This window comes from Paenibacillus catalpae (assembly GCF_900112695.1).
Lineage (GTDB): Bacteria > Bacillota > Bacilli > Paenibacillales > Paenibacillaceae > Pristimantibacillus > Pristimantibacillus catalpae.
On the sequence record NZ_FOMT01000001.1, the window covers coordinates 576,715 to 692,057 of the forward strand.

Sequence of the window (115,343 nt, forward strand, 5' to 3'; positions counted from 1 at the left end):
CGAATATAAGTTCCATCCAGAATGACGCAGTTCGCTCCAATCCATACATCATCCTCAATCGTAATGCCGCCTTTGCTGCGCAAGAAGCCCTGCTCCCGGATCAACAGGTTCCGATTCTCATAAGCATGATTGACTGGGGCAAACGTACAATTCGCTGCAATAAGAACGTTATCGCCTATTCGGACACCGTTACCCGAATAGATAACCGTCCCCGAGTTGACAGAAACATGCTGACCCAGCTCAATATCACCTGTTCCTCCGGCAAACTTTACTTTCACAAAAGCATCAATCATCGAATGTTCGCCAATCGTTAGCTTGCTGCCGCGGCTGGAGGTCTCCAGATCACTGAGCGGAGAGACAGCAGCCGTATCAGAGATGAAGTGCATATTCATCCCTCCATGGCGCAAGATGGGCGTCCCGTTCGCTTATGACGGGATCCTGGTATATCCATTTAATATGGAAAGCCGGATCATCATAACGGGCACCGTTTTGCACAGCGGGATCATAAATGCCGGACATATGATAATACAGAGTGGAATGAGGTTCCAGCGTCTGAAATCCATGGGCATATCCCGGAGGAATATAGAGCATATGATGGTTTTCTCCACTAAGCCGAAAGGCTTCCCATTGCTTATAGGTTTTGGAGCCTTTCCGGATATCAACAACGACATCGTATACACTGCCTTGAATGCATTGAATCATCTTGGATTCAGCAAACGGCAGGTTCTGGAAATGCATGCCGCGGATTGTTCCTTTATGGATATTGCTCGAAATACTCCACTGCTGGAAGTTCTCCTCGAGCCCGCGCTCTTTGAATTGATCACGGCAAAAGGCACGGGCAAAAAAACCGCGGTTATCGGTTAGTTGCTCCGGTTCGATTAAAAAAACGCCCTCAAGCGATGTCGTGTGAAACAGCATGCGGCTTCATCCTTCCTCAATAAATTTCGAGCTTCGGAATCCAAACGACCAGCTTGGCACCCCACTCGCGCGTATACTGGAGCTCCTGCTCAATCTCTTCTCTTAAATTCCATGGCAAGATGACAATATAGTCGGGCTTTGTCTCTTGAATTCTGGAAGGAGCATAAATCGGAATCCGGCTGCCGGGCATATATAAGCCTTGCTTGTAAGGATTTTTGTCCACCGTGTAATCGATATAATCGGTGCCTACGCCCAAGTAGTTGAGCAGCGTATTACCTTTAGCCGGTGCACCATAAGCCACAACTTGTTTGTTCTCGCCAGAAGCTTGGAACAGGAAGCGGTACACCTGTTCCTTAACAGCCTTCACCTGCGCAGGGAAGCGGAAGTATGTCGTTATATCCCGGAGGCCGTAAACGGTCTCCTCCTGAATAATCTTTTCTACATGAGGAGATGCCGCCAGCCCATCATGCTCGGCATGCTTCACGAAGACACGCAGCGAACCGCCGTGTGTCGGCCATTCTTCGACGTCATAGACGGTTAAGCGATGCCTGGCAAACAGATGAGAGACGCTCAGCAGAGACAAATAAGAGAAATGCTCATGGTAGATCGTATCGAACTGATTTTCCTTCATTAACCGCAGTAAATGCGGGAATTCCAGTGTAATGGTGCCGGCGGGGGATAGCAGCTCCTTAAGCCCGGCGACGAAATCCTGCAGCTCCGGCACATGGGCTAGAACATTGTTGCCGATAATCAGATCTGCTGTACCGCGTTCCGAGACCAGCTTCCTGGCGAATGCCCATGTGAAAAATTCGGATACCGTTGGAATCCCCCTTGCTTGCGCCTGTTTCGCTACGTTTCTCGCAGGCTCAATGCCTAGAACCGGAATGTCTTGGGGGGTGAAATATTGCAATAAATAACCGTCATTGCTGGCAATCTCTACGACGGAAGAAGAATTGCCAAGCGAAAGGCGGGGAATAATGGTGTCCACATATTTCTTGGCATGAGCGAGCCAGCTGGAGGAATACGAGCTGAAATAAGCATATTCTTCAAAGATGCTTTGAGGCGTTTCGAACTGCTCCAGCTGCACGAGTAAACATTGCTCGCATACAAAAACGCGGAGCGGGTAATTGGCGGTGCCTTGGTTCAACTGCTCCGGCCGAAGGAAGTTATTGGAGAGAGGAGAGGTGCGAAGATCCACGAACAAATGTTGCAGAGGGTTGCGGCAGGAGCGGCATATGGCATTAGCCAAGGCGATTCACCTCCAATTGCTCATATTGTTTAATTTGCCCTAGTGTAAAAGCTTGCATATCCTCGCCGTCGTAATAGGACCGGTACCAATCTCTTGTCCATGACAGGGTATCGTCAAAGGTTAGCCTGGAGCCCCAGCCAAGCTGCAAACGGGCTTTATCAGAATGAAGCAGAAGGGTATGGGTCTCATGGGGCTGCGCATTGTTGTCATAGGCAAACAGAGGGATATCGCCCCATTGCCGGATGAGCCGGGATGCCAACTCGCCGACGGTAATACCCTGATCGATGGTCTGCCCGAAATTCCAGGCGCCGCTGAATTGCTCCTCCTCCCACAGCTTCTCTGCAAGAAGGAGATAACCGTAAAGCGGCTCCAGCACATGCTGCCAAGGACGGACAGCATTCGGATTTCGCAGAACCGGCTGCTTGCCGGAGGTGATGCTCCGAATAAGATCCGGCACTATTCGATCCGTGGACCAATCGCCGCCGCCAATCACATTGCCTGCCCGGGCGGTTGCAATCCGTTTGCCCAGCGGCGCGAGAAAAGCATCCCGGTAACTTGCCGTAATGATCTCCGAGCAGGCTTTGCTGGCACTGTAGGCATCATGCCCACCTAAAGGGTCATCCTCTGCGTAGCCTTTCGCCGATTCCTTATTCTCATAGACCTTATCGGTCGTTATGTTGATGATGACCTTCGTAGCCGGTGAATTCCGCACACCTTCCAGAAGGGCTGCCGTTCCGAACGCATTGGTGAGGTAAGTGCCAAGCGGGTCGCGGTAGCTGTCACGGACAAGCGCTTGCGCCGCAAGGTGGAAGACGACATCAGGCTGATGGACGGACAAGGCTTCCGAAATCGCCGCCGGATGGGTGATATCACCGGACAAGGAGGTCATATCAAGGGACAGGCATTCCGCCAGATTTGGCGTTGTGGGAGCGGGGAGGGAATATCCGACCACCTTTGCTCCGCGATGCATCAATACCGCGCATAACCAGCTCCCCTTAAAGCCGGTATGACCGGTAACAAGCACCTTTTTTTCCGACCAGAACCGATCCATCATTTCCACACCTTCCAAGGTGCATTTCCTTTGTTCCACAGCTCGTTCAGCTCGTTTTTGTCCCGGAGCGTATCCATCGAATGCCAGAACCCGTGATGCTGGTAAACGGATAATTCCCCGAATGATGCAAGAGACTCCAAAGGGCCATGCTCCCATATCGTTTCATCACTGCGGATTAAGTCGATGGCCTTGGGCTCCAGAACGAAGAAACCGCCGTTAATCCAATGCTTGTCGTTATGAGGTTTTTCCTTGAAGGACACGGCCTGTTGCTTTTCAATTTCCAGAATGCCGTAACGCATGCCGGGGTTCACGGCGGTCACGGTTGCCAGTTTGCCATTGGCGCGATGAAGGTCAAGAAGCTCGGCAATTTGTATATCACCTACTCCGTCACCGTAGGTGAAGCAGAAGGTTTCCTCTCCGATATAAGGAGCGAGCCGTTTCAGCCGCCCGCCCGTCATGACATGATCGCCGGTATCCACAACGGTTATTTTCCAAGGCTCGGCTTTCGAATTCATCAGGGTGACCCGGTTGTCAGACAGGTCAAAGTGAACATCGGACTGATGAAGGTAATAGTTCATGAAATATTCTTTAATGACATACGATTTGTAGCCCGCTGCGATGATAAAATCGTGGATTCCGTAATGCGAATAAATCTTCATGATATGCCACAAAATCGGCTTGCCGCCAATTTCGACCATTGGCTTAGGCCGTGAGATCGTCTCTTCCGACAAGCGGCTTCCGAGTCCGCCGGCGAGGATAACAGCTTTCACACAGGCAACCTCCCTATGCAGGAATGGTACAGCTTCGATTAGGTAATGAGATGCCCGGAAGGCAGCAAAAAATGGGTTAAAGCATTGCCGGAGCGGACAAATTCGGAATAACCATGCTCGAATAAAATAAAATCGAATTGCTCGCCTGCGAGCAGCTGCTCCATATCGGTCATTGTTTCGTAATAGAAAGTCCGGTCAGATATGGTCCGCAGGTCAACCATGTATTTCTCCTGGTTAGATAGACTGGTTAGCTGAACCTCCCGGGCTCCGTGTTGTCTGAAGAAGGTTTTGAAGGCTAGAGGGGTTGCGCCTATACAGCAATTAATGGCGAGCAGGGAGACCGATTCCTTTGGCGTCCAGCGGCTCTTCAACGCGTCAACAAGCTGCATATTCGGCAGCCCTTCCGCCCATGAATCGATGCCATATTTCTCGTAGAAAATTTGTCTGCTGACCTGCAGAGAGTTGTTCTGCTGTTGATTAATGCCGGTCGTAACCGAGCCATGATGAAAGATAAAGGTATCACCGGCATAAATGAGCTTATAACCGGCTCTCCGGTAACGGTAGCTGATATCGTCGTCTCCAAACTCACCGTAGTAGAAGCGGGAATCATAGCCTCCGATTTCACGCAGCCTTTGGGTCAGAGAGAAGAGGATGACCGGCATTAGCCGGATGCGTTCCTCCCATTTGCCCGGATCCGAGATATTGTACGCCCTGGCTTGCTGCTGCATCTCCTCAAGCGTCTGAAAGGGGAGGTTAATCTGCTGAAAGTTGCTGACATAATTGGCTCCGGGCGAGACAAATCCGATTCTTGGATCTGATTCGATGCAAGTGACGAGGTTTGGCAGCCAGTCCGCGGTCAAAATCATATCATTGCTGATCAAGGCGATGTATTTGCCCTGCGCCGCATCCATTCCGACATTAAATCCGTTAACCGGACCGATGTTTTGGGAAAGATGAACGGCTCTGGCGTCAGGGATGGAATCAAAGTAAGCCTGCGTGCCGTCAGAAGAGCCATTGTTGACGAGAATCAGCTCATTGCCTTCTAACGGCGTATGTAAGAGAAGGCTGTCTATACAACGTTTCGTTATCTCTACATGGTTGTAAGCAAGAATAACAATACTCACAAGTGGCTGGCCAGACAGAAGGATCACCTCACTTACTTATGCTGATTGTTAAATTCTATTTTTTGGAATCAAAAAAAGACCTTTGCAGGTCTTTAGAAGAAGATTACTCCAGGTCATCATCTTTATACCAAGGATTTAAATGAATAAGAACTTCTTCCACATCGGTGTGATGCTCGAGAATAATCCGTTTAATTTTGCGGGATACATCATGTCCTTCCTGGATGGTAAGCTCACCGGGAATGCCAACTCGGACGTCAACGATGACATATTGGCCAAATTCTCTGGCGCGGATCCGGTCAATCCGTTTCACTTCCGGAACGGAAAAGACAAGGCGCTCGTAATTCTGCAGTTTCTCCGGGGAAACGGCTTTTTCCATTAAAACATCTACAGCTTCTTTCCCCATATCATAAGCCAGCTTTAGTACAAAATAAGCAACTACAATTCCGGCAGCCGCATCTCCGTAGCTCAGGAAGGAAATATCATTTCTCTCTCCGATAATCGCGGCACCGATACCGATGACCGCGGCAATGGACGCATAGACGTCCGCCAAATGATCGTATGCGGTGGCCTCCAGGCTCTTGCTGGTTGTTTCCTTGCTTATGCGCATGCAATAAATATACAGCCACAGCTTCCAGAACAAGGAGACAGCGGCGGCTGCAAAGGCGACCATGCTGGCTTCACCGGCCGGGTGGAAGAAGGATTCAAAGGAATGATAAGCAATAAATAACGCTGCTATCACCATAATAATGGCGACCATAGCAGAGCCAATCAACTCGCTTTTGCCATGACCATACGGATGGTCCTCATCCGCAGGCTTCTGCGCAACCTTTGCAGCACCTAATGCCGCCATTGTCGCTATAACATCACCGGCATTATGTACACCATCCGCGATTAATACCTGGCTTTTGAACATGAGACCTACAATTAATTTAATGCCCGTAAGAATCAGATTGCTGATTAAGCTGATCCAAATGGCAAAGACATTCGAAGAAGTCTTAGCATCCGAAATGTTAGCATCCGTCACTTTAGAATCGCCCACCCTACATTAATTTCCTAAACCACGTTAAAAAACAACGACCCTTATCATAAATGATGAAGGTCGTGTGGGTCTAGAGAAACAGTGTTGCAACGGGTCAATAATTTTAGGCGCAGTTAAAAATCACGATTGGAAAAAGGGAGGGGGCTTTAAGCTCCCTCCCTGCTTGTCCTGCAAAACTAGCGGTGTTCAATCAAATCGATGGCGCCAAGCACCATATGGGCCAGACCAAAGCCGAGAACACCGGTACCTACAAGCTTATATTTACTTTTTCTTAGCAGTGATGCACCAGAGGCCGACACAACAGTTCCAAGAACGGCAGGAATCAAACCTTCACGCATTCCAATCACTCCCTCGATGGTTTTGCAAGACAGTTTAGTTTGTACCATTCGAGGCAGAAAATACGCGGGCGACAGCCCTTTTCATAGATTTAGGCACCAATCGTACAAGCAACTCTTGTCCCATCACATACACTATGCCAATTTTATTAGTCGAGGTGGTGAGCTTACATGTCAGACAACAGCTGCGGAAATAAAACGTATGGCACCAAAAGTGTATTTACTCTTCTAAGTACGTTGCCCATAGGTACAGCGATTAACATACACGTCTCTGGTTCCATTCATGACGGGACTTGGGCGGGCTTCACGGACGGGATTGCAACCGTTACTTCTTCCTTTGACAACAAGACGGAATATATCCCGTTAAACCAAATTACGGCTGTTTATGTACTTTAATCTAGTGCCAATCCTAGGTTAAGAGTAGAGGAGATGACAACATGACTGACAAAAGACCTGCTATCTATGAGTATTTAGCCGGCTTGCCGGTTTATATTCCTCTGTCAAAGATTCGCTTTATTAAACGTTAATGGGCTGACTATCCCAAGATAAACAAGGTGGTGACAGATATGATAGGAAAAAGCTGTGGCGTGAAGAGCGTTTACGCGATATTAAGTACTCTTCCGATTGGTCAAAATATTACGGTAGCCCTTGACTATACTTCCCTGGAAGGAACTTGGGCAGGGTTTGAAGGTGATCTTGCCACGATAATTTCACCGGTTGATCAGGATACCATGTATATTCCTCTAAACAATATCAGGGGGATTACGGTTCATTGAGCCAATCGATAGAGATATCATCTCAATTGAAGGGAGATGGGGAATTTGAAGCAGAGGGTAGCCACTTTGTACGAGATTTTGGAATCACTGCCGATTGGCGTTCAGATCACAGAAGTCAATGCAGTGACCATCGTTTTGTCTGATGCGACATGGGCCGGTTTTTTTGACGGCAATGCCAAATTTATAAGTCCGAACGGCGCAGTCTATATCCCGGTATCCAAGATTCAATATATTAACGTTAAGCGTCTGTTATAAAAATAGATACAAAAAAAGCCTTAATTGCTCAAGGCTTTCGACGTTTAAGTTATGGTGATCTGTAGTGGGCTCGAACCACTGACCCCTACCCTGTCAAGATAGTGCTCTCCCAGCTGAGCTAACAGATCATGTGAGTGATGAATATTAATATATCAGCATCCAAATTGAATGTCAACATCAATAGAGCAACTTTTTTGCCACAGTTTGCCTTTAATTCCGCAAGCCGATCTGATACGATATTGATCATTAATCAGGCATATTATCGACGACAGCAAGGAGCAGGCAAAATGAAAATGAGCAAAAGTAATGCGGAGCACTACATATGGGGAGATCAATGTGATGGATGGCATTTGCTGAAGCGGCAGGATTTGAGCATTATTCATGAGAAAATGCCGCCGCATACAGCCGAAGCAAGACATTACCATGAACAGTCCCAGCAGTTTTTCTTTGTGCTTGAAGGGACGGCTGCCATCGAGATTGCAGGAGAGACCTTTGAGCTGGAGGTACATGAAGGGATTCATGTACCTCCGCATACGCCGCATCAAATGTTCAATAAATCAAGCAGCGATATTCAGTTCCTCGTTATTTCGGAGCCAACAACCAGGGGAGACAGATCCCCTGCATAACAAAACCGCCATTCGTGCTCAACTGTATGGATGGCGGTTTTGCGCATTCAGGAGAGGGAGCTGTAAACTCTTGTTCCCCGTGGCTCGTCGCCATGTTCATCGGGCTCGAGAGTTATTCCAATGGAATCAAAAGCAAGAGTATCGCCCGAAATTGGCATAGCCAATACTCCGATTCCTTTCTCATCCACGCGGAACGTCCCGGCACTGCTTTTCTGGTCGGAATGGTTCAGCCATACCTGGTAGACCGAATCGCCTGTGGAAGCGGGTGCACCAAATACATACACAACAAACTGTTTATTGTTTCCGTTATCGACGATGCAGGCGACGGCATAGGAGGAGGCAACGTCTTCTGACACGGGCTTTAAGGAAATGAGTTCATTAATTTGGGATGCCGATACGGACAAAGCTTTTTCGATCGGGATTACCTCTGTGCTGCTGCGGCTGTTATAGAGATTGATATTCCATGCGGTACCCGCGATAAAGATGGCAAGTATGGCTGCGGCAGCCGCTCCCCATTTCAGCTTCCGGAAGGCATATTTGACCGCAGGAGGCTCAACCGCGGCAAGTGCGGCATCCATGACCTGCTGCTTCAGATCGCTTGGTGGATCAATCAGTTCCATGTCGGAAGGAAGGGAGTCCCACACCATCCGCAGCTCTTCCAATTCAGTCTGGCAAGCCGGGCAGCCTGGAAGATGCCGTTCAAAAGCTTTTTTCTCTTTATCGGAACAAACGCCGGATATATAGTCCAGAACATAATGGCACACCGTCACATTTTGCTGATTCATGATTGCTCTCCTTCGGCCACAAGATGCCTGCGTAATATTTTTAACGTCTGATGCAGACGATTCTTAACCGTTCCTATCGGCTGGTTATAAATAGCCGCAAGCTCGCTTATGCTGTAGCCCTGCCAATAGAAATGCTCAAGCAAATGAATCTGCTGGGCCGACAGGTTGCCGTAAGCACTTCTGATTTGGTCTTTCGTGGAGCTGTTGAGCAGCGCTGCTTCGGGTGTAGCAGTAACATGATCCGGAATCTGAGCCAGCTGCTCGGGCTCGACCTGGACGAGAGGAGCGGTGTCTCTTCGTCTTTTGCGAAGCCAGTCCGTTGTAATATTTCGAGTGATCGTCAGCAGCCAGCTCGAGTAGCGTCCTTGATCGGGATCGTAGACCGATTTGGTCGTCCATAATCGCATAAAGACGGCCTGTACGATTTCTCTGGCGACACTCTCATCCTTTAACGTTTTCCAGGCAAAGGAATAAACGAGAGAGGAGTACCGGTCATATAAAATCGAAAGCGCCTCGCTCTGCTTGCTGCGCACGAGCAGCATCAATTGATGATCCGTAAGCTCCCGCATACGATGATGACCTCCACGATAGAAATTATATACATCTATTCTACTAAAAACAGGGATAACCATATATGGTTATCCCTCGACTCCATTTATTCGTCAGAAACAATGATCGTTGCCTGCATCCCCGGATGCGGCATGCAGTGATAGGCAAACTCACCGGCATCGTCAAACGTTACGGTTTTGTCCTCATCCTGCGCCATCAAACCGGTGTCAAAGGAGCTGTCGTCTGCGGTTGCGCTATGTTTTATTTCATCTTTATTAATAAATTTGACGCGGTCGCCTGCCTTTATTTCCAGCTTGGCTGGGGAGAAGGCGAAATTCGTAATCTCAACGATGTATTCCTTTCTTCCTTCTTCGGCAGCCGGTGTCGTATTGTCAGGTGAGCTTTTTGGAGAATTCTCGCTGACCGCGGCTGGCGATCCTTTGGAATCATCATCGTCCGAGCGCCCGCCATGATGATCTTCATGGGATGGAGAAGGCGTAGCAGAAGGCTTTGGAGATGGTGTCGCCGAAGCTTGTGGTTTTGCTGAAGGTGTAGCATCCGGAGCTGCTGACGGCGTCTCCGCAGGCATCGCGGACTCATGCTGCATATGCTCTTCACTTGCCGTGGGAGTTGTAGGAGTCTGGCTTGGCGTAAGCGTCGCCGCTTCCTGGGATGGCAAGGCAGAGTTCGCTGAATTTCCACATGCTGCCAGAAGAAGTGCGAGTATAAGTCCGGACAACAGAGTAAGCAGGCTTTTATGCTGTTTCCGTTTCATCTGTCTTCCCTCATTTCACAATAATCTTACCTGTCATGAACGACTTATGCAGCTCGCAATAGTAACTGTAGGTTCCGGGCTTATCCAGCGTAATCGTAAACGATTCTCCGGTTTTGAGCAGAGGTACTTTAAAGCTGCCGTCAACGGAAACCGCGTTATGCTCCATCTCGTCATAGTTGGTAAAGGTAATTGTGGAGCCAGCTTCAACGCTTAAAGGGTCCGTCCCGAACGAAAACTGTTTGATGTCGATTTGATAGGATTTAGAATCGCCTGTCATTCCTTTGAACGTAGACGGATCAATAACGAACCAAGCCTGGAGGACGTTCTGGCCAAGTACATCACCCGGCTTCTTATCCTGGATAAAGGTGTATAGCGGATAGCCCTTGAACGTCCATTGCTTTGTTCCATCGGCCCGGGTCAAGGTTGAGAAATCCGCTTTGTTCAGGAAGGCCGGGATTTGCAGCTCATCAGACGTGAAAACGGGCCAGTTCACCAGGCACTGTCCTTGACAAGCGTTGATATTGTAAGCATCCTTCGTGAAATAGTATAAGGTCATGCCTTTGTCATCTGTCAGATAAGAGCCTAACGCTGCATGACTTTGCAATTGAATACGCTTGCCTTTAGGGAGTTCTCCTGATTGCGGAAGGACACCTTCCTGCTGGAGTTTTAAAAAAAACGAATCGCCTTGTGGTGTTTGAACAGCCAATGATTCCATGAGTGCTGTTGCCAAATGAGCGTTGGTCAATCGGGTGACTGCTGCAATGGAAGCCATTCCTTTGGAAGAAGCAAAGCTCAAAGTACCGGAGTAAGTAAACTCGGATCCGGAATGGTAGCCGATATTTTCGAGCAATACTTTGTAAAGCTGTTGAGGGGTGATTGGATCGTTAGGATGGAAGGTGCCGTCCGGATTGCCGGACCAGCCTAATTCAGGGTGCTGCATCAAATAAGCAAGAATAGGTTCATTTGATTTACCGGCTTTGTTTGCGTCTTTAAAATGATGAGCGGAAGTAAAAGCCATCGCTTCCTTCAAATGGCCGTTCAGGCGCAAAGATATGATGGCAGCCTGCATGCGTGTGGTTTGTTTGGACAGATACGCATCATTTACGCCGCTGCCATCTCCGAGGAGTAGTCCCAGCTTAGCGGCGGTATCCGCATCCGTTGTGATAGAAGCGGAAGGTTGGTCAGCAGCAGATGCTCCAATGACCGAAGATAATAAACCGGTTAAGAGTACGGCCATAAACACTAAAACGGTAAATCGTTTGGTTGTCATCAATTATCCTCCTTAAAGAATGATCGTCTTCTTATAGGAGGAAACGAAGGAAAAGAGAATGCGGTTTGATGGGAGTAGATTTTTTTTCTGCGGAATAGAAAAGGGGAGGTCCATGCGCTTAGGCATGGACCATTATTGTCTGACGATTAGTGATCACTGTGCGGAATATCGCATTTGTTTTGAATGAACCGGATCTGGTTCTCCAGCCGATTCATTTCTTCCTGCTGCTCGGCAGACGAAGCAGAACCGCTTCTTAGCGAGTCAAGCTGCGCGATCAAATCCGGCAAATCGGAAGAAGCATTTGCACAATCATAGTTACTGTTCAAATCGGTAGTCATGGAAGTCACTCTCCCCTTGCTGATGTAGGCACGATTGTCCGCTTTTTAGTATGAACAGAAACAGGAAATATGATTCGGATTTGTGACAAAATTAGCATATATCGTTCAAGCCGCACATACCTGTATAGAAAGCACTTGCAAAACGTATAGGAGGCGGTATCGTTTGGCAGAGGAATATGCCTATATGGCCGTTTGGCTTCTAGGCTTGTTTGGCATCGTGGGTACGGTAAGCGCTTATGTGGCAAGCTTTGTAATGAAGGATTCCTTAACTTATGATCAAACACATGTATGGCGTAGAAAACTGCCTCCTGAAGTAACAAAAAAATGAGAAAAAAAATCGGCTGTCCGCGAAAGCGGCAGCCGATTTTCTGGTTTTAGAACGTTGGCAGATTGTCGAGATTGTTGTCCTTGCGGCCATCTGCATTGGAGCGGAGATGCTCTTCATGATCACGGCCTTTAAAAACATTAAGTCCGGCAATTTCATTATTTTTAACCATCGTTTGTGCGGTCTTGTAATCGACAACCCGGCCTGATGTTAACTGCAGCTCGACAATATCGCCGTCTCCATTCTTCCGTACAGCAACGACTTCTTCATTTGTTTGATCCATATTTATCATCCTCCCATGACTAGTATGGATCAATTGGGTCCAATAAATGCACGAGTATGCTTCGCTTGCATAAGCTATACCAGAGCGGATGTCTGCAGCGTCGGTAGCGCGGTGGATATCTGCTTGTTATGAACTGCCTTAAATAGGATAAACGGAGAGTTGTTCCACAAACCGCATTTTACCGGTACGGCCGATGAACTCCTCCATATTATCGTTGTAATGCATCAGCCATACCTTCTCCTGAATGTCCTCCGGCAAGGTCAACAGCTCATCCAGACTGGCATGGACATAGCCCGGGGAGATCAGCTGGCAGTCATGGAATATCGTTGTCACGCCACCCGCGGCAAGTGTCTTGAGCAAGTCTCCGTCAAACTTCATATCGGCAGAATAGAAGAAGGTCTCATTAAAGAGGAAGGAATAGCTGAGCTTCCCGGCAATATGATCGGTCCGAATCAGCTTAACCTTAATTCCGGGATGGATCTCGAAAACTTCACCTTCCTTAATAGGCCGGACCTCGAAGAAATCGGTCAGAGCGGTAAGCGGCTCCTGTGTAAGGCCGCCCCGAAGCGTCTGCTCCCACAATGGTTCCACAAGCGTGTCGGCAATATAGAGGACAGGCTTCTTGCCATAGCGGAACATCATCTGAAACGCATATTCCTCCAGCCCTCCTACATGGTCAGCATGCATATGGCTGATCAGGACGGCGTCTAAATCATCAAACGAATAGCCGGCATCATGGAGCGACCGCGGCAATGTAATGCCGCAGTCAACTAGCAGTCTGAAGCCTTCAACTTCAATCAATGCATTATTGTTCGCATATTTTTTCGCAAAAGCACCGCCGGTGCCGAGCATTTGAATCTGCAAGCTTGAACGCCTCCCAATGATTGGTTTGTCTACACTTTATCAAATAACGGAAGGTATTGACAATCAACAGACGCACAATGACCTGTGCCTACATATAATGCCTAAAGCATAACGGCGGGAGGTCTGAGAAGCGATGAGTGCAGCAGCGGCAAAGGGCAAGGGCAAAGTCGTTAAGAAGAAGACGACAAGTGAAAGGAAGCAGTATCATTACAAGCTTGTATTGTCCAATACTTGCGCGGTATGTAAAACGCCGTGTGAACGGGGCATACGTTACTGGAAGAAAATGCAGGAGCCAGGAGCAGTAGGGAAGGGCGTTCCGTGTATCTTGACTCGCACCTACGGGTAATATCGAAACATTTCCCGGGCAAGCGCATAATTCAACAGCTTTTGACAGGTTTGGCCTCATGCTGTCGAGCTAAAAACTTTTATATTAGAGCGCAACTTTGGGTCATAAACCGAGTATAACCAAACATCCAGACAAAACGGATGGAGGGTTAACAGCAATGAAGTTCAGATTCAAGAAAATAGCCATTCTGCTCGCTATTTTGTCGGTATGCGGAGGTACACTCATCTTTGCCGATTCAGCTTCGCAGAAGGTGCGTGTTATTGTCAACGGCAGTGAGCTCGATGAAGGCGGCATTATTGTAGACGGTAAAACCTACTTGCCTCTTCGCCAGATGGTAAACAGCCTGAATGCGCTTGTTGACTGGGATAATCAGAACAAAAAAGCGACGATTAACAAGCCTAATGTTCACATGATTTTGTTCCAGGATAAAGTGATCTTTGGCAATGTGGACAAAGGGAACAAATACACGTTTAACGTCTTCTCCCAAATCGACAACCTGAAGACAGGTATCTCTGCTGTTAAAGTGTCGATTACGGATCCTTACGGCACCGAGAAAGTGATTCAGTCCCAGAATGTGAGCATTACGAAGGATAATTTCTGGTACCGGACGGAAGACATCAAATATAATTTCGAGTTTGCCGGCAAGTACGCGGTCCGGTTCTATTTGAAGACAACGCCTTCGGATGACTGGACGGTAGTCTCAGAGAAGCTCATCACTTCTCAATAAATGCTTGTAATCAAGACGCCTATGGCTGCAAACGCAGCAGCAGGGCGTCTTTTGTTTGACCCTCGATCCTTCACATGGTACGATACGTAAGTATGTATAAATAACTGAAATGGGGTAATTCCATGAGCGAGCATCAACATCAGCACGGCGAAGACTGCGGCTGCGGACAAGATCATGAACATGATGAGCATGTGTTCATCGTGACAGACGACGAAGGCCAAGAGCGTGAAATGGTCATGGTCTATACATTTGAATCGGAGAATAACGTATATGCTGTATTGCTGGATCGTAACGACCCAGAAGCAGACGGTGTTATCTTCCGTATCGAAGAAGAGAACGACGAGGCATTCCTCGTTGGAATCGAAGACGATGCAGAATGGGAACGCGTAACTGCGATCTATGAAGAAATCGCAAAAACAGAGAACGAGAGCAAAGAAGGTTAATGACCTAAAACACCCGTCTTATCCAAGTGGCTGCTGCAGCCCGGATAGACGGGTGTTTTTTGTTCATCATTTACGTGGATTATAATAGATCGTCCGGCCGTTAAACATCGTTAGTTCACCCATCAGCTGTTTGGCCAAAAATTTGCAAAGCTCGTTTGCCTTTGCCTTATCGCCGTGGGTTGAACCATCAGGCAGAACTACTTGAATCGTAGAAGGGCCTTCGGCTCCATTGCCGAAAATAATATATTTGTACTTCGGATTGGTTCCTTGTAAGTAAAACCAGCGGTCATCCTGCTTGGACTCGATGGTGTACGGAAAAGCTGCTCCCGCATAATCCCAGTCGAGCTGAGTTCCGGTTAAAGCGGTCTGTTCCCGGTAATGCAGAAGCTTATCCCTTAGCTGATCGAGCGGAAGTTCACTAACGGCAGATCCTTGAACAAGCTTGATAAATGCGCTTTGACTCATTCATCCCACCCCCATCCCATCATAGCATGCAGATTAGAGAGTTTACAATAAGTGGAATGATGCGAAAAAGCCAACAGCTTCGCTTTAAGCTCTGCTGTTGGCTTTTCGTTTAGAAAATCGCGTTCTCTTCCACAATAACTTTCACGAATTGAATGCTGCGGTCCTCCGGTCCTTTAACAGGAAGGCCAACCTCAACATGATCGACGATATAGTCGATGTTTTTCTGAGATATGACCTCTCCGGGCAGCAGGATTGGAATACCCGGCGGGTACACATAAATAAATTCTGCAATAATCCGACCGGCTGATTCTTTGAACGGAACAATCTCCGTCTCGCCGTAGAAGGCATCACGCGGCGTTAGGGACAGCTGCGGAATTTCCGGAATTTTAACCACAAGCTCACGGGCTTCGGCTCCTTCATGGAAGCTGTCCGACAGGCCGCGGAGCGAAATTAGCAATTTATCAATCGAATCGGACGTATCTCCCGGCGTAACAAGGCAAAGAATGTTATACATGTCGCTCATCTCGATCTCTACATTGTAGTGATCGCGAAGCCAGTTCTCTACCTCATAGCCGGTAACGCCAAGATGACGGACATGGATCGTAACTTTTGTCGGATCATAGTCGTACGTTGCTTCATCGCCCAGAATCTCTTCACCAAAGCAATAGAGGCCAGGAATCTGATTAATTTGCTCGCGTGCATACTGGGCAAGACCAATCGCGCGTTCCGCAATTTCATGACCGTTCATGGCCAGGTTGCGGCGGGAAGTATCAAGGGAAGCCAGCAGCACATAGGAAGTTGATGTCGTTGTCAGCATGCTGAGTATCGTCTGGATACGGAACGGGTTGATCCGTCCTTTGCGTACGTTCAGAACCGAGCTTTGCGTCATCGAGCCGCCCAGTTTATGTACGCTTGTTGCAGCCATGTCTGCACCGGCCTGCATTGCGGACATGGGAAGCTTCTCATGGAAGTGGATGAGCACGCCATGGGCTTCGTCAACGAGAACCGGGATATCGTAGCTGTGCACGAGATCTACAATTTCCTTCAGATTCGCGCAAATGCCAAAGTAGGTCGGGTTGATGACAAGAACGGCCTTGGCATCCGGATGACGGTCAAGCGCCCGTTTCACCGAACGAGTCGTAATGCCATGGTCGATCCCCAGATTCGAATCACGCGCCGGGGAAATAAATACCGGACGGGCGCCTGCAAATATAATGGCAGCCATAATCGATTTGTGTACGTTGCGCGGTACGATAATTTTGTCGCCCGGGGAGCAGACGGTAAGAATCATCGTAATAATCGCGCCGCTTGTGCCTTGAACGGAGAAATACGTGTAATCGGCGCCGAATGCATCGGCTGCAAGTATTTGTGCTTCTTCAATAACGCCGGTTGGCTGGTGCAAGTCATCAAGCGGAGCTATATTTATAAGATCGATCGACAAGGCGTTGTCGCCGATAAATTCGCGAAACTCAGTATCGCTGCCGAGACCTTTCTTATGCCCCGGAATATGAAATTGTACCGGATCGTTCTCCGCATGGCGGCGGAGTGCGCTGAAGAGCGGGGTTTTGTTATGATCCATCGCTAATTGTCCCTGCCTTTCGACTGTCGTCTAATATCTAATGTACAAACAAAGTTGAGTATAGCAAAAACAAGTCGGAATGCAAGCAACAATTTTATTGATGAAGCTTGGTGTTCCACAGCTGGACAAGTATTGTTCTCCATTTGTTCATAACTAAGCGCCAGCTTGATATGTTACGATAAGGGATGGGGTGAAGCATAATGCGAGACAAACGACTTCTAATAGTAATGGCTATTCTAATGACCACCTTCATCGGGTTTGGGATTATTATTCCTGTTATGCCTGAAATGATTAAAGCAGTTAACCCGGGTAATGCCGAAAAACATACGGGCTACATGCTCGCGCTGTATTCTGCCGTATCGTTCATACTGTCTCCTTATTGGGGAGGCTTATCCGACCGGATCGGAAGAAGACCGATTATCATCATTGGTGTTACCGGCTTTGCGATCAGCTTCCTGCTGTTTGGCTTATCCTCGGACAGTCTGACCTTGATGTATCTTTCCCGTGTGCTCGGAGGGCTGTTCTCCGGGGCCGTCACGTCTGTTATCGTCGCTTATGTTGCGGATATTACGCCGCCCGAACAGCGCACGAAAGGGATGGGGCTTGTCGGGATGTCGATTGGCTTCGGCTTTACGATTGGTCCAGGCGTAGGTGGTCTGCTTAGTCAGATTACCCTCGAAGCACCATTCTATGCAGCTGCCGGGATGGCGTTAATCACATTAATTCTTGCTTTTATCAAGCTGAAGGAATCGCTGCCGCCAGAGAAGAGAAGATCGGCGACCGAGAAGCGGGAATCCCGCTGGTCGGCTTTTACCGGACCACTCAAATTTCTGTATGTTCTGGCGTTCTTCGTTACTTTCACGCTGGCTGGAATGGAAGCGACTCTGCAGTTCTTCGGCATCCAGCGCTTTGATGTGACACCGCTGCAGGTAGGGATTCTGTTCTTCGTCTGCGGCTTCGTTGGCGCATTGGTTCAAGGCGGCGTGGTAAGACGCAGAATCAAGAAGGGCCAGGAGCCCCAGTATATTGCGCTTGGTCTCATCATTTCGGCCATTGGTTTCTTCCTGCTTCTGGCTGCACATTCATTATGGTGGGCAACGCTGTCACTGGCGATATTCGGTATTGGCAACTCGTTGATCCGTCCATGCGTAACTTCCTTGATTACGCAGAAGACACAGGTGGGACAAGGGGTGGCATCCGGCCTCAGCTCCTCGATGGACAGCCTTGGACGGATTCTTGGTCCGCTAGCCGGTACGTTCTTATTTACTCTCGATTTACGCTTGCCGTATGTATCAGGCGGTATTTTATGTCTCGCAGCGCTGTTCTTGCTCATGCAGTTCCGTAAAATGGACAGTACGGCGGGAGTGGCCGCTGCAGCACAGGAATAGGTTGAGGCTTGCACAAAAGCCGGCTTCTCATTCAGTGAATGAGGAGCCGGCTTTTTTTTATTTTTTCCAAAGAATGGCTTGTCTGGGAGCAGCATATAGATGAGATAGGGTAAAAGAGGTGAAGGAAAGAATGGGACTGCTGTCTTGGCGAAGATGGGCGGCTATTATTTTGGGGAGCCTGCTGATTTCGGTCGGCATTAATTTTTTTCTGGTACCCTTAATGATATTGGATGGGGGATTAATCGGAATCGCCCTTATTGTTAATTATTTGCTGCATGTTCAAATCGGGTTAACCATGCTGCTGTGCAGTATCCCGATTTTCGCATTGGTATGGTTTCAAAGCCGGAGTATGATCTACCAGAGCATAAACGGGCTGCTGTTATCCAGCTATGTCATAGACCTGCTTAGTCCATACCGTTTCCATTTTCTTTATTACATCGAGTGGACGCCGTTTACACGTGCCGTAATTGGAGGCTTTTGTATTGGGACAGGCATCGGCATCATGCTTCGGAACGGCAGCACGACCGGGGGGACAGATCTGCTGGCGCATTTTTTATCCCGCTATATTCCGTTAAACGTTGGCGTTATTATATTTGTGACGGATTTCATCATCATTGGAACGGGAGCGATCCTGCTGCCGGAAAACACCTTTGTCCTTTCCTTAATTACAGTTGCGGCGGGAGGAGTAGCAACCAGCCTATGTACCTGGAACCTGCCGCATAATCATCAGTTTAAACATCATTAATGAAGAAGCCGAAGGCATAGACGGAAAGGAGCCTTGTTTGTGAGACAAGGGTCTTTCCCGTAATGCCTTCGGCTTTTTTTGTATTCATTACGGCGCTAAGCCTTTCATAATGAAAGCAATGGTCGCTTCCCGCTCCTGCTCATCATCCCAGCTGCTGCCTTCCCGCTTGCCATACAAAGTCCGAACGGCTGCATAGCCAATCAACGATGAAGCGGTGAGGCGCATAATCGTATAAGGCGACCAGTTGACAAGGCTGCCTTCCTCCTGGAATCTGCGGATGTTAGGCGTTATTTTCTCGAACACCTTGGCCAGGATCAGCTTCTCGAATTGCTCCTGCAGCTCGGGATGGAAGGGGATCTCCTGAATGAAGATTTTCAGCACATGCAAATGCTTCTCAAGAAAGGCAAGCCTGTTCTCGATAATGGCGCGCAGCATTTGGTCATAGCTTTCATATTTGCTGTCCAGTACCTTATAGAACTCCCGCATGACAAACGGAGCAACCAGCTTTGCCATTACCGGCGCCACGATGGATACGAGCAGTTCTTTTTTTGTTTTGTAATGACGGAATATCGTGCCCTCCGCCACCCCTGCACGCTGTGCGATCTCATTCGTGGATGAAGCGGCAAAGCCTTTCTCTGCAAATATTTCCGATGCGGCTCTTACAATCTTGAGCTGCTTATCCGTCATCGACTTCTCATCGCCAAGCTTGTTTAGCTCTTCCAGCCACTCTTCAATCGGCTCACTCATGCCCGACACTCCTTTTTTTGCCCATTCCAGTCATTATAGCAGAAAAAGATTTCTGCCTACATGCGGCGATGCTTCTTCAAGGCGGTTACGTTCAGGAGGGCGAACAGGATGGACAAGCCGGCCAGCACATAAATATCAAGCTGAATATCCGGGATTCCTTCGCCTCTGACCATAATTCCCCGCATGGCATCAGCTCCGTAGTAAAGCGGCATGATGTAGCTTAGCTTCTGCAGGACCGGATTCATGGCATCCAGATTAAATAACCCGGAGAAAAAGGCCTGGGGCACAATGATAATCGGTATAAATTGAATAATCTGAAATTCACTGCTTGCAAACGAGGACAGTAAAGTGCCAAGCGTTAGAGCAGTCAGCGACAGCAGAAGATTGATCAGCAGCATATTGACGATATGGCCGGCCATCGACATGCCAAGCACCTGTACGGAAAACCAGGCAATCAAGGAAGCCTGGATGAGAGTGAAGATGCCAAAGCCCGCCAGATAGCCAAGCACAATCTCCGACCTGCGGATTGGTGTCGCGAGCAGCCGTTCCAGCGTGCCGCTTGTGCGTTCGCGAAGGAAAGATACCCCTGCCAGCAGGAAGACGAAGAAAAAGGAAAAGAAGCCGATTAATACGGGACCAAAGGAGTCAAAAGAAGCCATATCGGGTCCGCCGTATAAATAATGCACGGATGGAGCGAGATCATCCTGGGCGCTGCTTTGCAGCGCTTTTTGCATGACCAGCTGTGTGCTTCGGCTTACCGAAGGATCGCTGCCTTCCAGCGTAATATCCGCTTTGCCGTCCCTGATCTGAATAATGGCATCAAGATCCCCGCTATGAAGGGCTTTGTCGGCATCATCCATGGAATCAAAGACGGTAATGCTGGCGTTTTGCTCTTCCAGTTTATCGGCAAGAGCAGAGGCGGGACCGATTAATCCGATTTCCGGCGATACCGTTCTCCCGTCAAAAACAAGCTTGGTTAAGCTCAGAATGAGCAGAGGGGCAAGGAACAACAAGGCTAACGTTCTTTTGTCCCGAACGAACTGCCTTATAATGCGTACGACAAGCGCACGTATTCTCATGTATGGTCCTCCTTGCTGCTGCCAAGAGCGATAAATGCTTCCTCAATCGTATGAACGCCGGCATGCTCGATAATGGCCTCCGGGGTGTTTAATGCGATCAGCTTTCCGTCGCGGATAAGACCCAGCCGGTCACATTTCTCCGCTTCATCCATCACATGTGTGGTGACGATAATCGTTACGCCTTTTTGCGTCAGGGCTCTCAGCTCATTCCATATGGTTTTCCTGAGTACGGGATCAATGCCAACGGTTGGTTCATCCAGCACAAGAAGCTGCGGCTCATGCAGCAGGGCAATGGCAAGAGACAAGCGGCGTTTCATCCCCCCGGAATAAGCGCTTGCCGGCTTATCCAGATGGTCAGTCAAATTGACAAGCAGGGCCGCGGATTGAATGCGGGACGCAAGAACTTTGCCTGCCAGCCCGTACAAGGAGCCGTAAAAAGCCATATTTTCCTTGCCGGTCAGTTCCTGATATAGAGCGTCAGACTGCGCCATATAGCCGAAGGTCTGCAGCATCTTGAGCTGCGGCATCGGTTCGCCAAACAATTCAACCTTGCCGGCGTCGGCCCGGTCTATGCCGGTTATGAGCTTAATCAATGTTGTTTTTCCGGATCCGGATGGACCAAGAAGTCCAAACAGCTCTCCCTGCGGAACTGTAAGGGTAATATCGTCTAATACCGTTCGGTCCCCGAATCGCTTCACAAGCCGTATAGCGTCAATAGCTGGAACTGCTGTTGACTCATCCAATAAAAACACCCCTTCTTCAAAAAGTGAGTGATTACTCATTTTTAGTATAGAACCGGTTGAGCTGCATGTAAAGTGAGTACTTGCTCACTTTCTATACTGGACCTAAGTCGTAGAGGTGCTCCGACCAGGGGCGTGAGTGAAATACCGTCTGGAGACGTTTTTACATTATTTTCAATGCAGTTATGCTTAGTACTGTCAAATACACATAAAAGAGAATTCCGAATAGGGAGAAGGAGTAGTTGTAATGAACAAGTTAACCGAATGGTCGTTCCGTAATAAGGCGGCCGTTATCCTGATCGTCATTATGTCACTGACGGTTGGGGTCATCAGTTATTTGAAGCTGCCGATGGAGTTTCTGCCGGAAGCGGATAACCCGCAAGTTATGGTTACCGTAATCGGGCCGGGCATGGACGCCAAATCAATGGAGCAGCAAGTAACCAATCCGCTTGAGGAAGCCGTTATGTTTACGAAGGGCAAGACCGACATGTTCTCGACTGCCGGGAATGGATATGCCCAGGTTAACGTTAATTTCGATTCCAATACAAATATGAAGGAAGCGAAGGCGGAGATTGAGCGTTCGGTCGATCAGGTGCAGCTGCCGCAAGGTGTAATGAAGCCTTTTGTGGTGCAGTTCAATACCTCGATGATTCCGATCTCCTGGATTGTCGTTACCTTTGATGAAGGATTAAGCGAGCAGGAGAAGGAAGCAAAGATCAAGCTCGTAAATACGGAATTGCAAAAATCTGAAGGCGCAGGCCAGATCAGCGTAAACGGCAAATCCACGCCAACGATCCACATTACTCCCGAGACCGATAAGCTCGCGCAAAAAGGCATCCCTGTTCAATCCCTGCTAGGCGTGCTGCAAGGGCGCGGCGTATCCGCCTCAATCGGCGAACGCAATGTAGACGGTGCGGCCGGCAACATTAATATATACGACGAAGTAACCAGCATTGAGACGCTTCGCAATCTTCCGGTTGTACCTGGAGTGAAGCTGTCGGAGGTAGCGACTGTCGAGCAAGCGAAAGAGCAGGAGAGCATCAGCCGAATGAACGGCAAAGACGCTATCTTGTTCACGATCTCGAAATCAGCTAACGCAAATGCGGTATCGACGGGTAAAAATATCGAAAAAACGGTTGAGCATTTGAACAAGGACGTTAAAGGTGTTGAAGCAGTCGTTATCATCAGCACTGCCGACACCGTCGTTCATTCCGTCAACAGCATGCTGCGCGAAGTACTGCTGGGAGCATTGTTCGCAACCATTATCATTCTGCTCTTCATGCGTAATTTCCGGGCTACGGTGGTTACCATCGTATCCATACCGTTGTCGCTGGGCATCACCCTGTATTTGCTGGATCTGTCGGGAGTAACCCTGAATATCATTACACTTGGCGGTGTGGCTGTAGCGGTAGGCCGGCTTGTTGACGACAGTATCGTTGTTATCGAGAATATCTATCGCAGACTGCAGAAGGAGCCTTTCTCCGTCAAAGTAATTACAGATGCAACCAAAGAAGTTGCAACAGCTATTACGTCTTCAACACTTGTGACGGTAGCCGTATTCCTGCCAATGGGTCTGCTGCGCGGTTCTCTGCAGGCGTTCCTGCTGCCATTCGCACTGACGGTTGCGTACTCCCTGCTGTCCTCGCTCATCGTTGCTTTGACCGTTGTACCGCTGCTCAGCTCGATCCTGCTGCGCGGTACAAAAGAGAAGCCGCACAAAGGCTCGGAGAAATTCGCTTCGTTCATTCGCTGGAATCTGCAGCATAAATGGGTTACATTAATTATCGCTTTGCTTTTGTTCGTAGGCTCGATTGGCTCCTATTTCATGATGCCTAAAGGCGCACTGGATTCTTCAAGCGCCGAGAACCTGAATATCTCGCTGCAGTATCCAAGCGATACGCCTTCAGATAAGGTGGAGCAGGGCGGTACTCAGCTGGAGGACTTCCTGAAGGATAACAAGAGCGTTGAATGGGTGATTATGCAGCTCGGCAACAGTTCGGATAATGCGCAATACGGCGCGGTATCCTCGCCGACACTGGTTACGTATATGGTTGATCTGAAGAAAGGCGTTGACGCCGAAGTCTTTATGGATGAAGTGAAGCAGCAAAAAACGAACTTCACCGATGCGGAGCTGTTGGTTAATGCGACGGATCTGATGATGGGCGGCGGCGGCTCGCAAATCTTTATTGATGTTACCGGGGATGATCCGGAGAAGCTGACACAAACAGCCGATCAGCTGATGGCAAGCATTAAGCCGATCAAAGGCGTATTGAAAGTACAAAGCAATCAGGAAGAGAAAAAGCCGGTCTATACGTTCCAGGTGGATCCTGAGAAAGCAAAGGGCCAGGAAGTATCGATGCAGCTGCAAAGCATCCTGAATCCGGTGCCGGTAGGCAGCATCAAGGTGGATGGACGTGAAACCCCTGTTGTTATGCAGCCCGTAGTAAATCCGGAAACAGAAGCGGGTCTTAATGATCTGACGATTGCTACGGCTTCCGGTGCCGTTCCGGTATCAAGCGTTGCGAAGCTGGTGCGCACCGAAGAGCCAAGCTTGTACTACCATAAAGAAGGTAAAGTGTATGTCCGGATTACAGCTGAAGCAGATCCTAAACAACTGTCTGTAGTTGGAACGGATATTCAGAAGGCTGCAGATAAGCTTAGTCTGCCGGATGGTGTTGAGCTGAAGGTTGGCGGTGCCTCGGCGGATCAGGCCAGCGATTTTGCAGACATTGGTTTAACAGCACTTATCTCAATCGGCATTGTTTACTTGATCATGGTGCTCACCTTCAAGACTTTACGGGCTCCGCTTGCGATTATGTTCTCGCTGCCGCTTGCAGCGATTGGTGCAATCGTAGGACTCTTAATCTCGGGTGTTACTCCTGACTTTACGGCGATGTTTGGGGCATTAATGTTAATTGGCATCGTTGTGACGAATGCGATCGTTCTGATTGACCGCGTGAAGCAAAATGAAGAATCGATGTCGATCCGCGATGCCTTGGTTGAAGCCGCAACAACACGGATGCGTCCGATTGTGATGACGGCAGTCGCAACGATCTGTGCGATGCTGCCACTCGTATTTGGTTCGCATGAATCGGGCAGTATCGTATCGCAAAGCCTCGCGATCGTCGTTATCGGCGGTCTGGCGGCAGCGACGCTTCTGACTCTGATCGTTGTGCCTTGTATGTACGAATTGCTGTTCTTCCGCGCTTCCCGCAAGCAGCGCCGTGCCAAAGCACAGGCCGCCAAAACAGTAACAGCGGTTTAAAATGGTTATAAAAAAAGCTGTGCGGAGTTCATTCCGCACATCTTTTCTGGTTTTCCCCAGTTCTTGTTTCGTTATTTCAGCTTTCGTTCAAGTTAAATTGGCATGCGGAGCATTTGAATGATTCTGGATAAGTGTAACGTTCGCTTTTGTGAGTGGATTCCAACCCTATTAAATCTAATCGAAGAAATCCACGAGCAACGGCGATCGGAAGAACATTCAAATGCGCAGTCTGCCCCTTTAACCTAACTTAGCGGCCAAACGATACAAAGGCATCAACGTTTCATACGTATCCTGAGCGAGCTTGTACAACGCGTCTCCATTGTGAAGAAGCGGGTCGCCGGCAGGAAGATGGCGGCCAATGAGCAGCTCGGCTTTTTGCACATCACGAAGGCGGGTAAGGGCTTGGCTCCAAGCCTGTCTGCTCATCTCGCTGACAGGCTTGGATTCCTTCTTCATGTGATCCAGTGAAAGCACATAATCCGAAGGGACAGCCGCGATTACTTCATCCAGATGGTCCAGATAAGTGGATGCGATCTTGGATTTATTAGGCGCCTCATAAATCAGGGCGAACCACAAGAACAGATGGTCGTCAAACAAGCCTAGCTGGAAATGCGGATGTGCCTTGTATCCGCGTTTATTGTTGCAAATGGCAAGCCAAGTATCCTTTGGCGGGTTTACCGTACGGCGGGCATGCTTGGCGATATGCAAATACATTTCATCGCCAGCCTGAACGGCAATGTCGCCGGCCAGCTTTTCACCCAGGTAACGGAATTTTGGACGAATCCGTTCCTCAATAGCAGCCATGCGCTGCTCCAGTCCCTCGATCAGAAACGTATCAAAATCCCTTTGCTCAAAGCCTGTGAAGGCAGAGGCAGTTGCAGGTGTTGTCATCTATATTATCTCTCCTCACAATTAAAGCCGTTAATTAAACTTGATTATAGCACATCTGTTCCTGTCGGAACATCTTGTGCCATCTTGACGCAGCGCTGCTCTTGTTATAAATTTATCTAAATATTCTAACAGCTTTGATCAAGGTCGATTACGTAAGCCTATGTTCATTCCAGAGAGGAAGCCCCCGGCTGCAAGGCTTCTATGATCGCTTATGTCCTCATCCTGCCTTGGGAGCTGCAAGGGCTGGCCTTCCATTTACCAGGTCTCTTGCCGGGATGAGAATCCCGTTATCGCTTGGAGAGCCGACAGGATAGATAACCGGCTAATGAAGGGTGGTACCACGAGCACATTCGTCCCTTGCGAATGTGCTCTTTTTGTTTATATAACCAACGTCAGGAGTGTGAACCTATGCGTCAAAGTCAACTTTTTATGCCCACCTTGCGTGAGGCACCGTCTGAAGCAGATGCCATCAGCCACCAGCTTATGCTGCGTGCAGGACTGATCAGGCAGCTGGCCGCCGGTATTTATATTTACTTGCCGTCAGGCAGGAGGGTTCTGCGCAAGCTGGAAGCGATCATTCGCGAAGAAATGGACAAAGCGGGCGGTCAAGAGGTATTCATGCCTGCCATGCAGCCGGCTGACCTGTGGCGTCAATCCGGCCGCTATGACAAATACGGCCCTGAGCTTGTCAGGCTGAAGGACAGGCATGACCGTGAATTTGCGCTAGGGCCTACTCATGAGGAAGTGATTACGGATCTTATGCGGTCGGAAGTGAGCTCTTATCGGCAGCTTCCCGTAACCTTATATCAAATTCAAACGAAGTTCAGGGATGAGAAACGCCCGCGTTACGGGCTCCTCCGGGGCAGAGAATTTATGATGAAGGACGCTTATTCCTTTGATGCGGATTGGGAGGGACTTGATAGAAGCTATCAGAGGATGTACGAAGCGTATCATCGTATATTCGCACGCTTCGGGTTAAATGTCCGACCGGTGGAGGCGGACGCAGGAACCATTGGGGGAGAAGGCGGCACGCATGAATTTATGGCCCTGGCAGACATTGGAGAAGATACGATCGCAGCATGCACGCATTGTCAGTATGCGGCTAATCTGGAGAAGGCCGGGTACAGAGCTGCCGATGACGTGCCTAATGAAGGAGACTCCAATTATTCCGGGCTGGAGAAGCTGCATCCCCCTAAGGTGAGGAAGATAGATGAGCTGGTCCAGGCACTTAACTTCCCGGCTGATCAAATTCTGAAGACATTATTGTTCCTCGCAGACGGCAAGCCAGTTGCCGTTATTGTCCGCGGTGATCATGAGGTTAACGAGATCAAGCTTGCAAGCCTGCTGAGGGCAGATGAGCTGGAGCTGGCGGATCAGGAGACGACCGAGAGACTGACAGGAGCGGCTGTTGGTTTTGCAGGTCCCATTGGCTTATCCATACCGGTATTGGTTGATAATGCCGCTGCGCGTATAAGCTCGGGCGTAGCCGGTGCAAACGAGACGGATTACCACTTTAAGCATGTACGTCCGGGAGTCCATTTTGAAATCGCACAGCTTGGGGATTTGAGGAATGCCGTTCCAGGAGATGGTTGTCCGAAGTGTGCGGAAGGGCAGCTCCGGATGTTTCGGGGAATTGAGGTTGGACAAGTGTTCAAGCTGGGGACCAAATACAGCGCAGTCATGAAGGCAGCTTATCTGGATGCCGAAGGGCAAGAGAAGCCGGTTATCATGGGCTGCTATGGGATCGGTATCTCCAGAGTGATGTCTGCTGTGGTGGAGCAGCATCATGACGAGCAGGGAATCCGGTGGCCGCTTGAGATTGCTCCTTATCAAGTGCATGTTGTGCCGGTGTCAGCCAAGGACGAGCAGCAGATGAAGGTAGCGGAAGAGCTTTATGCGGAACTTTCTGCTGCAGGACTCGAAGTTCTGGTGGATGACCGTGACGAGCGTCCGGGCGTGAAGTTCAAGGACTCGGATCTGATCGGTATTCCGGTTCGGATTGTTGTCGGCAGACAGGCGGCAGGCGGTGTGGTGGAGCTGAAGTACAGGAATGAAAAAGAAGCCCTTCAAGTAAAGTCGGAGGATATCGTATCGCTTGTTAAAGGTGTTTATCGTTTGTAAAAGCACCAATAAGGCAGTCAGCCCGTCGTTTTGGACAGCTTGACTGCCCTTTTTTTGATTTAGACGACCAATAAGCGAAAATTAGTCAATAATCCAAGTTGCCAGAACATAAGATGGAGTATAAGATAGAAGTAAGAACAAATTGTCAGACTATTTCGTCAACTGTTTTGAAAGGAGGGATTGCCGTGAATAAGAGCTACGAAGTCGAATATTGTAATTTGGAGCTGCGTTTTGACCGCCGGCAAATCCAAAACCTCATCCGTGATCTCATTCAGGAAGGGTACTCCTTGTATTGGAGCGAGACGGAGGGGCAGTTCCTCATTTCAATTCGAACAGGTCGTAAGCTCGTGAAGTTAAGGTTTCAGCGGATGAAAAACCGTTACAAGATCGTCGGGGATTACACCATTAAGGACGAGAAACTGTCGGAGTTGCTTGAAAAGCTTATTAATGACACACGTGGACATGCGATAGTCAAGCGGATCAAAGATCGTCAGATCGTCATTGAGAACATTATGTTTGGTGAAATAATACGACTTGTGGAGGTGTCCGGAATGGAACATCGGATTATTTATCAAAAGAAGCCATTCGTAACTATAGAGGAAATGATCAAGGCTTTCCAATCCAAGCGTGCAGAGGAACGTGCAGTAGTCCTGCGCTACGAACTGGATTATGAACTGACGGTGCTGTTTGACGCACTTCAAGAGAACAATGAAGAGGCTATAGCAGAGTCGAAGGATAAGCTGTCGCTGCTCCGTTCGGAAATGCTGCAGCTGGAGCTTTGAGGCATTACACCATTGGGAATTTGCGAAAAAAGAATCCATCGGGTGGTTCCAAGTGAATCATTCGGTTGATTCTTTTTTTCATTTTCTGGTTAGCATTTCTTCGCAATATAAGGTAAACTTTCTAATGCGGTCAGGAAAACTAATGGATGAATGGCGACAAATTCCGCGCAAATGGTTTTCATCTCTTTGCAAAAAGAGTAATATAAAACTATTGAAGACCACCATACTATAAAAAAAAGGATGGAAGAAACCAAATGGCAAAACAGCAAATCGGCGTTATCGGTCTCGCAGTAATGGGTAAAAACCTGGCCCTGAACATTGAGAGCAGAGGCTTCACAGTTTCGGTGTACAACCGTTCCCGTGAGAAAACAGATGAATTGATCAAAGAATCCGCAGGCAAAAACCTTGTTCCTGCTTACACGGTTGAAGAGTTCGTGCAATCGCTCGAATCTCCTCGCAAAATCCTGATCATGGTACAAGCTGGCGCTGGTACTGATGCTACAATCGACGCGCTTGTTCCTCATCTGGACAAAGGCGACATCATCATCGACGGCGGCAACGCTTATTTCCCTGATACGGTTCGCCGCAGCAAAGCTCTTGAAGAGCAAGGCATCCGCTTCATCGGTACTGGCGTATCCGGCGGTGAAGAAGGCGCACTTAAAGGCCCTTCGATCATGCCAGGCGGCCAAGAATCAGCGTACAAGCTGGTTGAACCAATCCTTACAGCTATCTCCGCAAAAGTCGGCGACGACGCTTGCTGCACATATATCGGACCAGACGGTGCCGGCCATTATGTAAAAATGGTTCACAACGGTATCGAGTACGGCGACATGCAACTCATCTGCGAAGCTTATGACCTGCTCAAAAACACGCTTGATTTGAGCGCAGAAGAGCTTCACAGCATCTTCACAGAGTGGAACAAAGGCGAACTGGACAGCTACCTGATCGAGATCACAGCTGACATCTTCTCCAAATACGATCCAGAGACTGGCAAACCTATGGTTGACGTTATCCTTGACTCCGCCGGCCAAAAAGGTACTGGTAAATGGACAAGCCAAAGCTCCCTCGACCTTGGCGTGCCACTGTCGATCATCACTGAATCCGTATTTACACGTTTCCTGTCCGCTATGAAAGAAGAGCGTATTGCAGCTAGCAAAGTATTGAACGGACCTGAGAAAAAAGCGTTCCAAGGCGACAAAGCGGCATTCATCGAATCCGTTCGCAAAGCGCTGTTCGCATCTAAAATCTGCTCGTACGCACAAGGCTTCGCTCAAATGCGTGCAGCTTCCGAAGAATATGACTGGAACCTGCGTTATGGCGACATCGCAAAGATCTTCCGCGCCGGCTGCATCATCCGTGCACGCTTCCTGCAAAACATCATGGACGCTTATGACCGCGACCCTAACCTTCGCAACCTGCTTCTTGACCCTTACTTCCAAGGTATCGTTGAGTCGTACCAAGGCGCATGGCGTGAAGTGGTAGGTACTGCAGTAGCTAACGGCGTACCAGTGCCTGCATTTGCAAGCGCACTGTCGTACTTCGACAGCTACCGTTCAGAGCGTCTGCCTGCAAACCTGCTGCAAGCGCAACGCGACTACTTCGGTGCTCATACCTTCAAACGTCTTGACAAAGAAGGTACGTTCCACCACAACTGGATGAACTCCTAATCCGGTTAAAGTTATTTTAGCCCGTATGATGCTTCAATGAGGCAATTCCGCAGGCGGGTAGCCTCCTGATCGGAGTAATGCTTGCTGCGGATGAGCAGCATGGAAGCTTCGGCGAAATAATGAAAGTTTTTCAATAAGCGTGGCTGAGAAAGGTCCCTGAGCGCAGGGTCCCCGTCAGCCACCTTTTTTTTAATAAATTCAAGCATCCAAACCACATCCTCGCGGCATAACGGGTGATCGTTACTTAAGATACGGTCAATTCGGGCATTGGTTAGGTGAGTATCGGGCAAATTCGATTCAGTGGTCATGCCATCTTCACTCCTGTTCATGAATTATGCATCATTAACATCCATACGGCATATGCAACTTTTTTATACCCTATTCCAGATAAAAAATGATATGATGTTGTGTGGAATAACTAGGGGATAAGACGAATAGGGGAGTTCTTGCATTGGATCAACGCACAAGCAAAATTGTATTGGTAGGCTTTATGGGAACGGGCAAATCAACCGTCAGCCGATTGCTTGCAGAGCAGCTTGGCTGGTCCCGTTATGATTCGGATGAAGTCATCGAAGAGACCGAAGGAAAGATTTCGAAGCTGTTTGAAACCTATGGGGAAGCTGGTTTTCGCGATATTGAGAGCAAAGTGCTTGTTTCGCTCTTGGAGGCGAAGGAGAGCTCCGTTATCGCTACAGGCGGAGGCTGCGTGCTAATGGAGCATAACCGGGAGTTCATGCTGAAGCATGGTTTCGTTGTGGCTCTTACCGCAGATGCGGAGCATATTATTGAGCGGGTGAAGTCCGATACGTCCCGTCCGCTGCTGCAGGGCGATATTGCGGCTAATGTTCACCGGATTATGGAACAGCGTAAGCATGCGTATGATTTTGCGCATCTTCGTTTGAATACAACGTCATTAACGCCGCAGCAAGCGGCCGATATGATTATGAAAGCTTTACAGGACAAGTAATTCAAGCCGCATATTATACGAAAAGGAGAATTGCTGCACAATGGACGTTATCGTTACACCTACTCCAACACTACAAGGGGAAATTCAAGCGCTTTCCTCTAAAAACTATACGACTCGCTACCTGCTTGTCGCTGCGCTTGCGGAAGGTACAAGCACGATCTATTATCCGGCTCACAGCGAAGACAGCGACGCTATGCGCCGTTGTATCCGCGATCTTGGTGCGATAGTGGAAGAGGACAATGAGAAAATCGTTATTACCGGCTTTGGCAAAAATCCGAAAGCTGCAGAACAGCTGGATGTAGGCAATGCAGGTGCTGTCCTTCGTTTCCTGATGGCCATCGCTTCGCTTTGCCCGGATGTAACTTTTATTAACCGTTATCCGGATTCGCTGGGCAAGCGCCCACATAGCGACCTGATCGATGCGCTCGGCCAAATGGGCGTTAAGATTGAACATAATGAAGGCAAGCTGCCGATCCGTATTCAAGGCGGAGCACCTAAAGGCGGTAAAATCCAGGTGTCCGGCAATGTCAGCTCGCAGTTCCTGAGCGCACTCCTGTTCCTTACTCCGCTGTTGGAGGAAGACAGCGAGATTGAAGTGCTGCATGATCTGAAATCGAAGGTTGTTGTTGGACAAACGCTTGAAGTGCTGGAGCAGGCGGGTATCGTCATCCATGCCAGCGAGGATCTGATGAACTACCGCATTCCAGGCGGCCAGAAGTATGAATCGAAGAAATATGTCGTTCAAGGCGACTACCCGGGCTCGGCAGCTATTCTTGCAGCAGCAGCCGTGACGAACTCGGACGTTATCGTCCATCGTCTGGAAGAGAAGAGCAAACAAGGCGAACGCGCAATTGTTGATGTACTTCGCATGATGGAAGTCCCTCTTACCCATGAGAACGGTATCGTCCATGTAAAAGGCAACGGCAAGCTTAAAGCAGTCGAGTTTGATGGGGATAAAGCAACAGATGCCGTTCTCGCGATGGTTGCGGCAGCTGTCTTTGCGGAAGGCACTTCACGTTTCTATGATGTCGAGAATCTCCGTTACAAGGAATGCGACCGTATTACGGACTATCTCAACGAGCTCCGCAAAGCCGGTGCAAATGTAGAGGAACGCCAAGCAGAAATTATCGTACACGGCCGTCCGGAAGGTGTAGAAGGCGGCGTGGAGATTAACGCGCATTATGACCACCGTGTCATTATGGCTCTTACGGTTGTTGGTCTGCGTGCCAAAAATCCGATCCGGATCAAAGACGCGCATCATGTAGCGAAGTCCTATCCGATTTATTTCGATCATTTGAAAGCGTTAGGCGCTAATGTAGAATGGGTAGAATAAAGGCAAAAGGATGAAAGTGAGGCGCTGAATATGGCATTTGAAAATCCAACCCGCGATGAAATTAAAGAGATTCTGAAGGCGAGCAACACAATCGCCGTAGTTGGTTTATCCGACAAACCGGACCGTGTGTCTTACATGGTATCGGAAGCGATGCAGAAGAAAGGCTACCGCATTATTCCGGTTAATCCCGGTGCGGAGACGATACTCGGCGAACGAAGCTATGCAACGCTTAAGGATATTCCGGAGCCTGTTGATGTCGTCAACGTCTTCCGCCGTCCGGAGCATACGCCTCCTATAGCGGAAGAAGCAGTGGCGATTGGTGCCAAGACTCTTTGGCTGCAGCTGGGCATTGCAAATGACGAAGCGGCTCAAATTGCATCAGAGGGCGGACTTCAGGTTATTATGGACCGGTGCATCAAGGTGGAGGATTCGATCCTTTTACCGCAAGGGAAGTAGACAACCTAAACAATGCCTTAGGCGTTATACCTAACATTGACGGGCCAAAGATGGCCCGTCTTTGCTTTGACAAAAAAGCGTGAACACCGTACCATCGTTATAGAGAAAAGCAAAGAACGCGATTTAGGCACATGCTTACGAAGTAAGAATTATCCCAAAGAACGCAATAATTCTTTTGGCACATGCTTACGAAGTAAGAATTGCTTCGCAATTCTTTTCAGGAGGTGACGAAGTGAATTTTCTGGGAAGGTTTCAGCAGCTTGGACGGGCTTTTATGCTGCCTATGATTGTACTTCCGGCTGCGGCAATCTTTTTATTTCTTAGCCAGCTGCCATGGGATCTTCTTGGAATTCCCGATGCAGCTGTTTATTTGAAGGCAGCAGGACATGCAATCTTTATGTTTCTGCCTTATATATTCGCCCTTGGCGTATCGCTTGGTCTAACAGGCAACGCACTGGCAGCCGGTATGGCTGCTCTGGCTGGAATGGTTATCTATGTAGGGGTAACCGGTGCAGCGGAAACGCAGATTGAGCCTACCGTGTTTGTGGGATCGATCATCGGCATGATCTCCGGCTTCAGCTACGAACGTTTTAAAAACTTGCGTTTACCCGAATACATACAGTTTTTCGGCGGTCCGCGGTTTGTTCCTTTGTTTGTCAGTCTTGTCACTGTGATTTTGTCCATGGCGATGATCGGAGTGGCACCGTTAATCCAGCGCATGCTTGAGGGACTTGGCGATGTGGTTGCCTCCGGCGGCGGCTTTGGCGTGTTTTTATTCGGATTTTTATACCGGATTCTCGTTGTATTTGGTCTGCACCATCTGCTCAGCCATGTGTTCTGGTTCCAGGTCGGAGGTTATGAGACGGCTGATGGGGCTATGGTTTACGGTGATCTGCCGAGGTTTTTCGCAGGTGATCCAACGGCCGGGGCTTTTATGGCAGGGATGTATCCGATTGTTATGTTCGCTTTGCCGGCGATTGCCTTTGCAATTATTCATGAGGCAAGGGAGGATCTGAAGCCGAAAATCCGGAAGACGTTCCTCTACGCCTCGCTTGCTTCGTTTCTGACGGGGGTGACAGAGCCGGTTGAATTCGCTTTCCTGTTTGTTGCTCCGTACCTGTTTGTGGTGCACGCCCTGTTGTCGGGCATTATTATGTGGGTCACCTTTGAATTAGGAATCCGGCACGGGTTCTCATTTTCCGGGGGGGTCATCGACTATATTATTAATGAGCATCTGGCAACAAAGGGCTGGCTGCTTATCCCGATCGGCATTGTTGTGGGCATTGTGTATTATGTTGTGTTCCGCTGGGCGATTAACCGTTTCCGTATCCCGACGCCGGGACGTGAGGAAGGGTCGCAGCTGGATGAATGGGCAGGTGATATTCCTTACCGCGCACCGCTTATCCTCCAGGCAATCGGCGGCAAGGACAACATCGTGCAGATGGAGTCCTGTATTACAAGGCTTCGCCTCAAGGTAGCCAACGAGAAGCTGTTGGATAATAATTCTTTAAGAAACCTGGGGGCAGCAGGGGTACTGCGGCTTGGAGGCGGTAATGTCCAGGTTGTGTTCGGCACTTATTCGGAGCTTATTCGGGCTGAGATGCTGAAAGCCATTGAGCGCGATCAGAAGCAGGTGCTGTTCAGCTCGCCGGTACAAGGTCGGATGATTCCGCTCGAGGATGTTCCTGATCCGATATTTGCAGGCAAGTTGGTCGGACAAGGCGTAGCTTTTATTCCAGACAAGGGAGAACTGGTATCGCCGGTACAAGGCACAGTTATTATTGTTTATCCAACGATGCATGCCGTAGGCATACGTACGCTGGAAGGGCTTGAGGTACTGCTCCATATCGGAATAGACACCTCCAAGCTGACGGGGAAATCGTACTTCAAAGCGGTTGTACAAGAAGGCCAGGAAGTTATGCCGGGAGACATGCTCGTTCGGTTCGATCTGCAGCGTGTCCGCAAGGAAAGCAAATCTCTTGCTACGCCAATGGTCATTACGAATTCCGATCTTGTTCATTCCTGGCGCTTTGCGCCATTCAAAGCAGTGAAGAAGGGGCAGTCTTCCGTTTTGTCCGTTGTACTTAAAGAGAGAAATGGTGGAGGGGAAAGACCATGATACAAGGAATAGGAGCTTCGGCGGGTATTGCGATTGGAAAGTCGTTCGTGCTGCCGAACTGGGAGTGGGAATTTCCTGAGCAGCGTGTTGATGTTGCTGACTTTGCCCGAGAATTCGAGCGGGTCTATGAAGGGATACGTACATCCAAGCATGAGATTGAGCAAATCAAGGATGAGCTGAGAGAAGTGGTCGGCTCGGATGAGACGCAAATTTTCGACGCACACCTGGCGATTTTGGATGATCCGGTCTTTATGAACGAGATTCAGGGGATCATTCAGCGGCAGTACAAAGCGGCAGAGGTTGCGGTAAAGGAAGCCATCGATCATTTTGTGACGATGTTTGATCTGCTTGATGACGAGTATATGAAGGAACGTGCCCTTGATATAAAGGATGTCGGCAACCGTCTGCTCAAGCATTTGCTTGGTGCCCCGGAAATTACGCTGCCATCGGATACCCAGCCTTTTATTCTGATCGCAAGAGAGCTTTCTCCTTCCCAGCTGGCTCATATTAATCCGAATAACGTGCTTGGCATTGTGACCTTAGCCGGAAGTTCAACCTCGCACTCCGCTATTATGGCTCGTGCTCTTGGAGTTCCGCTTGTAGTCGGGGTGGAGGCGAAGCTGGAGGAGCCGATTCAAACCGGGCAATCCCTCATTATTGATGGTACGGAAGGTCTCCTGTTCATCGATCCTGATGATTCGCTGATTGATCATTATTCGGAGCTTCAAGGCCGTCAGGCCGAAGACAGACAGCGTCTGAACAGCATTGCCGGTCATCGGTCAGTTACGCCGGACGGCAAGGTGCTTGGACTCGCGGCTAACATCAGTTCACTGAAGGAGCTGGAAGTCGCATTATCAAGCGGGGCACATGGCGTTGGGTTGTTCCGTACGGAGTTTCTGTACATGGACCGGAACCGGTTCCCGAAGGAAGAGGAGCAGTTCGAGGTTTATAAAAGTGTTGCGGAAAAGCTGGCTGGAGAGCCGCTCATTATCCGGACGCTGGATATTGGCGGAGATAAGCAGCTTGATTACTTCAATATCCCGGAAGAGGATAATCCGTTCCTTGGATACCGGGCGATCCGGATCTCGCTCGACCGCAAAGACCTGTTCAAGACGCAGCTGAGAGCCATCCTGCGCGCAAGCAGCTTCGGACAGGTCAAAGTGATGTATCCTCTTATTTCGTCTGTAGAGGAAGTAAGAGCAGCTAACCATATACTGGAGGAAGCCAAGCAAGAGCTGGAGCGGGAAGGTCTCCCTTACAATGCTCACATCCAGGTGGGCATTATGATCGAGGTGCCTGCGGCTGTTATGCTGGCAGACTTACTGGCGCAAGAAGTTGATTTCTTCAGTATCGGAACCAATGATCTTGTTCAGTTTACCTTGGCGGTGGACCGTATGAATGAAGAGATCAGCTATCTGTATGAGCCGTTCCATCCCGCAGTGCTGCGCATGCTGAAGCAGACGGTGGAAGCAGCCAAGAGAAATCAGATCAAGGTAGGTGTCTGCGGCGAGCTTGCGGGGGACTTGCGTGCATTGCCGATCTGGCTGAGTCTGGATGTGGATGAACTGAGTATGTCCTCGCATTCGATTCTGCAAGTGAAAGAGCGGCTGCTCAGCACAAGGCAGGAAGACAGCCGCTCGCTCTTGCCTCAGCTGCTGGAATGCCGCACGTGCGCAGACATTCATGAGAAGCTGAAACAATTTATGGATTCGGTTGATGAGAAAGGGGCAGCCTCCGCGATTTAGCGGGCGGCTCCTTTTGTCTTAAAGCTGCTTCTCCAGTGCATCTACGAAAGCTTTCGCATAAGGAGGCAGATCCGGCGGACGGCGGGCGGAGATCAGGTTGCCGTCAACGACAACTGCTTCATCAAACCACTCGGCACCGGCATTTTCCATATCGTCGCGAATTCCCGGAGTTGAGGTGACTTTGCGGCCCTGCAGGATTTTCGCGGAGATGAGTACCCAGCCCGCATGGCAGATTTGCCCGATTGGTTTGCCGGCAGCATCAAGCTCCTGAACCAGCTGCAGTACCTTCGGATAACGGCGGAGCTTGTCCGGTGCCCAGCCCCCGGGAACAAGAAGTCCGGCAATGTCTGAGCTGTTTACTTCGTCGAAGGACAGGTCAGCGACTGCGGGAACGCCATATTTACCAATATGCTTCTTCCCTTTCTCAGGGCCGGCATACAAGACGGTTGCCCCGGCTTCACGGACACGGTAAACCGGATACCATAATTCAAGATCTTCGAACTCGTCATCGAGCAGGCAAATAACGGTTTTGTTATGTAAGGTCATAATTGATTTCCTCCCGTATTTATTATTTCATTCCCATTGTAACGAAGGAGAACACATGAATCAAACGAACAGACGCCGAATCCTCCGATTTGTTCCAGCTGCTGTATGGATGGCGGTTATTTTCGGATTTTCTTCCCGGACAGGCGATGAAATGAACACGATGCTTCCTTTTTTTCAGAAGTTCTTGCCGAACATGGCGAGCTTCGACTGGGGACATTTCCTGGCTTATTTCCTGTTAGCGGCTGCTTTGGATTACGGGATTGGAGCGAAAGGCGACCGGATTCTCTATAAGCTGATGATCATTATCGCATGCGGAGTTTACGGAGTAACCGATGAGTTCCATCAGTCCTTTGTTGGAGGACGTATGACGGACCCGATGGATATCCGAAATGATATGATTGGGGCAGCGATCTGGGTCATCCTGGTATCGTTTCCAATCCTGAAGAAACGCTGGCGGAAAGTCGCTCCATAGTAAAAATTACATAGTGCAAATAAGCAGGATTTTTTGCAGAAAAGGTCGAATCCTTTACGCATCTCGAAATAAAAAAAGAGGAACGGAAGAGAAGCGCGTAAAGGAGTGGGCCAAAGTGCAGAAAAGGTGTCATTGCGGTGACATCATGAAGATGAAACTGCGTACAGTGATCTATTCGGGGAAGGTCGAGATCGACAATGTTCCGATCTATTCATGTTCGGTATGCAGCCGCAGCGAAGTACTACCCGATGTGAAGCCGGATCTGACCGGCCTCATCGCAAAGCTCGGACAGGAGCCGCCGAAGCAGACGTTTTTATTTAACGAGTGCAACGAATGGGCTGACCTGCTCGTAGAAGCAAGTGAAGACAAGAACCAGCCGGATCCGTATCATATCGAGCGGCTGACGCAGGAGCGCATTAATAATTTGCTTGACCTGCATTTGATTGCGCAATCGCTTCATGACGAGGAATGGATTGCTGATATTAACAAGAGGCTCTCTCAACTAAGTAAACGGTCATTGCATACATAAGCCGTACGGAATATCGCTCTCCATTTGCTGCAACATGAAGCCAGATTGACGCGGTGCATGCGCTAACATTGCGAAAAGTAATATTTTGTCGTATGATTACGTTAATATGCAGCGAACGTAAATAAAATTTGAGATAATGGAGAGAAGTACCGTGACGGTTACCATTTATGATGTAGCAAGAGAAGCAGGAGTATCGATGGCTACGGTTTCCCGGGTTGTGAACAACAATCCGAATGTGAAGCCGGCAACGCGCAAGAAGGTGTACGAGGCTATTGAACGACTCGGGTATCGTCCGAATGCGGTTGCACGGGGCTTGGCAAGCAAGAAAACAACAACCGTAGGCGTCGTCATTCCGGATATTTCGAATGCGAATTTTGCCGAGGTTGCACGTGGCATCGAAGATATAGCGAATATGTACCATTATAATATCATTCTTTGTAATGCGGATAAGAAGAAAGACAAAGAGATCCGCGTTATTAACACGCTTCTGGAGAAGCAGGTGGACGGGCTGCTCTTTATGGGCGGCGCTGTGACAGAAGAGCATATGCAAGCTTTCAAGACCGCGAACGTGCCGATTGTTCTCTGTGCGACAACTGATGAGAATGGTCAAATTCCGTCTGTTGACATTAACCACGAGGAAGCGGCGTATGATGCTGTCCGCAAGCTGGTTCAAGAAGGTCACAGACGTATTGCCATGATCAGCGGAACGCTCCAGGATCCGGCGAACGGTTATGCCCGTTTCCAAGGGTACAAGCGTGCGCTTGAAGATTCCGGCATTCCTTATAATGAAACGCTAGTACGTACGGGAAATTACCGTTACGAATCCGGTGTTGAAGCGATGAAATATTTCATTGATATGTCTGAACGTCCAACGGCTGTTTTTGCCGCTACGGATGAAATGGCTATCGGTGCCATTCACTGCATTCAGGACTCCGGTCTGAAAGTGCCGGACGATGTATCGGTCATCAGCGTTGATAATACCCGTATGGCTTCGATGGTTCGTCCGCAGCTGACGGCGGTTGCTCAACCGATGTATGATATCGGTGCGGTATCGATGCGTCTGCTCACCAAGCTGATGAAGAAAGAAGTTGTCGAACACGCAAAAGTCGTTTTGCCGCATGAAATTGTTATTCGACAATCCGTTGGAGGTTTGCAAGCCTAATGAGTTTCAATAAGATCGGTATTATTGGGGCAATGGTTGAAGAGATTGAGCTTTTGCACCAGAACGTAAATGTAACCAATCAAGTAACAAAAGCCGGCATCACCTATTATGAGGGCCAGCTTCATGGCAAGACGGTTGTTTTCTGTAAATCCGGCGTAGGCAAAGTTAACGCTGCCGTATGCACACAAATTCTGATTGATCTTGGCGTTGACAGCGTTTTGTTCACAGGTGTTGCCGGCGCGCTTGATCCGCGTCTGAATATCGGTGACATTGTTGTTTCTTCCAGCTGTGTACAGCACGACATGGACGTAACGCCGCTTGGCTTTGCAAAAGGGGTTATCCCGTACCAGGAGCGTTCGGAGTTTGTTGCGGATGAGCAACTTATCAAGCTGGCTACGGAGGCAAGCGAGCGTTTGTTTGAGGGACGCAGCCTGATTGGCAAAGTATTGTCGGGCGATCAGTTTATCGCAAGCCGTGATACGGTTCGCGAGCTGTATGAAACACTGCAAGGCGCATGTGCGGAGATGGAAGGGGCCTCGGTCGCTCATGTGTGTGATTTGAATGAAGTTCCGTTTGTGGTTATCCGTTCGATGTCGGATAAAGCTGACGGTTCGGCACATGTTAATTTTGCAGAGTTTACAGTGACAGCTGCGAATAATTCTTATGCGATTATTGATGATATGATTCAGCATATCTAAAACGAAAGAAAACGTCCGTACCTGCAGGTACGGACGTTTTTTCTATATCAGTTTGGAAGTCAGTTGAATACTGAAATTTGATTTGGCGATAAAACCACCTATAGACGCCGCCGCTCATCTTCAAGAGGCCTCGATAGAGGTTTTATCATAAATCTTGAACGGCGATGGCGGCTGTTTGGCGGTTCTTCATCTCAATCTCGGCTCTGCGCGGAATAGGAAGCACTTGACTCTGATCATCCAGCCAGCTTGCAGGAAGCGGGTCAGGGCTTACGGATGACCATTTATCCAGCCATGATTTGGGCAATGGAACGTCTTCATGGCTTGTAAGCTGCTGCACGACAGGATGATCGGTCATCGTCAGCCAGACGAGCGACCAAGCCCGAGGCACGACGCGCCACCAGTCATATCCGCCACCTCCCAGAGCAACCCAGCGTCCGTCTGCATGCTTGTGGGCGAGCTCATGGATAATGACAGGCATCTCCTGATAAATCCGCATGCTGCAGTGGATGTGAGATAACGGGTCGTAGGCATGAGCATCACAGCCATGCTGGCTGACGATGATATCAGGTTTGTATACCTCGGCAATCTTGGTTATCGTGCTGCGGAAGCATTCCAGCCAGGAATCATCCTCCGTGTAAGGCTCCATCGGGATGTTATAGCAGGCTCCGTAGCCTGCATCGGCCCCTTTTTCATGAACGAAGCCTGTCCCGGGGAACAAGAACTTGCCGGTCTCATGAATGGAATAGGTACAGACATCCGGATCATGGTAAAAGCTCCACTGTACCCCGTCTCCATGGTGAACATCCGTATCGATGTACAGGACTCTCGCTCCGTAAGTTTTACGGATATATTGGATCGCAACCGCGGCATCGTTATATACACAAAAGCCTGATCCGCGGTCAGGAAATGCATGATGCAGCCCCCCGGCCATATGATAGGCATGTGTGGCTGTGCCGCTCATAACGAGCTCGGCAGCATGTACAGAACCTGCTGTTATCGTGGCTGCTGCATCATGCATGCCAGGGAAATAAGGCGTGTCCTCGGTATCAAGACCATATTTGCCAGCCGTTGCAGCCGTTTCATGAGCAGGATTGTCCAAGCTCAGAAGCCGAACCGTATTTATGTAATCCGCCCGGTGAACGAGCGCGAGCAGCTCCTCATCTACTTTTGCAGAAGGGGAGGCAATCTGATCGTCTTGCAGCGCACCGGCTGCTTGCAGCAAATCAAGCGTTAATGTCATGCGTACCGGGCTAAACGGATGCTGCTCACCAAATGAATAACGGGTACTGTCAGAATGATGAACGAATAAAGCGTTTGTCACTTCTTAACCTCCCAAATAAAAACGCACTAATACATGAATCGCTGCCGGAAGCGGATGCGGTCGAACTGCTCCTCGGACTCTTGCGGGACTTCTTTCCCGATGCGGACCATCAGGCAGTTAGCCGGATGCGAGCAAATCTCCGGATCATCGGTTGCATACCAGACCATGCCGACGGATTTCATCAGCCTCTCCATAATGCCCCGGTATTCCCACACGCTAAGCTTGGTTCCTTCCAGGTCCCAATGCCAATAATACTCGGTTGTGAACACGATCATATTTTCAAGCTGCTCGTTAGCAAAAGCCAATTGAATCATTTTTTTGCCGAGCCCATAGGATCGGTACTGATCAGCTACTTCAATGGCTCCCAGCTCGATCAGATCCGGCATGCGGGCTTCATACCAGCGTTCCAGCTCATCCGGATAATGAAAGGTAACATAGCCAACGATGAGCTCGTCTACACGGGCTACAATAATACGTCCTTCTTCCAAGCCTGCTATTTCAACCAGCGCTTCATGCTGGTCCTTTGGCCGCCGAAAAGCGTCCAGATCGGCATGCATGCTTAGTAATTGCAAGGAATCCGGGGGGACTGGACCTTCAATGATGCAGATACGGCCGTCCTGTAATTCGATTTGCTGCCGGTGGTGCAATTTGCGATGCTCCAATAACGGAATCTCCTTTCCAAAGCTCCCATACCTTTTATATTTATGGTTATAGCAGACATCGGACGAAATGAAAAGCATAGTCGAATGGAAAGTCATTATGCTATAATTGTTGTGGCGGTTGAGTAACCGAACGAATCGATAAGAGAGCTCCGGCTTGTTTGCCTGCAAGTACCGGCTAGTAATTGTAAGCGTATTCTTCGGTTAATGTTTAACAGATTTGATGGGAGAGTGATAGAATGATCAACTTGCATCAAGAACGAATTCCAGCTGTGGCAACAAATCCAAATCTTAAGAATTATGAACAAGCAACGGCAGATTTTAACTGGGAAGAGATTGAACGCCATTTCAGCTGGCATGAGACAGGGAAAGTAAACATGGCGTACGAGGCCATTGACCGTCATGTGGAGTCCGGCAAAGGGGCGAATATTGCTCTTTATTACAGTGACAACACACGCGACGAATCCTATACGTTTGAACAAATGAGCAAACAGTCGAATCGATTCGCGAACGTATTGCGGAAATTCGGCATCGGCAAGGGAGAGCGCGTATTTATCTTCATGCCTCGTACGCCGGAGTTATATTTCAGTGTGCTTGGTGCCTTGAAGGTGGGCGCAGTGGTTGGACCGTTGTTTGAAGCGTTTATGGAGACGGCTGTTAAAGACCGTCTGCAGGATAGCGAAGCAACGGCAATTATTACAACACCTGCTCTGCTTGGACGCATCAAACGCGACGAGCTGCCTAACTTGAAGCATATTATTGTTTTTGGCGACAGTGTGGTTACTGACGATGCAATCGTCGATTTTAGTGCGGAGATGGCGCAGGCGTCAGAAGAGGCAGAGATCGAATGGCTGAGCCGCGAGGATGGATTAATTCTCCATTATACATCCGGTTCTACGGGTAAGCCGAAGGGCGTCTTCCATGTCCAAAATGCGATGGTTCAGCACTATTACACGGGTAAAATTGTCCTTGATCTCAAAGAAGGCGATATTTACTGGTGCACAGCTGACCCGGGCTGGGTAACGGGGACGTCTTATGGTGTATTTGCGCCTTGGCTGAACGGAGCGACAAACGTTATTCGCGGCGGCCGCTTCAGCCCTGGAGACTGGTACGGCACCATTCAGAAATACGGCGTCACCGTATGGTACAGTGCTCCGACCGCGTTCCGCATGCTGATGGGAGCAGGGGATGACCTCGTTAATTCCTATGATCTGTCAAGCCTGCGCCATGTGCTGAGCGTTGGTGAACCGCTCAACCCTGAAGTGGTACGCTGGGGGATGAAGGTCTACAAACAACGTATCCATGATACTTGGTGGATGACAGAGACAGGCGGACAACTGATCTGTAACTATCCTTCGATGGATATTAAGCCAGGATCTATGGGTAAACCGCTCCCGGGTGTAAAAGCAGCCATTATCGATGATCAAGGCAATGAAGTGCCTCCTTACCGGATGGGCAACCTCGCGGTACAGACACCTTGGCCTGCCATGATGCGCAAGATCTGGAATAACCCTTCGAAGTATGAAGAGTATTTCCGCATTCAAGGCTGGTACATTTCCGGAGATTCCGCTTATATGGACGAAGACGGTTATTTCTGGTTCCAGGGCCGTATTGATGATGTTATCAATACAGCTGGTGAGCGGGTTGGTCCGTTTGAGGTGGAGAGCAAGCTTGTCGAGCATCCAGCGGTCGCAGAAGCGGGCGTAATCGGTAAGCCGGACCCTATGCGCGGTGAGATTATCAAAGCGTTTATCGCCCTTCGAGAGGGCTATACGGCTTCGGATGAGCTCAAGGCAGAGATTGCGCAGTTCGTGAAAATCGGCTTATCTGCCCATGCTGCACCGCGCGAAATCGAGTTCAAAGACAAGTTGCCAAAGACACGCAGCGGAAAGATCATGAGACGTGTCCTGAAAGCCTGGGAGCTCAACCTCCCAACAGGCGACTTATCTACAATCGAGGACTAATTTTTTTTATTGAATATAAAAAAGGCGCCGCGGAATTAATCCGTGGCGCCTTTCTTTGTCTCCATCCCTTATAACGGATCAGCTCCGTTATTTCCCCACTTTTACTTGCTGTGAAGGAGGGGATTTCCCGGTGTCATTTTCTGCAATGACATAGAATGTTCCTGTCGTTAACGGCGATGCATAGGTAAAGCTTGGACTTTTGGTCTTGCCTATCTCTACGTAGTTGCCATCGTTCTCAGCACTTAAGAAGACATGATAAGTGGTAACGTACTCTGCATCGGAATTAGCGTTCCAGGTTAGCAGCACACTTAAATCCGTTGGTGTAGCGACTAAGCCGTTTGGAGAGGAAGGAGGAGCTAAATCCGGATGCTCGGTACCCGGGTCGCCGCCGTTTCCTGTGTTATCTCCAGGCAGTCCTGGAATACCCGGCAATTCTGGACCGCTGCCGAAGCTTACAACCTGGCTGGCCGCCGATTCCTTGCCGGCTACGTCTACTGCAGTTACATAGAAGCTGTAGCCTTGGTTACCGGCTACCGTCAGTTTTGCTTTCAGCTCATCGCCAACAAGGATTGACTCTCCAGCCTTCTGTGAAGGCTGCCCGTTAACCGATTGATAGACGCGATATCCGACGATGTCCTTTTCCGTCCCTCCGGTAAAGGTCAGCATAACAACTCCGGACCCAATGGATTGAAGCTTCACATTGCTTGGAGCATTTGGTACATTGCCGTCATCTACACGCGGATCCATTTTGGACGGCGCGTTTGTGTCAGCATCGGCCGGCAGATACGATTCAATTGATTTTCTGCTGCTCGCAGGCAGCTTTGCTTGTGCAGCTCTGATTTCGTCCATCAGTTCGTCAAGCGGCTTCTTCCGCTTAATGACGATTTGCTCACGGACCATATCCTTTGGAGTTGCAGGGTTTGGTACATAGTTAACTCCGTTGAAAGGAATATAGGCCATTTTCACCAATGCGTCATCCGTTTCCTTCGGCAAATACTTCTGGTTGAACCAGTCTGTTACAAGCTTGCCTGACTCCTTCGTCAACTGGCTTGGAAGCTTGCCGCTAGCGCTGGACACGGTTGCTTTGACAAGGCCGGAAGGACGTTCAAATTCCTTCGTCGGGAACAGATCGGGTTTGGTCTTCGTAATTTCATTCATCATAAGAGCCCAGATGGAGCGTGCCCGTTTCTTGCCGGGGTCAGACAAGGTATTGACCTGTTCTTCATAACCGGCCCATACGCCAAGGGTAATATCCGGGGTGAAGCCCATAAACCATACGTCTCCATAGCTTTGCGTCGTACCGGTTTTGCCCGCGATCGGAATTTTACCGTATTGTTTGAAGTCTGAAGTCAAGGAATGTGCTGTACCTTGGCCGCTCGAAACAACCGTCTTCAGCATATCGGTTACCAGGAAAGCCGTTTGCGGCGAGAATACCTGCTTCGGAGTTGCTTTATGCTCGTAGACTGGTTTGCCGTCCGCATCCGTAATTTTCGATATCATATAAGCATCGTTGAATACGCCTTTGTTCGGGATAGCGCCGTAAGCATTCGTTAATTCTTCAACCGAAACCCCGATGCTGAGGCCCCCGATTACGCCGGTTTGTGAATTGTCGTCCTGCGGCTGCAAGGTTGTAATGCCCAGCTCGCGGGCGAAATTCCATGCACCTTTGATCGTAACATCATCGAGGAATATTTTGACAGCTGGCAAGTTCAGGGAGCGGTTCAGTGCTTCCCGCGCCGTTACAAGACCAAGGTATCTGTTTGTCGAGTTTTTCGGAATATGGAAGCCTTTTTGTCCATCCTTGAGTACGACAGGAGCATCATCGACGATACTCGCAGGCTGAATAAGTCCTTTATCAATAGCTGGCAAGTAGGCAGCTATTGTCTTCATCGCCGAGCCCGGCTGACGCGTCATCTGAGTGGCAAAGTTCATTTGCTCCTCGTAGAAGTCGCGGCCCTCCAGCATACTTAGAATTGCGCCTGTCTTATGGTCGAGCATGACGGCTGCGGTCTGTTCAAGACCCTTTTCTTTACTGAATGCGGAGAAGTTCTTGGGATCTGCCGCAATATCATGCATGATCTTGTAGATTTCCTTGTCTATCGTTGTATAGACATGATATCCGCCGTTCAGCAGACGTTGTCGTGCTTCTTCTATAAGCGCGGAGTTTTCCTTCTTCTTCAAATCCGCTTGCGTAAGATTCGAATTCTCCTGAAGAAGCAGGATTTCCGCCGCCTGGCGCTCTGCCTCCAGCATCAAATAGGGATAAGTCGTGTAAGCCTTCTCTGATGGCGGTGCAAGCGTGGATCGAATATCGAATGCTTTCGCTTCATCATATTGCTCTTGCGTGATCCGGCCAAATTTCAGCATCTGCGACAGCACGGTGCCTTGGCGTTCAAGCGCAAGCTGGAAGCCTTCTTCGTCGAATTGCCCTTTGCTGGTAAAAGCGGTATACGCGGAAGGGCGCTGCGGCAGTCCGGCCAGATAAGCTGCCTGTGCAATGTTTAATTGATTAAGGTCAGTAATATTGAACAGCCCTCGGGCTGCCGATTTAATACCGTATAGATTATAACCGGTGGAGCCGTTGCCAAATGGTACCTTGTTCAGATAAGCGGCCAGAATCTCGCCTTTGGTCAAATATCGTTCCATTCGAAGCGCTAGGAACATCTCTTTAACTTTACGGGCGTCGGTCTTGTCCAGGCTGAGGAATACACGTCGTGCCAGCTGCTGGGTCAAAGTACTGCCGCCGGTCTGAGTGTCCTCGTTTAACAGCTTCTGCTTGACTGCCCGTCCAAGGCCGCTAATGTCGACGCCTTTATGATGCATAAAGTTATTGTCTTCAATAGCAAGTACCGCATCGATAACCTGCTGCGGCAATTCGTCGTATTCAATAGGTGTCCGGTCTTCTTCGGTACGAAGCTGGCCGACCAGCGTATCGTCATTGAAATACACATAGCCTGTAATCGAATTCTCGTTTACCTTTTCCTCGATTAATGTTCGAGGACGAACTTCATCGCCTTTCACAAGGGAGGCCACATAACCGGTTAAAGCCCCGCCTGTTAATAATCCGATAAATATGCCGAAATAAATGAGCCATTTGACAGTCATAAATGATATGATTCCGAATGTACGCCATCCGCTCCTGCGGGGCGGCGATTTGCGATCTTCTTCTTGCATATGTACAAATTCCCCCTCTAAATGACAGAATCTATTATAGCACAGATCAAGATTTTGAAGCACTAGCATGATGGACTTCCCCTGGACTACTGTGCTGTAAAATCTATCCTGCGTTGAGCCGGTCTGTAGAAACGGATCCAGTAGTCTGCTGCTTCGGTGCTGCATCCCGTTATCAAACATGAAGTGAGAGTCCCGTATTTTATATTGCCCAATTTTTATTTGCGGCGGCAGATAGCCCGAGCGAGGGTGGTAACGGGGTTAATCCTTCTCGTCTCTTGTAGCTGTATAGTGAAAATGGTCATACCAGGAGCAAATCTGCACGATGAGGCAGGACATAAATTTATTAAAGTAAAGCTCAGCAAATGAGCGGATCAATCAGTTTAATGAAGCTTGCGATATGTATGCTTCATTTTTTTCGCAACAAAACCGATGGTCTATGCGTATGAATTAACAGCATATGGATGCTGTGAGAGGGGGATGGAATTGGAGGCGATATTTTGGGGATGTTTCGTCGGCGGTGCGTTATATGCCATGATTAGCGCCCTGCTCGGAGATTTAATCGGTCATGCGCTTGGCGGCGTCCTTGATTTCTTATCGCTGGATGGTCATCCGTGGCTGAATCCGACCACGCTTGTAGGAGGGCTGACCGCCTTTGGCGGTGCGGGACTGCTGCTTGCGCATTATACAGCCCTTGGCTTTGTAGTGGTGCTGGTTCTAGCTGTATGCAGCGGTGTGCTCGTTGGGGGCGGCGGTTATTTCCTGTATGTGAAGCCGATGAGCCAGAGCGAGAACTCGATTGCATTATCGGAAAAGGATTTGAGCGGCAAGATCGCGGAAGTGATTACGGCCATCCCATCAAAGGGGTATGGAGAAGTGCTGGTAAAGGCAGGGGCGGGTCATACCAACCAAATTGCTGCAAGTTTTGACGGGGAAGACATACCCGGAGGGGTGCGGGTCGTTATTGTGGAAGTGAAGGACAACACCCTTTACGTATCCAAGCTGGACCCTTATTAAAAGAAGTGCAAAAGCTGAGAGGAGAAAATTCATGCCAGAATATCTTATTATTCCTATTATTGTAGTTGCTGTATTAGTCATTCTTGGTATTGCCTTTTGGGCGCGTTACCGGACCGTTAGTCCGGATGAAGCGATGATTGTGACCGGGTCATTCCTCGGCAGCCGTAATGTCAGCACCGATGAGTCCGGCCGTAAAATCAAAATCGTAAGAGGCGGCGGCGCCTTTATTCTGCCGATCTTTCAGAAGGCAGAGTTTCTGTCGCTGCTTTCCCATAAGCTTGATGTATCAACTCCGGAAGTTTATACGGAACAAGGTGTTCCGGTCATGGCAGACGGTGTCGCGATTATAAAGATCGGCGGGATTGTTGAAGATATAGCAACTGCAGCCGAGCAGTTCATGGGTAAACCAACAGAAGCGCTGAAGAGTGAGGCGCAAGAGGTGCTTGAGGGTCATCTTCGTGCCATACTCGGCTCGATGACAGTAGAGGAAGTGTACCGGAACCGAGATAAATTTGCTCAAGAGGTTCAAGGTGTCGCTGCGAAGGATTTGAAGAAGATGGGGCTGCAGATCGTCTCCTTTACGATCAAAGACCTGCGCGATAAGCATGGTTATCTGGATGCCTTAGGTAAGCCTCGTATCGCTGCCGTTAAGCGTGATGCGGATATTGCGGAAGCGGAAGCGGTAAGGGATTCGCGGATCAAGAAAGCACTGGCAGAGGAAGAAGGTCAGAAGGCGGAGCTGCTCCGTGATACGAACATTGCGGAAGCCGGGAAAGAGAAGGAGCTGAAGATCGCATCCTTCAAACGTGATCAGGATATGGCAAAAGCAGAAGCGGATCAGGCTTATTTTATCCAGGAAGCCCGTGCGAAGCAAAGTGTAGTTGAGGAGCAAATGAAGGTTGAGCTTGTCCGTAAGGAACGCGAGATTGACCTGGAAGCGAAGGAAATTTTGCGCCGCGAGAAGCAGTATGACGCAGAAGTGAAGAAAAAGGCGGAAGCCGACCGTTATGCGGTTGAGCAGGCGGCGGAAGCGGATAAAACGAAACGTCTGCGTGAAGCGGACGCCTTGCAATATAGTATTGAAGCGGAAGCGAAGGCGAATGCCGAGCAGAAGCGTCTGGACGGTATGGCTGAAGCTGATGCTGAGCGTGCGAAAGGTACTGCGGAAGCGGAAGTTATCCGCCTGCGTGGTCTTGCTGAAGCAGAAGCGAAAGAAAAGCTCGCTCAAGCGTTCGAAAGCTTCGGCGAAGCTGCGATACTCGATATCATTGTCAAAATGCTGCCTGAGCTCGCCGGCAAGGTTGCTGAGCCGCTTAAGGGCATTGATAAGCTGACAGTTGTGGATACCGGTCATGGGGAAGGTGCCGCCCGCTTAAGCAACTATGTAACAAGCTTAATGGCGACAGCGCCGGAGATGCTGAAGAATGTTTCGGGTATTGATGTTAACTCCCTCATGAAAGGCCTAACCTCGCGGGTATCAGGGACATTAATCCCTCCGGCTGCAGCAGCAGCTGAGACCCCAGTTCAGATTCCGCAACCGGCTGAGCCTACTGCTAAAAAGGAATAACCGGACACATAAAATCCCGAAGCGGACACTAGATCCGCTTCGGGATTTTTTTATTTCTTAACAGCTGCGATTCGTATCCGTCTGTAATCAGCTTGGTACACGCCATTTACCGCTTGCAGCTTTTGTTTGGCTGTTTCAAATACCTCTTGCTTGGCAGCCTGTCTTTCCGCATCATCTAATCCTTTGAAGAAGGCATCACCAAACCCTTCGAGCCAATGCATAACGCCTCTCTCGCCTTCCGGCAAAGGTGTAGGCCGATCGAAATGCTCCGCGATTTGAACCCGGAAGCCGTGCTGTTCGAGCAAGCTTGTATATTCCCCGATAGAGGGGAAAAACCATGGATTTCGCTCAGCAGGGTTGATGCTGTAACGAGGCATTACTTCATAGAACGCCTGAACAAAAGTATCGACATTGCCTTTACCGCCAAATTCAGCGACGAATCGTCCACCGCTCTTCAAGGCTTCCCTCACGGACTCGATTACACCGGCTGCATTCTTCATCCAGTGCAGAGCGGCGTTCGAGAAAATCGCATCAAATGGAGCATCAAAGCTGAATTGTTCTCCGTCACCAACAAGGAAATGAATATCCGGATATTTGTTTCTTGCGGAAATGATCATAGCTTCTGATTGATCCATTCCGGTAACTGTTGCTCCGTAACCGGTGATTTCAGCGGCCAAGTCGCCAGTGCCGCAGCCTAAATCGAGAATACTTTCACCTTCCTTGGGATTCAGCCAATCAAGAATGCCTTTGCCGAGCTTCGAAACAAATCCAAGTTGCGCGTCATATGTTCCGGGATTCCATGCTTGAGTGCTTTGATTATTCATTTCCTTTCGCCTCCAATCTGTTATACCTTTATTTTTACCTCTTATCTCCATATAAGTGAAATATATAATATCTATTCCCTTTATAGGTTTGAACTATAAAGGGAATAGAAAAAAAACCCGAGGAGCATTAGCTCCCGGGGTTTCCCAGTCAAGCAATTAGCGGCTGTAGAACTCGACGATTTGTTTTTCGTCGATATCTTGGGACAGCTCAGCACGTTCTGGAAGACGAACGTATTTGCCTTCAACAGCTTGATCATTGAATTCCAGGTAGTTCGGCAGGTGATGACGGCCTTCCATAGCTTCTTTGATCGACTTCATTGCACGGCTGCGCTCACGCAGGCCGATTACGTCGCCAGTCGATACAGTGTAGGAAGCGATGTCGACTTTTTTGCCGTTTACTGTTACATGACCGTGCGATACCAACTGACGCGCGCCTGCACGGGAGTTAGCAAAGCCAAGACGGTAAACAAGGTTGTCCAGGCGGCTCTCAAGAAGAACCATGAAGTTTTCACCGGAGATACCTTTTATTTTAGCCGCTTTGTCGAACAAGTTGCGGAATTGCTTCTCGTTCAAGCCGTACATGTGACGCAGTTTTTGTTTTTCTTGCAATTGAACGCCATAACCGCTCAGCTTTTTGCGTTGGTTAGGACCGTGTTGGCCTGGAGGGAATGGACGTTTCAATTCTTTGCCAGTACCGCTCAGGGAAATGCCAAGACGGCGGCTTAATTTAAATTTAGGACCTGTATAACGTGACATGAGTTGTGTAACTCCTTCAAAATTGTATTTTTGAGGATGGGGTTGTGTTTCGCCGAATACGCCCTATGCTCGAATCTTCGAAGCCTGATAAACAGTTCAGCCGCTGGTATATCAGCGAACGTATTTCTGAGGGTGACACAAAACCGTACGCCCATGCATTCATCTATAGATAATATATCAAATAGTTTGCTTCTGTCAAGTCGCCGGCAGATGCCAAAAACAGCAGCAAACGAGGTCCAAAAGACCTAAAAGCTGGAATTTTGAGTAGTGCAAAATTCTCAGAAATAAGATATGATTATAAATACTATAATAGCTTGATAGACTCGTCTCCTTTAATGTAGGGAAGGGCTGGGTGTTGCCGATGGCGGATCTATATAATAATCGTCAGGCGTTTGATGAAGCTGCCGCGGCAGCTCATCGGGTTGAAGAAGAAACGCGAACCGTTTGGTTTGAGAACGAAGACATTCAAGCTGCAGATGAACCGTACTTGCTGCCGCTCCTTGAGGAGAGCTTTGCAAGCTGGCGCAAGGATACCGATGAACAAGCTATGTTTGTGGACGGGCTGTTTGTATTACTTGATCTGAATAATAACGTAATCGGATCAACAGGGACGATTGATATAAATCAGCAAGCGGAAGCAATAGCAGTTGCTCGTCAGGCTGCCGCCACCGCACTTCTATTAGAAGCGACAGAAGAAGAGAACAGACAGGCGGCCATGGCCATACCCGTGCTTACTCGTTCAGACCGTCGTCCTTTTTGTGTCCTTGTTTATGTAGCAGAACAGCAGATGATCAGTGCTCAAGCTAAGTTCATGGCCCAGCTTAGTGCCATGCATTTTCGGACATGCTTCTACCGCAGATTCGAGCAGCTGTTTATTAAAGATTTGCTTTTACACCAGAAACGGACGGAAAAAGAAGCAAGCAGACGCGATGCTTTGTTTCTGGCGGCCAAGAGGCTGTATGACCAGTTCGATGTTTCTTCTGTTTTGTCTGAAATGCTGAGCAGTCTGGAGCAGCTTTATCCGGACTCGGTCGCGCAATTGTATCTGTCTCAGGATCATGTCAATGGAGATTCCCGAGTAAAGCCGCTTGTATTTAAAAACGCTGCACATGATCTGGTGGCCAAATCCTTTCTTGAGGGCAAGCTGGTAACGGAGCAGGATCGTGAGGGCACAAAGCGGCTTGCGGTACCAATGACGGGCAAACAAGCGGCATACGGCGTATTATGCTTGACGGTGAATGCCAGCAGCTGGGATGATGCCGACTTGCCTGCGTTTGTGCTTCTGGCCGATACCGCGGGAACGGCTTTCGAGAATGCGAAGCTGTACGAGCAATCGAATCTGCTTATTAACGAGCTTAGGCTTATTAATGAACTCACAAAGAGACTTAACCAGTCGCTAAAGCTGAAAGAAATCTTCAAATTCGCTTCATCCGAGCTTCTTAGCGTATTTGATGCGGATTATTGCTGTGTTCTTCAGCTTAACAAAGAGCAGAATCAGTTCGTTGTGACGGCAAGCAATATACCGGCCATGTCCAATGAGCGGTTTTCCCCTGAATACGGCTTCTCCGGAATTGTATATAGGACGAAAGAACCGCTCATTATTTCGGATTATTGGCATACACGGGTTGTGAACTCCAAGCTGATGGACAATACAGGCGCCCGATCGCTGATTGCGACGCCGATATTGGTCGATTCGGAAGTAGCCGGGGTTATTATGGTTGCTCACAAGAGCGCGAACTTTTTCTCTTATGACAATTATAAACTTCTTCAAGTTATGTCTACACATATCGGGCTAGCCATTACGAATGCATCGCTGCATGCCGAAGTACGCAGAATGGTCATTACCGATAATTTAACGGGATTGCATGCTCGCCATTATCTGAATGAGCAGATACAAAGCCGGCAACGGAAAGATCCGCTTGGGGCGCTTATATTGGTGGATATAGATCATTTCAAGCAAATTAATGATACATTCGGTCATCAGGTAGGTGATCAGATTCTGGTGCAGGTAAGCAATATTATTCGGAGCTCGATCCGGCAGGGTGATATTGCGGCACGATGGGGCGGGGAGGAGCTGGCTGTCTATTTGCCGGGTATTCGTTCCGACCAGGCATACCGGATTGCCGAGCGGATCCGTACCCATGTAGAAGCAGAGACTTTGCCGGTTGTAACGGTATCCTGCGGCGTCTCCGAATGGACGTATGAGAATGAGAAGATCAGCGTCGAGTCTTTGTTCTACAGGGCTGACATGGCGCTGTACGAAGCCAAGAATAACGGAAGAAACCGGATCTATGTCGGACAAGCCAACTAGATGAGATTTTAAGGACACCTTAACGGGTGTCCTTTTCTTTTTGGAATTAACCCGAATAAGCCGCTGACCGTTCTGGGGACGATAAGGTCATATGGAACGACTTGACGAAAGGTGCAGTGGTAGATGAAAACCTTTAAACATACGTTAATAACGGTGCTAATCGCGGCATTGCCGCTGACATTGGCTGCATGCTCAAATGCCAGCCGCCCTCCAGAGGAGTGGCTTAACCTGTCAATTGCCGGGCTTGCCGGTACGGACCAATATGCGTTCTCCGGTCAAACGACCATTTATACGGCAGAAGGATTTGCTAATGCTCCCCGGACTTTTCAAGGGCATATCGAAGAGCATACAAAGCTGCACGCCCAGAACGAGGATGGAGAAGAGCTGTCTTGGAGCCCGATTGAGCTGCTGGAGAAACTGAAAAAGGCAGATAAAAAAGTAAGCTTTAACGAGGCAGCTTCGACAGCAGATTTGGTTGCCCTTCATGTTGAGCTGAACGATAAGGATGCTAACAAGCTGTGGAAAGATCAGCTTCAGGAGGAGATGAATGCTCTCGAGTCCAAAGCTCCGCTCCAGGAGGGGGCATACAAAGACGCCTGGATGAAGGAATTTAATCAATCCCGTAAGCAGATGGATAATATGCTGAAGTCGCTGCAAGTTAAATCCCAATATGATGTGCTGATTGATCGGGGCAGTCTGGTACCGCTCAAGCTCGCGGAACATACGATTTTTCATTATTCTCTCTCCGGGAAGGATAAACAAGAGAAACGGGATACAAATGTCAGCTTTAATTCCTTTGACGGAACAGGAACTGTTCAATAAGCGGTCAACATGCTAATATGTTCGAAGGCTGTTTTCCTGAAAGCAGTGCTTAAAATAATGGAGGTTTGAGAAAGATGCGTGATCCAAGATTACAGAAGCTGGCGGCCAATCTAGCCGGCTACTCGATTGATGTGCAGCCTGGCGACAATGTCCTGATAGATTTGATTGGTCTGGAGCTGGAGCTGGGGAAATGTCTGATTGAAGAAGTGACCAAACGTGGCGGAAGACCGTTCGTAGAGCTGAGTGACCGCTCTGTCCTGCGTACCATGCTGACGCATGCAACTAAGGAACAGATTGAACTCTGGGCGAAGCTTGATCTGGAGCGTATGGAGCAAATGCAGGGCTATATCGGCGTGCGTTCGGGTTCAAATGTGAATGAACTGTCCGATGTACCAAAAGAAAAAATGCGGCTATACGAGCAGCTATACACCCATCCCGTACATATGGAGGAACGCGTAAAACGGACCAAGTGGGTTGTTCTTCGTTACCCGACTCCATCGATGGCGCAGCTGGCTAATATGAGCACAGAAGCGTTTGAGGATTTCTATTTTAATGTATGCAACCTGGATTATGCGAAGATGGACCGCGCTCAGGATCCGCTGCAGGCGCTTATGTCCCGTACAGATAAGGTGCGTATCGTATCGCCGGGTACGGATCTGACGTTCTCCATTAAGGATATCGGGGCGAAAAAATGCTCCGGTCAGCGTAATATTCCGGACGGTGAAGTATTCTCTGCGCCTGTGCGGGATTCGGTTAATGGAGTGATTACGTATAATGCACCAAGCGTATATTCCGGAACGACGTTCCAGAACATTTCGTTTACCTTCGAGAACGGCAAGATCGTTAAGGCGACCAGCAATGATACGAAGAAGCTGAACGAAATTCTGGACAGTGACGAAGGTGCTCGTTACATCGGCGAATTTGCAATCGGCTTTAATCCGTACATTCTACATCCGATGAATGATATTTTGTTTGATGAAAAGATTGCAGGCAGCCTGCATTTCACACCAGGCCAGGCGTATGAAGAAACGGATAACGGAAACCGTTCTTCCATTCATTGGGATTTAGTATTGATTCAACGTCCGGAATACGGCGGCGGAGAGATTTATTTCGATGATGTTTTAATCCGCAAAGACGGCGTATTTGTGCTTCCTGAGCTGGAAGCTTTAAATTCCGAAAATTTGAAATAAATGAAAATGAAGCGTTTTTGAACTTTTCTCTTGATGGATGTTATTTTTCGGGTTATCATGATGTCAAGGAAAGCTTTACTAATTAACTGGAGGGATTCCCATGTCCAACAATGCAGCTATCGTAGAAATTTCTCAAGCGGCTAGCCAATTCCGCTCTTCAATCGTTCTGCAAGCCGACAACAAATATATCGACGTTAAGAGCATTCTTGGACTGTTTACGACGCTGGTAGGCGGTCACGCTTATGAGCTTCATGTTCATGGTCCTGATGCTGAAGAAGCGAAAGCCAAGATGGCTGAGATTTTCGCGAAACATAACTTGAATGTATCGGTAATTAGCGAATAAGACCGGTTTGGTCACAAACAAAGCGTTTCTTCTTCTGAAAAGAAGAAGCGCTTTTTTGTTTTGTCCTTGTGTATTAGCTCTTTTTCGTCTAATATAAAAGATATAGACGACGGGCGGGTACACGCACAGGGGGGAAAACGATGTCTTCACCGGAAGTCACGGTTCAATTGCATGAGAAAGCGCTTCGTCTCCTAACGGAAGATGCGAGTAAAATAGAAAAACTTATCGAAGTTCAGATGGAGAACTTGACGACCCGTCAATGTCCGCTGTACGAGGAAGTTTTGGACACGCAAATGTATGGATTCTCGCGGGAGATTGACTTTGCTGTGCGCGCGGGGTTGATTGCCGAGCAAAACGGAAAAGAGATGTTAAGCCGTTTGGAACGCAACTTGGCTCAATTGTATGAAGCATTAAATAATAAAGAGTAGACTCCACCTGGAGCCTACTCTTTTTTTGTGTTGTTTGCTATACGAGATAGAAAGCAACACCCAGGATAACGTATACCATTAGAAGCAGGAAGCCTTCATACCAGTTCGTTGTACCGTCACGGGAAACCGACTTCGCGATAAACACGGCTACACCGATGGCAGTTAATTCAATCGGAGTGAAGATAATGTCCATCGTATCGCCGAAAAACGTACTTAACAGAATCAGCACCGGCGCAACAAACAAAGCGATTTGCAAGCTGCTGCCAATGGCGATTTCGATGGCTGCGCCGATTTTGTTTTTCATCGCCAGCATAACTGCCGCGCTGTGTTCTGCCGCGTTACCGATAATAGCGATAACAAATGCACCTACAAACAGCTCAGACAGGCCAAATTTCTCAGAGAAGCTGTCAAGGGTATGGACAAGCCATTCGCTGACGAAGGCGACCATTACCGTTGCAACGATCAGTAGAATGATGGATACGCCTTTGGACCAGGCCGGCTCTTCACCATGATCGGCATTCATTTCTTTGTCCGCAAGGACATCCTTGTGGGTAATCATCGAGAAGACAAGCCACAGAAGATAAGAAACGATCAGAATGCAGGCAACCGTAATGCTGAGGAAATGGTCTTTGTTCAGCGTGAAATGCTCAGCGCCAACAAAGACAGCCGGAACAAACAAACCGATAACAGCCATAATCATCAGCGTTGCGTTATGCTCGGCCAATTGATTATTGAAAAATTGCTGTTTGAATTTGATGCCCCCAGCAAGAAGGCTAAGACCAAGCACGAGCAGCAGGTTGCCAATAATGGATCCGGTAATACTTGCTTTCACCGTATCGAATAAGCCTTCTTTTACGAGGAAGATCGCGATGATCAGCTCTGCCGCGTTGCCAAACGTGGCGTTAAGAAAGCCGCCAAGCCGCTGTCCAGCGTAATGGGCAACACTTTCCGTCGCTTTGCCTAGAAAACCCGCTACAAATACGACGGCGATGGCAGAAATGATAAATTGAAGCGTCATGTCCCAATGGGCGAAATGCCCGATGGCGCTCAGGGCGAAAGATACGATCAATCCGCCAAAAAACAGTTTCTGTCTCATCCATTCCACCTCTTCAATTATGTAGGTCTAAAAAACATTATTAATCATAACGAAAAAAGACAACCATGTAAACTTTTCCATAAAATATCGCGTTAGCCCGGCGTTAGATGAACTTCCTTTCTTGCTTCAAGTTGAGCCATCCATTACAATAATGGTATATGGCAAATTGAGGAGTGGAATAACATGAACGAGGACCTTCAAACAGGCATTATCCGTATTTCAGACGATGTAGTGGCAACGATTGCAGGACTCGCAGCTCTTGAGACTCCAGGCATTGCCGGAATGTCAGGTGGTATCTCCGAAGGACTGGCAAAACGCCTTAGCGGTAAAAACGTTCAAAAAGGTGTATCCGTCGAAGTGGGTCAGCTGGAAGCGGCAATCGACCTTCGCATTATCGTTCATTATGGCATTCCGATTCAAGAGGTATGCAGACAGCTGCAGCTTAATGTAAGAGAATCGGTTGAGAATATGACCGGTCTAAACGTGGTGGAAGTTAATGTGAAGGTAGAAGGCGTAGCCTTTAAAGAAGAGGAAACGTCGGAAGAAGCGCAGCAGCGTTTGAAATAATGCTGCGGAATACATAAAAAAGGCTGAACCGTTTGTTGACGGGTTCAGCCTTTTTTATATTAGGAATGAGAGCGTTTCGTTCGCTCAGGCTTGTCCTGCTTGTTTGCCTCGCGCGAAATACTAAGAAGCACTCCGATACACATCAGACAGACTAACAGCGAGGAGCCTCCATAGCTGACAAATGGAAGCGTAACGCCGGTAAGCGGTATGGCGCCGGTTACCCCGCCGACATTAATGAAGGCCTGGATTCCGAACAAACCAACGATCCCAACCCCAACTATCGTTCCATATTGATCAGGACAGCGCAGAGCAACGATAAGTGCCCGCCAGAGGAACAGCAAGTAAAATAAGAGAAACAAGCTTGCCCCGATAAATCCCAGCTCCTCGGCAATGACTGAAAAGATAAAGTCATTATAAGGATAGTCCAAGTAGTGCAGCTTCTGTACGCTTTCCCCAAAGCCCGCTCCCGTAAAACCGCCATGTCCGAGTGCCTGCAGAGAGGATACCAGCTGGAAGCCGGAACCCTGCTGATCAGCAAGAGGATCGGAATAAGCTGTAAAACGGGCAATCCGGTATTCCCATCCGTCAGGATTTGTAGCCATTCCGATAGCCGCCAGGATAGCGACCCCAATTCCGGCTACACCGCCAGCGACGGCCACCTGCTTCAGATTAGCCCCGCCTGCAATAATCATTATGATCGCGGAAGAGGCAAGAACCATACAAGAGCCTAAATCCGGCTGTGCCATTATAAGCCCGCAAATGATGGCAACAATGACTAGGACCGGAACGAGTCCCTTCTTGAAGTCACGGAACTTCTCGCCCTTCTTGGAGATGAGGGCTCCCAGGTAAAGAATGATGGCCAGCTTAGCAGGCTCTGTCGGCTGAATGCCAAGCGAGCCAATCTGAAACCAGCTTCGTGCGCCATTCACCGGTTCGGTAAATGGAACAACCATCAGCATTATAAGGACGGGAATAAATAATAATAGAAATCCCCGTTTAAAGATTTGGTAAGGGAGATTCATCATGAAAAGCATAGAAAAGATGCCGAGAACCGCCCATGCCAGCTGCCGCTTCGTAAAATAAAAAGCATCGTTATTGAATTTGGAAGAGACAAGCGCAATGTTCGAGCTTGCGCTGAACACCATGACTAATCCAAATCCAACAAGCAGCAGCGTTAAAATGAGGAGCAGAAAGTCCGGTCTACCACGACTGCCATTCTGCTGTGTCTTCTTCATATTAGGCTAGCAGCTGTTTCAGTTGCTCAAGACGTTGATTCGCAACCGACATGATTGGCTGCGGAATCGGCGATTCATATTCAAGGCCATGAGGGAAGGTCGCTTTTCCGATGTATACGTGTTCAATAACAAGTACTGCATGAGGATTTTCCAGCTTGCCTTCAACAGCACGCGTGCTGACGCGTACGAAGTACTCCGATTGAGTCGCCTGATCTTCCAGCTTCAGATCGTATGTAGCGCGATAGTATTCCCACTGCCAACGTACAAAGCCAAGCTGCTCGGCAGAATCGTCCAGATGAGCCAAATCGCTTTGAAGGCCGTTAAGACCCGAATTCTCAATAATCATCGTTATTTCCTCCTAAAGTTGCTTGTGAAATTTGAAGTTAAGCTTGCGAAGCTGAGTTTTGTTCCAAAAACTCAATTGTACATCATTTCCCATGATAGTATGTTTCCCCAGTCAGCGCAAGACTTACTCTCTCTTGAGACTGTGCTTTCTCTATGCCGCATCGTGCGGTTCTGTTAGAATAGATGGAAAGCAAGGTTAGCTTCGCAAAACTAAAGTTGATGCTTACGGAGCAAGTTTTGCTTCGCAAAACTAAGCGAATGCTTACGGAGCAAGTTTTGCTTCGCAAAACTTTTAGGAGGTGCCTAACATGAAGACAAGCGGCTATGTGAAAGAACAGCTGCAGCGTCTTTATCCGGATATGGTCCGGTGGCGCAGACATCTCCATCAGAATCCGGAGTTGTCTTTCCAAGAGGTACATACATCTCGCTGGATTGCAGAACAATTGAAAGCCTTTGGCTGTGAGGTGCGTGAAGGCGTAGGCGGGCATGGTCTCATCGTGACCATCCAAGGTGAACAGCCGGGACCTGTTGTGGCGCTTCGTGCAGATATTGATGCTCTTCCTATTCAGGATGAAAAGGATTGTGAATACCGTTCGAAAGTACCGGGTGTGATGCATGCGTGCGGACATGACGGGCATACGTCGGCTTTGCTTGCGGTGGCCAGCTTTTATCAGCAGCATAAGGCGGAGCTTGCCGGTGAACGCCGGTTAATCTTCCAACCTGCCGAGGAGCAAACGCCGGGCGGGGCAATCCGGATGATTGAGGACGGCGCTTTAGACGGCGTTGATGCGATTTATGGCGTTCATTTGTGGTCACCGCTCCCGTTTGGAGAGACCTCCACCAAGCCGGGACCGTTTATGGCGGCAGCTGATGAATTTACATTAGAAATAGTAGGTCTCGGCGGACATGGAGGCATGCCGCATAAAACAGTCGATACGATTGTCATCGGCTCCGCATTGGTTCAAGCGGTTCAATCGATTATCGGCCGTAATGTTGACCCGCTGAAACCTGCGGTCATTACGATTGGTTCCTTCCAGGCAGGAACGACGAATAACGTTATCGCCGAGCGTTGTGTCATGAAGGGGACAGTCCGTACATTTGATGAAGAAACCCGCAAGCTGACCCATGAGCGTCTTGAACAACTTGTTAAACATACATGCAGCATGTACGGAGCGGAATACGATTATCATATGCGAATCGGTTATCCGCCTGTTGTGAATGATGAGCATGAAGCGAACCGCTTCTTCCGGGTATCGGGCGAACTGTTTGGTGAAGAGAACACCATCCGGTCAGAAGCGATGATGGTCGCGGAAGATTTCTCTTATTATCTGGAAAAAGTTCCGGGTTGCTTTATGTTTGTTGGTGCAGGCAACCAGGAGACGGGAGCGGTATTTGCCCACCATCATCCGCGTTTTGATATGGATGAGCGTGCTTTGGTACATTCGGCTCAGCTGCTTATACAAATGGCGGAAGATTTTGCGGCGGGATGAGGCATCCCAAGGCTGGATATCCTAACTTGAGATTCGAACAAGCTTATGCTTTCGAAGCAATGAATCATCACAATGACATAAACACGGCCATTTGGGTGATCATTCATTTTAGGAGGTTTTCGCCTTGAGCAAACAGATCAAAGATGTTATGTCCTCGCCATGCATCACGGCAACTTTACTGGATAACGTGTACGAGCTCGCCGTCTTAATGAAGCAAAATGATATTGGATTTATTCCTATCGTGGAGGGAACCAAGCTGATCGGGGCTGTCACTGACCGGGATCTTGTCGTGCGGGGATATGCCGAGAAGCATTCCGGTTCCACAGACGTAGAGACGGTTATGACAACCGATCTGCTTACCATTTCTCCCGATACAACGATGGAGGAAGCGGCGGAGTTGATGGCGAAGCATAAAATACGCCGTCTTCCGGTCGTAGAGAACGGCCATTTGGTTGGAGTGGTAGCGATCGGCGATCTGGCTGTCCGCGATGCCTTTATTCAGGAGGCAGGCGCAGCGCTGAACGAAATATCGGAGCATGTACATTAGATGAAATACGGGGGATCCTTCCACGGTGATGCACCATGGAGGGATCCCTTTTTTCGTATAAAAAGGTGGATATTTTTGCATACTGGAGGTGAATGCTTACCGTTATAACCTTGGGGGGAGATCATTTTGTTGGAACGTCAGGACGGTCCGTTAATCGTTCAATCGGATATGACGGTGCTTCTCGATTATGAGCATCCGTTATCGGAGGAAGCGCGCAGGAGGCTGATTCTGTACGCCGAGCTGGTGAAACGTCCCGGGAATTGGCATACGTATAAAATGTCCTCCTTATCACTATGGAATGCTGCCTCAGCGGGCATAAACGCGGAAGCGATCATTGATTCGCTGAAAAAATATGCAAGGTATGGCCTGCCGGGTGTACTGGAGACGAACATCCGCAAGCTGATGGATCGTTATGGCAAGCTGCGCCTCGAGATTCATGAAGGCAATCTGTTGTTACATGGAGAAGAAAGCCTGCTAAATGAGCTTGCAGGCCATCAGGTTATTCTGGAATGTCTTCGGGAACGCAGGAACAATGAGACGTGGGAGATAAGTCCGGAGTATCGGGGCCAGCTTAAGCAGGAGCTGATCCGGCTTGGATTTCCTGTTATTGATTTGGCAGGCTACCATACAGGGGAAGCTTTGTCAGTGGCGCTCAGAGCTGTGACGCGGCAAGGCAAAACGTTTGAATTACGGGATTATCAGCGGCAGGCGGTTGATCTCTTTTATAAGGAAGGAACGATTCAAGGGGGCAGCGGTGTTGTTGTGCTTCCATGCGGTGCAGGCAAAACGATTGTAGGGATTGCCGCGTTGGCGAGACTGAATAGTGCAACGCTTATACTGACCTCCAATGCGACCAGTGTGCAGCAGTGGAAGGAAGAGCTGCTGGACAAGACAACTCTTCAGCCGTCGGAGGTCGGGGAATATACAGGTGCTTCCAAGGAAGTCCGTCCCGTTACGATTGCAACTTATCAGATACTGACTCACCGCAGATCGAAGAAAGATTCGTTCAGCCATATGAAGCTGTTCTCGGAGCGGGACTGGGGGCTTATCATCTACGACGAGGTTCATCTTCTTCCTGCACCGGTATTTCGCATGACAGCGGAAATTCAGGCAACAAGAAGGCTGGGGCTTACGGCTACTCTGGTTCGGGAAGACGGCTGCGAGGAGGATGTGTTCTCGCTGATCGGCCCCAAACAATTTGAGCTGCAATGGAAGACGGTTGAAGCAGAAGGGCATATCGCATCCGTCAAATGTACGGAGATCCGCGTTCCGCTCGATCAGGGGATATCCGAGCTGTATCATTCGGCGGAGAAACGCTCGCGGCACCGCCTCGCTGCGGAGAATCCGGGCAAGGTGCCGGTCGTCCGACAGCTTCTTGAACGTCATCAGGGAACCCCGACTCTCATCATCGGGCAATATCTGGATCAGCTTCATGCCTTGGCAGATTCCCTGGAGGTGCCCGTCATTACAGGTGAATTGCCGCAGCAGGAACGCCAGAGCTTATATGAACAGTTCAAAGCAGGTGACGTGCCCGTTCTTGCTGTGTCGAAAGTAGCGAACTTTGCAGTGGATTTGCCGGATGCTGCTGTAGCCATCCAAATCTCGGGAAGCTATGGATCGAGGCAGGAGGAAGCGCAGCGGATCGGACGTATATTGCGGCCAAAGGAAGGGCTGAATGAAGCCTGGTTTTATACCATTGTGACTGACGATACGAAGGAAACCGAGTTTGCCGCAAGAAGGCAGATGTTTCTGCTGGAGCAAGGCTACCAATATGAGCTTGAGAAACGATAAGAAGAGCAAGGGAGGTTATTCTTCATGTTTGTAAGTGAATGGTCGGAGAAGCTGACAAGCCATGCCAAGCAGCAATTCATGAAGTCTCCCTTTTGGATCGAGGCGGCAAAGCGCGGGCTCTGCTGGGAGGCAGCCGTTATGGACAAGCCGTCTATTCAAGAAGCCGTAGACCGAATGGATGAAGCAAGCACCGCCGTTTTGCGGGTGTTCCATATTTGCTTTGGAGCCGGTCCTGTCTCGGAGGAACGGCTTTTTTTATCACGGGCGGGATTATCCGGAGCAGAGTTTCGTTATGGACTAATTCAGCTGCAAAATGCCGGGATTGTATTTGCTCTTCGTCAGGGCTGGGGAGAACGGCTGTATGCCATGCCAAGCGATTGTTTTCTGCTGTGGCATCCCGTTTTGTTTCCGATGAACAAGCTCTCTGCAGCAGATTCCGGTTATGGAATATGGGAGCATCGGCAGGAAGATATGTCTAATAAGCCTCTTGGCAGGCAGCTGCTGACGGCCTGGGCCGAGTTAGCCCGGAGCGGACTTGGGCTGACGTCCAAAGGAATCCTGCCGAAGAAAACAACCGCCAAGCTTATGCAAGCCATCACGCTCACAGATGCGGATATGAAGCAAGCGGGCTGGCAGCCGGAGACGTTGGATTCTTACAGCCCTGCTGTATCTTTTGTGCTTAAGCTTAGCATGCACTTAGGTGTAATTGCCCTGGATGGGAATAGAATGAAATGGAACGAGAAAACGCTGGGTGAATGGTTAGCGGAGCCGGAGCTTAGGCAAGAGGCTTTATTGCTTCAATGGTGCCTGGAGGAGCTGCTGGAGAAGAGACCGGCTATGTGGCATATAATGGCTCTTCTTGCACGTCTTGATCCGGGAACTTGGTATTCCGAGACCGTTATGGCAGAGGAGGTCCGTCATCATGGATTGGAGGGCAGGGAATGGGATCAAAGTCTGGACAATTGCCTGAATCTGCTCCGTGTTTTTGGATGGATGGAGCTGGCGAGAGTCGCTGACGGCAGAATGATGCGTTGGGCGATGAAGCCTCTTCTCTTGCAAGATCAGCAGCGCCAGGAAGCTCGCCAGGAACCCGTCATGATTGAGCCCAATGGCGATTTGCTTGTTCTGCCAGGCTGTCCGAACCGTATACGTTGGGAGCTGGAGCTGATCGCTGACAGGAAAAGTGACGACCAGATATCGGTATGGCAGTTAACCCGATCTTCCATCGGAAGAGCGCTGGCGCATGGCCGGACCATCCCGTCGGTCCTATCCTTTCTGCATGCGGCTTCCGGTGGGCTTCCGATCTCTCCTTTGTTAGAATCCAGCCTTATGGACTGGGGAAAGCAGGATCCCCTGGATACGAAGCAGTCTTCCGATATATATCCGATGCTGACACTTGATCATGAATCAGTTACAGTCGAGTTCCAGCTCCGTTCTTCCGGGCAGACACTGGTTGGTTGTGAGCTTATGAATCACGAGGATTTCAGGATTGAACGGTTTCTGCCTGAGCTCGACAGGGTCCCGTTAAGCTGGCTGCAGCAGTTAAGGTCCTACCACCATTCCACACGGCTTGAAATTATGGAGAAGGCTTTGAGCTGGCAGGCTCCGGTCCATTTAAGTATGGATGATGCCATCGTTGCTTTTGTCCCTGCCAGATTAGAGAGATTGGATGGAGGCTGGGCGGTTACCGGCTTGCTTCGGGAAGCGCTCACGCATAAGGAGGTTTGCTTGACCCCGGAGATGTGGCAGGGCATGAAGCTCATTGCGCCAGGAGTGAGTGGATTTGTGTAAAATTGTATCAATTCGGTGAATGAATATGATATGATAGATTTAAGCAAGTGTAAAAGAAAAAGAGGGTGAACAAATGCCAACTACCACGGTTCTATCGGAAAATGGTGCGAGCGGCGTTTCTTCGCTGGATATGGCGTCGCTGCTGCTGTGCGCATACGAGCTGGGTGACTTTATTAATCAATCGGCCGAAGTTGCCGACTATCTATATTGGAAAGAAGCTGTACATGAGGACGAGCAGGTGAAACAGCTGTCCAAGCAGTTCGAGAAAGCGAAGGAGCTATTCTTGGAATGCGAACGGTTCGGAAGATTTCATCCGAACTATCATGAAGCTAAGGATAAAGTGAAGCAAATCCAGCGTGAACTGGACCAGATTGAAGCCGTGAAACGTTTCAAGGAGGCCGAGCAGCTCGTTGATACGATGCTGTATGATGTATCACGCATGATTGCAGAATCGGTATCCGATACGATTAAAGTGCCGGGCAATGAGGGGAAAACGGGCGGCTGCGGAGGCGGCGGATCATGCAGCTGCGGAAGCGGCGGCTGCGGTTAGCGCTCCTTTGCTTGATTCGACTCGACGGAGGGAATAGATGTTGTTACCGGAACGGACAGGTTATATCATATGGGTCAGTGATCTGAAAGCGGCTAGAACGCTGGAAAAGTACGGAACCGTTCATTATATGTCACGTAAGATGCATTATGTAGTGATTTACATGAACGCAGAGCGTGCGGAGGAAGCGGTTAAGAATATTAGCCGTCTGCCGTTTGTACGCAAGGTTGAACGATCTTACCGCAATGAATTAAAGACGGAATACAGTAAAGATGCCGTTGATAAAACAAGATTTTATAGCATGTGAAAATTAAATATAAATATTGCGGAAGATCGCTGGTACACGAAGATACCATGTACGGCGATCTTCTTTCTTTTATTAAGTTTTACAAATAATTACATATTTGGGTCGAGTTTATTTTATTGTTGAAATCTCGGACAATCATGGTTAAAATAACCTTATACATAAAAGTGGTAAAAAAGACCTGGTTCCTAAGACGGGGGTGTGATGAGCGATGAAGGACAAAATGACTAAAAGATGGAGCACTTATGAAACATTTTATGTCGAATTGGGCGATAAGAAAGTAGCGGACATCGTCATTACAAACCATGCCAGGAGCCGGTGGGTGGATCGCGTGGAGAGCGAGAAGACCGGCTATGAGGATATTGCTGAATTTTTATGGGAATGCCTGAAGCAAGGTCGGGTTGAGCCTTATTACCGTAAGGAAGAGGACGTATACCTGATTGATGATGACCTGGTATTTGTCGCGGAATTCGCTTCATCTGAGTCAGACATCGATCTGCTTGGGAATCCGCTGCACAAGATGATTGTTGTGACCTTTCTTGGACGTATGTCAGAAACGATTGAGCTTCGTGATTTGAAATCCTATTATTCCTGGCTCCGCCACTCCAGAAGGATGACCTTGGTGAAAAACAGCCGGAAGAGGAAATAATGAAGGAATACAATAGGCGCAGCATCCGATCGAGGGATGCTGCGCTTTTTTTCGCGCATTTGTAGTATAATAACCGCTAAGAAGAGAGGATGGTCGGACAGATGGCGCTTAATTTTCATCAATTACATATCTTTTATACGGTCGCTGAACGGGGGAGCTTCTCGGCGGCCGCCCAATCGCTGCACATGACCCAGCCGGCCGTTACGATGCAGGTGCAGTCACTGGAGGATTATTTCGGTACCAAGCTGCTGCAGCGATCTACCAAACGGATTGATTTGACGGAAGCAGGCAGGGCGCTAATGCCTTATGCGCGTAGAAGTATTGAGCTGATTCGTGACACGGATCAGGCGATGTCCGCTTTCACCAAACAATTAAAGGGAAGACTGCAGCTCGGGGCCAGCTTGACCATTGGAGAATATATTCTGCCCCGTCTGCTCGGTCCGTTCGGACAGTCCTTTCCTGAAATATCGATCAGCATGAAGGTTATGAATACGGCTCAGATTATGGACGAGATTATGAATCATCAGCTCACTTTCGGCTTGATTGAAGCCCCGGTGAACCATCCCGACATGCAGATGGAAGCGGTCATGAGCGATGAACTCAGATTAATTGTTCCCAAGGATCATCCGCTGTCGAAGCGGCCGACGGTTATGCTGGATGAGGTCGTAGAATATCCGTTTGTTCTGAGGGAGCAGGGATCCGGTACCAGGCTTGTTATGGAGGAGCAGTTGAAACGGAAAAACATCGATCCTGCCGATTTGAAAATTGTGATGGAGCTTGGCAGTACGGGAGCGGTCAAGTCGGCCGTAGAAGCGGGACTTGGCGTGTCCTTCGTCTCCGAATCATCCGTTAAGCACGAAGTGGCGCTAGGCCTTCTTCATGTCGTGCCGATAGAGGATGTCAGGTTCAAACGGCAGTTCTATTCGATCTATCTGAAATCAACCCTTCTGCCGATTTCGGCAGTGACGTTCCTTACTTTTTTAAGAGAGAAGGATTTGCAGCAATGGCTGTAGGACAAGCGGATTTACACAATCATACAACCGCCTCGGACGGAACGATGTCACCAGCGGCCGTGGTTGCCCGCGCGAAGGCAGCAGGCCTTGCCGCTATTGCCATTACCGATCATGATACGATGGCAGGTGTAGAAGCAGCGATCGCTGAAGGCAAGAAGCTGGGGATCCTTGTTGTTCCCGGCGTGGAGCTCAGCACCGTTGCTGATGGCCGGGATATTCATATACTGGGTTATTATCCGGATTGGCATAATGAGCAGTGGCAGGAACGTTTGGCAGGGCTCAGAACGACTCGCGGCAAGCGTAACGAAATGATTGTAGCAAGGTTAGCAGAGCTGGGCATTCCGGTTACAATGCAAGAGGTGGAGCAAATTGCTGCAGAGCAGCAGGCATTGGCTGGCGGCAGCAAAAGCAAAGGAAAAACCATCGGGCGGCCGCATATCGCAGAGCTTCTGATCCGGAAAGGCGCCGTTGCCACAATGACAGAAGCGTTTGACCGGTATTTGGCGGAAGGCGGATCGGCATATGTCAATCCTCCGCGTCTTCATCCGTTTGAAGCGATCGAATGGATCCGTGAGGCAGGAGGAACCAGCGTGATTGCGCATCCGGGCTTGTACGGCCGTGATGACCTTGTCGAGTTGCTTATCCATAAGGGCGTTCAGGGTATTGAAGTGTATCATTCAGATCATGGGCCTGCTGAAGAGAAACGCTATACGGAGCTGGCAACCAAATACGGCTTGATTATGACCGGCGGTTCCGACTTCCACGGGGAACGTCAGGGTCATGTATTCCACGGCGAGATCGGCAGCAGGACGGTGGATATTTCGGTGCTTGATCAGCTGAATAAAAAGCTGTAACAATGTATACAAGAAATAGCGGTGCAGGGAAGATCCCTGCATCGCTATTTTTTTGAAGGGCCAATTAATTTACAATTCTTTTCGCGTAAACCAGCGATTTTGCAAACCATGTGCCTTCCATCGGTTCATAGGTTACTTTCGCGCGTCCGCCGCCGCATTGAAGGATGTAATGCTTGCCATTAACAACACCTGCATATATGCCAACATGACCGCCGCCTCCGCTTGTAGAACGGTTTAAAGTTCCATCGCCAGGATCAGCCGAGTTTTTGAAGAACAGCAGATCTCCAACTTTTAAATTTTTATATTTATTTTTCGAATCAAGGATAACCTGCTTCCCGATACTGCTGCTATAACGCTGTGTGCGCGAAGAACTGGAGAATTTTTTTCCAAGCGCGCTGCTATACACCCAGGAGGTGAAATTCGAGCAGTCAAAGCCGTAACCGGCTTTCTGCACACCGCTGCGCCACTTTACGCCGAGCTGGGTTTTGCCTTTTTGAATCAATTTGCTAAGCTGTGCGCTTTGCGTGCTTTGGACAGAAGAAGATGCAGCTTTAGTAGTCGTTGCACCCAATACGGGGGCTTGTACAATACCCGATAAAGCAATGACGCCGGCTAGAGTGATGATCCCTTTTTTGAAAATGGTTTTTTTAGACATGTATGTATTCCTCCTAAGTATGTAGTTTGTTCGTGAATGGATGGGGCACCTTTATACTAATAACGATCCATAGGGGTAGTCAGCTAATAAAAGTTACCAATTCATTTGCAATAAGTTAAAATAAATATTTTTTTATTAATCCTTTATTCACCTGTTAAACAGAAAATGTTAATAAAAGCGAAAATAAATAAGGGTAATGAAAAAAATCCGGACGTAATACATCATAAATTATATATATATCTACAAGTAGGAAATATAAGGTTTGTAATTGATCTAAAGGGGAGTTTTTTCCAAAGCGTGTTTATGGATGAGTTACGGCTTGTTAAAGTTTTTTAATGTGTAGAAACGGATTCCGCGCTGGCCGATTATGGCGCAAAAAGCAAAAAAAGCAGCCCGCCCTCAGTGGAGGATGGACCGCTTCTGCTTGAGATCATTCAATTCACGCTGCGTGATGGAAGTGCTTTGATCCGCTGTTCATCCGGTGTGATGAACAGCGTCTTCTGATGATCGTAGATAACGAAGCCTGGCTTCGCCCCGCTTGGCTTGCGGACATGACGGATAAACGTATAATCAACGGGAATCAGGCTGGACTCCCGGGCCTGGCTGTAATAGCCGGATAACATGGCCGCCTCCTCAAGAGTGGCATCGCCAAAATCTCCACCGCGGATAACGACATGAGATCCAGGGATATCCTTGGTATGAAGCCAGACATCCGAAGGGGAAGCCAGCCGGTTCGTTAAGTATTCGTTTTGTGTATTGTTTTTGCCGACATAGATGCTGACGCCTTCGGATGAGGTATAACACATCAAGGTTGGCTTGGCCGTTTTTTTCCGTTTCGGACCGCGCTTCACCCTGCTTCGAAGATAACCTTGCTCCACAAGCTCGTCCCTGATCTCCTCGATGTCTGCAAGAGAAGCGTTGCCCAACTGCTGCAGCAGCGTTTCCATATAGGTAATCTCATCCCGGGTAAGGGCCATTTGCTCCTCAACTACGGCAATACTGTTCTTCTGCTTTGTATATTTGCGGAAATACCGCTGGGCGTTGTCCGATGGCGTAAGCTGCGCATCCAGCTCAATGGTGACGGTTGCCTGTTCCTCGTCGTAGAAGTTGATTAATTCTACCGACTTGTCTCCACGGTTAATCTGATGCATATAAGCGGTCAACAGCTCGCCAAGCACGCGGTATTTATCCGCATCCTGCGCTTCTTCGACCGTTTCCTTCAACTTTTCCATTTTCTTTTCATTCTTGGCTTTCTCGTTCTGGACAAAACGGATCAAATCGAGTGCGCGTTGCTTGACCGTATCCCGTTCCGCTTTATCGCCATAATAGGCTTCCAGACATTCACTAATTGCTGAATAGGTCTCGGATGAGCCTTGGATATGGGTAAGAGGTGTAATCGAGAAATAAGCTTTGCCGTTTGCATCCACCGCGATCGTTGGAGTGTAGTCATGGGTCCGGACATCGTTCATAAGAGCCTGGAAGCAGCTCCACAGGCTGCTGTTGCCATTCTCGGCACGGTACACGATTTCTTTGGCAAGCAGCGGGCTGAGTCCGCTGAACGCCTGGACGAGCTGACGCTGCGGCGGCAAAATCTCCGCGTTTTCAGCTTCATTCGTCTGATGGAGTGAAGCCTGGAACTGTTCCTCGCTCGTTAGGTCAAGCGGATCCTTCTTCCCTTGATCGGGCGGTGCGGTGTATTTGCTGCCGGGCATGACAATCCGGAAGGTGCTGATGGCAGGTGTAACATGATGAATGCCGTCATGGATTGTCCCTGTTGAAGGATCCAGCAAAATAATGTTGCTGTGCCGCCCCATAATTTCAATCACGATCGTCTTTAGAGATATATCGCCAAGCTCATCCCGGTGCCGGACGTCCATATGAATAATCCGTTCGCGCCCGATCTGCTTAACCGCTTCAATCGTTGCACCTTCGCAATATTTGCGCATCAGCATGCAGAACATAGGGGCTTCAAGCGGATTAACGTAAGAAGCATTCGTCCAATGAACGCGCGGATAGGTCGGGTTGGCGGACAGGAGCAGCTTGCCTTGTGCGCCCGCGCCGCGGATGCTGAATACGAGATCATTGTCCGTCGGTTGATGGATTTTATGAATGCGAGCGCCGATGCAGCGCTGGAGCTCTTTTACAATTGCGTGAATAACAATGCCGTCTAAGGCCATGAGGGTTGATCTCCTTTAATAGATGTCTTTCTCTATCATGCCATAGTTAAACGAAAAACTTAAGTCTTTAGGTGGGATATTTTGCAGTTTGTCCGAATACATTTAGGCTTGAGAGGCTGTCCGAGAGCGCTCGGCATATACGGGAGGGAGTCGTACAATGGAACAAATGAAATGGCACCAATTGGATGCGGGCGATCTGGCGAATACGCTGGGCAGCTCACTTACGCAAGGGCTGTCTGCATCGGAAGCAGAGGAAAGACTGTCGAAGAACGGGCGGAATGAGCTGGCCGAGGGGGAACGGATTTCACCGGTTATGCTTCTACTGAATCAATTCAAGGATTTCATGGTGCTTGTGCTAATGGGCGCTACTCTCATATCGGGCCTATTAGGCGAATATTTGGATGCCATTACGATCGTGGCCATTATTGTGCTTAATGCGGTTCTCGGATTCATTCAGGAATTCCGTGCCGAGAAGTCGCTTAGTGCCCTTAAGGAGCTGTCGGCTCCAACGGCGAAGGTTATTCGCGGGGGAGAGCAGCTGATCATTGCTGCCAAAGAGCTGGTTAAAGGGGATATTGTTCTGCTTGAGAGCGGCGACCGCATTCCGGCCGATGTCCGGCTGCTGGAAGCAAACAGCTGCTATGCCGAAGAATCTGCTCTTACGGGGGAATCGGTGCCGGTAGGCAAGCACGCCGCTGCCATCCATGAAGCCGAGCTGCCGCTTGGCGACCAGCGTAATCTGGGCTTTATGGGTACGATGCTTACCCGGGGCACAGCCAAAGGTGTTGTTGTCCGGACAGGCATGGAAACGGAAATGGGGAAAATCGCCGGCCTCATTCAGCAAACGGAGTCGATGGAAACGCCGCTTCAGCATAGACTGGAGCAGCTTGGCAAAATATTGATTGCGGTTGCGATTGGTCTTACAATTATGGTCGTTATTGCAGGTATACTGCATGGACAGCCTGCCTACGGAATGTTCCTTGCCGGTGTCAGCCTTGCGGTTGCCGCTATTCCGGAAGGGCTTCCGGCAATCGTCACGATTGCACTTGCCCTTGGCGTACAACGGATGATTAAACGAAAGGCTATCGTCCGCAAGCTGCCTTCAGTAGAAACATTGGGCTGCGCCTCCGTCATTTGCTCGGACAAAACCGGGACGCTGACTCAAAACAAAATGACCGTCACAAACCTGTGGCTTGGCGGCCGCCGACTTCAAGTTACCGGAGAAGGATACGAGCCAACAGGTGCTGCATTTGAAGATGGAGCCATGGTAGACGTCAAACATGATATTTCACTCAAACGGCTTTTGCAGATATCGGCGCTTTGTAATAACGCAACCGTAACCCAGGCCGAGCAGCAGGATACGAAGAAACGGAAGAACAAAGAGGTGCAGGAAGAATGGGTGCTGAATGGCGACCCGACTGAAGGCGCGCTTACCGTTTTGTCTGCCAAGCTGGGGATGTCCGCCAAATCGCTGGAGGGCTTATATAAAAGGGAGAAAGAATTCCCGTTTGATTCCGAACGGAAGCGGATGAGTGTGCTTGTATCCCATCAAGGAGGCCGCGTGATTTACACGAAAGGCGCTTCCGATGTGCTGATGGATCATTGTACCTACGTGCTGTGGGATGGCAAGGTCGTGCCGTTTACCGCAACCTTGAAGAAGAAATGCGCAGATGCTGCAGAAGAGATGGCACAGTCAGCCTTACGCGTGCTTGGCCTCGCTTACCGGGATATACGAAGCGGCGAAGCAACGGAGACGGAAGCCGATGTTGAATGCCAGCTTGTATTTGTCGGACTGACCGGTATGATTGATCCTCCACGCCGCGAGGTGCGTGAAGCCATTGCAACCTGCCGCCGCGCAGGTATCAAGACGGTTATGATCACAGGCGATCATCAACTGACGGCAGAAGCAATTGCGAATCAGCTTGGCATTATGCCCCGCGGGGGCGTTGCGATGAGCGGCCGTCAATTGGAAAATATGACGGACGAACAGCTCGACCGTCACGTGGATAACATCTATGTCTATGCCCGCGTGTCTCCGGAGCACAAGCTGCGGATCGTCAAGGCGCTGCAAAGAAAAGGTCATGTGGTTGCGATGACCGGCGACGGCGTTAATGATGCGCCTGCCATTAAAGCGGCGGACATTGGGATTGCAATGGGGATTACCGGTACGGACGTATCGAAGGAAGCTTCAGCGCTTGTTTTAAGTGATGATAACTTCGCCACGATCGTCTCGGCCATAGAAGAAGGCCGCAGCATTTACGAGAACATCCGCAAGTTCATCCGTTATTTGCTCGCCTCTAATGTCGGCGAAATTTTGACGATGTTCCTGGCTATGATGGCAGGGCTTCCGCTGCCGCTTGTGCCGATTCAGATTTTGTGGGTTAACCTGGTGACAGACGGACTGCCGGCTATGGCACTTGGAGTTGACCAGGCGGAGAAGGATCTGATGCAGCAGAAGCCGCGTTCAGCGAAGGAAAGTGTCTTTGCCAGACGGCTTGGCTGGAAAATCATCAGCCGCGGCGTACTGATCGGCGTATGTACGCTTGGCGCCTTCTGGATTACTTTGAAGATGGCTCCGGGTACAGCGGCAGAGCAGCTCACCAAAGCGCAAACGGTCGCTTTCGCCACACTGGTTCTGGCCCAGCTCATTCACGTCTTTGACTGCCGCAGCTCGCGCTCCATCTTCCATCGCAATATGCTGCAGAACCGGTATCTGGTGCTCGCTGTGCTGTCGTCTCTGATTCTGATGCTTGGCGTGCTCTATATTCCGATGTTGCAACCAATCTTCAAGACGGTACCGCTCGATTTCCGTGAATGGTGCCTCGTATTTGTGGCTGCAGGCATTCCGACCTTCCTGATGGGCATTGGCAGCGTGCTTGGCACAAGCAAACCTAAAAACAAGCCTGCCAAAATGGCGTTTAAAAATGTATGATTTGAGCGTCAGAAATGAATCGAAAAATGCAAATCATAATCGGAATTATGAATAGCGTTTCCCTTTGCTTTGCGGTATGCTAAGAAAAAATGATAGCTAATTCTATCTAATAGCTGCAGTAAAGGGGAACACTATAATGAAATTCACAAAAATGAATGGTTTGGGCAATGACTTTATCGTAGTAGCAGGCGAGCAGCAGCTGCCTGGCAATGTGGCGGAGCTGGCCATCAACTTGTGCAACCGGTTTTTCGGAATCGGAGCTGACGGACTTGTCTATATCCTTCCTTCGGAAGTGGCGGATTTCCGCATGCGTATCATCAACTCCGACGGCTCGGAAGCTGAACAATGCGGCAATGCTATCCGCTGCGTAGCGAAATATGTATACGATAACGGTCTTACAGATAAAGAAGAAATTAAGATTGAAACCCTTGGTGCCGGCGCGCAAACCGTTCAACTGCATGTAGCGGACGGCAAAGTGCAGACGGTGCGCGTCGATATGGGCGAGCCGATCCTGAATGGTCTGCAAGTGCCGACAACGGTTGACGCAGAACGCGTAATTGAGCATCCGATCGAAGTAGACGGCCGCGAATTCCGCTTCACAGCGGTATCGATGGGCAACCCGCACTGCGTGATCTATGTTGACGATGCAGCGAACTTCGATCTCGCAACATGGGGTCCTAAACTGGAGACTCATCCGATGTTCCCGCGCAAAATCAACGTTGAGTTTGTTACGGTGAAATCGCGTGAACATACCGAGATGCGCGTATGGGAGCGCGGCGCGGGACCTACGCTTGCTTGCGGCACAGGCGCTTGCGCAACGGTCGTATCTTCCGTATTGAACGGATTTACGGACCGTACGGCAGTTGTATCGCTTAAAGGCGGCGACCTTACTATTGAATGGAACGAAGCAGATAATCATGTTTATATGACAGGACCTGCAGCCGAAGCATTCCGCGGCGAGTGGTAATAGGGAGAAATGAATATGAAGCCCGATTTGAGAACGAAGCTTAAGCAGCGTATCTTGACCGGGGACGGCGCGATGGGAACCTATCTGTATCAGATGGGGTTCCCTGTCGGCGTTTCTTACGAAGAATTAAATATGACCCGTCCGGATGTCATTGAGAGTGTCCACCGCCGGTATTATGAGGCAGGAGCCCGCGTCATTGAGACGAATACGTTCTCGGCCAATCTGGTCAAGCTGTCCAAATACGGTCTTGAATCGGAGATGGAGGCGATTAACCGTGCCGGCGTGCGAATTGCGAAAGCAGCCGCGGGAGCAGATGCTTACGTTGTTGGCGCTGTCGGCTCGATCCGGGCGGGCAGACTTAAGGACATGCGGGTATCGGAAGTCAGCGAAGCGTTTGAACGTCAGCTGGACGCATTGCTTGCTGAAGAGGTAGACGGCATTCTGTTTGAAACGTTTTATGATTTTGACGAAATGCGCCTGGCCTTGGGACTTGCGCGCAAAGTGTCCCAAGTGCCTGTTATTTGTCAGTTTGCGGTGGAAGGCGTTGGACGTACGCAGGATGGCACCGGCTTGCTGGATGCCTTTTCTCTGCTGAAGGATGAGGGAGCAGATGTTGTCGGCTTTAACTGCCGCAGCGGTCCAAACGGCATTATGCGGGCGGTTGACGCGATTGGCGGTCCGGTTGAGCTGCCGCTGTCGATCTTCCCGAACGCGGGTATCCCGGATTACGTAGATGGCAAATACACCTATACCGCAGGACCGGATTACTTTGCCGAGACGGCACTACGCTTCGCAGACCGCGGTGCACGGATTATCGGCGGATGCTGCGGAACAACGCCGGAGCATATTGCTGCAATGGCCAAGGCGTTGAAGGATTATGCCCCGCAAAGCGATATTGCAGTCGCTGCGGTTGCTGACGCTCCCGAGGCCGAGGTGATTGACATCGCGGCGGAGCCGACTGAAGTAGTGAAGGATGCTTCGGAAGAACGTGCGGGCACGCCAATTATTTCGGAACCATCCCTTTTGGATACCGTAAAAGTAAGACATACCGTTATCGTTGAGCTTGATCCTCCCCGTGATTTGGATATTACCAGGTTTATGGAAGGCGCTGCTGCATTAAAGGCATGCGGAGCGGACGCCATCACGATGGCGGACAACTCGCTTGCGGTAACGCGGATGAGCAATCTTGCGCTGGCCGCGCTTGTGAAGGAGAAAATCGGGCTTCGGCCGCTCGTTCATATTGCCTGCCGCGACCGTAATCTGATTGGCACGCAGTCTCATATGATGGGTCTGGATGCGCTGGGTATTGATCATGTGCTGGCCGTAACCGGTGACCCTGCAAGATTTGGTGATTTGCCAGATTCCAGCTCGGTTTATGATCTGACATCGTTTGAGATGATCCGGATGATCAAGCAGCTTAATCAGGGAATCGCCTTCTCGGGCAAACCGCTGAAACAGAAAGCGAAGTTTGTTGTAGGGGCTGCCTTTAACCCAAACGTGAAGCATCTGGACAAAGCGGTTCAGCGTCTTGAACGCAAAATCGCTTCAGGCGCGGACTATATCATGACGCAGCCAGTCTATGAACCGGTGCTCATCGAGAAAATCGCGGAAGCGACCAAGCATTTGTCTGTTCCGGTATTTATTGGCATTATGCCGCTTGCGAGCGGGCGTAATGCCGAATACTTGCATAATGAGGTTCCCGGCATCCAATTATCCGATGAAGTTCGGAAGCGGATGACGGGTCTGGAAGGGGCGGCAGGAAGGGCGGAAGGAGTAAAGATCTCGCAGGAGCTGCTTGACATCGCTCTCGTGCATTTCAAGGGTATTTACTTCATGACTCCGTTTATGTTCTACGATATGGCGGTTCAACTGACTAACTATGTATGGACCAAGACAGGGGTGCAAAGAAGCTAAATCGTTTGTTTTCGCATTTTCTCTTGTTCGTTTCTCCAAAATCCATTAATATATATAACAATGGATCGGGCTGCCTGTTTGGCTGTCTGCAACTTTCCCGGGACAGGCAGTGCCCGGTATAGCGGCGGCAACAAGCGTGAATGCGCGGCGCGGAACGTATGCTCCGGACTTTTTTCGTCAACAATAGTGCAATGGTTCTGTCGTTATTTGGCAGGGTGGAGCAATTCATCAGGGTCCAATACTTTTATAAATAGATTTGATTTATACGGGAGTTGCACGAGGAAGACCGGAGGGGGAACCTGACTTGGCTATTAAACTTATTAATATCGGCTTCGGCAATATTGTTTCGGCCAATCGCATTATTTCAATTGTTAGTCCGGAGTCGGCACCAATTAAACGGATTATTCAAGAAGCACGTGACAGACATATGCTGATTGACGCAACTTATGGAAGACGCACGCGTGCTGTTATTATTACAGACAGCGACCATGTCATTTTATCGGCTGTGCAGCCAGAGACGGTTGCGCATCGTTTGTCGACCAAGGATGACGATAACGACGAATAGCTACGGGGAGTATTATGGAAAAGGGATTGTTGATTGTATTGTCCGGACCTTCCGGTGTTGGGAAGGGAACGGTATGTTCCGTCCTTCGCCAAAAGGTGCCTGAGCTTGTCTATTCCGTATCGGCTACGACACGGAAACCAAGACAAGGTGAAATCGATGGCATTAATTATTTCTTCAAATCAAGAGAGCAGTTCCAGGAGATGATCGCTAATGATGCACTCCTTGAGCATGCCGAGTATGTCGGCAATTGTTACGGTACTCCGCGTGATTTCGTTGAGAGTACGCTGGCAAGCGGTAAAGACGTTATTCTGGAAATTGAAGTGCAAGGCGCTCTGAAGGTGAAAGAGAAGTTCCCGGAAGGCGTATTTGTCTTCCTGCTGCCACCTTCGCTCGACGAGTTGAAGTCCCGTATTACGGGCAGAGGTACGGAAACCCAGGATACGATTAATAACCGGATGACGGTAGCTGTTGAAGAAATGAGCTTAATCCGTCATTATGATTATGCGGTTGTTAACGATGAGATTGATGCCGCGTGCCATCGTATTCAAAGCATTATTGTAGCTGAGCATTGCCGCAGAGACCGGTATTATTCCCATTTGGCAGATTTGCCGGCTGCTACCGAGAAAGTCTGAGCGAGAGGTGAAGAACAATGTTGTATCCATCGATTGATGAAATGGTTAAGAAAGTAGACAGCAAATATTCGCTTGTAGTAGCGGCTTCGAGACGCGCGCGTATGCTGCGTAATGGTGAGAAATCCGAGCTTCGCAACCCGAGATCCCGCAAATTCGTTGGCGTTGCCCTGGAAGAGATCTACCACGACATCGTGATCGTTGAACAAACAACGGACAAAGAAGATTAATAAGATCGAAATAAAGAATAGGATGGAGCGATAAGCTCCGTCCTATTTTTTTATAGACAAGCTATATCCGGATATGTCCGTTTTTGTTTGAAATAGTTGTTTTCAAAAACAAACAAACATGTTAACATATAAACAAACAAAAACAAATCATAATCGGAGGGAAAACAAAATGACTCGCAAGTTATGGGATTCCTGTTAACCCGGCACCATTTCCCTTTGGTCATAGTGATCAGATCCTTCGTTGTATAATAAATAGCTTGGCCTTAAAATATCGATAGGTATGAAAAATGAGAAGAAAGAGAAAGAGGTAGGCTATGCTGGTTGCGGAACGGTATGAAACGATAGTTCGATTGGTGAATGAGCGGGGCAGCATTCGTGTATCGGAGCTGAGCGAGCTTTGTCTGGTAACGGAGGAGACGATTCGCCGGGATCTTGACCGTCTGGAGCAAGCCGGACGGCTTCGCCGCTCTCATGGCGGTGCAGTAAGCGTGAAGGATACGCAGCCGGAAACCCCGGTAGCGGAACGGGAAATTATGCATGCAGATGAGAAGAGACGTATTGCGGAAGAAGCGGTCAAGCTCATTAAGCCAAATGACCGGATTTTGCTGGACGCCAGTTCTACAGCATGGTATATGGCATCGATCCTGCCGGATATTCCGCTCACTGTATTGACCAATTCGATTAAAGTCGCCGTCGCGCTGAGCAATAAAGAGAAGATCGAAGTGATCTCGACCGGCGGTATTTTGGCTTCGCGTTCTTTATCTTACGTAGGGCCGCTCGCAGAGCGCTCGCTCGAAACCTATCATGTGAACAAGCTGTTTTTATCCTGCAAAGGTGTGCATTTGGAGCGCGGCATCAGTGAATCCAATGAGCTTCAGGCACGCATTAAACATAAGATGCTCGGTATAGCGGAGCAGGTTATTCTGCTTGCGGATTCCAGCAAGTTTGGCGTTCAGGCGTTTACCCATGTTGGTGATTTGGCGGAGGTTGATGCCATCATCACGGACCGCCGGCTTTCCCAGGAAGCCGCTGCCCAATTATCCGAGCGTTCAATACCGGTTACGACAGTCTAACAGATACGTTTGTGAGGTGACGAGGTGAAAGTATCATTATTTATCACCTGTCTTAGCGACACGATATATCCCCGCGTAGGGGAGGCGATGGTCAGACTGCTGGCGAGATACGGCATCCAGCTTCATTTCCCAACGGTTCAGACTTGCTGCGGACAGCCCGCTTTCAACAGCGGTTATTGGAAGGAAGCACGGGAGAGCGCCAAGACGATTCTCGATGCCTTTGAGGACAGCGACTTCGTCATTTCGCCTTCCGGCTCCTGTACTGGCATGATTCATCATTATCCGAAGCTGTTTGAGGCCGATTCGTTTATGTATGAGCGAGCGGTTAAGCTGCAGCGCAAATCCTATGAATTTACGCAGTTTCTCGTTCAGGTGCTTGGCGTGAAAGACATCGGCGCCGTATTCCCCCATAAAGTGACTTACCATCCTTCCTGTCACGGCAGCAGGCTGCTCGGGATAAAGGAAGAGCCGATGGAACTTATGCGTCATGTGCAGGGTCTTGAGCTTGTTCCGCTTCCGTTCGCGGAGGACTGCTGCGGATTTGGCGGCACCTTTGCGGTGAAGATGGCCGATATTTCCGGCGCGATGGTTACCGAGAAGGTTGATCATGTGCTGGAGACGGAAGCAGAAGTTCTCGTCGGGCTTGATCTGGCCTGTCTGATGAATATTGCCGGCAACCTGAGATACCGCAACCAGCCTGTGAAGGTCATGCATTTGGCAGAACTGTTGTATGAAGGGGTGAAGCAGGCATGAGTACGGCTGGAGCAGCATCCACAGTGAAAGAACGCGCCGACCTGGCGCTGAATGATGAATTCCTGCGCAAAGCGGTTAAATTTACGACTGAACGGCTTCGTAACGGAAAAAAACAGGCTTCAGACGAGCATGGCAATTGGGATGACTGGCGGGAGCGCGGTAGGCAAATCCGGCTTCATACGATTGCTCATCTGGATTATTATTTGAATCTGTTTGCTAATCAGGCGAGAGCAAACGGCGTACACGTGCATTTTGCCGAAACTTCGGCAGAAGCGGTGAAGCTGTCTCTCGAGATTGCGCAGCGTAAGCAGGCGAAGTCGGTCGTGAAATCCAAATCGATGGTCACGGAAGAGCTGCATTTGAATCATGAGCTCGAGTCCATTGGGGTGGAGGCAATTGAAACGGATCTTGGCGAGTATATTATTCAGCTTGCCGGCGAGACACCGTCTCACATCATTATTCCGGCCATCCACAAGAACCGTTATCAGGTGGCGGATCTCCTGTCGAAGGAAGCGGGCGAAACACTCGCTCCGGATACCTCCATTCTGGCCGGCTTTGTACGGAAGAAGCTCCGCGAGAAGTTTCTGGAAGCGGATATCGGAATGACGGGATGTAATTTCGCTATTGCCGAGACGGGTTCCATGGTACTCTTCGAGAATGAAGGCAATGCACGAATGGTCACAACGGTTCCGAAGACGCAGATTACGCTGATGGGGATGGAACGAATTATTCCGTCTTGGTCGGATTTGGAGGTTATGGCCACCTTGCTGCCTCGTTCGGCAACCGGGCAAAAGCTGACCGTGTACATGTCCGGCATTACCGGACCAAGACGCGAGGTGGATGCGGACGGACCGGATGAGATGCATATTATTATCGTCGACAACGGCCGCTCTCTGCAGCTTGGAGATCCGGAGTTCCAGGAGCTCTTGAACTGTATCCGCTGCGGCGCTTGCCTCAACGCGTGTCCGGTATACCGTCATATCGGCGGACATGCATACGGCGGCACATATAGCGGCCCGATTGGCGCAGTGCTGACGCCTGCGCTGAACAAAAATGTAGCGGAGTGGGATGATATTGCAAACGCGTCGAGTCTATGCGGCGCCTGCTATGAAGCATGTCCGGTCAAAATTCCGCTGCATGAGATGCTGATCTATTTGCGCCGGAGGAAGCTGGAGCAAGGCCACGGCAATGCGGTGGAGTCGCTTGGCATGAAAGGCTTTGCTGCAGTAATGGGCAATTCGAAGCGATATGCCGGCATTGTAAAGCTTGGCAAGCTGGGACAGAAGCTGGTTGTACGGGACGGCGGCATCCGTCTGAAGCTTGGTCCGCTTAAAGGCTGGAATACGTACCGCGTAACGCCTAGCCTGCCGAAGAAATCGTTCCGCGACCAATGGGGGACGCTGGAGCAGGAGCTGCGCCATGGGCTGCTTGAGCTTGATCCTTCTGTGCGCAGCCGTATGGAAGGGATCATGCGGGATAGAGACAGCGGGGGAGGCAACGGGCATGGCTGAGCAGGCAGGTTCACATGAGGAGTGGCTGAAGCAGTTAGCCGAGGAGTCGAAACGGAAGCAGGAATCGTTCATGAACGGTATTGCTGAAAAGCTGAGACGTCCCCGGATGACGGCAGCGCCGGAGCATCCATTCCGGGGCGCACCGGATTTCTGGCAAGACTTTGAGTGGTCGCTTGAGGAGCGGATGGACCGGTTCGAAGGAAACTTCAAGGCAGCCGGCGGGCATGTTGCCCGGCTTGCCGACATGGATGCGGCCAAGCAATTTATTGCGGTGAAGGCAGACGAACTAAGCGCCAAGTATGTTATTCGGCAAAATCAGCCGGAGCTTAATGAGCTTGGGCTTGAGGAGGCGCTGCAGCATACCGGGGCGACCGTCCGTGTGTGGAACAGCGACGCGGACGAGAATTGGAAAGCGCGTGCCGCGGAATCGGATTTCGGCGTTGTTATTGCCGATTATGCGGCAGCTTATACCGGCTCCGTAACCGTGTTGTCCTCGAAGGATAAAGGGCGTTCGGTGAGCCTTTTGCCGACGGTATTGTTTGTGCTTATTCCGCTCGATAGGCTGAAGACGCGACTTGGCGAGATCTTGCGGAACTTTGATGCAGCAGGCCGCGAGCAGCTGCCGGCAGGGATCCACTTTATTTCCGGTCCAAGCCGTTCGGCCGATATCGAGAACGACCTAACTATCGGCGTACATGGACCAGGGGTGGTCTACGCATTGTTGATTGGTTAGATAGTAAGGCCCGTATGCTTTGATATGGCGCTTCTGACGCCTGGCTGAGCATGCGGGCTTTTTGAGTTGGAAGGGAATGGGAATGCAACCTTGAATAATTGATGTAAGGTTATCGTCAAGAAAGGGAGTTGTCTGTGCAGGTTAAACCAGAGTTGGTTCTTGATGCGGCAGGGGTTATTGCTGCTAATTTTTCTCCGCAGTTTTGGCAGGAGCTTGCTACAAGGTATGAACTTTCAAATGAAAGACTTGCTCAATTCAAACACGACATCCGCGTGAAATTGTGGACGGGCCGCATTACCGAAGAGGAGTTCTGGAATGAAATCTGCGGTCATTTTCCGGCGATTGTGAAAGATGAGGCAAGGAAGGCCCTGTTCTCCCAAATGAAACCTTTGCCTGCAGCAAGCCTGCTTCCTCAGTGGAGCCAGCACGCAAACCTTCATCTGCTCAGCAATCACCGGGCGGAATGGCTGGAATCCATCGTAGCTCCTCTGCGCCCTTTTCTGCGCAGCGTGACCATATCAAGTGAAGTTGGCTGCTGTAAGCCGGACGTGCCGATCTACGCAATTGTGGAAGGGCATTTGGAATGCCGCACATCGGTTCTGTTTGTTGATGATCAGGCGAAAAACTTCAAGGAGGCCGAATCACGCGGTTGGTCAACCCTCCTGGCGGACGAACGAGGCGATTGGATCGATAAAGTTAATCAGTTCCTGCGGATAGAAACTTAACGCAACAAAAAACAGCAGGCTCGCGAGCCTGCTGTTTTGTTCCATTTTATTGTTTCGTTTCAAGGAATTTTTCAATGAACTGAATGGCCTTCTCGGTATTTTTCGAGCCTTCGCGGACGCTGGCAATATAGTTGTCCTTGGCTTGAATCGGAATATTTCCGAGGATCGGGCTGCCTGTAAGTTTGATTCCGTAGGTGTGCTCAGCAGTCTCCTCTTCCGTCTTCTGCTTATAGCTGTCGCCTGGCTTAAGCAGCTTGGCAATGTCCGCTTGCGAGTCTAAATTCATAAATGCGCCTTGCGGGCCAACCCAGTTGAAAGCGGCGGTATCCGTAATATAAACATCCGGACGTTCCGTCGCGAGTACAACCATCGCTTTTTGCTGGGAAGCAATGTCCATTTGGTCCTTCGCATCAAGCGGCACGTACGTGAAGTTTACCTTAAAGCGCTTAAACTCCGGGAACTGCTCAACCAGAGCGGCTTCGATATCTGCTTCCGTCGTTTGCTTGCCCGCACTGTCGCTCATGTAATACTCACCCAAGTACATAACGGACAGGTCCACCGGTGGAAGCTTGGCCAAGCGTTCCTGTTCCGCCCGATGGTCCAGATAGCTGTTAATCCCGACAATAACAAGAATGATGGCGATGATGCCGCCGAGCACGTGGAACTTGTAGTAGCGCCAGAAATGGTCCACTTTCTCCGCGGAGCCGGCCATTTTTTTATACTTGCCGTATTCCTGCTGGTTGAATGCCTCACTGGCTTTCCGGTTGTCTTCGTCAAGGATATACCGGTAGGCGCGCGTTACTTCTTCAAAATCGGCTTGCTCCGTTCCGTTCGGGTTTTCTCTTTGTCTTGCCCGAGATTGACGCATTAAGGTGGTGTACCTCTTATCGACCTCTTCTTTCGAAGCGTTTTCAGGAAGACCCATCTTTTCGTAGGCTCGTTTCAGTTCGTCCATGGAGTTGCTCTCACCTCAGTTAGGATTAGAAAAAAATAATAGCTACTCTCTAGTATACGGATTTGGCTAGAAGATTTCCATTCCTCCATCTGGGAGTCAATCAGGCTACAAATTATGAAGAGCTATGGTATGATAGGAAAAAGTGCGAATGGGCTTCAAGTAATCGGTCAATACATAGATTAACAGCATTGTATCGGGGGAAAAAGTATGTTGAGAGGGAAAATGATTTTACTAGGCATTACCGGCGGCATTGCGGCCTATAAGGGTGCAGCGCTCTGCAGCAAGCTTGTGCAGGCAGGGGCTGAGGTTCACGTCATCATGACGGAGTCGGCAACCAAGTTTATTACGCCGCTGACGCTGCAGACCTTGTCCCGCCATCCTGTGCATATCGATACCTTTGATGAGAAGGATCCGTCCGTTGTCACCCATATTGATTTGGCGGATCGTGCCGACCTGGTCGTAATCGCGCCCGCAACTGCGAATATTATCGGGAAAGCGGCTAACGGCCTTGCCGATGACATGCTGAGTACGACACTGCTCGCTGCAACTAGTCCAATCCTGATTGCTCCGGCTATGAACGTACATATGTATGAGCATCCCGCCGTCGTCCGCAATCTGGAGCTGCTGGCGGCACGCGGAGCGATGTTTGTGGAGCCGGGTACGGGACAGCTCGCCTGCGGATACGTGGCAAAGGGAAGGCTTGCGGAACCCGAAGATATCGTTATCGCGGTTCATTCCCTGCTTAAAGCGAAGGAGCATGGTGCGCTAGCGGGCAAGCGCGTGCTTGTGACAGCAGGGGGTACCGTGGAACGGCTTGATCCGGTCCGATATTTGACGAATGATTCCTCCGGCAAAATGGGCTTTGCGATCGCAGAAGCTGCCAAGGTTATGGGAGCAGAGGTGACGGTTGTTGCCGGAAGAACCTCTATTGATGCTCCGGCTGGCGTGAACGTGGTACGGGTGGAATCGGCACAGCAAATGCTGGATGCGGTGCTGGAGCGGTTCGAGGAATCCGATATCGTGGTCAAGTCCGCGGCGGTGGCGGATTACCGTCCGGTGACGAGACACGGCCAGAAGATTAAGAAATCAGGCGAGATGCTGACGCTTGAATTGGAGAAAACAACCGATATCTTGCAAACCTTGGGCGAGCGGAAGACGCATCAGCTTCTGATCGGCTTTGCTGCGGAAACGGAGCAGCTGGAGAAGTATGCGATGGATAAGCTGAAGCGCAAGAATGCCGATCTGATCGTCGGCAATGATGTCAGTCTTGACGGTGCTGGCTTTAACGGAGATACCAATATCGTGCAGCTGTATGGCCCTGAAGGGTTAATTGAAGCGATGCCGCTGCTGTCCAAGCGGGAGACCGCGCAGCGTATTCTGACCGTTGCGTCGCAGCGGATGGCGAAGGGAGCGGCCCGTAACGGAGGTCGGGGCGAAGAATGATTGCCAAAGTAATCGTCGATGTGCCAAGCCGTCAGACGGACCGGCCGTTTGATTATAAAGTGCCTGCCGACATGGAAGGCTGGATCGAGGTTGGCAGCCGGGTAGGCGTTCCGTTTGGCCCAAGAGTGCTGCAGGGCTTTGTGATCGAACTTGCCGAGACGGCGGATGTCGATCCTATTAAACTCAAGCCTTTATCCGAGCTGCTTGATCCGGTTCCGCCTTTGCTGCCGGATCTGATTGAACTGGCCAAATGGATGAGCGACAAATATTGCTGCTCATGGACAACCGCGCTGCAGGCGATGGTTCCGGCTGCACTGAAAGGGAAAGCTGAGCGGTACATCAGCTTGAACAATGATCCGGACTACCTGGAAGAGGACTATGGCCTGACGGCACTGCTGCCACAGGAGATGCTGGTGTGGATAGGAAGGCAGAAGCAGCTCAAGCTGGAGACGCTGCAGCAGCGGTTTCCGGACTATTCGGCGGCTATTAAGGAAGCTCTCCTCGAAGGTCTGCTCCTGGAGCAGACCTCTATTCGCGACCGTCTGGCGATTCGCAAGGTACTCACCGTGTTCCCGCCTGATGATGAAGCCGCAGCGCGTGAAGCGCTGCAGTCTTTCCCTGCCAGATCAGCAAAACAGCGAGAGCTGCTGGCCTTCATGCTGGAGCGTGGAGAAGCCATGCCGCTGCAGGCGCTGCTCGCGGAAGCGGGCGGGTCTCCTGCCAGCGTCCGGGCTTTGGCCGATAAAGGCCTGCTTGGGCTGCATGAAGTGGAGCAGGAGCGTGACCCTTACGCCGGGCGGAACTTCCAGCGTACCGAGCCGCTGCCGCTAATGCCGGGCCAGCAGGACGTGTATGAGCGGATTGCGGGCACGGTGACCCGCGGTGAGCCTCAAGCCTTGCTGCTTCACGGCGTGACGGGCAGCGGCAAAACCGAGGTCTACATGCAGTCGATCCAGCATTGCTTAGAATTAGGCAAGCAGGCGATTGTGCTTGTCCCCGAAATTTCGCTTACTCCGCAGATGGTGGAACGGTTCAAAGGCCGCTTCGGCGATGCCGTCGCGGTGCTGCACAGCCGGCTGTCGAACGGCGAACGCTATGATGAATGGCGCAAGATCCGGAGCCGCCGCGTGCAGGTAGCCATCGGCGCGCGCTCCGCGATATTTGCACCATTCGAGCGGATCGGGCTTATCATTATTGATGAGGAGCACGAATCCTCGTATAAGCAGGAAGAGAGCCCGAAATATCATGCGCGCGACGTGGCAGTAAGACGGGCAAGACAGCATGGTGCAGCAGTGGTGCTTGGTTCCGCGACTCCATCGCTTGAGTCGTTCGCAGCAGCGAGCCGCCCGCCGGCGCCAGGCAAGGAATCGGCGCTTCTGCCGATGCCGGAACGGGTCGGCAGCCGTCCGTTGCCGCCTGTTCAGGTGATCGACATGCGTTCCGAGCTGCAAGACGGCAACCGCTCGATGTTCAGCAGGCGGCTGCATGCCGCGCTGGCAGAGCGGCTGGAGCGCGGCGAGCAGTCGGTGCTGCTGCTTAACCGACGGGGCTACTCGACGTTCGTCATGTGCCGCTCCTGCGGGTATACCGCAGCGTGTCCGCACTGTGATATCTCGCTGACCTACCATCAGAAGTCACGGGCGCTGCGCTGCCATTACTGCGGTCATGCGGAGCTTGCTCCGAAGGAATGTCCGTCCTGCAGCAGCGAGCATATCCGATACTTCGGCACGGGTACTCAACGGGTAGAGGAAGAACTGGCGAAGCTGTTCCCCGGGATTCGGGTCATTCGGATGGATGTCGATACCACCTCCGAGAAGCATGCCCATGAGAAGCTGCTGAAGCAGTTCGGCGAGCGGAAAGCGGATGTGCTGCTTGGCACGCAGATGGTGGCGAAGGGACTGGATTTCCCTTTTGTTACGCTCGTGGGTGTCATCGCGGCGGATACTTCCCTGAACCTGCCGGACTTCCGTTCCGCGGAGAGGACGTTCCAGCTGCTGACCCAGGTGGCGGGTCGCGCCGGACGGCATCATTTGCCGGGAGAGGTCGTTATCCAGACGTATTCCCCCGAGCATTATGCGATCCTCACCGCCCAGCAGCATGATTATGCCGCCTTCGTGCGGGAAGAGCTGAAGCACCGTAGTGTGATGGGCTATCCGCCGTTTTGCCGGCTGGTTCTGGTGACGATGTCGCATGAACAACTGCCGCTTCTGTCTTCGGTGAGCGAGCAGTTTGCCGAACGCCTCCGCGGTTTGGCGGCCGATGAAGGGGTTCTTGGCCCGCTGGAGGGCGGTTTGCAGAGGGCGATGGATATTCTTGGCCCTGTCGCTTCGCCCATTTCTAGAATGAAAGATCGCTACCGTTTTCAATGTGTGATAAAATATCGTGGAAACATCGACGTACCCGCGCTGCTTAAGGCTGCTATGTCGCCATTTTTGGAAGGCTCACAGCCGAAGCTCGTGCAGTTTAGTATCGATGTAGACCCACAAGTCATTTTATAAATAGATAACGATCGTAAAGGAAGGTAACGGCCATGGCCATTCGTATTATTGTGAAAGAACCCGATCCGGTGCTCCGCGAGACGGCTAAAGAAGTAACGAAATTTAACTCCAATCTGAAGAAGCTTCTGAAAGATATGGCGGAAACGATGTATGACGCAGACGGTGTAGGGCTTGCGGCTCCGCAGATCGGCATCTCCAAGCGTGTAATCGTTGTCGATATTGGCGATGAAGAAACAGGTCTGATCTCGATGGTTAACCCTGTTATCGTGGAAAAAGAAGGCGAGCAGGTTGGTCCGGAAGGCTGCCTCAGCATCCCCAACTTAAATGGCGACGTGCAGCGTTATGAGCGTATTGTGGTGAATGGGCAGGATGCGGAAGGCAATCCGTTCACTGTTGAAGCAAGCGGCTTCCTTGCCGTTGCGTTCCAGCATGAGATTGACCATCTGAACGGCATTCTGTTCACGGACATCGCGCAAAACGTGTACGACATAACGGTTAGACAAAGAAAAGGCGGCGAATAAGGAATGCGTATTGTATTTATGGGAACGCCGGAATTCGCCGTTCCTTCTCTGCGGCTCTTGATCGAGCAGGGCTACAATGTAGTTGCTGCCGTGTCGCAGCCGGACCGCCCGAAAGGCCGTAAACGCGTGCTGACGCCGCCTCCTCTGAAGGAAGCGGCTCTTGCGTTTGGACTGCCTGTCCTGCAGCCGGAAAGAATGCGCAGCCCCGAGGCTGTTGCGGCTATAGCCGAGCTTCAGCCGGATTTGATCGTGACGGCCGCTTACGGTCAGATTCTTCCCAAGGCTTTGCTGGACATTCCGCGTCTTGGCTGTATCAATGTACATGGCTCGCTGCTGCCGGGCTACCGCGGCGGCGCTCCGATTCAACGCTCGATCATCAACGGCGAGACCGTAACGGGCGTAACCATTATGTACATGGCGGAAGGTCTCGATACCGGGGACATGATCAGCAGGGTTGAAGTGCCAATTACGGATGAGGATACATCCGGCACCTTGTTTGAGAAGCTGAGCGCGGCTGGCGCTGAACTGCTGGGCCGCACTCTTCCTGCCCTCATTGCAGGCGAAATAAAGGCAGAGCCTCAGAATAACGAACTCGCAACGTATGCGCCAAACCTGACGCGCGAGGACGAGCGGATTGACTGGAGCAAGCCAGCCCGCAGCATCTACAACCAGGTACGGGGCTTGTCACCGATGGCAGGTGCTTTTACATACCTGAACGGCGAAGTGTTTAAGGTGTGGGCATGCGCGAAGCCTGACGGCAAAGCCAATAACGGCTCCGCTGCCCCGGGAACAGTCGTTGCCGTAAGCACGGCAGGAATTGATGTGCAGACCGGTGAAGGTGTACTTCAACTGCTTGAGATCCAGCCTGCAGGTAAACGGGTTATGACGGTTGCGGACTGGCTTCCGGGTTCCCGGTTGTCTTCCGGTGCAGTATTTGACGGAGGCGAAGCATGAGCGAACAGGATTCTATAAAGCAGAAGTCAAAGCCGAAACGGAAGCCCGGCGGACAAGGCCAAGGCAACGGACGCGGCCAGGAGGGGCGTAAAGAACAGCGCCAGGCACGAGTTCGCACGCCGCGCGAGCTTGCGCTAGATACGCTTGTAAAGGTTGCGGAGACCGGCGCCTACAGCAACCTGCAGCTGAACCGTGTCCTTCAGGATGCGCAGCTGCAGCGTGCGGACGCCGCGCTTGTTACGGAGCTTGTATACGGCACCATTCAGCGCCAGTTGACGCTCGATCACTGGCTTGGCAAGTTTGCAGCCAAAGGGCTGCGCAAGCTGGAGCCATGGGTGCATCAGCTATTGCGCATGAGCGCCTATCAATTACTGTACCTTGACCGTATTCCGGCCCATGCTGCGGTGAACGAGGCGGTAACCATTGCAAAGCGCAGAGGACATCAGGGGATTTCAGGCATGGTGAACGGCATTCTTCGCAGCATTGACCGGAACCGTGCAGAGCTGACGGTTGATGCGATTCACGACAAGAACCCGGCGGTACAAATCGCGGTAAGGCATTCTTACCCGGAATGGCTCGTTGAACGCTGGGTCAAAGCCTACGGCGCCGAAACGGCCGAAGCGATCTGTGCTTCGGGTAATGAGCCGCCGCATGCCAGCGTGCGCGTCAATCCGCTTCGTGCTGCAAAAGATGAAGTGTTAAGTCGGCTGACGGAGCAAGGCGGCGACGCTGAAATTTCGAAGCTGGCACCTGCAGGCATTGTTGTACGACGCGGCGGCAACCTGGCCGATACGGATGGCTTCCGCGAAGGGCTGTGGACGATGCAGGATGAGAGCTCCATGCTGGTTGCCGAAGTCGTTGCACCGAAAGCAGGCATGCAGGTGCTGGATTGCTGTGCTGCGCCGGGCGGTAAAACAACCCACATGGCGGAGCTCATGAGCGGCAAAGGCAAAGTGTATGCCAATGATCTTCATCCGCATAAGCGTCAACTGATTGTAGACCAGGCGGTACGCCTTGGTCTTCAGAATATTGAAGCAATCACTGAAGATGCTAGCAAGCTTGATGAGCGGTTTGCCTTGGCTTCGATGGACGCGGTGCTGCTCGATGCACCTTGCTCGGGCTTTGGCGTTATTCGCCGCAAGCCGGAAATCAAATGGACGAAGACAGCGGGCGATGTGGCCGAGATTGCTGCCATTCAGCGCCGCCTGCTTCAGGCAGTGGCAGGACTCGTCAAGCCGGGCGGCACGCTTGTGTACAGTACCTGTACGATCGAAAGCGCAGAGAACGAAGAGCAGGTTGCTGCGTTCCTGAAGGATCATCCCGAGTTCCAGCTGGATCCGGAATGGCCAGATGAGGCGTTGCAGCCGCTGCGTGACAAAGGGATTATTGACCGCTCATTTGCCGGACAAGTTCAGCTGCTCCCGCAGCATTTTGGCAGCGACGGCTTCTTCATTGCCCGTCTTCGCAAACGCCAGTAGGCCGCTTGTGGCTCGACATGGGCGTTTGTGGTAAAATAAATCATCAGCGCCGGCATAGCCGACGCGCTAGTTCAGAGTCAGGTGTGATAATAAGAAGATGAAACCAATAATTTATGACTATAACCTCGATCAGCTTCAAGAATGGATGACAGAGAACGGTGAGCCGGCGTTCCGCGGCGGCCAGCTGTTTGATTGGCTCTACGTGAAGCGTGTGAAGAGCTTCGAAGACATGTCAAACTTGCCGAAGGCGCTTCGCGATAAACTGGAGGAGAACTTCCAGTTCGTGACGTTGACAGAGATTACGAAGTTTGAATCGAAGGACGGAACGGTCAAGTTCCTGTTCGGCCTGCATGACAACCATGCGATTGAAACAGTTATTATGCGTCACGAATACGGCAACAGCATTTGTGTAACGACACAGGTAGGCTGCCGGATCGGCTGTACCTTCTGTGCTTCGACGCTTGGCGGTCTGAAGCGTAACTTGACTGCAGGCGAGATTGTCGCTCAGGTTGTAACGGCCCAGCAGATGCTGGATGCAACAGGCGAGCGTGTTTCAAGTATCGTTATTATGGGCTCCGGAGAACCATTCGAGAATTATGACGCTACAATGACTTTCCTGCGTATAATGATTCATGAGAAGGGTCTTAACATCGGCCAGCGCCATATTACCGTCTCGACGAGCGGTATCGTGCCAAGCATGTACAAATTTACGGAAGAGAACACGCAGATTAACCTCGCGATCTCCATCCATGCACCTAATGATAAGCTCAGATCCAAGCTGATGCCGGTTAACCGTCGCTTCCCGTTTGAAGATGTGATGGCGGCTTGCCGCAATCATATTGCGAAAACCGGCCGCCGCATCACGTTCGAGTATGCCTTGATCGGCGGCGTCAATGACCAGGCCGAGCATGCACAGGAGCTTGCTGACGTGCTGCAAGGCATGCTGTGCCATGTCAACCTGATTCCGGTCAACCACGTACCGGAGCGGAATTATGTCCGTACGCCGCGCAATGACATTTTCGAATTCCAGCGTATCTTGGAGAAGAACAAGATCAATTGCACGATCCGCAGGGAGCAAGGCCATGATATTGCGGCTGCATGTGGCCAATTGAGGGCGAAACATATGGAGTCCACGACGAGGTGATCACGGTTGATTACGGCAAACCGAAGCGATGTCGGACGAATTCGTCATATTAACGAAGATCGTTCGTGGGTAGGACAGCTGGATAACGGCATTACTCTGGCCATTGTCGCCGATGGGATGGGCGGCCATCAAGCCGGAGATGTAGCGAGCCAGCTGGCGGTTAATACGTTCAGGGACATGCTCGAGAAGAGTGCGTCGAAGGCGGATTTATCGGTGCAAGAGGGGAAAATGCTTATTCGTCAAGCGCTCGTCATGGCTAATGACGTCGTTTACGATATGGCATCACGCAACGAGCAGTACTACAATATGGGAACGACAATCGTGGCCGCCTTGTATAAGGAACGGCAATTGATTATCGGACATATCGGGGACAGCCGCGCCTATCTCATTACCGCAGATGGAATTGCGCAACTGACGGAGGATCATACCCTCGTCAATGAACTGGTGAAGACTGGCCAGATCAGTATGGAGGAGGCGGCGCATCACCCGCGCCGCAATGTTATTACGCGCGCAGTTGGAACGGACGCGCAAGTCGAGGTTGATATTTATACCGCAGTCTTGTCCGAAAACGATGTGCTGCTGCTCTGCAGTGACGGGTTGACCAATATGGTCACCGACGAGCTGATGCTGCAGACGGTTCGCGAGGATGGGCTGGCATTGGATGATAAAGCGGATCGCCTCATTCAATTGGCGCTGCATGCCGGGGGAGACGACAATATTACGGTCGTGCTTCTACAGGAGGCAAGCGCTGTTTATCGAGGAGGTGACAACGGATGATCGGACATCAACTAGGTGGACGCTATGAAATATTAACGAGAATTGGCGGAGGCGGAATGGCGCTTGTCTATAAAGCGCATGATATTTTGCTGAACCGTAATGTCGCAGTGAAGGTGCTGAGGCAGCAATTTGTTCATGACGAGGAGTTTATTCGGAGATTCCGCAGAGAGGCGCAATCGGCTGCATCTCTGTCTCATCCGAATGTCGTCAGCGTTTATGATGTAGGGCAGGAAGAAGATACCCACTACATTGTCATGGAATATATTGAAGGTCATAATCTTAATGAAATCATTCATGAGCGTGCGCCGCTGCAGGCCGACGAAGCGGTGCGGATTGCTATGCAGATTTGTGATGCGCTTGAGCACGCCCATCAGAATCATATTATTCATCGTGATATTAAGCCCCATAACATTCTGATCGGCAAGAACGGCAGGGTGAAAGTGACGGACTTCGGGATCGCCCGCGCCGTGACATCATCAACCATTACGCAGACAGGCTCGGTTGTCGGGTCTGTCCATTATTTCTCGCCGGAGCATGCCAAAGGAATCAGTACTGGAGAGAAATCTGACCTGTACTCTTTGGGAATCGTGCTGTACCAGATGCTGACCGGCAAGCTTCCGTTCTTTGGAGAAAGCCCGATCAGCGTGGCGCTCAAGCATTTGCAGGAGGAATTCGAGGAACCGAAAAAGGTCAATCCTCATATCCCGCAAAGCGTGGAAAACGTGATTTTGCGTGCCATGCGCAAAAATCCGAATGAGCGTTACCAATCGGCACGCGAGATGCTCACGGACCTGGATACTTGTCTGAAGCCTAACCGCTTGGGCGAGCAGAAGGTTACATTCAGCAGCGATCTCGATGAGACCCGCGTCATGCCGGCTATACGGGGCGATATGCGCCCTTCCGTGCCGCAGCAAGAATATGAATTAACGCCTGTTCCTCCGCTCCCGGCATCTTCCGTACCGCTTGAGCGGGCGAGTAAGGCGGCTGCTGCATCCAGTCAGCCGGACGTGGAATGGAAAGACGAGAAATCGACTGAGAAGGCCAAAGGCTGGAAGCGTCCAACAACTATTGTCGGGGTAACCCTGGTTGTGCTGGCTTTGATTATTTGGGGGTTTCTTGCCCTGCTCAACAAGCTTGACGTGCCGGAAGTGGACGTGCCTTTCGTCGTCGGCAAGCAGGAGGATGTGGCTCGGGCTATGATTGAGGAGGCCGGGCTCAGGGTGAAGGAACCAATTATCCATGAGTTTATGGGCGATGTGCCGGCCGGCGAAGTTTTCGAGCAGGACAAGTCCAACATGCGGGTGAAGGAAGGCTCCTGGATTCAGCTGTCCGTCAGCGATGGCGCCGTGCTGGAGAAAATGGTCGATTACAAAGGCAAGCAGGTGCAGGAAGCTAAGGATGACCTGATGGCCCTTGGCGTAGAGGAAGATCAGATCACGCCGGAATTAGTATTCAGCGATCAGGAGCCCGGCACGATCATTAGCCAGACCCCTGAGGTTGGCGCGGAATTTGATCCGAAGGCGGCTACCTTTACGTTTATGGTGAGCAAGGGACGCGAAACGATTGAGATGCCAAATCTGATCGGACGGACCGTTGCCGAAGCGAAAGATATTGTGAAGGCCAACGGACTGGTGCTGGAAGATGACGATATTTTGGAAGAACCTAGTTATTCGCAAAGCAAAGGCGTGGTTATTGCCCAGGATCAGTTCAAGCCAAACGATCCGGTGCCTAAGGGATCGAAAATCACGATCCGCGTAAGCTCCGGCCCGCCTAAGGATGCTAAGAACCATACGTTTAATGTAACGATATCGCCTGCTGAAGCGGGTAAAACAAGCGAAATCCGAATCGTGTACTCGGATGCGCGCGGTCAGGATATCGAGTGGGGCAAACGCCAAATTCAAGATACCCAGTCATTCCCTGTTCAAGTTATTCTGGCGCCAAATACGGAAGCCAGAGTGACCGTTTACCGGGACGGCCAATTTGTAGATACGCGGACCATCACTTATGAGGAGCTGGCGCAAGGCTCCGATTCTTCATCGCTTACGATTCCGGGAACCGGCGGCAGCGCGGATCCAGATACGGAGACCGGTACGGATACAACAGAGCAAACGGAAAATCCGGATCAGCCCGCAGATGCAGATCCGGAAGAAAGCAATGACAACGGAGGCGCCCAAGATGAGCAGCAATAGTGAAGCCAAGGGGAGAATCGTCAAGGCGCTCAGCGGTTATTATTACGTATTACCGCAAGAGGCGGAATCATCGGGGCAAACGGTGCAATGCCGTGCACGCGGTGTATTTAAGAAGAGAGGTTTGACGCCGCTTGTTGGCGACGATGTGGTATACACCTTAACGGAGAATGGCGAGGGCACGGTGGAAGAACTGCTGCCCCGCTTTTCCGAGTTAATACGGCCGCCGGTTGCGAACGTGGATCTGGCTATTCTCGTCTTTTCCGTGACGGAGCCCTCCTTGAATTTACAGCTGCTGGACAAATTTCTTGTTCATATCGAGCATGCCGGCATCGAGCCGGTGTTATGCTTAAGCAAACAGGATTTGGAACAAGACGGCGGGGAAACCGAAGAGGCGGCTGTGGCTATTGAGGCCGTGAACCGTATTTACACGGCTATCGGCTATGAAGTATACGGCACCAGCTCCCGCCAAGGTGTTGGCGTTGAAGCGCTGCATGACCGCCTGAAAGGGCATGTGGCTGTTTTCGCCGGACAGTCAGGCGTAGGGAAGTCCTCGCTATTGAACGCGCTTGTTCCTGGCCTTGATCTTGAGACGAACGCGATCAGCAATCGGCTTGGCCGCGGGAAGCATACAACCCGGCATGTTGAACTCGTCGAGATAGGCGGCGGTTACGTGGCGGATACACCCGGCTTCAGCCAGCTTGATTTCACTGAGCTTGGCATCGAGGATCTGGGGTATTGCTTCCGCGAGATGCGCGAGCTTGCACCGGACTGCAAATTCCGGGCCTGCACCCATGTGCATGAGCCGGGATGTGCGGTGCTGAAGGCGGTAGAGGAGGGCACAATTGCCCCAAGCCGCCATCAGAATTATTTGACGTTTATGACGGAAATGAAAGAGAGAAAGCGGAGGTACTAAACCATATGGCAATTATCGCACCATCTATCCTGTCGGCGGATTTCGCACGGCTTGGAGACGAGATCAAAGCAGCAGAACAGGCCGGAGCGGATTGGATTCATGTAGATGTTATGGACGGTCATTTCGTACCAAACCTGACGTTTGGCCCTCCGGTTATTGCGGCTGTACGTTCAGCTACAAAACTTCCATTTGACGTCCATTTGATGATTGAGCGTCCTGAGCTTTCCATTCCAAGCTATGCAGCTGCCGGAGCGGACCGGATTACCGTACATGCAGAGGCTACGGTGCACCTGCACCGTACCATTCAGCAAATCAAGGATCTGGGTTTGCCTGCGGGCGTTGCACTGAATCCGGCTACGCCGCTGTCCGTGCTGGAGCATATTCTGGGGGATATCGATCTGATTCTCATTATGACGGTTAACCCGGGCTTTGGCGGACAAGCATTTATCGAGGAGTCGCTGAATAAGCTTCGTCAGCTGCGCAAGATGCTTAATGACCGCGGCCTCAGCCACGTTCATGTGCAGGTGGACGGCGGTATTAACAGTGTTACTGCGAAGCAGGTGGTAGAAGCCGGCGCGAATGTGCTTGTAGCAGGCAATGCCGTATTCGGGGAAAGGGACCGCGCGGCTGCAATTGCTGCGCTTCGGTAAAGCAATGGAGGAAGATTTCGATTTAGAGGAAAGCATTTGGAAGAAGATTTGGTGGATCGCTTTCTACGCGATAACAGCAGGCATTCTGCTCGGTCTTTTTACGACGATCACCTCGCCTATCAAGTACGTTTGCTCTCTTGTTGCCTTGTATGTCGCCATAAAATGCTTCAAGCGTTTCTCCACCTGGGGGCCGCGTATTTCCTTTATCGTATCTGCCATAATTGTTTATTTCGCTACGGCACTCGTAATCGCGATCGTCATTTATTTGCGTGACAATCCGATGCCTGCAGGCTAATAGAATACTAGCTGGCGCTTTGGAATAGGACAGCTTAGCATCGCATAGGATGGTTACATGAACGAAGGTTCGTGTAGCCATTTTTTTGTGTGTTTAATAATTGGTACACTTCCAATTTCGATGAGCGTGTCTGAGGAGGGATGGGCATGAAATTTTACACGATCAAACTGCCGAAATTTCTGGGCGGATTCGTAAAAGCAATATTGAATACCTTCCAAAAAAACTAGGTCCGATGCACGGCTTAACGAATGATCGTGGGCAAGGCGGAACCGTCCCGCCATTCAATGGCGGCGGGAGGCGTTCCGATCCGGAGAATTCTAAGCGAAATTATAAGAGAAGAGCTTATAAATCTTAGAATTCAAGGCAGAACGGTTGTGCTGTCCATAGGTAGCAGAACGCGTTCCGATCCGGAGAATTCTAAGCCAAATTATAAGAGAAGAGCTTATAAATCTTAGAATTCAAGGCAGAACGGTTGTGCTGTCCATAGGTAGCAGAACGCGTTCCGATCCGGAGAATTCTAAGCCAAATTATAAGAGAAGAGCTTATAAATCTTAGAATTCAAGGTGAAACGGCTTGGCGTTCCTTTGGCAGCTTGGCGCATTCCGATCAGAAGAATTCCAAGCCACTTTATAAGAGAAAGCTTATAAAGTCTTGTAATTCAAGGTGAAACGGCTTAGCGGTCCTTGGCGGTTCAGTCTGGAGCGAATTCTAAGCTATTTTATAAGATATAAGCTTATAAATTCCTTAGAATTAAAGAAAAAAAAAAGCACCTGAGCTCAGGTGCTTTTTGTCTAAATATAAGAAAGTATAAACAAGTATACGACGCTTATATTTCATAGCGAAACGTTCGCTGCGCCGCCAAGGTGACGGCGTCAGCCGTTTGCGCTAGACCGCTTGGTTGGAATCCGGAATTAAACGCGAGTTACTTTGCCGGATTTCAGTGCACGTGTGCTGACATAAACGCGTTTCGGTTTGCCGTCTACCAAGATGCGAACCTTTTGCACGTTTACACCCCAAGAACGACGGTTTTTGTTGTTTGCGTGGGATACATGGTTGCCTGTACCAGGCGATTTACCAGTAATAAAACATTTGCGGGACATGAGTACACCTCCTTAAGTTTGTGCTGCAAGGGAGCAAAACTTCCTCGCAACATGCGCTTAGAGTTTGCTTTGAGCCATTAGCTGCATTGTTAGCACAAGCTGTAATTAAATTACATGGTCAAGCCTGCACAAAAACATACTTGATTATCGTATCACAATTGTCGTGTATCAGCAACTCAAAAGTATACGAAATGATGGATTTCGTCACGGTTTTTGCTAAGTACCCTTCTATAATGAAGCCGTTTATAGTACAATAATCCTTAGTCCATATTAATTACGGTAAAGGAGTGTATTCCCATACCACTGCAGATTAAGAACGAGCTTGGACAGATAATTGTGAATGATGACTGCATTGCAGTGATTGCAGGCTCTGCAGCCATGGATTGTTATGGGCTTGTCGGGATGGCTTCCCGCAAACAGCTGAAGGATGGCATCGCCGAGCTGCTCGGCAGAGAGAACATGTCGAAGGGCGTCGAGGTACGCCGTGAGAATGAACAGCTTCATATTGAACTGCATATTATCGTAAGCTACGGCACGAAGATTTCCGAAGTAGCGCATAATATTCAGACCAAAGTTAAATACGTCCTAAATGATGTAATAGGTCTTCAAGTGGATCAAGTCCATATATTTGTTCAAGACGTAAGGGTATCTACGTAGTCAATGCTTACGAAGTTAGAATTGCTTTTGCAATTCTTTTAGGAAGGGGAATTGTCGTTGAGTAAGCGCTCCATTAACGGATCTGATTTTACCGCCATGGCACTGCTCGGTGCGGAATATTTAGAAAGAAATGTAGACCGGGTAAATGCATTAAATGTGTTTCCGGTGCCAGACGGAGATACGGGTACGAACATGAATCTAACGATTGTCTCGGGGGTTCGTGAACTGCGGAACAAGCCGTCCGCCCATCTTGGTAAGGCTGCAGAAGCATTGTCCAAAGGACTCCTGATGGGAGCCAGGGGCAATTCAGGGGTTATTTTGTCCCAGTTGTTCCGGGGCTTCGCCAGATCGCTGGCTAACCTGGAAGAGGCCGGTACGCTTCAGATTGCCGCTGCATTCCAAAATGGCGTGGACATGGCATATAAAGCGGTCGTGAAACCGGTAGAAGGAACCATTCTTACGGTAGCAAGAGAGGCGGCCAAGCATGCCGTTCAGTATGCCCGCAGGACGAGTGATGTCGTTGAACTTATGCAAGAGATTCATGCGAAGGCGAATGAAGCGCTCCAGCGCACGCCTGACCTGCTGCCGGTACTGAAGCAGGTTGGCGTCGTCGATTCCGGCGGACAAGGTCTCGTGTACATCTACGAGGGCTTTGTTCAATATTTAACACATAGCGGTACGATTCAAGAGAAGGTATTTGCTTTCCCGTCTGAAGCGGCAGCACCGGAAGAAGTGGCTGCAGCACAGCCAGTCGCTGCAATCCGTCCATCGGCGGTTGGAAAGCCGTCTGTGCCGACTTCTGCCCAATCGAAATTGGCGACGGAGGACATCGAGTTCCTGTACGATATGGAATTCTTTATTAATCGCAAAATCAGCGGGAAACCTGCAACGTTTTTTAATGAATACGCTTTCAAGAAGGCGCTTGAAAAAGACGGAGATTCGATTCTCGTTATTGCCGATGATGACATTATCAAGGTGCATGTCCACTCGCGCAAGCCTGGCGATGTATTAAATCTCGCTATGGCCTACGGCGAGCTCACGGGCTTCCACATTCTGAACATGCGTGAACAGCACCGCGATCTGCTGGAGCATGAAGCAGCGGCTGAGCCTTTCGCTCCGGTGCCTGAGTATGCGCTTACCGGCGATATCTCGTCGACAGAACTGCTTGCGGGACCTGCTGCCCAGGTCGTAGCACCGGAAGAGCTGCATGAGCTAGCGCCGTTTGGTATTGTGGCGGTTGCACTCGGCGAGGGCATCGCGAACATTTTCCTCAGCAACGAGGTGGATATCGTATTGTCGGGCGGCCAGACGATGAATCCGAGTACAGAGGATTTCGTTAATGCGATTGAATCTTTGCCGGCGGAGCATATCTACCTGCTGCCAAACAACAGCAATATCATTCTTGCGGCTGAACAGGCTGCAGAGCTTAGCGGACGTCAGGTAACGGTTATTCCGACGAAGACGATTCCGCAGGGGCTGGCGGCGATTCTTGCCTTCAAGGAAGAGGAATCGGCCGAGCGTAACGCCGCATGGATGAAGAGTGCAGCAGTGCAGGTCGTGTCTGGCCAGGTGACGCAGGCGGTACGGAATACGTCCATCGACGGCGTTGATATCCAGGAAGGCGATTATATGGGGATTAAAGAGAAGACGATTGTCTCCTCCAAACCTAGTCTTCTAGAGGCTTGTCAGCTGCTGATGGCGGCTATGGTGGAGGAAGGCGGCGAGCTGTTGACCGTGTTGACGGGCGAGGATGCGAAGGAATCCGATACAGCCGCTCTGTGTGAATGGATTGAGGAAGCATACCCGGACGTTGAGCTTGAGGTTCATGCCGGCGGCCAGCCTTTATATCCTTATTTATTCGCTTTGGAATAGCCATAATAAGCTTGGGAGGGGACGTATGGGAAACATACGCATCGTAACCGACAGCGCATCAGACATTCCACTCGCGTTAAGGGAAGAGCTTGGCATTGAGATGGTTCCGCTGAAAATTCTGTTCGGAGAAGAGACATACTATGATGCCGTTACGATCAATACGCAGCAGTTCTTCGAGAAAGTAGCGGTGTCGCCACAAATGCCTACTTCGTCCCAGCCATCGCCGATGGAGTATCAAGAGGTGTATGAGCGCATTTTGCAGGAAGATCCCGGGGCATCGATTATATCCATTCATTTATCGGGTGCAGTGAGCGGGACCTATCAATCGGCTGTTATCGGCAGCTCTATGGTTGACGGCGATCCGGATATTACGGTACTGGATTCGAAGACGGCGTCTTACGCTTATGGCATGCGTGTTGTAACGGCTGCCAGAATGGCAAGAGAAGGGGCTTCGAAGGAAGCGATTATGACCGAAATCGGCCGAATGGAACGGGAAACGCAGCTGTATTTTCTCGTAGATACTCTTGAATATTTGCAAAGAGGAGGGCGGATCGGCAAAGCTTCTGCTCTTATCGGATCTATTCTTAATATTAAGCCGATCCTGTCGCTCGACAAAGAAGGCATGGTATATGCCGTAGATAAAATGCGCGGTACAAAAAAAGCAATGGCACGGATTATGGATATGCTTGGCGATGCTTGCGGCCAGGATCCGGTTATTGTAACAATCGCTTGGAACACGAATAAGGAAGCCGCTTTGGAATTCCTTGAGCTGATCAAAAGCCGGTTCAATGTTCAAGAGGTTGAATACGCAACCGTTGGTGCTGTAATCGGAACCCATGTGGGTCCCGGCACGATGGCTGTGTTCGTGCGCAGAGTGTGAGGTAGAGGACAATGACGCTGGAACAGTATTCTGTCCGGCAAATTAAAGGCGTGAGCGCTCCTAAGGAAGAAGAGCTTCACGCCTTTGGCGTTCAGACTGTCGCCGATTTGCTGGATTATTTTCCATTTCGATATGAAGATTATCGCATACGCGAGATTGCCGAAATTAAGGATGGCGAGAAGGTAACGGTGCAGGGCGTGATTCGGGGCAACCCTGTGCTGCAGCGCTATGGCAAAAGCAAGTCACGCCTGACCTGTAAGGTTGAGGTTGATCATATGCTCGTGACGGCCGTGTGGTTCAACCGTCATTTTCTGCAAAATCAGCTAACACCGGGCAGGGAGATTGTGCTTACGGGTAAATGGGAGCAGCAGCGCCTGCAGATGACGGTGTCGGAATCTGAATTTGCGGACAAGTCGACGGGGATGATGAAGTCTGGGACTTTGCAGCCAGTCTATTCGGTAGGCGGTGGAATTACGCAAGCCTGGATGCGGAAGACGATCAAGCAGGCGCTTCTCCAGTACGGCACGATGATTGAAGAAGTGCTGCCTCATGAACTTGTCGAGCGCCACCGGCTTATGCCAAGACGTGATGCGGTGCAGCGTATTCATGACCCGGGAGAGGTAAAGGAAGGGCTGGAGGCCCGCCGCCGGATGGTGTATGAGGAGCTGTTCCTGTTTCAGTTGAAGCTGCAGGCTTACCGCTCCCTCACGCGTAAACGCGGTGACGGTATCGTTCATCAGGTAAACGGGGAGACGATCCGGAACTTTGCGGCTACGCTGCCATTTGAGCTGACGGACGGCCAGAAGAAGGTTGTAAACGAGATTATGTCCGATATGCGGCAGCCGGCGGCAATGAACCGTTTGCTTCAAGGTGACGTGGGATCGGGGAAAACGGTAGTTGCGGCTATCGCGCTGTACTGTACGATTAAGGCCGGCCATCAAGGAGCACTTATGGTGCCGACCGAAATATTGGCAGAACAGCATCTGCGATCGCTGCAGAAGCTGTTTGCAGGCTCTGGCATTGAGGTAGGCCTCTTGACCGGCAGCCTGACGGAGAAGAAACGCCGCGACGTACTCGCCGGACTGCAGATGGGCATGATCGATATTATTGTCGGTACGCATGCGCTTATTCAGGACGATGTTTTTTTCCGCAGCCTGGGTCTGGTTGTAACGGATGAGCAGCACCGGTTCGGTGTGAATCAGCGGAGCATTCTGCGCCGCAAAGGGATGAATCCCGATGTACTGACGATGACGGCAACACCAATTCCGAGAACGCTCGCCATTACCGCCTTCGGAGATATGGATGTGTCCACGATCCGGGAGCGTCCGCATGGCCGGAAGCCGATCAAGACGTATTGGGTGAAGCACAGCATGATGGACCGCGTTCTTGGCTTTATCCGGCGCGAGGTCGGTGAGGGTCGCCAGGCGTATGTCATCTGCCCGCTGATCGAGGAATCGGACAAGCTGGATGTGCAAAACGCGATTGATCTGTATGTGCAGATGCAGCAGGCTTTTCCCGATCTGAAGGTTGGTCTCTTGCACGGCAGACTGTCGGCTTCGGAAAAAGATGAGGTCATGAGCGCGTTTGGTGCTAACGAGACCCATCTGCTGGTGGCAACGACAGTTGTTGAGGTCGGGGTTGACGTACCGAATGCCACGCTTATGATCATTATGGACGCGGAGCGGTTCGGGCTGTCGCAGCTGCATCAGCTTCGCGGTCGTGTCGGGCGTGGGGCGCATCAGTCGTTTTGCGTGCTGGTGGCGGATCCGAAGTCGGAGAACGGCCGTGAGCGGATGAAGGTTATGACGGAGACCGATGACGGATTCGAGGTGTCACGGCGGGATCTGGAGCTGAGGGGACCGGGGGATTTCTTCGGAACGAAGCAAAGCGGCTTGCCGGAGTTCAAGATCGCCGATATGGCGGCGGATTATGAAATGCTGGAGCTGGCCCGCGATGATGCGGCGGAGCTTGCCGGACGGGATGATTTCTGGACGAACCCGACGTTTGAACGGGCGCGTGTTCTGCTGCTGAAGGATCAAATTTTTCAAGGGGAACAGCTCGACTAAGCAACATCTTCCATCTAACGGCATATAGTTAAACGATCGAATTATCGGAATGCCGGATGGAGGTGTCGAGGCGAGTGAGTTACCAAAAGTACGGCATTCGGCCGCAATTGGTCGAACGCGTCAAATTCAAATTAAAAAATCCGGCCGTCAAGGACCGGATGCGGCTGCTGCTGGGCAACGTGACGAAGTATGATCTGCAGGACCGGGTAAAGGTGAGGAAGCTCGTGAAATCGGCGGGCTCTATTTTACAGGAACCGCTGACGGATATTCAGGAAGAACAGATTATTGATTTTATTCTCGGGCAAAAAATAGATCCAAACAACACCTTCCATTTGCTGAAGCTATGGGGGATGTTCCGCTGACCGCCTGCGGTCGGCTTTTTTTTATTTGCCGGTATAGACTTTTTTAGCCGCTCACGTTACGGGGAGGAAAGGCCGTAATATGCTGTATGAATTCCAACTTTAGCTTTCCTCCTCTGTCACCATAAATGCAGCTGGCCTCCGGGGTTTACCGGTTCGATACAGTCGGCTGTATCGTTCTTGACGCTTCCGACCGCTGAAGATACAGGGTACGCTTCAAGCTCCTCCGCTGCATACGGCAGGAAAAGGCGTTCCAGCGCTTGCGGGTCCTGAACGGAACGGTCGAGCCAGAAGGGCTCGTCCTCACGGCGAAGAATAACCGGCATCCGGTCGTGAATTGGAGCCATCAGCTCGTTGGGCGAGGTTGTCATAATGGTGCAGCTGCTGATGGTTGTCGTGCCGTCCGGTGCAAGCCATGTCTCGTACAGCCCGGCCATGCTGAAGAGCGAGCGGTCCTTCAGAACAATGCGCATTGGCTGCTTGCCGCTACCCTCCTTTTTCCACTCGTAGAAGCCGTCAGCCGGGATCAGACAGCGCTTGCGGCGGAGCGGTGCCTTGAAGGCCGGCTTCTCGGCGGCCGTCTCTGAGCGGGCATTCAGCATTTTGTTGCCGATCTTCGGATCTTCCGCCCAAGGCGGAACAAGTCCCCACTGGAGCTCGCCAAGCCGGTTCCGTTGTCCGTCATTAATAATAGCAAGCACCTGCTGGCCGGGCGCTACGTTATATTTTGGCCGGTGGTAAGGAACCTTCGTCTCGCCGATCATGTAACGAATCATCAGCTCCTCGAGTGACACGGTGATCGTGTATCTCCCGCACATGGCAAATCCTCCTTAAGTTCGTTCTTTGCCCTTTATTATGCATGAACAAGCCGTCTGTCGGCAAATACTTGTGTTACCAGGATAGCGAAGGAGGGCGGTTGATGTTAAGCGGGAAGGGGAGGCACGGCCGCCGCGGCTCCGGCCACAGCAGAGGGAAAAGGAGCAGTCTCAGTAAAATCAAACAGCTTTTCTCGCTGCCGGTTGCGGCATGGGATTATGCTGTCGGCAAATGGCATGGCATGGAGGCTTCGCATGAAATGCTTGCCGAAGCCATTCCGCTGCTGCTTGTGGAGGATGCGGTACAGGAGCTGACGACAGCTTGGCTGAAGCTGGAGGGGCATGCTGAGTCCGGGATCGCCGGCGAGGGCTTCGTGGGTGCAAAGATGGTTACGGATACTCAAGGGGAAAGTGTGATTGACCGGATTCTTGCGGAGACAGCCCGCCTTAACCGTAATAATGTGACTCGAACGGAAGCCTACCGCCAGATGTATAAACGTCATCCTGAGCTTCATTGGGCGATGCTGGCCCATCTTGTCTCCCGTAACGGCGGCTGGAACATGACCGATCTGGAGGGAGAGTGGCTGCCGCATCTGCTGCCTGGCAGCAAACGCAAGGACGTCTTTATGATGCTCGAACATGCGAATGCGTTTATTTTTGGTGACGCTTATCCGCAGTTGCTACTGTATGAAGAAAGCGTTCATGCGCAGCGGCCGCTCTTTCATTTGCTGCCTGCCTTTGGGGTAACGCGTTTCATGCGACCTGTGTGGGAGCAGTTCTGGCGGCGGCGTGATTCTGTGCCGCTTACGGTTGCGCTCATAGTAAATGAACAGCATTATATCGAGCATCGGGTCGTGCAGAGTGATTACTTCCGGAGGAATGTGATCGATACGTTCTTCTTCGGGATGCAGTCGCTGCTGCAGCTGAATGCGGTCATGTTCCCGTACCATTCTGGCAGCGAGCTGCGCTTGGCGGGACTCATCATGGAGCACTTTGACGATTTGTCCGAGCGGATTGAGTTTGGTAAGGCTCTGTACGCGATCTTGTTTGGCGTACCTCGCGTGCGCGAAGGGGTGCTTGCTTTTGCGGATAAGGGGCGCCATACGGGCTCGAGGGTCGACTATGCACCCCAGCTTTTTGCCCGAGTGCGCCGCGATCCGCCGTCCGCACTGTATAAGGAGCGGCTGCTTGGTGGCAAGCTGCTGCCGGGAGCAGCGCCTATCTATAGTCCCGGGCTCGGGGACGCATGGGCGGACCAGCTTCTAGAGGCGGCCGAGCCAGGGGACTGGTTTCGTTCAACCGCGGACATCGCGCCGTACTTTCGCAAGCTGAAGCTGCCCCGCAGCTTTGAACTGACGAATGAGTACGGCCTGCTCCTCAACAAGATAGAGCTCGCCGTGCTTGCTGCCCAGCAGCTTCGGCTGGATGAGCAGAGAGAAGCAGAAACGAAGTAGTTAAAGGAGACGCCGCAGTCTGCCCGTACGGCCTCATGATCCGGCAACAGGGCTATACAACAGCGGCAGCATGTTCAACCCCAAAGCCACGGAAAAAGACTGCTTCGCGGCAGTCTTTTTCCGTCCATTCTATATTCCAAGCATTTATTAGGATTCTCCGTTCTGGTCCGTGCGGCACACGATAAGCGCATCGCCGCTTGGCAGCAGACGGAAATGGACATGCTTCGCGCCGTCTTCCTTGCCCGAACGGAGCATCACACCGGACGAAGCATTCCCGTTCGTAAAGTTCACGGATTCGATGTGAGCCGTTACCGAAAGTTCCTCGCCGTCTTCCACGGGCGCATTCTGATACATGTAGACGAAATCATCCGTCCTGCCCCAAACGTCATAACCGTTGCTCAGCACCTTATAGCTGCGGCGCTAAGGATAGGATACTCGCCGGGATAATTGCGGTAAACAACCTGATGCCCGTCTCTTCCGGAGTCGGCTTCGGTCATATATAATGTTTCGTCCGTTTCGTATGTACCTTCGCGAACCGCGACGACGACATCTGCAGACATGCCTTCGGCGATCGCTGCTCTTACGGCTTCCTGCGCCCGGCCAATCGTACGGAACGGTCCGTCATTCTTCTTATTGCTTGGTTCTGCGCGTGTACCGGACCAATTATCGCTGCCAGTTTTCGATACGTAGAAATCCGCTTGGAAAGGGGTATTCGACTGAACGGACTGTGCCGCGTTCACGGGGGCTGCCAGCATGACGATGATCGCCATCATTACGGATATAGCCAGACTTGCTTTCCACTTGCTTCGCACGATATACACCCTCTCATCTCCCTAGAACAAATCGAAATTTATGGTAACATCATTCCTTTATTACCATTTGGTAAGCGCTTACCGAAACTCATTGTAAAATACAAGGAGGTGCGCAAACTACTCTTCTCGTCGCTCAGTACGTTCAATAAACGGTTCGTCCATCATTTCGGACTCGCTCCGCGGGAGTACCGGAAGCAGTATCAGCAGCTGCGGGGATGAAAGGGAGTCTAGTTATGCCCATGAACAAACACAAAAAAACACCGCGCTGAACAGTCAGCTTGCGGTGCTTGCGGAAGATCACTTAAACATCAGCGAGATATATTTGGCGATGCGGACGCTGATCTCGGCGCGGGCGGCATCGCGGATCATGGAGAAGCGGTCCTCGTAGCCGCGGCAGATGAACTTATAATGAATCGCGCCGTGCTCGCTGTTGCTCTCTTCAAGGAATACGCGGATGTTCCGCTCCTTCAGCGCCTTGCGGACGGCGTTTAGATCGTTGTGAATATGGCCCATTAAGACGCGGGAGGCTTTCATATACAGCTGCTTCATCGAGTAGGGGGACAGCTCGATGTCCTTGCAGTTCTTATCTACGATGGTCAGCATCATGGGGAGCAGCACATAATCGCGAATAAGCTCAAGCTCCTCTTTGCTCGGAACGGGGACAGGCCCGGAAGCTTTCGGCGTCTCTCGCCGCTGCAAATATTGCTCCCGATGCTCAGGCAGCATCATACGGCTGGATTCCCAGCGTCCATTGCCTTCCAGTTTCTTGCTCATTTGTAGTGTCCTCCAATTTTGACGCTGCGCTCACGGGCCTGGGCTGCCTCCAGCAGCGAGGAAGCCCGCAGAATCGAGGTCGTTCCGAATTTATGACGGATCGCATCGGTGACGCGATCCAGCTTTCTTTCCTTTTCCCTGTTGCCGAACAGGGAAAGCTGATATTGATCGTCGGGAACCAGCTTAGATAACGTAACGCCGAGCTTGCGGACGGGGAGCCGATCCCAATGGGCGTAAAATAACGTCCTCGCCGCAGCAAATACTTCCTTCGTAATATTCGTTGGATCGGGTACCGTCATCTGGCGGAAAAAACCGGTCGGCCGGTCGAAATCCGCACCCTGCGCGCCCGCTGCAACAACGCTGCCCATATAGCCCTTGGCACGGCTGCGGCGGCACACTTCCTCGCTTAATTCCAGCAGAATGACGTCAATTTCGTGCGGCTTGCTGTAATCGCGGGGCAGCGTCATTTGATGGCCGACGGCTTGCTGCGCATCATGTGTGCTTGGCTTGACGGGGCTTGGATCAATGCCGTTCGCCGTCTGCCAGAACAGCTCCGCTTGAATATCGCTGTTGCGTCCCATCCGCGCCCGCAGCTTGCGTTTGAAGTCGGGCAGGGGAAGGCTGCCAAGATCGCCAATCGTTGCAATCCCCATCCGCTCGAAATGCGCGGTCATCCGCGAGCCAACGCCAAACATTTTGTTGACAGGCAGCGGCCATAACAGGGATTCTACGTCTGTTTTTGGGAGCGTGAATACGCCGGATTCATTCTTTTTCGCCCAAATATCGGTGGCCATCTTGGCCAGAATCTTGTTGGAGCTGATGCCGACCCGCGCCCATACGCCGGTGTAGAGCATGATCTTGGTCTGGATTTGCGTTGCAATCTCATCGGGCGAGCCGAAGTAAGACAGGGAACCTGTCACGTCAAGGAACTGTTCGTCGATGGAGAAGGGCTCCACCAGATCGGTAAACGAACGGAAGATGTCGGTAATCATAAGCGAGACGTCGATATACAGCTGCATGCGTGGTCTAATAATGACGAGATGCGGACATTTGCCAAGCGCTTCGCCAAGGGTCTCGGCGGTCGTGACGCCGTACTGCTTCGCAAGCGGACAAGCGGCAAGAATAATGCCCGAACGCCGCGAAGGATCGCCGGCAACGACGACCGGATCGTTCTTATATTCGGGATGTGCGGCCTTCTCGACGGACGCGTAGAACGACTGGCAGTCAATCAGCATAATGACACGTTCCATAATCCCCACTCCAATACAAATGCGAAAGTATGTTCGTATCTTATTATATACCGAATGTATGTTCGCTATGCAAGGGATATTTGGAGGTAATTTTAAACAGTTGGGGGGGAGGTGAGTAGGGTATAGATTATGATGTAATCTACTTAATTAATTGCAATTCATGAGATGTTTTGTCAAAAAATGACGAGAATTCCTCGATTAATGAGGCGAATTTCCTCATTTTTTAATTTATACGTCATGTAAATTGACATTAAAATCGCCCCCTCCTATAATGATGATGCGAATTATGGAAATTAAATCCAATTTAATGTTCGTGATTAACAAAGAAGAGTTGGGAAGTGGAGAGAGAAAAAGAAATGGTTTTATCAGATGGGGCTTGTTGCAGTGGTACTTAGCTTACTTCTTGCAGCTTGCGGCAACAATGAGGAACCTGCATCCACGACAAATGAAGAAAATATTGCAAAGAAGTACAATGATTCGACAACATTCGCTGATTAAAACTAGTATATTTTATCTATTGAACATAAAATAGTCGAATGAAAGCGAGAAAGTTTGTTCCAAATTACACAATCGTTACCGCCCACGCAGATTTTCGGACTTCATTTTCTGGTTAATCCGGAACGAGCAGAAATATCGAGAGTTTTCTCCGCAATTTTCCTTCCTACATAAACAAAGTGAGATTATTATCAGATAATCAATTATGCACCGCTTCAGTCTTGTGATCAGTTCTACAACAACATAAACGGAGAATTTTTTTATTCTAAGGAGTGAAGCGAGTGCTGAAAATGATGATTGTCGATGATGAACCAAGGACGCTGGATGGAATCCGGAGATGTTTGCAATGGAACGAATTAAATATTCGCATAGTGGCGCAAGCAAGTAATGGCAGGGATGCGATCAATCTAGCAGGACAGTTGAATCCGGATATTGTGCTTACCGATATTCGCATGCCGATCATTGACGGCATCGCACTCTCCAAGATGTTAAAAAAGAATGTCCCGCAGACAAAGGTTATTTTTATAACCGGTTATATGGATTCCGTATATATGAAATCAGCCTTTAAAGTAGGGATTGTCGATTACATTTTAAAGCCCATCGATATTCAAGAGCTCGAGCATACTATCCGAAAAACTGCGGAAATATGCCTTTTGGAGAAAATGGAAGAGCAGCGGTTGGCGGAGCTGGAGTCAAGGCTTCGCGAAAGCTTGCCGTTGATGCAGAAGGAATTTCTGGAAATGCTTGTACTTGGGGAAATCGGAGTTCAGGAGGACATTTTAGAACGCCTAGAATCTCTCGAGCTGGATATTCCCCAGATTGGAAGCTATTTGGCGGTATCGATTCATTTGGATGACAATACCTCGCTTAAGAAGCAATATTCCGCCCTGGATATCCAACGGCTATCCAAGCGGTTACTCCGCGAGATAAAAGCTGGGTTGGACGGATCAGGCAGCATCGTATTCGAGTTGTATGAATGCCAATTTGTCGTTTTGCTGCACGAGTCCGAACCTGACAAGATCCGAGAAGAACATTTAACGGAGAAATTTAAAGCGCTGGCCATTGACATCCAAAGCGTCTTTCATGAAACCATGAGACAAAGCGTGACTATCGGGATCGGCCATCGGGTCGATCGTCTGGAAGATTTGAAGGATTCCTACTATACGGCATTGCATGAGGTGAATCAAAAGCTGTCCTTGTATGAGGAAGACAGCTCATTATACGCCGCAAGGCAGGGTTCGAATTCTTACAAAGTGGTTGAGCGCTTAAAGTCGATCATGCATGAGAGATTCGCGGAAAATCTGTCTATCGAACTCTTGGCCAATGAAGTTTTTGTATCACCTCCCCATATTTGCTTGCTGTTCAAAAAAGTAACCGGGGAAACGATTAATGGTTATTTAACCCGTATCCGAATCGAAGAAGCAAAGCGATTGCTTACGCAAGGAACGAAGAAGCTTTTCGAAGTTTGTCTGGAAGTAGGGTACACCGATCCCAAATATTTCAGCAAGCTGTTCAAAAAGCATACTGGAATGAATCCGTCCGACTTTAAGCGGGTTTAGGGGTTTACAAAATTCGATTGTTTTTCGAAAACAGGAAGCACCGCACAGGCGGTGCTTTTCTTTTTTTGGAAAATAATCTGAAAGTTCAGACGATTATACACCTTCACAATACGTTTACCTACCCCATCCGAATAGGGGAATCTCTACAATAAGGATATAAAATTCGAGCTTATTCTCGGAAATTAGCCGATCAAGAGCTGACCTTCATCGTCGAAGATGATCGAAGGATAGCTCCACCTGGTTAGGAAGCGGGAGGAGAGAAAAATTTGAAGAGAAAAAGAATGAAACAAGCTTTATTGGTCACCTTCTCGACCGCAATGTTGTTTAGCTTGATTATGAAACAGGCTGCCCATGCAGAGTCTTACGAGCAGACATCGGGGCACTTCCTTTCACCCGCAACTGATACGGCAGGTGAAGGGGCTAGTCGAATTATTGTGAAATATAAAGATGGAGCGGCGGATCGACATCAATTGTATGCGAAATATGCTTTAACGGCGATGGAGCAGTTGAAAGTATCCAATTCCAGTTTGGACGTATTGGAGGTTTCTCCTGGTTCGGATGTTGCGAAAGTGATCGATTCGTTGGAGAAAGATCCGAATGTGCTCTACGCGGAGCCGGATTTCCAAATTCAGAGAACGAGCTCGGCGGGGGATATCCAGAGTACACCGGTTAAACAGAGTCAAGGCGGTTTGCCAGCGGGTAGCAACTCTGTCGTACCAACTGCGTCTGTTGAGGAATTTGTGTCCTCCATTCCTTCCCTTCCTAACGATCCGAATTTCTATGAACAATGGGGCCTCAATAACATCGGGCAATATTTGCCAAACCTGCAACCTTCAATGGCTCAATGGGATATCGATATTAACGCTCCTGAAGCATGGGGAATAACGCAGGGTGCCAGTGATGCGATTGTAGCCGTTATTGATACGGGCGTTGAAATCAATCACCCTGACCTGCAAGACAGCATTTGGACAAACGAAGGCGAAGTAGCTGGCAATGGGAAGGATGATGATGGCAACGGCTTTGTAGATGACGTTCACGGCTGGAATTTCTTTGGCGGCAATAATTCGCTCTACAACGTATTTGATGAAGATCTTCTGGGTACGCAAATGGCCGGTGTGATTGCCGCAACTGCGAATAACGGGATTGGAATTTCCGGTGTCGCGCCAAATGCTAAGATCATGCCACTCAAAGTTATAGGGGCCAATGGGGCCGGTTACTTATCTGATGTCATCTGGGCCATTGAATACGCTGAACGTATGGGTGCCAAAGTGGTTAACATTAGTTGGTCTTTAACGGAATACAGCCAGGCGTTAAAGGATGCCATCGATGGCTCTTCCATGCTGTTTGTTACGATCGGCGGTATGGACTATTTGAACAGCAAGGATGTGGTTCCCGAATATCCGGCGGCCTATGACAGTGACAATATCCTCTCCGTATCCGGGGTAAACCCTCATGGTGAGTCATTCTTTGGTTCTGTCCGAGGGAAGAGTGTAGATCTATCCGCGCCAAACGAGTTCATATGGACGACCATTCCAAGCAGAAACCCCGGGCTTGGCGCACAAATCGCGGGTGGCAAATATAAAGTTCTCTATAATGGGATCGGCTTTGAGAATATAACATCGTCGGATGATTCGCAGCAAGACGCTTTCGATCGGGCGATGCAGTACTTTGGTAAGCAGAACCCCTCCATTCTTCTTGTACAGGATGATGAATGGCAAGCCATTGATAACGGAGCCAATTATTTGCCACTCTATCAATCTTTGCTCGACGCTTCAGGCTATCAATATGACACCCTGACCGTTAATTATGGTGACGATGGCCCCTCTCTAGAAAAGTTGAAACCATATGATCTTGTCGTTTGGTTTACAGGGGCCGGAGTAGGTTTTGAATGGCAGAATTTTGATGTTGATATATACACGACTCCGCTGAAGGAATCGGACCAAGCGAGCTTGAGTGCCTATTTGCAAGGCGGAGGAAATTTATTGCTATCAGGTTCATCCCCGCTGCTAGGTAATGAGTATTCTTCCTTTGTGAATGATGTTCTACATTTGGATGTCATAAGGATGAACAATTGGAGGGCCGGTGAAGACTGGGAACACGCGGAGGGAGCGCCTGGCACGATCAATGAGGGGCTGTCATTCGACATGTATTCGTTTGGGTCATACGAAGACGTGATATCAAACGACCCTTCCATAACGACTGTCAATTTAAACGCGGAGCTTGATGATTATAGCTATAGTTCAGGCGGCTTTGAATTTCCCGCAGCCTTTGCTTCGGGGGTTGCCGCATTAATTTACAGCGAATATCCGTCAGAGGACGCTTCCATTATCAGGGAAAGAATGATCCTTAGCGGCAAGCCGTTATATCGTGAAGATGATTTTACAGCCGATACAATGGTGGATGCGTATAAAGCGCTGACCGATAATGATCTTCCAGGTCAACCTTATACCGAAACGACTTATACCGATACAATTGCTGCAGAGACGGATGCTCATGATGTGTATTATATCCACTTGAATAAAGGCGACAAGCTGGACCTTAATCTGGCAGGGGATTCGGGTACGGACTTCGACTTGAACCTGTTTGATTCGACGGCCCAATCTTTATATGACACCAACAAAGTCGCAGCTAGCTCTGCAATTAGGGGAAGCTCCACTGAAATGATTTCATATGTGGCGACAGAAACAGGGAATTATTTTATCGACATAAATGCTTTCAGCGGCGCAGGCGGATACACCATCAGCGCGCAACGAACCCTTATTCATGAGACGGGAACCTACGAGGACAGCGATGCGGCTCTTATCTTTACCGGTCCTTGGTCGAACAAATCGGATGCCAAGCATTCGGGCGGTACAGCGAAGCAGTTGGACGCAGCAGGAAACGTTGATTTCTCCTTTACAGGCGGCCAAATTGAATGGATCGGCTATAAAAATGATGAGCAAGGCATTGCAGATGTTTATATCGATGGAGTGAAAGTGAAATCGGCATCGCTGTTCAGCGAATCTTTGCAAACGCAGCAAATCCTCTTCAGCGAGTCATTGCCTTATGGAGGACATACGATCTCCGTCAAATGGACGGGGAAATCGGATCCGGCAGCAAAGAAATCGACGAATTCAATTAATATTGATGCGTTTCGCGTAGTGACCGAAACCGATGTGTATACGGTGAAAACAGAAGAACTAGATCCATCGTTTGCGTATTACGGAACGTGGAACGCTTTGGATAACGTGAACTATTCAGGCGGCCGGATCAAAACGACAAGCAGTAAAGGTTCCTTCGTCGATATTCCGTTTACGGGTTCGAAGGTAGTGCTGCTGGCTTCTACCATGCCTTCGGGAGGGAAAGCGAAAATAGTGATAGATAATAAACCGGAAACAGCAAAAATAGTAGATTTCTATAGCTTATCTTCTCGTTACCAGGCTGCTGTGTTTGATTCAGGTGAACTGGAATACGGAAGTCATTCGCTTAGAGTGATCAACATGGGCGAACATCAGACGAGCTCCACTGGGTTTGCGATTGATGTTGACGCGATTATGGTAACGAAGTCTTCATCCGTGAATGAAATAACAAAACGGTTCGAAGAAAGCAATCCATACGTCAACCTGCATGGCGCTTGGACTTTC

The 115,343-nt window shown here is 50.1% G+C and carries 112 protein-coding genes and 1 tRNA gene (2 of these 113 only partly in view); 72 read left to right on the forward strand and 41 right to left on the reverse strand.

Going from position 1 to position 115,343, the window contains the following annotated elements; all coding sequences use genetic code 11:
• The 8 genes from BM200_RS02225 to BM200_RS02260 form a co-directional block, all read right to left on the reverse strand.
• Positions 1-386 carry the 5' portion of an acyltransferase gene (locus tag BM200_RS02225; RefSeq protein ID WP_091180842.1) on the reverse strand. It extends 103 nt beyond the left edge of the window, so the window shows 386 of its 489 coding nt (coding positions 1-386); its start codon is at positions 384-386; its stop codon lies off the left edge, out of view.
• Positions 370-918: a dTDP-4-dehydrorhamnose 3,5-epimerase gene (gene rfbC / locus BM200_RS02230; RefSeq protein WP_091180845.1), complete on the reverse strand. Its 549-nt coding sequence runs from the start codon at positions 916-918 to the stop codon at positions 370-372. Before rfbC ends, BM200_RS02225 begins: the two co-directional genes overlap by 17 nt.
• Positions 919-934: 16 nt before the next feature.
• Positions 935-2,167, reverse strand: a complete 1,233-nt coding sequence (locus BM200_RS02235) for a class I SAM-dependent methyltransferase (protein WP_091180847.1) — start codon at positions 2,165-2,167, stop codon at positions 935-937.
• The gene (gene rfbG / locus BM200_RS02240) at positions 2,160-3,221 is read right to left on the reverse strand and encodes a CDP-glucose 4,6-dehydratase (RefSeq protein ID WP_217649550.1); all 1,062 of its coding nucleotides are present in this window, start codon (positions 3,219-3,221) and stop codon (positions 2,160-2,162) included. Before rfbG ends, BM200_RS02235 begins: the two co-directional genes overlap by 8 nt.
• The gene (gene rfbF, locus BM200_RS02245) at positions 3,218-3,988 is read right to left on the reverse strand and encodes a glucose-1-phosphate cytidylyltransferase (protein WP_091180850.1); all 771 of its coding nucleotides are present in this window, start codon (positions 3,986-3,988) and stop codon (positions 3,218-3,220) included. Before rfbF ends, rfbG begins: the two co-directional genes overlap by 4 nt.
• 38 nt (positions 3,989-4,026) lie before the next feature.
• Positions 4,027-5,112, reverse strand: coding sequence for a glycosyltransferase family 2 protein (locus BM200_RS02250; RefSeq protein WP_175532708.1), 1,086 nt, complete (start codon positions 5,110-5,112; stop codon positions 4,027-4,029).
• Between the two features lie 103 nt (positions 5,113-5,215).
• Complete coding sequence (locus BM200_RS02255) at positions 5,216-6,151, reverse strand: cation diffusion facilitator family transporter (RefSeq protein WP_245772860.1); 936 nt, start codon at positions 6,149-6,151, stop codon at positions 5,216-5,218.
• Positions 6,152-6,327: 176 nt separating this feature from the next.
• Positions 6,328-6,489: a hypothetical protein gene (locus BM200_RS02260; RefSeq protein ID WP_015845409.1), complete on the reverse strand. Its 162-nt coding sequence runs from the start codon at positions 6,487-6,489 to the stop codon at positions 6,328-6,330.
• A 168-nt stretch (positions 6,490-6,657) separates the two neighbouring features.
• On the opposite strand from BM200_RS02260, the gene BM200_RS02265 reads away from it, so the two are divergent.
• The 3 genes from BM200_RS02265 (at position 6,658) to BM200_RS02275 (ending at position 7,517) form a co-directional block, all read left to right on the forward strand.
• Positions 6,658-6,882: a hypothetical protein gene (locus tag BM200_RS02265; RefSeq protein WP_091180856.1), complete on the forward strand. Its 225-nt coding sequence runs from the start codon at positions 6,658-6,660 to the stop codon at positions 6,880-6,882.
• Positions 6,883-7,052: 170 nt separating this feature from the next.
• Entirely contained in the window at positions 7,053-7,262 is a 210-nt protein-coding gene (locus BM200_RS02270; protein WP_091180858.1) for a hypothetical protein, read from the forward strand.
• Positions 7,263-7,307: 45 nt separating this feature from the next.
• Positions 7,308-7,517 carry a hypothetical protein gene (locus BM200_RS02275; protein ID WP_091180861.1) on the forward strand — a complete coding sequence of 70 codons (210 nt, stop codon included), beginning with the start codon at positions 7,308-7,310 and terminating at the stop codon, positions 7,515-7,517.
• A 52-nt stretch (positions 7,518-7,569) separates the two neighbouring features.
• Here the strand turns inward: BM200_RS02275 and BM200_RS02280 are convergent.
• Positions 7,570-7,645, reverse strand: a tRNA-Val gene (locus BM200_RS02280).
• A gap of 159 nt (positions 7,646-7,804) precedes the next feature.
• Between BM200_RS02280 and BM200_RS02285 the strand changes: the two genes are divergently transcribed.
• On the forward strand, positions 7,805-8,143 hold the full coding sequence (locus tag BM200_RS02285) for a cupin domain-containing protein (protein ID WP_091180863.1): 339 nt from the start codon (positions 7,805-7,807) through the stop codon (positions 8,141-8,143).
• Between the two features lie 47 nt (positions 8,144-8,190).
• Here BM200_RS02285 and BM200_RS02290 read toward each other — a convergent pair whose 3' ends face one another.
• The 5 genes from BM200_RS02290 to BM200_RS02310 form a co-directional block, all read right to left on the reverse strand.
• Positions 8,191-8,928, reverse strand: coding sequence for an anti-sigma factor (locus tag BM200_RS02290; RefSeq protein WP_091180866.1), 738 nt, complete (start codon positions 8,926-8,928; stop codon positions 8,191-8,193).
• On the reverse strand, positions 8,925-9,497 hold the full coding sequence (locus BM200_RS02295) for an RNA polymerase sigma factor (protein ID WP_091180868.1): 573 nt from the start codon (positions 9,495-9,497) through the stop codon (positions 8,925-8,927). Before BM200_RS02295 ends, BM200_RS02290 begins: the two co-directional genes overlap by 4 nt.
• 86 nt (positions 9,498-9,583) lie before the next feature.
• On the reverse strand, positions 9,584-10,252 hold the full coding sequence (locus tag BM200_RS02300) for a cupredoxin domain-containing protein (protein WP_091180871.1): 669 nt from the start codon (positions 10,250-10,252) through the stop codon (positions 9,584-9,586).
• 10 nt (positions 10,253-10,262) lie between these two features.
• The gene (locus tag BM200_RS02305) at positions 10,263-11,522 is read right to left on the reverse strand and encodes a plastocyanin/azurin family copper-binding protein (protein WP_091180874.1); all 1,260 of its coding nucleotides are present in this window, start codon (positions 11,520-11,522) and stop codon (positions 10,263-10,265) included.
• Between the two features lie 146 nt (positions 11,523-11,668).
• Positions 11,669-11,860, reverse strand: coding sequence for a DUF2524 domain-containing protein (locus tag BM200_RS02310; protein ID WP_091180876.1), 192 nt, complete (start codon positions 11,858-11,860; stop codon positions 11,669-11,671).
• A gap of 163 nt (positions 11,861-12,023) precedes the next feature.
• Between BM200_RS02310 and BM200_RS29865 the strand changes: the two genes are divergently transcribed.
• Entirely contained in the window at positions 12,024-12,188 is a 165-nt protein-coding gene (locus tag BM200_RS29865) for a hypothetical protein (RefSeq protein WP_175532709.1), read from the forward strand.
• A gap of 46 nt (positions 12,189-12,234) precedes the next feature.
• Here the strand turns inward: BM200_RS29865 and BM200_RS02315 are convergent, their stop codons facing one another.
• Together BM200_RS02315 and BM200_RS02320 are read right to left on the reverse strand one after the other, a co-directional pair.
• Positions 12,235-12,468: a DUF3892 domain-containing protein gene (locus BM200_RS02315; RefSeq protein ID WP_091180878.1), complete on the reverse strand. Its 234-nt coding sequence runs from the start codon at positions 12,466-12,468 to the stop codon at positions 12,235-12,237.
• A 138-nt stretch (positions 12,469-12,606) separates the two neighbouring features.
• Positions 12,607-13,320 (reverse strand): MBL fold metallo-hydrolase, encoded by a 714-nt coding sequence (locus tag BM200_RS02320; protein WP_091183431.1) that lies wholly within the window; start codon positions 13,318-13,320, stop codon positions 12,607-12,609.
• 145 nt (positions 13,321-13,465) lie between these two features.
• Here BM200_RS02320 and BM200_RS02325 point away from each other — a divergent pair, with 145 nt between their 5' ends.
• From BM200_RS02325 to BM200_RS02335, 3 genes are all read left to right on the forward strand, one after another.
• Entirely contained in the window at positions 13,466-13,678 is a 213-nt protein-coding gene (locus BM200_RS02325; RefSeq protein WP_091180880.1) for a hypothetical protein, read from the forward strand.
• Positions 13,679-13,835: 157 nt separating this feature from the next.
• Positions 13,836-14,405, forward strand: coding sequence for a stalk domain-containing protein (locus BM200_RS02330; RefSeq protein ID WP_091180882.1), 570 nt, complete (start codon positions 13,836-13,838; stop codon positions 14,403-14,405).
• 122 nt (positions 14,406-14,527) lie between these two features.
• Positions 14,528-14,848: a DUF1292 domain-containing protein gene (locus tag BM200_RS02335; protein WP_091180884.1), complete on the forward strand. Its 321-nt coding sequence runs from the start codon at positions 14,528-14,530 to the stop codon at positions 14,846-14,848.
• A 66-nt stretch (positions 14,849-14,914) separates the two neighbouring features.
• Here the strand turns inward: BM200_RS02335 and BM200_RS02340 are convergent, their stop codons facing one another.
• Positions 14,915-15,313, reverse strand: coding sequence for a DUF1885 family protein (locus tag BM200_RS02340; RefSeq protein WP_091180886.1), 399 nt, complete (start codon positions 15,311-15,313; stop codon positions 14,915-14,917).
• 109 nt (positions 15,314-15,422) lie between these two features.
• Positions 15,423-16,892 (reverse strand): aminotransferase class I/II-fold pyridoxal phosphate-dependent enzyme, encoded by a 1,470-nt coding sequence (locus BM200_RS02345; protein ID WP_091180888.1) that lies wholly within the window; start codon positions 16,890-16,892, stop codon positions 15,423-15,425.
• 200 nt (positions 16,893-17,092) lie between these two features.
• Between BM200_RS02345 and BM200_RS02350 the strand changes: the two genes are divergently transcribed.
• Together BM200_RS02350 and BM200_RS02355 are read left to right on the forward strand one after the other, a co-directional pair.
• Entirely contained in the window at positions 17,093-18,280 is a 1,188-nt protein-coding gene (locus tag BM200_RS02350) for an MFS transporter (protein ID WP_091180891.1), read from the forward strand.
• 130 nt (positions 18,281-18,410) lie between these two features.
• Positions 18,411-19,025 carry a YitT family protein gene (locus BM200_RS02355; RefSeq protein WP_091180892.1) on the forward strand — a complete coding sequence of 205 codons (615 nt, stop codon included), beginning with the start codon at positions 18,411-18,413 and terminating at the stop codon, positions 19,023-19,025.
• 87 nt (positions 19,026-19,112) lie between these two features.
• Here BM200_RS02355 and BM200_RS02360 read toward each other — a convergent pair whose 3' ends face one another.
• From BM200_RS02360 to BM200_RS02370, 3 genes are read right to left on the reverse strand one after another with little or no spacing between them, the layout of a single operon-like run.
• Positions 19,113-19,772 (reverse strand): TetR/AcrR family transcriptional regulator, encoded by a 660-nt coding sequence (locus BM200_RS02360; protein ID WP_091180895.1) that lies wholly within the window; start codon positions 19,770-19,772, stop codon positions 19,113-19,115.
• A gap of 56 nt (positions 19,773-19,828) precedes the next feature.
• A complete protein-coding gene (locus BM200_RS02365; protein ID WP_091180898.1) occupies positions 19,829-20,851 on the reverse strand; it encodes an ABC transporter permease in 1,023 nt (340 codons plus the stop codon).
• The gene (locus BM200_RS02370) at positions 20,848-21,633 is read right to left on the reverse strand and encodes an ABC transporter ATP-binding protein (RefSeq protein ID WP_425434513.1); all 786 of its coding nucleotides are present in this window, start codon (positions 21,631-21,633) and stop codon (positions 20,848-20,850) included. Before BM200_RS02370 ends, BM200_RS02365 begins: the two co-directional genes overlap by 4 nt.
• Positions 21,634-21,838: 205 nt before the next feature.
• Here BM200_RS02370 and BM200_RS02375 point away from each other — a divergent pair, with 205 nt between their 5' ends.
• A complete protein-coding gene (locus BM200_RS02375; protein WP_091180901.1) occupies positions 21,839-24,856 on the forward strand; it encodes an efflux RND transporter permease subunit in 3,018 nt (1,005 codons plus the stop codon).
• A 237-nt stretch (positions 24,857-25,093) separates the two neighbouring features.
• Here BM200_RS02375 and BM200_RS02380 read toward each other — a convergent pair whose 3' ends face one another.
• The gene (locus BM200_RS02380) at positions 25,094-25,747 is read right to left on the reverse strand and encodes a DUF1054 domain-containing protein (protein ID WP_091180903.1); all 654 of its coding nucleotides are present in this window, start codon (positions 25,745-25,747) and stop codon (positions 25,094-25,096) included.
• A gap of 408 nt (positions 25,748-26,155) precedes the next feature.
• On the opposite strand from BM200_RS02380, the gene BM200_RS02385 reads away from it, so the two are divergent.
• The 3 genes from BM200_RS02385 to gndA all read left to right on the forward strand — a co-directional run bounded on the left by BM200_RS02385 (position 26,156) and on the right by gndA (position 30,317).
• Positions 26,156-27,868 carry a proline--tRNA ligase gene (locus BM200_RS02385; protein ID WP_091180905.1) on the forward strand — a complete coding sequence of 571 codons (1,713 nt, stop codon included), beginning with the start codon at positions 26,156-26,158 and terminating at the stop codon, positions 27,866-27,868.
• A 185-nt stretch (positions 27,869-28,053) separates the two neighbouring features.
• The gene (locus BM200_RS02390) at positions 28,054-28,650 is read left to right on the forward strand and encodes a hypothetical protein (RefSeq protein WP_091180908.1); all 597 of its coding nucleotides are present in this window, start codon (positions 28,054-28,056) and stop codon (positions 28,648-28,650) included.
• 254 nt (positions 28,651-28,904) lie between these two features.
• Entirely contained in the window at positions 28,905-30,317 is a 1,413-nt protein-coding gene (gene gndA / locus BM200_RS02395) for an NADP-dependent phosphogluconate dehydrogenase (RefSeq protein WP_091180912.1), read from the forward strand.
• Between the two features lie 11 nt (positions 30,318-30,328).
• Here gndA and BM200_RS02400 read toward each other — a convergent pair whose 3' ends face one another.
• Positions 30,329-30,625: a hypothetical protein gene (locus BM200_RS02400; protein ID WP_091180914.1), complete on the reverse strand. Its 297-nt coding sequence runs from the start codon at positions 30,623-30,625 to the stop codon at positions 30,329-30,331.
• Between the two features lie 143 nt (positions 30,626-30,768).
• On the opposite strand from BM200_RS02400, the gene BM200_RS02405 reads away from it, so the two are divergent.
• The 5 genes from BM200_RS02405 to ptsP all read left to right on the forward strand — a co-directional run bounded on the left by BM200_RS02405 (position 30,769) and on the right by ptsP (position 36,937).
• Positions 30,769-31,284: a shikimate kinase gene (locus BM200_RS02405; RefSeq protein ID WP_091180916.1), complete on the forward strand. Its 516-nt coding sequence runs from the start codon at positions 30,769-30,771 to the stop codon at positions 31,282-31,284.
• Between the two features lie 40 nt (positions 31,285-31,324).
• Positions 31,325-32,617 carry a 3-phosphoshikimate 1-carboxyvinyltransferase gene (gene aroA, locus BM200_RS02410; RefSeq protein ID WP_091180918.1) on the forward strand — a complete coding sequence of 431 codons (1,293 nt, stop codon included), beginning with the start codon at positions 31,325-31,327 and terminating at the stop codon, positions 32,615-32,617.
• 30 nt (positions 32,618-32,647) lie between these two features.
• Positions 32,648-33,073, forward strand: coding sequence for a CoA-binding protein (locus BM200_RS02415; protein ID WP_091180920.1), 426 nt, complete (start codon positions 32,648-32,650; stop codon positions 33,071-33,073).
• 232 nt (positions 33,074-33,305) lie between these two features.
• Positions 33,306-35,192: a glucose PTS transporter subunit IIA gene (locus tag BM200_RS02420; protein ID WP_091180922.1), complete on the forward strand. Its 1,887-nt coding sequence runs from the start codon at positions 33,306-33,308 to the stop codon at positions 35,190-35,192.
• Entirely contained in the window at positions 35,189-36,937 is a 1,749-nt protein-coding gene (ptsP, locus tag BM200_RS02425; protein ID WP_091180925.1) for a phosphoenolpyruvate--protein phosphotransferase, read from the forward strand. Before BM200_RS02420 ends, ptsP begins: the two co-directional genes overlap by 4 nt.
• A gap of 18 nt (positions 36,938-36,955) precedes the next feature.
• Here ptsP and BM200_RS02430 read toward each other — a convergent pair whose 3' ends face one another.
• Positions 36,956-37,483, reverse strand: a complete 528-nt coding sequence (locus BM200_RS02430; RefSeq protein WP_091180927.1) for a type 1 glutamine amidotransferase domain-containing protein — start codon at positions 37,481-37,483, stop codon at positions 36,956-36,958.
• A gap of 55 nt (positions 37,484-37,538) precedes the next feature.
• On the opposite strand from BM200_RS02430, the gene BM200_RS02435 reads away from it, so the two are divergent.
• The 4 genes from BM200_RS02435 to BM200_RS02450 all read left to right on the forward strand — a co-directional run bounded on the left by BM200_RS02435 (position 37,539) and on the right by BM200_RS02450 (position 40,344).
• The gene (locus BM200_RS02435; RefSeq protein ID WP_091180930.1) at positions 37,539-37,955 is read left to right on the forward strand and encodes a VanZ family protein; all 417 of its coding nucleotides are present in this window, start codon (positions 37,539-37,541) and stop codon (positions 37,953-37,955) included.
• Positions 37,956-38,070: 115 nt separating this feature from the next.
• Positions 38,071-38,484, forward strand: a complete 414-nt coding sequence (locus BM200_RS02440) for a hypothetical protein (RefSeq protein WP_091180935.1) — start codon at positions 38,071-38,073, stop codon at positions 38,482-38,484.
• A 151-nt stretch (positions 38,485-38,635) separates the two neighbouring features.
• Entirely contained in the window at positions 38,636-39,646 is a 1,011-nt protein-coding gene (gene ccpA / locus BM200_RS02445) for a catabolite control protein A (protein WP_091180938.1), read from the forward strand.
• Positions 39,646-40,344, forward strand: a complete 699-nt coding sequence (locus BM200_RS02450) for a 5'-methylthioadenosine/adenosylhomocysteine nucleosidase (RefSeq protein ID WP_091180941.1) — start codon at positions 39,646-39,648, stop codon at positions 40,342-40,344. The genes ccpA and BM200_RS02450 overlap by 1 nt, the downstream gene beginning before the upstream one ends.
• 145 nt (positions 40,345-40,489) lie before the next feature.
• Here the strand turns inward: BM200_RS02450 and BM200_RS02455 are convergent, their stop codons facing one another.
• Together BM200_RS02455 and BM200_RS02460 are read right to left on the reverse strand one after the other, a co-directional pair.
• On the reverse strand, positions 40,490-41,665 hold the full coding sequence (locus tag BM200_RS02455; RefSeq protein WP_091180943.1) for an acetoin utilization protein AcuC: 1,176 nt from the start codon (positions 41,663-41,665) through the stop codon (positions 40,490-40,492).
• Between the two features lie 26 nt (positions 41,666-41,691).
• Positions 41,692-42,327, reverse strand: coding sequence for a GNAT family N-acetyltransferase (locus tag BM200_RS02460; protein ID WP_091180945.1), 636 nt, complete (start codon positions 42,325-42,327; stop codon positions 41,692-41,694).
• Between the two features lie 236 nt (positions 42,328-42,563).
• On the opposite strand from BM200_RS02460, the gene acsA reads away from it, so the two are divergent.
• Positions 42,564-44,288 carry an acetate--CoA ligase gene (gene acsA / locus BM200_RS02465; protein WP_091180947.1) on the forward strand — a complete coding sequence of 575 codons (1,725 nt, stop codon included), beginning with the start codon at positions 42,564-42,566 and terminating at the stop codon, positions 44,286-44,288.
• Between the two features lie 87 nt (positions 44,289-44,375).
• Here acsA and BM200_RS02470 read toward each other — a convergent pair whose 3' ends face one another.
• Positions 44,376-47,462, reverse strand: a complete 3,087-nt coding sequence (locus tag BM200_RS02470) for a transglycosylase domain-containing protein (protein ID WP_091180950.1) — start codon at positions 47,460-47,462, stop codon at positions 44,376-44,378.
• A 477-nt stretch (positions 47,463-47,939) separates the two neighbouring features.
• Here BM200_RS02470 and BM200_RS02475 point away from each other — a divergent pair, with 477 nt between their 5' ends.
• Together BM200_RS02475 and BM200_RS02480 are read left to right on the forward strand one after the other, a co-directional pair.
• Complete coding sequence (locus BM200_RS02475) at positions 47,940-48,476, forward strand: NfeD family protein (protein ID WP_342716211.1); 537 nt, start codon at positions 47,940-47,942, stop codon at positions 48,474-48,476.
• Positions 48,477-48,507: 31 nt separating this feature from the next.
• On the forward strand, positions 48,508-50,043 hold the full coding sequence (locus BM200_RS02480; protein ID WP_091180954.1) for a flotillin lipid rafts scaffold protein FloT: 1,536 nt from the start codon (positions 48,508-48,510) through the stop codon (positions 50,041-50,043).
• Between the two features lie 50 nt (positions 50,044-50,093).
• On the opposite strand, the gene BM200_RS02485 is transcribed toward BM200_RS02480, so the two are convergent.
• A complete protein-coding gene (locus BM200_RS02485) occupies positions 50,094-50,867 on the reverse strand; it encodes a class I SAM-dependent methyltransferase (protein WP_091180957.1) in 774 nt (257 codons plus the stop codon).
• A 156-nt stretch (positions 50,868-51,023) separates the two neighbouring features.
• Entirely contained in the window at positions 51,024-51,623 is a 600-nt protein-coding gene (gene rpsD, locus BM200_RS02490) for a 30S ribosomal protein S4 (RefSeq protein WP_091180959.1), read from the reverse strand.
• A gap of 361 nt (positions 51,624-51,984) precedes the next feature.
• Here rpsD and BM200_RS30575 point away from each other — a divergent pair, with 361 nt between their 5' ends.
• The 5 genes from BM200_RS30575 to BM200_RS02515 all read left to right on the forward strand — a co-directional run bounded on the left by BM200_RS30575 (position 51,985) and on the right by BM200_RS02515 (position 56,717).
• The gene (locus tag BM200_RS30575; protein WP_281248331.1) at positions 51,985-53,934 is read left to right on the forward strand and encodes a sensor domain-containing diguanylate cyclase; all 1,950 of its coding nucleotides are present in this window, start codon (positions 51,985-51,987) and stop codon (positions 53,932-53,934) included.
• A gap of 123 nt (positions 53,935-54,057) precedes the next feature.
• Complete coding sequence (locus BM200_RS02500) at positions 54,058-54,756, forward strand: hypothetical protein (protein ID WP_091180964.1); 699 nt, start codon at positions 54,058-54,060, stop codon at positions 54,754-54,756.
• A gap of 74 nt (positions 54,757-54,830) precedes the next feature.
• Complete coding sequence (locus BM200_RS02505) at positions 54,831-55,946, forward strand: aminopeptidase (RefSeq protein ID WP_091180969.1); 1,116 nt, start codon at positions 54,831-54,833, stop codon at positions 55,944-55,946.
• A gap of 100 nt (positions 55,947-56,046) precedes the next feature.
• The gene (locus BM200_RS02510) at positions 56,047-56,289 is read left to right on the forward strand and encodes an HPr family phosphocarrier protein (RefSeq protein WP_015845356.1); all 243 of its coding nucleotides are present in this window, start codon (positions 56,047-56,049) and stop codon (positions 56,287-56,289) included.
• 140 nt (positions 56,290-56,429) lie between these two features.
• Positions 56,430-56,717, forward strand: coding sequence for an Fpa/YlaN family protein (locus BM200_RS02515; protein WP_091180972.1), 288 nt, complete (start codon positions 56,430-56,432; stop codon positions 56,715-56,717).
• Positions 56,718-56,754: 37 nt separating this feature from the next.
• On the opposite strand, the gene cax is transcribed toward BM200_RS02515, so the two are convergent.
• On the reverse strand, positions 56,755-57,813 hold the full coding sequence (cax, locus tag BM200_RS02520) for a calcium/proton exchanger (RefSeq protein WP_091180975.1): 1,059 nt from the start codon (positions 57,811-57,813) through the stop codon (positions 56,755-56,757).
• A gap of 183 nt (positions 57,814-57,996) precedes the next feature.
• On the opposite strand from cax, the gene BM200_RS02525 reads away from it, so the two are divergent.
• Positions 57,997-58,380, forward strand: coding sequence for an Asp23/Gls24 family envelope stress response protein (locus tag BM200_RS02525; protein WP_091180977.1), 384 nt, complete (start codon positions 57,997-57,999; stop codon positions 58,378-58,380).
• A gap of 59 nt (positions 58,381-58,439) precedes the next feature.
• Here the strand turns inward: BM200_RS02525 and ftsW are convergent, their stop codons facing one another.
• A complete protein-coding gene (ftsW, locus tag BM200_RS02530) occupies positions 58,440-59,615 on the reverse strand; it encodes a putative lipid II flippase FtsW (RefSeq protein ID WP_091180980.1) in 1,176 nt (391 codons plus the stop codon).
• A 1-nt stretch (position 59,616) separates the two neighbouring features.
• On the reverse strand, positions 59,617-59,961 hold the full coding sequence (locus BM200_RS02535; RefSeq protein ID WP_091180983.1) for a YugN family protein: 345 nt from the start codon (positions 59,959-59,961) through the stop codon (positions 59,617-59,619).
• A 307-nt stretch (positions 59,962-60,268) separates the two neighbouring features.
• Here BM200_RS02535 and BM200_RS02540 point away from each other — a divergent pair, with 307 nt between their 5' ends.
• The 9 genes from BM200_RS02540 to BM200_RS02580 all read left to right on the forward strand — a co-directional run bounded on the left by BM200_RS02540 (position 60,269) and on the right by BM200_RS02580 (position 68,946).
• A complete protein-coding gene (locus BM200_RS02540; protein ID WP_091180986.1) occupies positions 60,269-61,450 on the forward strand; it encodes a M20 metallopeptidase family protein in 1,182 nt (393 codons plus the stop codon).
• A 148-nt stretch (positions 61,451-61,598) separates the two neighbouring features.
• Positions 61,599-61,997: a CBS domain-containing protein gene (locus BM200_RS02545; protein WP_091183436.1), complete on the forward strand. Its 399-nt coding sequence runs from the start codon at positions 61,599-61,601 to the stop codon at positions 61,995-61,997.
• A gap of 126 nt (positions 61,998-62,123) precedes the next feature.
• Positions 62,124-63,788 (forward strand): DNA repair helicase XPB, encoded by a 1,665-nt coding sequence (locus BM200_RS02550; protein WP_091180988.1) that lies wholly within the window; start codon positions 62,124-62,126, stop codon positions 63,786-63,788.
• A gap of 24 nt (positions 63,789-63,812) precedes the next feature.
• Positions 63,813-65,579 (forward strand): hypothetical protein, encoded by a 1,767-nt coding sequence (locus tag BM200_RS02555; protein ID WP_091180991.1) that lies wholly within the window; start codon positions 63,813-63,815, stop codon positions 65,577-65,579.
• Between the two features lie 73 nt (positions 65,580-65,652).
• Positions 65,653-66,129 carry a YlbF/YmcA family competence regulator gene (locus tag BM200_RS02560; protein WP_091180993.1) on the forward strand — a complete coding sequence of 159 codons (477 nt, stop codon included), beginning with the start codon at positions 65,653-65,655 and terminating at the stop codon, positions 66,127-66,129.
• A 40-nt stretch (positions 66,130-66,169) separates the two neighbouring features.
• A complete protein-coding gene (locus BM200_RS02565) occupies positions 66,170-66,433 on the forward strand; it encodes a YlbG family protein (RefSeq protein ID WP_091183438.1) in 264 nt (87 codons plus the stop codon).
• A gap of 208 nt (positions 66,434-66,641) precedes the next feature.
• A complete protein-coding gene (locus tag BM200_RS02570) occupies positions 66,642-67,079 on the forward strand; it encodes a hypothetical protein (RefSeq protein WP_091180996.1) in 438 nt (145 codons plus the stop codon).
• A gap of 101 nt (positions 67,080-67,180) precedes the next feature.
• A complete protein-coding gene (locus BM200_RS02575) occupies positions 67,181-68,092 on the forward strand; it encodes a selenium metabolism-associated LysR family transcriptional regulator (protein ID WP_091180999.1) in 912 nt (303 codons plus the stop codon).
• The gene (locus tag BM200_RS02580; protein WP_091181002.1) at positions 68,083-68,946 is read left to right on the forward strand and encodes a PHP domain-containing protein; all 864 of its coding nucleotides are present in this window, start codon (positions 68,083-68,085) and stop codon (positions 68,944-68,946) included. Before BM200_RS02575 ends, BM200_RS02580 begins: the two co-directional genes overlap by 10 nt.
• A gap of 64 nt (positions 68,947-69,010) precedes the next feature.
• Here BM200_RS02580 and BM200_RS02585 read toward each other — a convergent pair whose 3' ends face one another.
• Positions 69,011-69,601: a C40 family peptidase gene (locus BM200_RS02585; RefSeq protein WP_091181004.1), complete on the reverse strand. Its 591-nt coding sequence runs from the start codon at positions 69,599-69,601 to the stop codon at positions 69,011-69,013.
• Positions 69,602-70,035: 434 nt separating this feature from the next.
• Positions 70,036-71,778, reverse strand: a complete 1,743-nt coding sequence (locus BM200_RS02590) for an Rqc2 family fibronectin-binding protein (protein ID WP_091181006.1) — start codon at positions 71,776-71,778, stop codon at positions 70,036-70,038.
• Positions 71,779-71,935: 157 nt separating this feature from the next.
• On the opposite strand from BM200_RS02590, the gene BM200_RS02595 reads away from it, so the two are divergent.
• The 11 genes from BM200_RS02595 (at position 71,936) to BM200_RS02645 (ending at position 83,810) form a co-directional block, all read left to right on the forward strand.
• On the forward strand, positions 71,936-74,710 hold the full coding sequence (locus tag BM200_RS02595; RefSeq protein ID WP_091181009.1) for a calcium-translocating P-type ATPase, SERCA-type: 2,775 nt from the start codon (positions 71,936-71,938) through the stop codon (positions 74,708-74,710).
• 136 nt (positions 74,711-74,846) lie between these two features.
• Positions 74,847-75,677, forward strand: coding sequence for a diaminopimelate epimerase (dapF, locus tag BM200_RS02600; protein ID WP_091181012.1), 831 nt, complete (start codon positions 74,847-74,849; stop codon positions 75,675-75,677).
• A gap of 15 nt (positions 75,678-75,692) precedes the next feature.
• Complete coding sequence (locus BM200_RS02605) at positions 75,693-77,591, forward strand: bifunctional homocysteine S-methyltransferase/methylenetetrahydrofolate reductase (protein ID WP_091181013.1); 1,899 nt, start codon at positions 75,693-75,695, stop codon at positions 77,589-77,591.
• 304 nt (positions 77,592-77,895) lie between these two features.
• On the forward strand, positions 77,896-78,156 hold the full coding sequence (remA, locus tag BM200_RS02610) for an extracellular matrix/biofilm regulator RemA (RefSeq protein WP_005548256.1): 261 nt from the start codon (positions 77,896-77,898) through the stop codon (positions 78,154-78,156).
• Positions 78,157-78,170: 14 nt separating this feature from the next.
• Positions 78,171-78,788, forward strand: coding sequence for a guanylate kinase (gmk, locus tag BM200_RS02615; protein ID WP_091181016.1), 618 nt, complete (start codon positions 78,171-78,173; stop codon positions 78,786-78,788).
• A 17-nt stretch (positions 78,789-78,805) separates the two neighbouring features.
• The gene (gene rpoZ, locus BM200_RS02620) at positions 78,806-79,015 is read left to right on the forward strand and encodes a DNA-directed RNA polymerase subunit omega (protein WP_091181018.1); all 210 of its coding nucleotides are present in this window, start codon (positions 78,806-78,808) and stop codon (positions 79,013-79,015) included.
• 314 nt (positions 79,016-79,329) lie between these two features.
• Positions 79,330-80,088: a DeoR/GlpR family DNA-binding transcription regulator gene (locus BM200_RS02625; protein WP_091181020.1), complete on the forward strand. Its 759-nt coding sequence runs from the start codon at positions 79,330-79,332 to the stop codon at positions 80,086-80,088.
• Between the two features lie 24 nt (positions 80,089-80,112).
• Complete coding sequence (locus BM200_RS02630) at positions 80,113-80,841, forward strand: (Fe-S)-binding protein (RefSeq protein WP_091181022.1); 729 nt, start codon at positions 80,113-80,115, stop codon at positions 80,839-80,841.
• Positions 80,838-82,352, forward strand: coding sequence for a LutB/LldF family L-lactate oxidation iron-sulfur protein (locus tag BM200_RS02635; RefSeq protein ID WP_091181024.1), 1,515 nt, complete (start codon positions 80,838-80,840; stop codon positions 82,350-82,352). The genes BM200_RS02630 and BM200_RS02635 overlap by 4 nt, the downstream gene beginning before the upstream one ends.
• Positions 82,345-83,085, forward strand: a complete 741-nt coding sequence (locus BM200_RS02640) for a LutC/YkgG family protein (protein ID WP_091181026.1) — start codon at positions 82,345-82,347, stop codon at positions 83,083-83,085. The genes BM200_RS02635 and BM200_RS02640 overlap by 8 nt, the downstream gene beginning before the upstream one ends.
• A gap of 134 nt (positions 83,086-83,219) precedes the next feature.
• Positions 83,220-83,810, forward strand: a complete 591-nt coding sequence (locus tag BM200_RS02645) for an HAD family hydrolase (protein WP_245772862.1) — start codon at positions 83,220-83,222, stop codon at positions 83,808-83,810.
• A gap of 46 nt (positions 83,811-83,856) precedes the next feature.
• Here BM200_RS02645 and BM200_RS02650 read toward each other — a convergent pair whose 3' ends face one another.
• Positions 83,857-84,765: a hypothetical protein gene (locus BM200_RS02650; protein ID WP_091181028.1), complete on the reverse strand. Its 909-nt coding sequence runs from the start codon at positions 84,763-84,765 to the stop codon at positions 83,857-83,859.
• 207 nt (positions 84,766-84,972) lie between these two features.
• Here BM200_RS02650 and coaBC point away from each other — a divergent pair, with 207 nt between their 5' ends.
• The 12 genes from coaBC (at position 84,973) to spoVM (ending at position 97,854) form a co-directional block, all read left to right on the forward strand.
• A complete protein-coding gene (gene coaBC / locus BM200_RS02655) occupies positions 84,973-86,208 on the forward strand; it encodes a bifunctional phosphopantothenoylcysteine decarboxylase/phosphopantothenate--cysteine ligase CoaBC (RefSeq protein ID WP_091181031.1) in 1,236 nt (411 codons plus the stop codon).
• Positions 86,205-88,706, forward strand: a complete 2,502-nt coding sequence (gene priA / locus BM200_RS02660; RefSeq protein ID WP_091181033.1) for a primosomal protein N' — start codon at positions 86,205-86,207, stop codon at positions 88,704-88,706. The genes coaBC and priA overlap by 4 nt, the downstream gene beginning before the upstream one ends.
• A gap of 32 nt (positions 88,707-88,738) precedes the next feature.
• Positions 88,739-89,227 (forward strand): peptide deformylase, encoded by a 489-nt coding sequence (def, locus tag BM200_RS02665; RefSeq protein WP_091181036.1) that lies wholly within the window; start codon positions 88,739-88,741, stop codon positions 89,225-89,227.
• Between the two features lie 3 nt (positions 89,228-89,230).
• Complete coding sequence (gene fmt, locus BM200_RS02670) at positions 89,231-90,181, forward strand: methionyl-tRNA formyltransferase (protein WP_091181039.1); 951 nt, start codon at positions 89,231-89,233, stop codon at positions 90,179-90,181.
• Positions 90,178-91,659 (forward strand): 16S rRNA (cytosine(967)-C(5))-methyltransferase RsmB, encoded by a 1,482-nt coding sequence (gene rsmB, locus BM200_RS02675; RefSeq protein WP_091181042.1) that lies wholly within the window; start codon positions 90,178-90,180, stop codon positions 91,657-91,659. The genes fmt and rsmB overlap by 4 nt, the downstream gene beginning before the upstream one ends.
• A 97-nt stretch (positions 91,660-91,756) precedes the next feature.
• Positions 91,757-92,803 carry a dual-specificity RNA methyltransferase RlmN gene (gene rlmN, locus BM200_RS02680; protein WP_091181044.1) on the forward strand — a complete coding sequence of 349 codons (1,047 nt, stop codon included), beginning with the start codon at positions 91,757-91,759 and terminating at the stop codon, positions 92,801-92,803.
• A gap of 6 nt (positions 92,804-92,809) precedes the next feature.
• Positions 92,810-93,580, forward strand: a complete 771-nt coding sequence (locus tag BM200_RS02685; protein WP_091181046.1) for a Stp1/IreP family PP2C-type Ser/Thr phosphatase — start codon at positions 92,810-92,812, stop codon at positions 93,578-93,580.
• Positions 93,577-95,769, forward strand: a complete 2,193-nt coding sequence (gene pknB / locus BM200_RS02690; protein WP_091181048.1) for a Stk1 family PASTA domain-containing Ser/Thr kinase — start codon at positions 93,577-93,579, stop codon at positions 95,767-95,769. Before BM200_RS02685 ends, pknB begins: the two co-directional genes overlap by 4 nt.
• Positions 95,756-96,682: a ribosome small subunit-dependent GTPase A gene (rsgA, locus tag BM200_RS02695; protein WP_091181051.1), complete on the forward strand. Its 927-nt coding sequence runs from the start codon at positions 95,756-95,758 to the stop codon at positions 96,680-96,682. Before pknB ends, rsgA begins: the two co-directional genes overlap by 14 nt.
• Positions 96,683-96,687: 5 nt before the next feature.
• A complete protein-coding gene (gene rpe, locus BM200_RS02700; RefSeq protein ID WP_091181053.1) occupies positions 96,688-97,332 on the forward strand; it encodes a ribulose-phosphate 3-epimerase in 645 nt (214 codons plus the stop codon).
• A complete protein-coding gene (locus BM200_RS02705) occupies positions 97,316-97,627 on the forward strand; it encodes a hypothetical protein (protein ID WP_091181055.1) in 312 nt (103 codons plus the stop codon). The genes rpe and BM200_RS02705 overlap by 17 nt, the downstream gene beginning before the upstream one ends.
• Before the next feature lie 146 nt (positions 97,628-97,773).
• Positions 97,774-97,854 carry a stage V sporulation protein SpoVM gene (gene spoVM / locus BM200_RS02710; RefSeq protein WP_010345573.1) on the forward strand — a complete coding sequence of 27 codons (81 nt, stop codon included), beginning with the start codon at positions 97,774-97,776 and terminating at the stop codon, positions 97,852-97,854.
• 684 nt (positions 97,855-98,538) lie between these two features.
• On the opposite strand, the gene rpmB is transcribed toward spoVM, so the two are convergent.
• Complete coding sequence (gene rpmB / locus BM200_RS02715; RefSeq protein WP_015845317.1) at positions 98,539-98,727, reverse strand: 50S ribosomal protein L28; 189 nt, start codon at positions 98,725-98,727, stop codon at positions 98,539-98,541.
• A 297-nt stretch (positions 98,728-99,024) separates the two neighbouring features.
• Between rpmB and BM200_RS02720 the strand changes: the two genes are divergently transcribed.
• The 5 genes from BM200_RS02720 to BM200_RS02740 all read left to right on the forward strand — a co-directional run bounded on the left by BM200_RS02720 (position 99,025) and on the right by BM200_RS02740 (position 104,564).
• Positions 99,025-99,384, forward strand: coding sequence for an Asp23/Gls24 family envelope stress response protein (locus tag BM200_RS02720; protein WP_091181057.1), 360 nt, complete (start codon positions 99,025-99,027; stop codon positions 99,382-99,384).
• 57 nt (positions 99,385-99,441) lie between these two features.
• Positions 99,442-101,256: a DAK2 domain-containing protein gene (locus tag BM200_RS02725; protein WP_091181060.1), complete on the forward strand. Its 1,815-nt coding sequence runs from the start codon at positions 99,442-99,444 to the stop codon at positions 101,254-101,256.
• Positions 101,257-101,281: 25 nt separating this feature from the next.
• On the forward strand, positions 101,282-102,136 hold the full coding sequence (locus tag BM200_RS02730) for a DegV family protein (RefSeq protein WP_091181063.1): 855 nt from the start codon (positions 101,282-101,284) through the stop codon (positions 102,134-102,136).
• Positions 102,137-102,147: 11 nt separating this feature from the next.
• Positions 102,148-104,202: an ATP-dependent DNA helicase RecG gene (gene recG / locus BM200_RS02735; RefSeq protein ID WP_091181066.1), complete on the forward strand. Its 2,055-nt coding sequence runs from the start codon at positions 102,148-102,150 to the stop codon at positions 104,200-104,202.
• A 74-nt stretch (positions 104,203-104,276) separates the two neighbouring features.
• Positions 104,277-104,564 (forward strand): stage VI sporulation protein F, encoded by a 288-nt coding sequence (locus tag BM200_RS02740; RefSeq protein WP_175532710.1) that lies wholly within the window; start codon positions 104,277-104,279, stop codon positions 104,562-104,564.
• A gap of 116 nt (positions 104,565-104,680) precedes the next feature.
• On the opposite strand, the gene BM200_RS02745 is transcribed toward BM200_RS02740, so the two are convergent.
• A complete protein-coding gene (locus BM200_RS02745) occupies positions 104,681-105,379 on the reverse strand; it encodes an SOS response-associated peptidase (RefSeq protein WP_091181072.1) in 699 nt (232 codons plus the stop codon).
• Positions 105,380-105,480: 101 nt separating this feature from the next.
• Between BM200_RS02745 and BM200_RS02750 the strand changes: the two genes are divergently transcribed.
• Positions 105,481-106,830: a DUF2515 domain-containing protein gene (locus BM200_RS02750; protein ID WP_245772863.1), complete on the forward strand. Its 1,350-nt coding sequence runs from the start codon at positions 105,481-105,483 to the stop codon at positions 106,828-106,830.
• A gap of 147 nt (positions 106,831-106,977) precedes the next feature.
• Here BM200_RS02750 and BM200_RS02755 read toward each other — a convergent pair whose 3' ends face one another.
• The 4 genes from BM200_RS02755 to BM200_RS02770 all read right to left on the reverse strand — a co-directional run bounded on the left by BM200_RS02755 (position 106,978) and on the right by BM200_RS02770 (position 109,666).
• Positions 106,978-107,235 (reverse strand): hypothetical protein, encoded by a 258-nt coding sequence (locus BM200_RS02755; RefSeq protein ID WP_091181075.1) that lies wholly within the window; start codon positions 107,233-107,235, stop codon positions 106,978-106,980.
• Positions 107,229-107,651, reverse strand: coding sequence for a hypothetical protein (locus BM200_RS02760; protein WP_091181078.1), 423 nt, complete (start codon positions 107,649-107,651; stop codon positions 107,229-107,231). Before BM200_RS02760 ends, BM200_RS02755 begins: the two co-directional genes overlap by 7 nt.
• Positions 107,652-107,939: 288 nt before the next feature.
• Entirely contained in the window at positions 107,940-108,416 is a 477-nt protein-coding gene (locus tag BM200_RS02765; protein ID WP_091181080.1) for a YhjD family protein, read from the reverse strand.
• Complete coding sequence (locus BM200_RS02770) at positions 108,413-109,666, reverse strand: DNA polymerase IV (RefSeq protein ID WP_091181083.1); 1,254 nt, start codon at positions 109,664-109,666, stop codon at positions 108,413-108,415. The genes BM200_RS02765 and BM200_RS02770 overlap by 4 nt, the downstream gene beginning before the upstream one ends.
• Positions 109,667-110,451: 785 nt before the next feature.
• Between BM200_RS02770 and BM200_RS02775 the strand changes: the two genes are divergently transcribed.
• Positions 110,452-111,720: a response regulator gene (locus BM200_RS02775; protein ID WP_245772929.1), complete on the forward strand. Its 1,269-nt coding sequence runs from the start codon at positions 110,452-110,454 to the stop codon at positions 111,718-111,720.
• Positions 111,721-111,986: 266 nt separating this feature from the next.
• On the forward strand, positions 111,987-115,343 hold the 5' portion of the coding sequence (locus BM200_RS02780) for a S8 family serine peptidase (protein ID WP_091181087.1). 339 nt of this gene lie beyond the right edge of the window; only the first 3,357 of its 3,696 coding nucleotides appear in the window; the start codon lies at positions 111,987-111,989; its stop codon lies off the right edge, out of view.

Bases quoted from the DNA above. Each gene is read 5' to 3' on its own strand.
- priA (WP_091181033.1), top strand. From the start codon at position 86,205: ATGATTGCCAAAGTAATCGTCGATGTGCCAAGCCGTCAGACGGACCGG.
- BM200_RS30575 (WP_281248331.1), top strand. From the start codon at position 51,985: ATGGCGGATCTATATAATAATCGTCAGGCGTTTGATGAAGCTGCCGCG.
- recG (WP_091181066.1), top strand. From the start codon at position 102,148: ATGACGCTGGAACAGTATTCTGTCCGGCAAATTAAAGGCGTGAGCGCT.
- BM200_RS02370 (WP_425434513.1), bottom strand. From the start codon at position 21,633: ATGAGTAATCACTCACTTTTTGAAGAAGGGGTGTTTTTATTGGATGAG.
- BM200_RS02770 (WP_091181083.1), bottom strand. From the start codon at position 109,666: ATGGAACGTGTCATTATGCTGATTGACTGCCAGTCGTTCTACGCGTCC.
- acsA (WP_091180947.1), top strand. From the start codon at position 42,564: ATGATCAACTTGCATCAAGAACGAATTCCAGCTGTGGCAACAAATCCA.
- rlmN (WP_091181044.1), top strand. From the start codon at position 91,757: ATGAAACCAATAATTTATGACTATAACCTCGATCAGCTTCAAGAATGG.
- BM200_RS02480 (WP_091180954.1), top strand. From the start codon at position 48,508: ATGCCAGAATATCTTATTATTCCTATTATTGTAGTTGCTGTATTAGTC.
- BM200_RS02380 (WP_091180903.1), bottom strand. From the start codon at position 25,747: ATGACAACACCTGCAACTGCCTCTGCCTTCACAGGCTTTGAGCAAAGG.
- aroA (WP_091180918.1), top strand. From the start codon at position 31,325: ATGGACGTTATCGTTACACCTACTCCAACACTACAAGGGGAAATTCAA.
- BM200_RS02400 (WP_091180914.1), bottom strand. From the start codon at position 30,625: ATGACCACTGAATCGAATTTGCCCGATACTCACCTAACCAATGCCCGA.
- BM200_RS02270 (WP_091180858.1), top strand. From the start codon at position 7,053: ATGATAGGAAAAAGCTGTGGCGTGAAGAGCGTTTACGCGATATTAAGT.
- BM200_RS02325 (WP_091180880.1), top strand. From the start codon at position 13,466: ATGAGTGCAGCAGCGGCAAAGGGCAAGGGCAAAGTCGTTAAGAAGAAG.
- BM200_RS02545 (WP_091183436.1), top strand. From the start codon at position 61,599: ATGTCCTCGCCATGCATCACGGCAACTTTACTGGATAACGTGTACGAG.
- BM200_RS02640 (WP_091181026.1), top strand. From the start codon at position 82,345: ATGGCTGAGCAGGCAGGTTCACATGAGGAGTGGCTGAAGCAGTTAGCC.
- dapF (WP_091181012.1), top strand. From the start codon at position 74,847: ATGAAATTCACAAAAATGAATGGTTTGGGCAATGACTTTATCGTAGTA.
- BM200_RS02605 (WP_091181013.1), top strand. From the start codon at position 75,693: ATGAAGCCCGATTTGAGAACGAAGCTTAAGCAGCGTATCTTGACCGGG.
- rsgA (WP_091181051.1), top strand. From the start codon at position 95,756: ATGAGCAGCAATAGTGAAGCCAAGGGGAGAATCGTCAAGGCGCTCAGC.
- BM200_RS02435 (WP_091180930.1), top strand. From the start codon at position 37,539: ATGAATCAAACGAACAGACGCCGAATCCTCCGATTTGTTCCAGCTGCT.
- BM200_RS02360 (WP_091180895.1), bottom strand. From the start codon at position 19,772: ATGAGTGAGCCGATTGAAGAGTGGCTGGAAGAGCTAAACAAGCTTGGC.
- BM200_RS02560 (WP_091180993.1), top strand. From the start codon at position 65,653: ATGCCAACTACCACGGTTCTATCGGAAAATGGTGCGAGCGGCGTTTCT.
- BM200_RS02570 (WP_091180996.1), top strand. From the start codon at position 66,642: ATGAAGGACAAAATGACTAAAAGATGGAGCACTTATGAAACATTTTAT.
- pknB (WP_091181048.1), top strand. From the start codon at position 93,577: ATGATCGGACATCAACTAGGTGGACGCTATGAAATATTAACGAGAATT.
- rfbG (WP_217649550.1), bottom strand. From the start codon at position 3,221: ATGATGGATCGGTTCTGGTCGGAAAAAAAGGTGCTTGTTACCGGTCAT.
- BM200_RS02500 (WP_091180964.1), top strand. From the start codon at position 54,058: ATGAAAACCTTTAAACATACGTTAATAACGGTGCTAATCGCGGCATTG.
- BM200_RS02450 (WP_091180941.1), top strand. From the start codon at position 39,646: ATGAGTTTCAATAAGATCGGTATTATTGGGGCAATGGTTGAAGAGATT.
- BM200_RS02625 (WP_091181020.1), top strand. From the start codon at position 79,330: ATGCTGGTTGCGGAACGGTATGAAACGATAGTTCGATTGGTGAATGAG.
- BM200_RS02320 (WP_091183431.1), bottom strand. From the start codon at position 13,320: ATGCTCGGCACCGGCGGTGCTTTTGCGAAAAAATATGCGAACAATAAT.
- BM200_RS02650 (WP_091181028.1), bottom strand. From the start codon at position 84,765: ATGGACGAACTGAAACGAGCCTACGAAAAGATGGGTCTTCCTGAAAAC.
- cax (WP_091180975.1), bottom strand. From the start codon at position 57,813: ATGAGACAGAAACTGTTTTTTGGCGGATTGATCGTATCTTTCGCCCTG.
- ptsP (WP_091180925.1), top strand. From the start codon at position 35,189: ATGATACAAGGAATAGGAGCTTCGGCGGGTATTGCGATTGGAAAGTCG.
- BM200_RS02305 (WP_091180874.1), bottom strand. From the start codon at position 11,522: ATGACAACCAAACGATTTACCGTTTTAGTGTTTATGGCCGTACTCTTA.
- gmk (WP_091181016.1), top strand. From the start codon at position 78,171: ATGGAAAAGGGATTGTTGATTGTATTGTCCGGACCTTCCGGTGTTGGG.
- BM200_RS02535 (WP_091180983.1), bottom strand. From the start codon at position 59,961: ATGATTATTGAGAATTCGGGTCTTAACGGCCTTCAAAGCGATTTGGCT.
- BM200_RS02635 (WP_091181024.1), top strand. From the start codon at position 80,838: ATGAGTACGGCTGGAGCAGCATCCACAGTGAAAGAACGCGCCGACCTG.
- coaBC (WP_091181031.1), top strand. From the start codon at position 84,973: ATGTTGAGAGGGAAAATGATTTTACTAGGCATTACCGGCGGCATTGCG.
- BM200_RS02260 (WP_015845409.1), bottom strand. From the start codon at position 6,489: ATGCGTGAAGGTTTGATTCCTGCCGTTCTTGGAACTGTTGTGTCGGCC.
- BM200_RS02300 (WP_091180871.1), bottom strand. From the start codon at position 10,252: ATGAAACGGAAACAGCATAAAAGCCTGCTTACTCTGTTGTCCGGACTT.
- BM200_RS02330 (WP_091180882.1), top strand. From the start codon at position 13,836: ATGAAGTTCAGATTCAAGAAAATAGCCATTCTGCTCGCTATTTTGTCG.
- ftsW (WP_091180980.1), bottom strand. From the start codon at position 59,615: ATGAAGAAGACACAGCAGAATGGCAGTCGTGGTAGACCGGACTTTCTG.
- rpmB (WP_015845317.1), bottom strand. From the start codon at position 98,727: ATGTCCCGCAAATGTTTTATTACTGGTAAATCGCCTGGTACAGGCAAC.
- fmt (WP_091181039.1), top strand. From the start codon at position 89,231: ATGCGTATTGTATTTATGGGAACGCCGGAATTCGCCGTTCCTTCTCTG.
- BM200_RS02485 (WP_091180957.1), bottom strand. From the start codon at position 50,867: ATGAATAATCAAAGCACTCAAGCATGGAATCCCGGAACATATGACGCG.
- rpoZ (WP_091181018.1), top strand. From the start codon at position 78,806: ATGTTGTATCCATCGATTGATGAAATGGTTAAGAAAGTAGACAGCAAA.
- BM200_RS02315 (WP_091180878.1), bottom strand. From the start codon at position 12,468: ATGGATCAAACAAATGAAGAAGTCGTTGCTGTACGGAAGAATGGAGAC.
- BM200_RS02745 (WP_091181072.1), bottom strand. From the start codon at position 105,379: ATGTGCGGGAGATACACGATCACCGTGTCACTCGAGGAGCTGATGATT.
- BM200_RS02355 (WP_091180892.1), top strand. From the start codon at position 18,411: ATGGGACTGCTGTCTTGGCGAAGATGGGCGGCTATTATTTTGGGGAGC.
- rpe (WP_091181053.1), top strand. From the start codon at position 96,688: ATGGCAATTATCGCACCATCTATCCTGTCGGCGGATTTCGCACGGCTT.
- BM200_RS02290 (WP_091180866.1), bottom strand. From the start codon at position 8,928: ATGAATCAGCAAAATGTGACGGTGTGCCATTATGTTCTGGACTATATA.
- BM200_RS02430 (WP_091180927.1), bottom strand. From the start codon at position 37,483: ATGACCTTACATAACAAAACCGTTATTTGCCTGCTCGATGACGAGTTC.
- BM200_RS02310 (WP_091180876.1), bottom strand. From the start codon at position 11,860: ATGACTACCGATTTGAACAGTAACTATGATTGTGCAAATGCTTCTTCC.
- BM200_RS02595 (WP_091181009.1), top strand. From the start codon at position 71,936: ATGGAACAAATGAAATGGCACCAATTGGATGCGGGCGATCTGGCGAAT.
- BM200_RS02350 (WP_091180891.1), top strand. From the start codon at position 17,093: ATGCGAGACAAACGACTTCTAATAGTAATGGCTATTCTAATGACCACC.
- BM200_RS02575 (WP_091180999.1), top strand. From the start codon at position 67,181: ATGGCGCTTAATTTTCATCAATTACATATCTTTTATACGGTCGCTGAA.
- BM200_RS02415 (WP_091180920.1), top strand. From the start codon at position 32,648: ATGGCATTTGAAAATCCAACCCGCGATGAAATTAAAGAGATTCTGAAG.
- BM200_RS02505 (WP_091180969.1), top strand. From the start codon at position 54,831: ATGCGTGATCCAAGATTACAGAAGCTGGCGGCCAATCTAGCCGGCTAC.
- BM200_RS02340 (WP_091180886.1), bottom strand. From the start codon at position 15,313: ATGAGTCAAAGCGCATTTATCAAGCTTGTTCAAGGATCTGCCGTTAGT.
- BM200_RS02590 (WP_091181006.1), bottom strand. From the start codon at position 71,778: ATGGCCTTAGACGGCATTGTTATTCACGCAATTGTAAAAGAGCTCCAG.
- BM200_RS02510 (WP_015845356.1), top strand. From the start codon at position 56,047: ATGTCCAACAATGCAGCTATCGTAGAAATTTCTCAAGCGGCTAGCCAA.
- rsmB (WP_091181042.1), top strand. From the start codon at position 90,178: ATGAGCGAACAGGATTCTATAAAGCAGAAGTCAAAGCCGAAACGGAAG.
- BM200_RS02285 (WP_091180863.1), top strand. From the start codon at position 7,805: ATGAAAATGAGCAAAAGTAATGCGGAGCACTACATATGGGGAGATCAA.
- BM200_RS02265 (WP_091180856.1), top strand. From the start codon at position 6,658: ATGTCAGACAACAGCTGCGGAAATAAAACGTATGGCACCAAAAGTGTA.
- BM200_RS02470 (WP_091180950.1), bottom strand. From the start codon at position 47,462: ATGCAAGAAGAAGATCGCAAATCGCCGCCCCGCAGGAGCGGATGGCGT.
- BM200_RS02765 (WP_091181080.1), bottom strand. From the start codon at position 108,416: ATGAGCAAGAAACTGGAAGGCAATGGACGCTGGGAATCCAGCCGTATG.
- BM200_RS02335 (WP_091180884.1), top strand. From the start codon at position 14,528: ATGAGCGAGCATCAACATCAGCACGGCGAAGACTGCGGCTGCGGACAA.
- rpsD (WP_091180959.1), bottom strand. From the start codon at position 51,623: ATGTCACGTTATACAGGTCCTAAATTTAAATTAAGCCGCCGTCTTGGC.
- gndA (WP_091180912.1), top strand. From the start codon at position 28,905: ATGGCAAAACAGCAAATCGGCGTTATCGGTCTCGCAGTAATGGGTAAA.
- BM200_RS02345 (WP_091180888.1), bottom strand. From the start codon at position 16,892: ATGGATCATAACAAAACCCCGCTCTTCAGCGCACTCCGCCGCCATGCG.
- BM200_RS02580 (WP_091181002.1), top strand. From the start codon at position 68,083: ATGGCTGTAGGACAAGCGGATTTACACAATCATACAACCGCCTCGGAC.
- BM200_RS02365 (WP_091180898.1), bottom strand. From the start codon at position 20,851: ATGAGAATACGTGCGCTTGTCGTACGCATTATAAGGCAGTTCGTTCGG.
- BM200_RS02585 (WP_091181004.1), bottom strand. From the start codon at position 69,601: ATGTCTAAAAAAACCATTTTCAAAAAAGGGATCATCACTCTAGCCGGC.
- spoVM (WP_010345573.1), top strand. From the start codon at position 97,774: ATGAAATTTTACACGATCAAACTGCCGAAATTTCTGGGCGGATTCGTA.
- BM200_RS02515 (WP_091180972.1), top strand. From the start codon at position 56,430: ATGTCTTCACCGGAAGTCACGGTTCAATTGCATGAGAAAGCGCTTCGT.
- BM200_RS02385 (WP_091180905.1), top strand. From the start codon at position 26,156: ATGCGTCAAAGTCAACTTTTTATGCCCACCTTGCGTGAGGCACCGTCT.
- BM200_RS02295 (WP_091180868.1), bottom strand. From the start codon at position 9,497: ATGCGGGAGCTTACGGATCATCAATTGATGCTGCTCGTGCGCAGCAAG.
- BM200_RS02555 (WP_091180991.1), top strand. From the start codon at position 63,813: ATGTTTGTAAGTGAATGGTCGGAGAAGCTGACAAGCCATGCCAAGCAG.
- def (WP_091181036.1), top strand. From the start codon at position 88,739: ATGGCCATTCGTATTATTGTGAAAGAACCCGATCCGGTGCTCCGCGAG.
- BM200_RS02525 (WP_091180977.1), top strand. From the start codon at position 57,997: ATGAACGAGGACCTTCAAACAGGCATTATCCGTATTTCAGACGATGTA.
- BM200_RS02775 (WP_245772929.1), top strand. From the start codon at position 110,452: ATGATGATTGTCGATGATGAACCAAGGACGCTGGATGGAATCCGGAGA.
- BM200_RS02475 (WP_342716211.1), top strand. From the start codon at position 47,940: ATGGAATTGGAGGCGATATTTTGGGGATGTTTCGTCGGCGGTGCGTTA.
- rfbC (WP_091180845.1), bottom strand. From the start codon at position 918: ATGCTGTTTCACACGACATCGCTTGAGGGCGTTTTTTTAATCGAACCG.
- BM200_RS02375 (WP_091180901.1), top strand. From the start codon at position 21,839: ATGAACAAGTTAACCGAATGGTCGTTCCGTAATAAGGCGGCCGTTATC.
- BM200_RS02540 (WP_091180986.1), top strand. From the start codon at position 60,269: ATGAAGACAAGCGGCTATGTGAAAGAACAGCTGCAGCGTCTTTATCCG.
- BM200_RS02730 (WP_091181063.1), top strand. From the start codon at position 101,282: ATGGGAAACATACGCATCGTAACCGACAGCGCATCAGACATTCCACTC.
- BM200_RS02750 (WP_245772863.1), top strand. From the start codon at position 105,481: ATGTTAAGCGGGAAGGGGAGGCACGGCCGCCGCGGCTCCGGCCACAGC.